This is a genomic window from Pseudomonas sp. EA_105y_Pfl2_R69, assembly GCF_963970915.1.
Classification (GTDB): domain Bacteria; phylum Pseudomonadota; class Gammaproteobacteria; order Pseudomonadales; family Pseudomonadaceae; genus Aquipseudomonas.
In genome coordinates this window covers 57,672-171,293 of the sequence record NZ_CAXAOO010000001.1, presented here as the reverse complement: position 1 = coordinate 171,293, position 113,622 = coordinate 57,672, and the positions used below count along the sequence as shown (strand labels likewise).

General features: G+C 64.6%; 103 protein-coding genes, 1 pseudogene and 1 riboswitch (1 of these 105 cut by a window edge). Of the genes and pseudogenes, 49 read left to right on the top strand and 55 right to left on the bottom strand.

The annotated features are described in order from the left end of the window. Window positions 1-48: 48 nt before the first annotated feature. Window positions 49-1,542 carry an aldehyde dehydrogenase gene (locus AACY13_RS00730; protein ID WP_339458395.1) on the bottom strand — a complete coding sequence of 498 codons (1,494 nt, stop codon included), beginning with the start codon at window positions 1,540-1,542 and terminating at the stop codon, window positions 49-51. Between the two features lie 254 nt (window positions 1,543-1,796). On the opposite strand from AACY13_RS00730, the gene AACY13_RS00725 reads away from it, so the two are divergent. Then, the gene (locus AACY13_RS00725; protein ID WP_339458393.1) at window positions 1,797-3,110 is read left to right on the top strand and encodes an aspartate aminotransferase family protein; all 1,314 of its coding nucleotides are present in this window, start codon (window positions 1,797-1,799) and stop codon (window positions 3,108-3,110) included. A gap of 20 nt (window positions 3,111-3,130) precedes the next feature. After that, window positions 3,131-3,496 (top strand): cupin domain-containing protein, encoded by a 366-nt coding sequence (locus tag AACY13_RS00720; RefSeq protein ID WP_339458392.1) that lies wholly within the window; start codon window positions 3,131-3,133, stop codon window positions 3,494-3,496. A gap of 255 nt (window positions 3,497-3,751) precedes the next feature. Here the strand turns inward: AACY13_RS00720 and rpmG are convergent, their stop codons facing one another. Beyond that, window positions 3,752-3,907, bottom strand: coding sequence for a 50S ribosomal protein L33 (gene rpmG / locus AACY13_RS00715; protein WP_022960960.1), 156 nt, complete (start codon window positions 3,905-3,907; stop codon window positions 3,752-3,754). A 10-nt stretch (window positions 3,908-3,917) separates the two neighbouring features. Next, the gene (gene rpmB / locus AACY13_RS00710) at window positions 3,918-4,154 is read right to left on the bottom strand and encodes a 50S ribosomal protein L28 (RefSeq protein WP_090240685.1); all 237 of its coding nucleotides are present in this window, start codon (window positions 4,152-4,154) and stop codon (window positions 3,918-3,920) included. A gap of 352 nt (window positions 4,155-4,506) precedes the next feature. On the opposite strand from rpmB, the gene AACY13_RS00705 reads away from it, so the two are divergent. Beyond that, window positions 4,507-6,096: an ABC transporter substrate-binding protein gene (locus AACY13_RS00705; protein ID WP_339458390.1), complete on the top strand. Its 1,590-nt coding sequence runs from the start codon at window positions 4,507-4,509 to the stop codon at window positions 6,094-6,096. 78 nt (window positions 6,097-6,174) lie between these two features. Here the strand turns inward: AACY13_RS00705 and radC are convergent, their stop codons facing one another. After that, entirely contained in the window at window positions 6,175-6,849 is a 675-nt protein-coding gene (radC, locus tag AACY13_RS00700) for a RadC family protein (protein WP_325505304.1), read from the bottom strand. 158 nt (window positions 6,850-7,007) lie between these two features. Here radC and coaBC point away from each other — a divergent pair, with 158 nt between their 5' ends. The 4 genes from coaBC to argB all read left to right on the top strand — a co-directional run bounded on the left by coaBC (window position 7,008) and on the right by argB (window position 12,264). Beyond that, window positions 7,008-8,216: a bifunctional phosphopantothenoylcysteine decarboxylase/phosphopantothenate--cysteine ligase CoaBC gene (gene coaBC, locus AACY13_RS00695; protein WP_339458388.1), complete on the top strand. Its 1,209-nt coding sequence runs from the start codon at window positions 7,008-7,010 to the stop codon at window positions 8,214-8,216. 27 nt (window positions 8,217-8,243) lie between these two features. Then, on the top strand, window positions 8,244-8,699 hold the full coding sequence (gene dut, locus AACY13_RS00690; protein ID WP_325505300.1) for a dUTP diphosphatase: 456 nt from the start codon (window positions 8,244-8,246) through the stop codon (window positions 8,697-8,699). Between the two features lie 1,236 nt (window positions 8,700-9,935). Then, complete coding sequence (gene algC, locus AACY13_RS00685) at window positions 9,936-11,330, top strand: phosphomannomutase/phosphoglucomutase (protein WP_339459967.1); 1,395 nt, start codon at window positions 9,936-9,938, stop codon at window positions 11,328-11,330. Window positions 11,331-11,358: 28 nt separating this feature from the next. Next, complete coding sequence (gene argB, locus AACY13_RS00680) at window positions 11,359-12,264, top strand: acetylglutamate kinase (RefSeq protein WP_339458382.1); 906 nt, start codon at window positions 11,359-11,361, stop codon at window positions 12,262-12,264. A 214-nt stretch (window positions 12,265-12,478) separates the two neighbouring features. Here argB and AACY13_RS00675 read toward each other — a convergent pair whose 3' ends face one another. Then, on the bottom strand, window positions 12,479-13,066 hold the full coding sequence (locus AACY13_RS00675; RefSeq protein ID WP_339458380.1) for a DUF4124 domain-containing protein: 588 nt from the start codon (window positions 13,064-13,066) through the stop codon (window positions 12,479-12,481). Window positions 13,067-13,091: 25 nt separating this feature from the next. Then, a complete protein-coding gene (gene pyrE / locus AACY13_RS00670) occupies window positions 13,092-13,733 on the bottom strand; it encodes an orotate phosphoribosyltransferase (protein ID WP_339458379.1) in 642 nt (213 codons plus the stop codon). Between the two features lie 93 nt (window positions 13,734-13,826). On the opposite strand from pyrE, the gene AACY13_RS00665 reads away from it, so the two are divergent. Beyond that, window positions 13,827-14,606 (top strand): exodeoxyribonuclease III, encoded by a 780-nt coding sequence (locus AACY13_RS00665; protein ID WP_339458378.1) that lies wholly within the window; start codon window positions 13,827-13,829, stop codon window positions 14,604-14,606. Between the two features lie 54 nt (window positions 14,607-14,660). On the opposite strand, the gene AACY13_RS00660 is transcribed toward AACY13_RS00665, so the two are convergent. Further along, complete coding sequence (locus AACY13_RS00660; protein ID WP_339458377.1) at window positions 14,661-15,032, bottom strand: DUF4870 domain-containing protein; 372 nt, start codon at window positions 15,030-15,032, stop codon at window positions 14,661-14,663. Window positions 15,033-15,073: 41 nt separating this feature from the next. Then, a complete protein-coding gene (rph, locus tag AACY13_RS00655) occupies window positions 15,074-15,796 on the bottom strand; it encodes a ribonuclease PH (RefSeq protein ID WP_339458376.1) in 723 nt (240 codons plus the stop codon). A 142-nt stretch (window positions 15,797-15,938) separates the two neighbouring features. Here rph and AACY13_RS00650 point away from each other — a divergent pair, with 142 nt between their 5' ends. The 17 genes from AACY13_RS00650 (at window position 15,939) to AACY13_RS00570 (ending at window position 31,070) form a co-directional block, all read left to right on the top strand. Continuing rightward, window positions 15,939-16,802, top strand: coding sequence for a YicC/YloC family endoribonuclease (locus tag AACY13_RS00650; RefSeq protein ID WP_339458375.1), 864 nt, complete (start codon window positions 15,939-15,941; stop codon window positions 16,800-16,802). A 51-nt stretch (window positions 16,803-16,853) separates the two neighbouring features. Further along, window positions 16,854-17,474, top strand: a complete 621-nt coding sequence (gene gmk / locus AACY13_RS00645; RefSeq protein WP_339458373.1) for a guanylate kinase — start codon at window positions 16,854-16,856, stop codon at window positions 17,472-17,474. Window positions 17,475-17,636: 162 nt separating this feature from the next. Further along, a complete protein-coding gene (gene rpoZ, locus AACY13_RS00640; RefSeq protein ID WP_305621687.1) occupies window positions 17,637-17,900 on the top strand; it encodes a DNA-directed RNA polymerase subunit omega in 264 nt (87 codons plus the stop codon). Window positions 17,901-17,960: 60 nt separating this feature from the next. Next, complete coding sequence (spoT, locus tag AACY13_RS00635) at window positions 17,961-20,069, top strand: bifunctional GTP diphosphokinase/guanosine-3',5'-bis pyrophosphate 3'-pyrophosphohydrolase (protein WP_339458366.1); 2,109 nt, start codon at window positions 17,961-17,963, stop codon at window positions 20,067-20,069. A gap of 313 nt (window positions 20,070-20,382) precedes the next feature. After that, complete coding sequence (locus AACY13_RS00630) at window positions 20,383-21,753, top strand: ABC transporter substrate-binding protein (protein WP_339458365.1); 1,371 nt, start codon at window positions 20,383-20,385, stop codon at window positions 21,751-21,753. A gap of 60 nt (window positions 21,754-21,813) precedes the next feature. After that, the gene (locus tag AACY13_RS00625) at window positions 21,814-22,704 is read left to right on the top strand and encodes an ABC transporter permease (RefSeq protein WP_445262509.1); all 891 of its coding nucleotides are present in this window, start codon (window positions 21,814-21,816) and stop codon (window positions 22,702-22,704) included. After that, window positions 22,701-23,570: an ABC transporter ATP-binding protein gene (locus AACY13_RS00620; protein ID WP_339458363.1), complete on the top strand. Its 870-nt coding sequence runs from the start codon at window positions 22,701-22,703 to the stop codon at window positions 23,568-23,570. The genes AACY13_RS00625 and AACY13_RS00620 overlap by 4 nt, the downstream gene beginning before the upstream one ends. A gap of 72 nt (window positions 23,571-23,642) precedes the next feature. Next, window positions 23,643-24,386, top strand: a complete 744-nt coding sequence (locus AACY13_RS00615; RefSeq protein ID WP_339458361.1) for a GntR family transcriptional regulator — start codon at window positions 23,643-23,645, stop codon at window positions 24,384-24,386. Between the two features lie 9 nt (window positions 24,387-24,395). After that, window positions 24,396-26,138, top strand: coding sequence for a fumarate reductase/succinate dehydrogenase flavoprotein subunit (locus AACY13_RS00610; RefSeq protein WP_339458360.1), 1,743 nt, complete (start codon window positions 24,396-24,398; stop codon window positions 26,136-26,138). Window positions 26,139-26,198: 60 nt separating this feature from the next. Beyond that, window positions 26,199-26,432 (top strand): 4Fe-4S dicluster domain-containing protein, encoded by a 234-nt coding sequence (locus AACY13_RS00605; RefSeq protein ID WP_339458358.1) that lies wholly within the window; start codon window positions 26,199-26,201, stop codon window positions 26,430-26,432. A 14-nt stretch (window positions 26,433-26,446) separates the two neighbouring features. Further along, complete coding sequence (locus AACY13_RS00600; RefSeq protein ID WP_339458356.1) at window positions 26,447-27,406, top strand: HEAT repeat domain-containing protein; 960 nt, start codon at window positions 26,447-26,449, stop codon at window positions 27,404-27,406. 65 nt (window positions 27,407-27,471) lie between these two features. Then, the gene (fdxA, locus tag AACY13_RS00595; protein WP_339458355.1) at window positions 27,472-27,795 is read left to right on the top strand and encodes a ferredoxin FdxA; all 324 of its coding nucleotides are present in this window, start codon (window positions 27,472-27,474) and stop codon (window positions 27,793-27,795) included. 2 nt (window positions 27,796-27,797) lie between these two features. Then, on the top strand, window positions 27,798-27,971 hold the full coding sequence (locus tag AACY13_RS00590; protein WP_339458354.1) for a hypothetical protein: 174 nt from the start codon (window positions 27,798-27,800) through the stop codon (window positions 27,969-27,971). 18 nt (window positions 27,972-27,989) lie between these two features. Next, window positions 27,990-28,304: a DUF971 domain-containing protein gene (locus AACY13_RS00585; RefSeq protein ID WP_339458352.1), complete on the top strand. Its 315-nt coding sequence runs from the start codon at window positions 27,990-27,992 to the stop codon at window positions 28,302-28,304. Beyond that, the gene (locus AACY13_RS00580) at window positions 28,304-29,314 is read left to right on the top strand and encodes a YeiH family protein (protein WP_339458350.1); all 1,011 of its coding nucleotides are present in this window, start codon (window positions 28,304-28,306) and stop codon (window positions 29,312-29,314) included. The genes AACY13_RS00585 and AACY13_RS00580 overlap by 1 nt, the downstream gene beginning before the upstream one ends. A gap of 26 nt (window positions 29,315-29,340) precedes the next feature. After that, window positions 29,341-30,441 (top strand): iron-sulfur cluster carrier protein ApbC, encoded by a 1,101-nt coding sequence (gene apbC, locus AACY13_RS00575; RefSeq protein ID WP_339458349.1) that lies wholly within the window; start codon window positions 29,341-29,343, stop codon window positions 30,439-30,441. Window positions 30,442-30,689: 248 nt separating this feature from the next. Then, a complete protein-coding gene (locus tag AACY13_RS00570; protein WP_339458347.1) occupies window positions 30,690-31,070 on the top strand; it encodes a RidA family protein in 381 nt (126 codons plus the stop codon). Between the two features lie 102 nt (window positions 31,071-31,172). On the opposite strand, the gene AACY13_RS00565 is transcribed toward AACY13_RS00570, so the two are convergent. The 3 genes from AACY13_RS00565 to AACY13_RS00555 form a co-directional block, all read right to left on the bottom strand. Further along, the gene (locus AACY13_RS00565; RefSeq protein WP_339458345.1) at window positions 31,173-31,787 is read right to left on the bottom strand and encodes a LysE family translocator; all 615 of its coding nucleotides are present in this window, start codon (window positions 31,785-31,787) and stop codon (window positions 31,173-31,175) included. A 64-nt stretch (window positions 31,788-31,851) separates the two neighbouring features. After that, complete coding sequence (locus AACY13_RS00560; RefSeq protein WP_339458343.1) at window positions 31,852-32,649, bottom strand: helix-turn-helix transcriptional regulator; 798 nt, start codon at window positions 32,647-32,649, stop codon at window positions 31,852-31,854. Between the two features lies 1 nt (window position 32,650). After that, entirely contained in the window at window positions 32,651-33,508 is an 858-nt protein-coding gene (locus AACY13_RS00555) for an SDR family oxidoreductase (protein WP_339458341.1), read from the bottom strand. A gap of 95 nt (window positions 33,509-33,603) precedes the next feature. On the opposite strand from AACY13_RS00555, the gene AACY13_RS00550 reads away from it, so the two are divergent. From AACY13_RS00550 to AACY13_RS00540, 3 genes are all read left to right on the top strand, one after another. Further along, on the top strand, window positions 33,604-34,530 hold the full coding sequence (locus tag AACY13_RS00550) for a hydrogen peroxide-inducible genes activator (protein ID WP_339458340.1): 927 nt from the start codon (window positions 33,604-33,606) through the stop codon (window positions 34,528-34,530). 8 nt (window positions 34,531-34,538) lie between these two features. Then, complete coding sequence (gene recG, locus AACY13_RS00545; RefSeq protein ID WP_339458339.1) at window positions 34,539-36,614, top strand: ATP-dependent DNA helicase RecG; 2,076 nt, start codon at window positions 34,539-34,541, stop codon at window positions 36,612-36,614. A 91-nt stretch (window positions 36,615-36,705) separates the two neighbouring features. After that, on the top strand, window positions 36,706-38,100 hold the full coding sequence (locus AACY13_RS00540; protein WP_339458337.1) for an aminoacyl-tRNA deacylase and HDOD domain-containing protein: 1,395 nt from the start codon (window positions 36,706-36,708) through the stop codon (window positions 38,098-38,100). Between the two features lie 218 nt (window positions 38,101-38,318). On the opposite strand, the gene AACY13_RS00535 is transcribed toward AACY13_RS00540, so the two are convergent. The 6 genes from AACY13_RS00535 to AACY13_RS00510 form a co-directional block, all read right to left on the bottom strand. Further along, window positions 38,319-39,056, bottom strand: a complete 738-nt coding sequence (locus AACY13_RS00535; RefSeq protein ID WP_339458335.1) for a hypothetical protein — start codon at window positions 39,054-39,056, stop codon at window positions 38,319-38,321. Window positions 39,057-39,135: 79 nt separating this feature from the next. Then, on the bottom strand, window positions 39,136-39,528 hold the full coding sequence (locus tag AACY13_RS00530; protein ID WP_339458334.1) for a helicase: 393 nt from the start codon (window positions 39,526-39,528) through the stop codon (window positions 39,136-39,138). Window positions 39,529-39,659: 131 nt separating this feature from the next. Continuing rightward, complete coding sequence (locus AACY13_RS00525) at window positions 39,660-39,932, bottom strand: HU family DNA-binding protein (protein ID WP_339458332.1); 273 nt, start codon at window positions 39,930-39,932, stop codon at window positions 39,660-39,662. 187 nt (window positions 39,933-40,119) lie between these two features. Next, a complete protein-coding gene (locus tag AACY13_RS00520) occupies window positions 40,120-41,268 on the bottom strand; it encodes an NAD(P)/FAD-dependent oxidoreductase (RefSeq protein ID WP_339458331.1) in 1,149 nt (382 codons plus the stop codon). A gap of 130 nt (window positions 41,269-41,398) precedes the next feature. Continuing rightward, complete coding sequence (locus tag AACY13_RS00515) at window positions 41,399-41,566, bottom strand: rubredoxin (RefSeq protein ID WP_339458329.1); 168 nt, start codon at window positions 41,564-41,566, stop codon at window positions 41,399-41,401. Between the two features lie 95 nt (window positions 41,567-41,661). Then, window positions 41,662-41,829 carry a rubredoxin gene (locus AACY13_RS00510; protein ID WP_339458327.1) on the bottom strand — a complete coding sequence of 56 codons (168 nt, stop codon included), beginning with the start codon at window positions 41,827-41,829 and terminating at the stop codon, window positions 41,662-41,664. 237 nt (window positions 41,830-42,066) lie between these two features. Between AACY13_RS00510 and AACY13_RS00505 the strand changes: the two genes are divergently transcribed. The 5 genes from AACY13_RS00505 (at window position 42,067) to AACY13_RS00485 (ending at window position 47,299) form a co-directional block, all read left to right on the top strand. Beyond that, on the top strand, window positions 42,067-42,618 hold the full coding sequence (locus tag AACY13_RS00505) for a chorismate--pyruvate lyase family protein (RefSeq protein ID WP_339458325.1): 552 nt from the start codon (window positions 42,067-42,069) through the stop codon (window positions 42,616-42,618). Between the two features lie 50 nt (window positions 42,619-42,668). After that, complete coding sequence (ubiA, locus tag AACY13_RS00500) at window positions 42,669-43,562, top strand: 4-hydroxybenzoate octaprenyltransferase (RefSeq protein ID WP_339458324.1); 894 nt, start codon at window positions 42,669-42,671, stop codon at window positions 43,560-43,562. A 147-nt stretch (window positions 43,563-43,709) separates the two neighbouring features. Beyond that, a complete protein-coding gene (gene phoB / locus AACY13_RS00495) occupies window positions 43,710-44,399 on the top strand; it encodes a phosphate regulon transcriptional regulator PhoB (RefSeq protein WP_160013767.1) in 690 nt (229 codons plus the stop codon). Between the two features lie 68 nt (window positions 44,400-44,467). Beyond that, window positions 44,468-45,772, top strand: a complete 1,305-nt coding sequence (gene phoR / locus AACY13_RS00490; protein WP_339458321.1) for a phosphate regulon sensor histidine kinase PhoR — start codon at window positions 44,468-44,470, stop codon at window positions 45,770-45,772. A gap of 186 nt (window positions 45,773-45,958) precedes the next feature. Next, window positions 45,959-47,299 carry a hemolysin family protein gene (locus tag AACY13_RS00485; RefSeq protein ID WP_339458319.1) on the top strand — a complete coding sequence of 447 codons (1,341 nt, stop codon included), beginning with the start codon at window positions 45,959-45,961 and terminating at the stop codon, window positions 47,297-47,299. A 5-nt stretch (window positions 47,300-47,304) separates the two neighbouring features. On the opposite strand, the gene AACY13_RS00480 is transcribed toward AACY13_RS00485, so the two are convergent. The 6 genes from AACY13_RS00480 to AACY13_RS00455 form a co-directional block, all read right to left on the bottom strand. Then, window positions 47,305-48,174: a DMT family transporter gene (locus tag AACY13_RS00480; RefSeq protein WP_339458318.1), complete on the bottom strand. Its 870-nt coding sequence runs from the start codon at window positions 48,172-48,174 to the stop codon at window positions 47,305-47,307. Between the two features lie 50 nt (window positions 48,175-48,224). Beyond that, complete coding sequence (locus AACY13_RS00475) at window positions 48,225-49,013, bottom strand: maleate cis-trans isomerase family protein (protein WP_339458316.1); 789 nt, start codon at window positions 49,011-49,013, stop codon at window positions 48,225-48,227. A 1-nt stretch (window position 49,014) separates the two neighbouring features. Continuing rightward, a complete protein-coding gene (locus AACY13_RS00470; protein ID WP_339458314.1) occupies window positions 49,015-49,959 on the bottom strand; it encodes a cyclodeaminase in 945 nt (314 codons plus the stop codon). After that, window positions 49,946-50,941: a hydroxyectoine utilization dehydratase EutB gene (eutB, locus tag AACY13_RS00465; protein ID WP_339458313.1), complete on the bottom strand. Its 996-nt coding sequence runs from the start codon at window positions 50,939-50,941 to the stop codon at window positions 49,946-49,948. Before eutB ends, AACY13_RS00470 begins: the two co-directional genes overlap by 14 nt. Before the next feature lie 68 nt (window positions 50,942-51,009). Further along, entirely contained in the window at window positions 51,010-52,416 is a 1,407-nt protein-coding gene (locus AACY13_RS00460; protein WP_339458311.1) for an aspartate aminotransferase family protein, read from the bottom strand. A gap of 54 nt (window positions 52,417-52,470) precedes the next feature. Next, entirely contained in the window at window positions 52,471-53,943 is a 1,473-nt protein-coding gene (locus tag AACY13_RS00455) for an NAD-dependent succinate-semialdehyde dehydrogenase (RefSeq protein ID WP_339458309.1), read from the bottom strand. A gap of 431 nt (window positions 53,944-54,374) precedes the next feature. On the opposite strand from AACY13_RS00455, the gene AACY13_RS00450 reads away from it, so the two are divergent. Then, window positions 54,375-55,517 carry a BCCT family transporter gene (locus AACY13_RS00450; protein ID WP_339458307.1) on the top strand — a complete coding sequence of 381 codons (1,143 nt, stop codon included), beginning with the start codon at window positions 54,375-54,377 and terminating at the stop codon, window positions 55,515-55,517. A gap of 36 nt (window positions 55,518-55,553) precedes the next feature. On the opposite strand, the gene AACY13_RS00445 is transcribed toward AACY13_RS00450, so the two are convergent. From AACY13_RS00445 to doeA, 4 genes are all read right to left on the bottom strand, one after another. Next, on the bottom strand, window positions 55,554-56,033 hold the full coding sequence (locus AACY13_RS00445; RefSeq protein WP_339458305.1) for an Lrp/AsnC family transcriptional regulator: 480 nt from the start codon (window positions 56,031-56,033) through the stop codon (window positions 55,554-55,556). A gap of 87 nt (window positions 56,034-56,120) precedes the next feature. After that, on the bottom strand, window positions 56,121-57,158 hold the full coding sequence (locus AACY13_RS00440) for a TRAP transporter substrate-binding protein (protein WP_339458303.1): 1,038 nt from the start codon (window positions 57,156-57,158) through the stop codon (window positions 56,121-56,123). A gap of 56 nt (window positions 57,159-57,214) precedes the next feature. Continuing rightward, a complete protein-coding gene (gene doeB, locus AACY13_RS00435; RefSeq protein ID WP_339458301.1) occupies window positions 57,215-58,273 on the bottom strand; it encodes a N(2)-acetyl-L-2,4-diaminobutanoate deacetylase DoeB in 1,059 nt (352 codons plus the stop codon). Between the two features lie 16 nt (window positions 58,274-58,289). Continuing rightward, the gene (gene doeA / locus AACY13_RS00430) at window positions 58,290-59,477 is read right to left on the bottom strand and encodes an ectoine hydrolase DoeA (protein WP_339458299.1); all 1,188 of its coding nucleotides are present in this window, start codon (window positions 59,475-59,477) and stop codon (window positions 58,290-58,292) included. A gap of 228 nt (window positions 59,478-59,705) precedes the next feature. On the opposite strand from doeA, the gene ehuR reads away from it, so the two are divergent. From ehuR to AACY13_RS00415, 3 genes are all read left to right on the top strand, one after another. Continuing rightward, window positions 59,706-61,106: a MocR-like ectoine utilization transcription factor EhuR gene (gene ehuR, locus AACY13_RS00425; protein ID WP_339458297.1), complete on the top strand. Its 1,401-nt coding sequence runs from the start codon at window positions 59,706-59,708 to the stop codon at window positions 61,104-61,106. Window positions 61,107-61,252: 146 nt separating this feature from the next. Beyond that, complete coding sequence (locus tag AACY13_RS00420; RefSeq protein ID WP_339458295.1) at window positions 61,253-61,789, top strand: TRAP transporter small permease; 537 nt, start codon at window positions 61,253-61,255, stop codon at window positions 61,787-61,789. 18 nt (window positions 61,790-61,807) lie between these two features. Continuing rightward, the gene (locus AACY13_RS00415) at window positions 61,808-63,085 is read left to right on the top strand and encodes a TRAP transporter large permease (RefSeq protein ID WP_339458294.1); all 1,278 of its coding nucleotides are present in this window, start codon (window positions 61,808-61,810) and stop codon (window positions 63,083-63,085) included. A 93-nt stretch (window positions 63,086-63,178) separates the two neighbouring features. Here the strand turns inward: AACY13_RS00415 and AACY13_RS00410 are convergent, their stop codons facing one another. The 7 genes from AACY13_RS00410 to AACY13_RS00380 all read right to left on the bottom strand — a co-directional run bounded on the left by AACY13_RS00410 (window position 63,179) and on the right by AACY13_RS00380 (window position 72,138). Then, window positions 63,179-64,075: a peptidoglycan DD-metalloendopeptidase family protein gene (locus AACY13_RS00410; RefSeq protein ID WP_339458293.1), complete on the bottom strand. Its 897-nt coding sequence runs from the start codon at window positions 64,073-64,075 to the stop codon at window positions 63,179-63,181. Between the two features lie 137 nt (window positions 64,076-64,212). Beyond that, complete coding sequence (locus AACY13_RS00405; RefSeq protein WP_339458291.1) at window positions 64,213-65,118, bottom strand: response regulator; 906 nt, start codon at window positions 65,116-65,118, stop codon at window positions 64,213-64,215. A 100-nt stretch (window positions 65,119-65,218) separates the two neighbouring features. Further along, window positions 65,219-65,959, bottom strand: coding sequence for a phosphate signaling complex protein PhoU (gene phoU, locus AACY13_RS00400; protein WP_339458289.1), 741 nt, complete (start codon window positions 65,957-65,959; stop codon window positions 65,219-65,221). Between the two features lie 88 nt (window positions 65,960-66,047). After that, the gene (pstB, locus tag AACY13_RS00395) at window positions 66,048-66,881 is read right to left on the bottom strand and encodes a phosphate ABC transporter ATP-binding protein PstB (RefSeq protein ID WP_339458287.1); all 834 of its coding nucleotides are present in this window, start codon (window positions 66,879-66,881) and stop codon (window positions 66,048-66,050) included. A 128-nt stretch (window positions 66,882-67,009) separates the two neighbouring features. After that, window positions 67,010-68,686 (bottom strand): phosphate ABC transporter permease PstA, encoded by a 1,677-nt coding sequence (pstA, locus tag AACY13_RS00390; protein WP_339458285.1) that lies wholly within the window; start codon window positions 68,684-68,686, stop codon window positions 67,010-67,012. Window positions 68,687-68,701: 15 nt separating this feature from the next. Then, window positions 68,702-70,987, bottom strand: coding sequence for a phosphate ABC transporter permease (locus AACY13_RS00385; protein WP_339458283.1), 2,286 nt, complete (start codon window positions 70,985-70,987; stop codon window positions 68,702-68,704). Between the two features lie 179 nt (window positions 70,988-71,166). Continuing rightward, a complete protein-coding gene (locus tag AACY13_RS00380) occupies window positions 71,167-72,138 on the bottom strand; it encodes a PstS family phosphate ABC transporter substrate-binding protein (protein WP_339458282.1) in 972 nt (323 codons plus the stop codon). 286 nt (window positions 72,139-72,424) lie between these two features. On the opposite strand from AACY13_RS00380, the gene AACY13_RS00375 reads away from it, so the two are divergent. Next, entirely contained in the window at window positions 72,425-72,826 is a 402-nt protein-coding gene (locus tag AACY13_RS00375) for an acyl-CoA thioesterase (protein ID WP_160342913.1), read from the top strand. Window positions 72,827-73,007: 181 nt separating this feature from the next. Here the strand turns inward: AACY13_RS00375 and AACY13_RS00370 are convergent, their stop codons facing one another. Both AACY13_RS00370 and AACY13_RS00365 read right to left on the bottom strand, forming a co-directional pair. Then, window positions 73,008-73,676: a TIGR04211 family SH3 domain-containing protein gene (locus AACY13_RS00370; protein WP_339458278.1), complete on the bottom strand. Its 669-nt coding sequence runs from the start codon at window positions 73,674-73,676 to the stop codon at window positions 73,008-73,010. A gap of 323 nt (window positions 73,677-73,999) precedes the next feature. Then, complete coding sequence (locus tag AACY13_RS00365) at window positions 74,000-75,100, bottom strand: TRAP transporter substrate-binding protein (protein ID WP_339458277.1); 1,101 nt, start codon at window positions 75,098-75,100, stop codon at window positions 74,000-74,002. A 194-nt stretch (window positions 75,101-75,294) separates the two neighbouring features. Between AACY13_RS00365 and AACY13_RS00360 the strand changes: the two genes are divergently transcribed. Both AACY13_RS00360 and AACY13_RS00355 read left to right on the top strand, forming a co-directional pair. Beyond that, on the top strand, window positions 75,295-75,840 hold the full coding sequence (locus AACY13_RS00360; protein ID WP_339458275.1) for a TRAP transporter small permease subunit: 546 nt from the start codon (window positions 75,295-75,297) through the stop codon (window positions 75,838-75,840). Next, window positions 75,833-77,209 (top strand): TRAP transporter large permease, encoded by a 1,377-nt coding sequence (locus tag AACY13_RS00355; RefSeq protein WP_339458274.1) that lies wholly within the window; start codon window positions 75,833-75,835, stop codon window positions 77,207-77,209. The genes AACY13_RS00360 and AACY13_RS00355 overlap by 8 nt, the downstream gene beginning before the upstream one ends. 112 nt (window positions 77,210-77,321) lie before the next feature. Here AACY13_RS00355 and AACY13_RS00350 read toward each other — a convergent pair whose 3' ends face one another. Both AACY13_RS00350 and AACY13_RS00345 read right to left on the bottom strand, forming a co-directional pair. Beyond that, a complete protein-coding gene (locus AACY13_RS00350; protein WP_339458272.1) occupies window positions 77,322-78,098 on the bottom strand; it encodes a general secretion pathway protein GspB in 777 nt (258 codons plus the stop codon). 4 nt (window positions 78,099-78,102) lie between these two features. Further along, window positions 78,103-79,836 carry an ExeA family protein gene (locus AACY13_RS00345; protein ID WP_339458270.1) on the bottom strand — a complete coding sequence of 578 codons (1,734 nt, stop codon included), beginning with the start codon at window positions 79,834-79,836 and terminating at the stop codon, window positions 78,103-78,105. Window positions 79,837-80,028: 192 nt separating this feature from the next. Between AACY13_RS00345 and AACY13_RS00340 the strand changes: the two genes are divergently transcribed. Then, complete coding sequence (locus AACY13_RS00340) at window positions 80,029-81,390, top strand: sigma-54 dependent transcriptional regulator (protein WP_339458269.1); 1,362 nt, start codon at window positions 80,029-80,031, stop codon at window positions 81,388-81,390. A gap of 1,176 nt (window positions 81,391-82,566) precedes the next feature. Next, a riboswitch (cyclic di-GMP riboswitch) is annotated at window positions 82,567-82,641 on the top strand. 63 nt (window positions 82,642-82,704) lie between these two features. Continuing rightward, on the top strand, window positions 82,705-85,029 hold the full coding sequence (locus AACY13_RS00335; RefSeq protein ID WP_339458267.1) for an Ig-like domain-containing protein: 2,325 nt from the start codon (window positions 82,705-82,707) through the stop codon (window positions 85,027-85,029). A gap of 82 nt (window positions 85,030-85,111) precedes the next feature. Here AACY13_RS00335 and AACY13_RS00330 read toward each other — a convergent pair whose 3' ends face one another. The 17 genes from AACY13_RS00330 to AACY13_RS00250 form a co-directional block, all read right to left on the bottom strand. After that, window positions 85,112-88,132 carry a DUF7507 domain-containing protein gene (locus AACY13_RS00330; protein ID WP_339458265.1) on the bottom strand — a complete coding sequence of 1,007 codons (3,021 nt, stop codon included), beginning with the start codon at window positions 88,130-88,132 and terminating at the stop codon, window positions 85,112-85,114. Window positions 88,133-89,360: 1,228 nt separating this feature from the next. Next, complete coding sequence (locus AACY13_RS00325) at window positions 89,361-91,601, bottom strand: hypothetical protein (protein WP_339458263.1); 2,241 nt, start codon at window positions 91,599-91,601, stop codon at window positions 89,361-89,363. 858 nt (window positions 91,602-92,459) lie between these two features. Then, window positions 92,460-94,646: a type II secretion system secretin GspD gene (gspD, locus tag AACY13_RS00320; protein ID WP_339458261.1), complete on the bottom strand. Its 2,187-nt coding sequence runs from the start codon at window positions 94,644-94,646 to the stop codon at window positions 92,460-92,462. 17 nt (window positions 94,647-94,663) lie between these two features. After that, entirely contained in the window at window positions 94,664-95,401 is a 738-nt protein-coding gene (locus AACY13_RS00315; RefSeq protein WP_339458259.1) for a hypothetical protein, read from the bottom strand. After that, complete coding sequence (gene gspM / locus AACY13_RS00310; protein WP_339458257.1) at window positions 95,398-95,991, bottom strand: type II secretion system protein GspM; 594 nt, start codon at window positions 95,989-95,991, stop codon at window positions 95,398-95,400. Before gspM ends, AACY13_RS00315 begins: the two co-directional genes overlap by 4 nt. After that, complete coding sequence (locus AACY13_RS00305) at window positions 95,988-97,085, bottom strand: PilN domain-containing protein (RefSeq protein WP_339458255.1); 1,098 nt, start codon at window positions 97,083-97,085, stop codon at window positions 95,988-95,990. Before AACY13_RS00305 ends, gspM begins: the two co-directional genes overlap by 4 nt. A 43-nt stretch (window positions 97,086-97,128) precedes the next feature. Continuing rightward, on the bottom strand, window positions 97,129-98,031 hold the full coding sequence (locus AACY13_RS00300; protein ID WP_339458254.1) for a type II secretion system minor pseudopilin: 903 nt from the start codon (window positions 98,029-98,031) through the stop codon (window positions 97,129-97,131). Beyond that, on the bottom strand, window positions 98,009-98,674 hold the full coding sequence (locus AACY13_RS00295; protein ID WP_339458252.1) for a prepilin-type N-terminal cleavage/methylation domain-containing protein: 666 nt from the start codon (window positions 98,672-98,674) through the stop codon (window positions 98,009-98,011). The genes AACY13_RS00300 and AACY13_RS00295 overlap by 23 nt, the downstream gene beginning before the upstream one ends. After that, entirely contained in the window at window positions 98,671-99,072 is a 402-nt protein-coding gene (locus tag AACY13_RS00290; RefSeq protein WP_339458250.1) for a type IV pilus modification PilV family protein, read from the bottom strand. Before AACY13_RS00290 ends, AACY13_RS00295 begins: the two co-directional genes overlap by 4 nt. Then, a complete protein-coding gene (locus AACY13_RS00285) occupies window positions 99,056-99,586 on the bottom strand; it encodes a GspH/FimT family pseudopilin (protein ID WP_339458248.1) in 531 nt (176 codons plus the stop codon). The genes AACY13_RS00290 and AACY13_RS00285 overlap by 17 nt, the downstream gene beginning before the upstream one ends. Continuing rightward, the gene (gspG, locus tag AACY13_RS00280; RefSeq protein WP_339458247.1) at window positions 99,567-100,025 is read right to left on the bottom strand and encodes a type II secretion system major pseudopilin GspG; all 459 of its coding nucleotides are present in this window, start codon (window positions 100,023-100,025) and stop codon (window positions 99,567-99,569) included. The genes AACY13_RS00285 and gspG overlap by 20 nt, the downstream gene beginning before the upstream one ends. A gap of 14 nt (window positions 100,026-100,039) precedes the next feature. Continuing rightward, window positions 100,040-101,260 (bottom strand): type II secretion system F family protein, encoded by a 1,221-nt coding sequence (locus AACY13_RS00275; RefSeq protein WP_339458245.1) that lies wholly within the window; start codon window positions 101,258-101,260, stop codon window positions 100,040-100,042. Between the two features lie 2 nt (window positions 101,261-101,262). After that, window positions 101,263-102,972 carry a type II secretion system ATPase GspE gene (gene gspE, locus AACY13_RS00270; protein WP_339458243.1) on the bottom strand — a complete coding sequence of 570 codons (1,710 nt, stop codon included), beginning with the start codon at window positions 102,970-102,972 and terminating at the stop codon, window positions 101,263-101,265. 137 nt (window positions 102,973-103,109) lie between these two features. Then, window positions 103,110-104,306, bottom strand: coding sequence for an ABC transporter permease (locus tag AACY13_RS00265; RefSeq protein WP_339459963.1), 1,197 nt, complete (start codon window positions 104,304-104,306; stop codon window positions 103,110-103,112). A gap of 256 nt (window positions 104,307-104,562) precedes the next feature. Beyond that, window positions 104,563-105,777 carry an ABC transporter permease gene (locus tag AACY13_RS00260; protein WP_339458241.1) on the bottom strand — a complete coding sequence of 405 codons (1,215 nt, stop codon included), beginning with the start codon at window positions 105,775-105,777 and terminating at the stop codon, window positions 104,563-104,565. Then, a complete protein-coding gene (locus AACY13_RS00255) occupies window positions 105,764-106,459 on the bottom strand; it encodes an ABC transporter ATP-binding protein (protein ID WP_339458239.1) in 696 nt (231 codons plus the stop codon). Before AACY13_RS00255 ends, AACY13_RS00260 begins: the two co-directional genes overlap by 14 nt. Next, window positions 106,456-107,604 (bottom strand): efflux RND transporter periplasmic adaptor subunit, encoded by a 1,149-nt coding sequence (locus tag AACY13_RS00250; protein ID WP_339458237.1) that lies wholly within the window; start codon window positions 107,602-107,604, stop codon window positions 106,456-106,458. Before AACY13_RS00250 ends, AACY13_RS00255 begins: the two co-directional genes overlap by 4 nt. Before the next feature lie 141 nt (window positions 107,605-107,745). On the opposite strand from AACY13_RS00250, the gene AACY13_RS00245 reads away from it, so the two are divergent. The 7 genes and pseudogenes from AACY13_RS00245 to tssF form a co-directional block, all read left to right on the top strand. Then, entirely contained in the window at window positions 107,746-108,660 is a 915-nt protein-coding gene (locus AACY13_RS00245) for a D-hexose-6-phosphate mutarotase (RefSeq protein WP_339458235.1), read from the top strand. A gap of 533 nt (window positions 108,661-109,193) precedes the next feature. Then, window positions 109,194-110,756: a type VI secretion system protein TssA gene (tssA, locus tag AACY13_RS00240; protein WP_339458233.1), complete on the top strand. Its 1,563-nt coding sequence runs from the start codon at window positions 109,194-109,196 to the stop codon at window positions 110,754-110,756. 85 nt (window positions 110,757-110,841) lie between these two features. Next, a complete protein-coding gene (gene tssB, locus AACY13_RS00235) occupies window positions 110,842-111,348 on the top strand; it encodes a type VI secretion system contractile sheath small subunit (protein WP_339458231.1) in 507 nt (168 codons plus the stop codon). A gap of 24 nt (window positions 111,349-111,372) precedes the next feature. Then, a complete protein-coding gene (tssC, locus tag AACY13_RS00230; RefSeq protein ID WP_339458229.1) occupies window positions 111,373-112,848 on the top strand; it encodes a type VI secretion system contractile sheath large subunit in 1,476 nt (491 codons plus the stop codon). Between the two features lie 6 nt (window positions 112,849-112,854). Next, window positions 112,855-113,259 carry a type VI secretion system baseplate subunit TssE gene (gene tssE / locus AACY13_RS00225; RefSeq protein WP_339458227.1) on the top strand — a complete coding sequence of 135 codons (405 nt, stop codon included), beginning with the start codon at window positions 112,855-112,857 and terminating at the stop codon, window positions 113,257-113,259. A 9-nt stretch (window positions 113,260-113,268) separates the two neighbouring features. Further along, a pseudogene (locus AACY13_RS00220) lies at window positions 113,269-113,538 on the top strand (PAAR domain-containing protein); the annotation flags it as partial. Between the two features lie 36 nt (window positions 113,539-113,574). Further along, on the top strand, window positions 113,575-113,622 hold the 5' portion of the coding sequence (tssF, locus tag AACY13_RS00215) for a type VI secretion system baseplate subunit TssF (RefSeq protein ID WP_339458225.1). It continues 1,743 nt past the right edge of the window; 48 of the gene's 1,791 nt are visible here — the first part of the coding sequence; it begins with the start codon at window positions 113,575-113,577; the stop codon falls past the right edge of the window.

The following is a 113,622-nucleotide window of genomic DNA, read 5'->3' as shown; positions in this document are numbered from 1 at the left end:
CGAAGTCTCAAGCAGTCACTGGGATACTGTTCAAACCATCCCGATTGCTTACAGTTTGATCCAGGTCGCCTTGATTTCGGTGTACTTGTCGAAGGCGTGCAGCGACTTGTCGCGGCCGTTGCCCGACTGCTTGAAGCCGCCAAACGGCGCGGTCATGTCGCCGCCATCGTACTGGTTGACCCACATGCTGCCGACGCGCAGAGCCTTGGCCGCCAGATGCGCCTTGGACAGGTTGCTGGTCCAGATCGCCGCTGCCAGGCCGTAGATGCTGTCGTTGGCAATGGCGATGGCTTCCTCGGTGCTGTCGAACGGAATAACGGTCAGCACCGGGCCGAAGATCTCTTCCTGGGCGATGCGCATGGCGTTATGGGCATCGTCGAAGATGGTCGGCTCGACATACACGCCACCGGTCTCCTCCAGGGTGCGCTTGCCGCCGCAGAGCAGCTTGGCCTGATCGGCATGGCCGACTTCGATATAACCGAGCACCGCATTCAGGTGGCCGGCATCGACCAGCGCGCCGACCTTGGTGTCCGGATCCAGGGCGTGACCGGCCTTCCAGCCCTGCATGGCCTCGACCACCATGGGCATGAACTGATCCTTGATCGAACGCTCCACCAGCAGGCGCGAGCCGGCGGTGCACATCTCACCCTGGTTGAAACAGATCGCTGCGGCCGCAGCTTCCGCCGCCGCCTTGAGGTCCGGGGCATCGGCGAAGACGATATTGGCGCTCTTGCCGCCCGCCTCCAGCCACACGCGCTTCATGTTCGATTCGCCGGCGTAGATCATCAGCTGCTTGGCGATCTTGGTCGAGCCGGTAAACACCAGGGTGTCGACATCCATATGCAGGGCCAGGGCCTTGCCAACGGTGTGGCCGTACCCCGGCAGCACGTTGAGTACGCCCGCCGGGATACCGGCCTCCAGCGCCAGCTGAGCCATACGCAGGGCGGTCAGCGGCGATTTTTCCGAGGGTTTGACGATTACCGAGTTGCCAGTAGCCAGGGCCGGGCCGAGCTTCCAGCAGGTCATGATCATCGGGAAGTTCCACGGCACGATGGCCGCGACCACACCGACCGGCTCGCGGGTCACCAGGCCCAGTTCGTCGTGGGGGGTGGCCGCCACTTCGTCGTAGATCTTGTCCACCGCCTCGCCGCTCCAGCGGATGGCGCGCGAAGCGGCCGGCACGTCGACGGCCAGGGCATCGCCGATCGGCTTGCCCATGTCGAGGGTTTCCAGCAGCGCCAGTTCCTCGGCGTGGGCGTCCAGCAGGTCGGCGAAACGGATCATCACCCGCTTGCGCTGGGCCGGGGCCATGCGCGACCAGACGCCAGACTCGAAGGTGGCGCGGGCGTCTGCTACGGCCAGTTCGGCGTCGGCCAGATCACAGCTGGCCACCTGGCCGAGCAGACGGCCGTCGACCGGGCTGATGCAGTCGAAGGTCTGCCCGGACAGCGCCGGACGAAATTCACCATGAACGAAGGCGCGACCTTCGATCTTCAGGTCGTTGGCGCGCTGCTCCCAGTCGGCACGAGTCAGGCTAGTCATTCGGGCATCCTCTAACGGTAAAAAGCGCCACAGCCTCGCCGCGGCACTGTCAATAATTCTGCAAGGCCTCGATCAGGCCTCACCCTGCCGGCCACACTAAACCAGAGGCCGGGATAATTTCAATATTTTTGACAAAGAGTGCTAAAACACCCTTGTCATGTTCGTTTTATTAAACATAGACTGCGCAAAATCCTTCGCCAACCCTTTATTTGCGCCCGCGGATGACCAGCATGACCTTCGACAGCAGCGTCAACATGATCAGAAAAACAAACAGTCTCGACAATTTCTGGATGCCCTTCACCGCCAATCGTCAATTCAAGGCCAAACCGCGCCTACTGGAAAGCGCCGCCGGCATGTACTTCACCAGCGACGACGGCCGGCAGATTCTCGATGGCACCGCCGGGCTGTGGTGCTGCAACGCTGGCCATGGCCGCCACGAGATCACCGAGGCGGTGAGCCGGCAAATCGCCAAGCTGGACTTTGCCCCGACCTTCCAGATGGGCCACCCACTGCCGTTCGAGCTGGCCAACCGCCTGGCCGAAATCGCCCCGCCCGGCCTGAACAAGATCTTCTTCACCAACTCCGGCTCCGAGTCGGCCGACACCGCTCTGAAGATCGCCCTGGCCTACCAGCGTGCCATCGGCCAGAGCTCGCGCACCCGCCTGATCGGCCGCGAACTGGGCTATCACGGCGTCGGCTTCGGCGGCATCTCGGTCGGCGGCATGGTCAACAACCGCCGCGCCTTCCCCCTGCAATTGCCGGGGGTCGACCACCTGCCGCACACCCTGGATATCGCGCGCAATGCCTTTAGTACCGGTCTGCCGGAGTTCGGCATCGAGAAGGCCGACGAGCTGGAGCGCCTGGTGACCCTGCACGGCGCGGAGAATATCGCCGCGGTCATAGTCGAGCCCATGTCCGGCTCGGCCGGGGTGATCCTGCCGCCAGTCGGCTATCTGCAGCGCCTGCGCGAGATCACCCGCAAGCACGGCATCCTGCTGATCTTCGACGAGGTCATCACCGGCTTCGGCCGCGTCGGCAAGGCCTTCGCCGCCCAGCGCTGGGGCGTCACCCCGGACCTGATCACCACCGCCAAGGGCCTGACCAACGGGGCCATCCCCATGGGTGCGGTGTTTGTCGACGAGCGTATCCACGACGCCCTGATGCAGGGGCCGGACGGCATCGAACTGTTCCACGGCTATACCTACTCGGGTCACCCGGTAGCCTGTGCCGCGGCCCTGGCCACCCTGGACATCTACCAGCAGGAGCAGCTGTTCGAGCGCGCCATCGAGCTGGAAGGCTACTGGCAGGACGGCCTGCACAGCCTGCGGGACCTGCCCAATGTGCTCGACATCCGCGCCATCGGCCTGGTCGGCGGCGTGCAGCTGACAGCGAACAGCCAAGGCCCCGGCAAACGCGGCTTCCAGGTGTTCGAGCAGTGCTTCCACAACGACCTGATGGTTCGGGTGACCGGCGATACACTGGCCATGTCACCGCCGCTGATCGTGACCAAGGCGCAGATCGACACCCTGGTCGAAAAGCTCGCCGACGCGATCCGCCAGGCCGACTAACCCTCCTACGGAATATTCACATGCATATCGAAAAGATCGTCGATTTCGCCCAGACCAACAGCGCCACCGAACACTACCGCCCCGCCCCGGAGAAAGTCCTCAAGGGCGACCCCGCGCAAAGCGTGCGCAACCACTTCGGTAGTCCCTGCGGCCAGTTCAACGCGGGCATCTGGGAAGGCGCGGTGGGCCAGTGGACGGTCAACTACAGCGAGCACGAGTACTGCGAAATCCTCGCCGGCGTGTCGGTGCTGCGCGATCAGGACGGCAACGCCAAAACCCTGCGCGCCGGCGACCGCTTCGTCATCCCGGCCGGTTTCTCCGGCACCTGGGAAGTGCTCGAAGCCTGCCGCAAGGTCTATGTGATCTTCGAGCAGGCCCAGGCCTGAGCAACCCGCTCATGTGTCACCCTTTAGCCCGCCCCGAGCGGGCTTTTTTACGCCCCGCCTGCGTGTCGCATAGGCGATAGCCCTCGCCCAAGGGGCCGCGCGTCGAGCAGCGCTGCCGCCGCGGCTGCAACCGCACATCCCCGCGCCCATTCCACTCCGGCGGTCTGCGCCGCCGCGACAACGCCATCCCGGAGTAAATCCCAGGCAAGAAAAAGCCCGCACGGGGCGGGCTTCTTCGGCAAGGCGGGCGATCAATTACTTGATCTTGCCTTCCTTGTACATCACGTGCTTACGCACAACCGGATCGAATTTTTTAATTTCGATTTTGTCCGGAGTGGTGCGCTTGTTTTTGTCGGTAGTGTAGAAATGACCAGTACCGGCACTCGAGATCAAACGGATCAGTTCGCGCATGACTTACTCCTTAAACCTTTTCGCCACGAGCGCGCAGCTCGGACAGAACGACGTCAATACCACGCTTGTCGATGCAACGCATGCCTTTGGCAGAAACGCGCAGACGCACAAAACGGTTCTCAGACTCGACCCAGAAGCGATGATGCTGCAGGTTCGGCAGGAAACGACGACGGGTTTTGTTGTTTGCGTGGGAAATGTTATTCCCGGTTACCGGACCCTTACCGGTAACTTGACAGACTCTCGACATGCCTCAGCCCTCTAAAACCACATGCCCAACCCGGCATGGGTTGGCCGCTTAAACTCAATATCATTGGCGCTCGGCGCCGCGTATCTCGAGGGTCTTACCAGCTGCACAACAAAGTGCACGAACCGGGCCCCTACAAAAGAGCGCTGCTTTATACCAGAAAGCCCAAGACGCAACAAGGCCAAGCGTACTTTGACCGAAGCTGTCGCCCCACCGTTTTCCCTGCGCCACCAGCCGGGCCGGGCATCCGCCGCTCGTCGCCCGGCCCGGCTGTTCGAGCGCGCGCTTATCGTCTAGGGTAAGGCTTTTGCCGACGAGCCCTGCTGGCCGCATCGGTACCAAGAGGGAGTTTGCCATGCGTCGTCTTGCCCCAACGCTACTGCTCGTCAGCCTGCTGAGCCCGCTGATGGTTCAGGCCGCCACCCTCAGCGTCTGTACCGAGGCCAGCCCGGATGGCTTCGACGTGGTGCAGTACAACTCGCTGACCACCACCAACGCCTCCGCCGATGTGCTGATGAACCGCCTGGTGGACTTCGACGCCACCAGCGGCCAGCTGCTGCCGAGCCTGGCGCAGAGCTGGGAGGTCAGCGCAGACGGCCTGAGCTACAGCTTTGTCTTGCGCGAAGATGTCGCCTTCCACGAAACCGACTACTTCAACCCCAGTCGCCCACTGAACGCCGACGACGTGCTGTTCAGCTTCCAGCGCATGCTCGACAGCGCCCACCCCTGGCACAAGGTGGCTCCCAGCGGCTATCCCCACGCCCAGTCGATGCAGCTACCCGGCCTGATCAAAAGCATCGACAAGACCGGCGAACACAGCCTGCGCTTTAGCCTGAACCGCCCCGACGCGACCTTTCTCGCCACCCTGAGCATGGGTTTCGCCTCCATCTATTCCGCCGAATATGCCGGGCAGTTGATGCAGGCCGGCACCCCGGAAAAACTCAACAGCCAGCCCATCGGCAGCGGTCCGTTCGTCTTCAGGCGCTTCCAGAAGGATGCCCAGGTGCGCTACAGCGCCCACCCGCGCTACTTCGCCGGCCCACCCGCGGTGGATCAGCTGGTGTTTGCCATAACCCCGGATGCCAATGTGCGCCTGCAGAAGCTGCGCCGCGGCGAATGCCATATCGCCCTCTCGCCCAAGCCCCAGGACGTACAGGCCATCGCCGGCGACAGCCGCCTCAAGAGCGAACGCAGTGCCGCCTTTATGACGGCCTTCGTCGCCCTCAACAGCCAGCATCCTCCGCTGGACCAAGCACCCGTGCGCCAGGCGATCAACCTGGCCTTCGACAAGGCCAGCTACCTGCAGGCGGTGTTCGAAAACAGCGCCGAGGCCGCCAACGGCCCCTACCCGGCCAATACCTGGAGCTACGCCAGCGAGCTGCCTGGTTATGCCTATGACCCGGCCAAGGCCCGCGCCCTGCTGGCCGACGCCGGCCTGGCGGAGGGCTTCAAGACCAGCATCTGGACCCGCCCCAGCGGCAGCCTGCTCAACCCCAACCCCAGCCTCGGCGCGCAATTGCTCCAGGCCGACCTCGCCAAGGTCGGCATCCAGGCCGAAATCCGCGTGATCGAATGGGGCGAGCTGATCCGCCGCGCCAAGGCCGGCGAGCACGACCTGCTGTTTATGGGCTGGGCCGGCGACAATGGCGACCCGGACAATTTCCTCACCCCGCAATTCGCCTGCGCCTCGCTGGAGTCCGGGCTGAACTTCGCGCGCTACTGCGACCCGCAACTGGACAAACTAATTGCAGACGGCAAGACCATCAGCGACCAGGCGCAGCGCAGCCAGCTGTATAAGGAGGCGCAGCGGATCATCCAGCAGCAGGCCCTGTGGCTGCCCCTGGCCCATCCGACCGCCTATGCCCTGACCCGCCAGGAAGTGCAGGGTTACCGGGTCAGCCCCTTCGGCCGCCAGGATTTCGCCAAGGTGCGCCTGCGGCCTTGATTCTGCGCCAACTGCTGGGTCGACCCGCGCACGACCCGGCTGGGCTTCGCAAGCTCAGCCTGCGCGGCCCGACCCAACCTACAGCCAGCCGTACTCGGCCATCGACAGCGGCTCGCCGTCGCCGACGATAAAGTGGTCGAGCACCCGCACATCCACCAGCTCCAGGGCCTCCTTCAGGCGACGGGTCAACACCCGATCCGCCTGACTGGGCTCGGCTACGCCCGATGGGTGGTTGTGGGTCAGAATCAGCGCCGCAGCGTTATGCGCCAGCGCCCGCTTGACCACCTGGCGCGGGTAGACGCTGGCGCTGTCGATGGAGCCATGAAACAACGCCTCGAAGCCCAGCACCCGATGCTTGGCATCGAGAAACAGGCAGCCGAAGACTTCGTGGGGTTCGTGGCGCAGCAGCGCCTTGAGGTAATCGCGCACCGCCTGCGGGCTCTCCAGGGCGGAATCGCGGCGTAACTGCTCGGCCAGATGGCGGCGGGCCATTTCCAGCACCGCCTGCAGCTGGGCGAACTTGGCCGGGCCCAGCCCCAGGCGCTGGCTGAAGGACGGCAAATCGGCCTGCAGCAGGGCGCGCAGCCCGCCGAAATCGCCGAGCAGGTGACGCGCCAGGTCCACCGCACTCTGCCCGGCCACGCCGGTGCGCAGAAAGATTGCCAGCAACTCGGCATCGGTCAGGCTGACGGCCCCCTGGGCCAGTAATTTCTCCCGCGGGCGTTCTGCCGCGGGCCAATCGCGAATGCTCATAACACCTCCTTGTGGACCTCCCGCCAGCCCCAGGCAAAGGCCGCAGGGCTAGGCGCACCGCTGCTCCTGCGCGGCCTCTGTGCTATCGTAGCGCAACTTTTGCGCGGCGGCCGGCGCACCGCCGCGGCGCACATCCACCGTCTATAAAAGGCAGGCCTATGCAGCGGCTTTATCGGAAACGCATCATCGTGGGCGTGGGCGGCGGCATTGCCGCCTACAAGAGTGCCGAGCTGGTTCGCCGACTCAAGGATCTGGACGCCGACGTGCGCGTGGTCATGACCCGGGCCGGCCGCGAGTTCATTACCCCGCTGACCCTGCAAGCCCTCTCCGGCCACCCGGTGCACCTGGACCTGCTCGACCCCGCCGCCGAAGCCGCCATGGGCCATATCGACCTGGCCCGCTGGGCCGACCTGGTGCTGATCGCCCCGGCCACCGCCGACCTGATGGCGCGCCTGGCCCAGGGCGTGGCCGACGACCTGCTGACCACCCTGGTGCTGGCCACCGATGCCCCCGTGGCGCTGGCTCCGGCGATGAACCAGGCCATGTGGCGCGACCCGGCGACCCAGGCCAACGCCCAGCTGCTCACGCAGCGTGGTTTCAAGTTATTTGGTCCGGCGGCCGGCGAGCAGGCCTGTGGCGATGTCGGCCCGGGGCGCATGCTGGAAGCCGAACAACTGGCGCAATGCGCCGCCGACTGTTTCCAGGGCCAGGCGCTGACCGGCAAGCATGTACTGATCACCGCGGGGCCGACCCAGGAAAACATCGACCCGGTGCGTTACATCACCAACCACAGCTCCGGCAAGATGGGCTTCGCCCTGGCCGAAGCCGCCGCCGAAGCGGGGGCCAGGGTCACCCTGATCAGCGGCCCGGTGCACCTGCCAACCCCCGAACGGGTCGAGCGCATCGACGTCACCAGTGCCCGCGACATGCTCGCCGCCTGCGAGGCCGCCATGCCCTGCGACCTGCTGATTGCTGCCGCCGCGGTTGCCGATTACCGCCCGGAAGTGGTCGCCCAGCACAAATTGAAGAAAGACCCCAGCAGCGGCGACGGTTTGCTCCTGCAAATGGTGCGCAACCCGGATATTCTCGCCACTCTGGCCGGACGCAGCGACCGCCCCTTCAGCGTCGGTTTCGCCGCCGAGACCGAGAACCTCCTGGAGTACGCCTCGCGCAAACTCAAGGACAAGAACCTCGACCTGATCGTCGCCAATGACGTGGCCAATCCCAGCATCGGCTTCAACAGCGAGGAGAACGCCATCACCATCATCGACCGCGAACTGCAGCAGAGCAGCTTCGGCCAGACCAGCAAGAGCAAGATCGCGCGCCAGCTGATCGGTCTGATCGCCGAGCGCCTGTCCCGCACCTGAAGCCACCTACAGCATAACGAGTCCCGCATGCACGCCTTACAAGCCAAGATCCTCGACCCGCGCCTGGGTCACGAATTTCCTCTGCCGCAATACGCCACGCCGGGCTCTGCCGGCCTCGACCTGCGCGCCATGCTCAAGCAGGAGCTGGTGCTCGAACCCGGGCAGACCGTGCTGATCCCCACCGGCCTGTCGATCTATATCGGCGACCCGGGCCTGGCGGCGATGATCCTGCCGCGTTCGGGCCTGGGCCATAAACATGGCATCGTGCTCGGCAACCTGGTCGGCCTGATCGACTCGGACTACCAGGGCGAGCTGATGGTGTCCTGCTGGAACCGCGGGCAGAGCGCCTTCACCATTGCCATCGGCGAGCGTATCGCCCAGCTGATTCTGGTGCCGGTGGTCCAGGCGCATTTCGAGCTGGTCGAGCAGTTCGACGAAAGCCAGCGCGGCGCAGGCGGCTTCGGCCACTCCGGCAGCCACTGATTGCCCCATTGATTGCAGGATGAACCGTCGAGGAGACGCCGCATGAAACTCTTCAAGCGCACTGCCAGGGATGCAGCCTCCGCCGACCCTGGCCGCCAGGCCGCAAGCTCCGCGCCGAGCCCCCGACAGCAGGCCGCCAATGCCATCCTGCCGGGTCTGCTGGCCGCACTCGCCGGGCTGCTCGTCGCCGGCGGCCTGCTCTGGTTCGGCATCCTCGACAGCAGTCAGCAACGGCAGCAGCAACAGCTCAGCCAGGCCTGGGGCAGCAGCCAGGCCTCGGCCCTGGACAAGGCTCTGCAACAACTGGCCGCGAACACCGCCAGCGCCGCACGCAATCCGCAACTGCTGGAGGCCCTGCAAAGCCAGGACAGCAACCAGCTGCGCGCCGCCGAACGCAACCTCGGTCACTGGCACGGGGTGGTCGATGCCCATCTCAATGCCCGCGGCCAGGCCCGCCAGGACATGGCCCGCAGCGCGCCGATGAACTTTGCCGCGCTGGATATGCTGCGCCGGGTGGAAAGCGGGCAGAACCCCGCCCCCGAAGCCTACAAGGTCGGCCAGCGCTGGCTGGTCTATAGCGCCGCGCCGCTGCGCCTGAGGGACGGCGAGCCGCTATATGGCACCCTGCTCCTGGCGGTCGACCTCGACCAGTTGCTGGCCAGCCTGCCCGTCCTGCCGGCGGATGTCGGCCAGGTCCGGCTGAGCCAGCAGTTCAGCAATACCGCCGCCCAGGTGCTGGCCAGTATCGGCCAGGCCAGCGGCCAGGCCCAGACGTTCCCCAGCAGCAATCCCAACTGGACCCTCGACTTTACCCCGGGCCCGGCACTGCAGCAGCTGGCCTACTCGCCAGTGCTGCTGCTGATCATCGGCCTGATCGCCCTGCTCGGCTCCCTGCTGGGCCTGCACCAGCTGCACAGCAGCCTGCAGCGCCGCCTGCACAAGGATGTCATGCAGCTGGCCCAACTGATCAAAGAACTCTCGGCCGGCAAGGCAGTCAAAGCCTTCAGCCTGAGCCTGCCAGCGCTCGACAGCCTGGCCCACGCTCTGGCACGTCTGCCACGCCGAGCCCATGAAACTGCCGCGCGCCCGCCCGCGGAAACGTCCGCCCCGACACCCGACACATTGCAAGCGGCACCGGCCGGCCTGGTTGATCCACTGTTTGAAGACACCGATATCCTCGATATCGATATTCTCGATGAAGACCAGGATCTCCTGGGACTGGAGCAACCCCCTGTCATGACTATTCAACAAACCGCACCCAGCTTACCCGCCGATATTTTCCGCGCCTACGATATCCGTGGCGTGGTCGGCAGCAGCCTGACCGCGGAAAGCGCCTACTGGATCGGCCGCGCCATTGGCTCGCAGAGCCTGGCCCAGGGCGAAGCGAACATCGCCGTGGGCCGTGACGGCCGCCTGTCTGGCCCGGAGCTGGTGCAACAGCTGATCCAGGGCCTGCTCGACTGCGGCTGCAATGTCAGCGACGTCGGCATGGTGCCGACCCCGGTGGTCTACTACGCCGCCAATATCCTCGCCGGCAAGTCCGCGGTGATGCTCACCGGCAGCCACAACCCGCCGGACTACAACGGTTTCAAGATCGTCATCGCCGGCGACACCCTGGCCAACGAGCAGATCCAGGCGCTGAAGACGCGCATCGACAACAACGACCTGGCCAGCGGCGTCGGCTCGGTCGAGCAGGTCGATGTGCTGCAGCGCTACTTCCAGCAGATCCGCGACGACATCGCCATGGCGCGACCGCTGAAAGTGGTGGTCGACTGCGGCAACGGTGCGGCCGGGGTGATCGCCCCGCAACTGATCCAGGCCCTGGGCTGCACGGTGATTCCGCTGTTCTGCGAGGTGGACGGCAACTTCCCCAACCACCACCCGGACCCGGGCAAGCCGGAAAACCTGGTCGACCTGATCGCCAAGGTCAAGGAAGAGAAGGCAGACCTCGGCCTGGCCTTCGATGGCGACGGCGACCGCGTCGGCGTGGTGACCAACAGCGGAGCCATGATCTACCCGGACCGCCTGCTGATGCTGTTCGCCAAGGATGTGGTGTCACGCAACCCGGGGGCCGACATCATCTTCGACGTCAAATGCACGCGCCGCCTGACCCCGCTGATCAGCGGCTACGGCGGCCGCCCGGTGATGTGGAAAACCGGCCACTCGCTGATCAAGAAGAAGATGAAGGAGACCGGTGCCCTGCTGGCCGGCGAGATGAGCGGGCATATCTTCTTCAAGGAGCGCTGGTTCGGCTTCGACGACGGCCTCTATGCCGCCGCCCGCCTGCTGGAGATTCTCAGCCAGGACAAGCGCGATGCCGACCAGGTGTTCGGGGCCTTCCCCAACGACATCGCCACCCCGGAAATCAATATCCAGGTCACCGAACAGAACAAGTTCGGCATTATCGAGCGCCTGCAACGCGATGCGGTCTGGGGTGAGGGCAATATCACCAGCCTCGACGGCGTGCGCGTCGACTACCCCAAGGGTTGGGGCCTGGTGCGCGCCTCCAATACCACGCCGGTCCTGGTGTTGCGCTTCGAGGCGGAAAACGAGGGCGAACTCGAACGCATCAAGGAAGTGTTCCGCGCCCAGCTCTACAGCGTCGTACCCGAAATGAATCTGCCTTTTTGATTAATACCGCTTACCACTGGAGCCCTGCATGACCCTCGAACGTGATGCCGCCACCAACGTCGCCAAGGTACTGTCCGAAGCGCTGCCCTATATTCGCCGCTTCGTTGGCAAGACCCTGGTGATCAAATACGGCGGCAACGCCATGGAAAGCGACGAGCTGAAAACTGGTTTCGCCCGCGATATCGTGCTGATGAAGGCGGTGGGCATCAACCCGGTGGTGGTGCACGGCGGCGGCCCGCAGATCGGCGACCTGCTCAAGCGTCTGTCCATCGAGAGCCATTTTATCGACGGCATGCGCGTCACCGACACGGCCACCATGGACGTGGTGGAGATGGTCCTCGGCGGCCAGGTCAACAAGGACATCGTCAACCTGATCAACCAGCATGGCGGCAGCGCCATCGGCCTGACCGGTAAGGATGCCCAGCTGATCCGCGCCAAGAAGCTCAAGGTCAGCCGCAAGACCCCGGAGATGACCCAGCCGGAAATCATCGACATCGGCCATGTCGGCGAAGTCACCGGGGTCAATACCGACTTGCTCAACATGCTGGTCAAGGGCGACTTTATCCCGGTCATCGCGCCGATCGGCGTCGGCCCGGACGGCGAGTCCTACAACATCAACGCCGACCTGGTGGCCGGCAAGGTGGCCGAGGCGCTGAAGGCCGAGAAGCTGATGCTGCTGACCAATATCGCCGGGCTGATGGACAAGCAGGGCGAGGTGCTTACCGGCCTGACCACCGAGCAGGTCGACGGCCTGATCGCCGACGGCACCATCTACGGCGGCATGCTGCCGAAGATCCGTTGCGCCCTGGAAGCGGTGCAGGGTGGCGTCAACAGCGCCCACATCATCGACGGCCGGGTACCCAACGCGGTGTTGCTGGAAATCTTCACCGACAGCGGCGTCGGCACCCTGATCTGCAACCGCAAGCGGCCCTGATCAGCCCCGGCAAGGCGAATCGGCCAGCCCTTGAGCTGGCCGAGCGGCACTGGACTAGCAGGCTGTTGAAAAACGTAGGCGAGGCAGGCAAGACAAGGCAAAAACGGCCGAAAAAGCGGAGTTTACGTGCTGTAAATGAGCATTTTGACTGGGCTCGCACGCGAGGCCGTTTTTAACGCAGTATTGTCAACGCAGGTGGTTTTTCAACGGCCTGCTAGCGGCCTGTCAGCTGCTTGAGCCTATTGAGGTCGGCGTCGAAATTGGCATCCGCCTGCTCACGCAGCGCCCGGTAGCGCTCGATATCGCCTTGCAGGCGCGCCTGCTCGGCAATCTGGTTGTTGATCTGCGCCAGCAAATGCGCGGGCACTTCGCGGCCGCCGCGCTCATGCTCGGCGGCCTGGCTCTGCAGGTTACCCTGCTGGGTACGCACCGACTGCAGATTGCCCCGCGCCACGCCAATCAGGCCATCGAGCTCGGCCAGCTTGCGCTGCCGGGCCCGCTCGACGTCTTCCGGGGTGCTGTAGAGCCGCAGCAGCTGCACATCGGAGAGCGCCTGCGCCTTCTCCAGCTGCATACGCCGCAGTTCCTCGGCAGTCGGGGCCGGGGGAATCACGCGGATCACCCGCCCCTGCTCGTTCAGCACTTCGTAGCCACGGGCTATATGCTCTGGCGGCACGCCCTGGCGACTGAGAACCGTGGTACCGCGCTCGTCGGTGTAACGGTACAGCTCGAGCGCACTCGCCATGGCCGGCAGCAGTAGGCCCAACAGCAGCGAACAGCGGATCAGCATGGTTTTGCGCATCGATGCAGTACCTTATTTCAAGAAATCAGATGCCGTATTCGGCGCGGTAAGCCTCTACCGCAGGCAGATACTGCTTGAGTTGCGCATCGCCTGCCAGGTATTCCAGCACCTGCTGCAGTGACACAATGCTCACCACTGGCATGCCATAGTCGCGCTCGACTTCCTGAATCGCCGACAGCTCGCCCTTGCCCCGCTCCTGACGGTTCAATGCGATCAGCACGCCGGCGGCCTGCGCGCCCTGGGCCTGGATGATCTGCATCACCTCGCGAATGGCCGTACCGGCGGTGATCACATCGTCGACGATCAACACCCGCCCGGCCAGCGGTGCCCCCACCAGGGTGCCACCCTCGCCATGGTCCTTGGCTTCCTTGCGGTTGAAACACCAGGGCAGGTCGCGCTGATGATGCTCGGCCAGGGCCACCGCGGTGGTCGCCGCCAGCGGAATGCCCTTGTAAGCCGGGCCGAATAGAACGTCGAAGGCGATTGCGCTGTCTACCACCGCAGCGGCATAGAAACGCCCCAGCTGAGCCAGGGCCGAACCACTGTCGAATAACCCGGCATTGAAGAAATACGGGCTGATCCGCCCGGACTTCAGGGTGAACTGACCAAAGCGCAGGACCCCACGCTCGATGGCAAAACGGATGAAATCGCGCTGGTACGCTTGCATGAAAAAGCCCCGGACAACACGGATCTGCTAGGAATTTAGCTAATTAGAGGTGAGCTCGGGTATCATACACGCACGTGATTTTGGGGGCCATTTATGCGGATCATCAGTGTGAACGTGAATGGTATTCATGCTGCAGTCGAGCGCGGTTTGCTCAGCTGGCTGCAAGCACAGAATGCCGACGTCATCTGTCTGCAGGACACCCGCGCCTCCGCCTTTGAACTGGACGACCAAGCCCTCCAACTGGATGGCTATTTCCTCTATGCCTGCGATGCTGAAGTACCAAGCCAAGGTGGCGTGGCACTCTACTCGCGGTTGCAACCCAAGGCGGTAATCAGCGGCCTCGGCTTTGAAATGGCCGATCGCTACGGGCGCTACCTGCAGGCCGATTTCGACAAGGTAAGTATCGCCACCCTGTTGCTGCCATCGGGGCAGAACGGCGATGAAAGCTTGAACCAGAAGTTCAAGTTTATGGACGACTTCACCCATTATTTGGACAAGCAGCGCCGCAAGCGCCGCGAGTACATCTACTGCGGTTCGCTCTACGTGGCGCACCAGAAACTCGACGTGAAGAACTGGCGCGACTGCCAGCAATCGCCGGGCTTTCTCGCACCCGAACGGGCCTGGATGGATGAAGTGGTCGGCACCATGGGCTATGTCGACGCCCTGCGTGAAGTCAGCCGCGAAGGCGAGCAGTTCAGCTGGTGGCCGGACAGCGAGCAGGCCGAGCTACTCAATCTGGGTTCGCGCTACGACTACCAGCTGCTGACCCCGGGCATGCGCCGCAGCGTGCGCAGCGCACGCCTGCCGCGCCAGCCGCGCTTCTCCCAGCATGCGCCGCTGATCGTCGATTATGACTGGACGCTCAGCGTCTGATCGACAGGCAGAAAAAAGCCGGCGTGATGCCGGCTTTTTTCTGCCCATCTGTTTTTATTTCACCAGCCGCCAGACGAATGGATAGCGGTAGGCCTGGCCTTCATTGGCCTTGATCCCGGCAATGATGGTCAGCACCAGTGCGGCAACCCCGACCAGCACCAGCAGCGGGAAGCCGATGATCACCACCATCAGCAGGAAACACAGCACCATCGCCAGCGCCACGCTGATCTGGAAGTTCAGGGCTTCCTTGCCCTGCTCATCGACAAAGGGGTCGAGGTCCTTCTTGATCTGCCAGACGATCAGTGGCCCGAGCAGATTGCCGAAGGGAAACACCAGCCCGAAAAAGGCCGCGAAGTGACAGAACATCGCCCATTGCCGGGCTTCCTGACTAGGTGCCTGCTGCGGCACTGGGGACTCGTCGCTCATGGTGCTTCTCCTTAGCGTAGCAATAGAGGCGTTGCGGGTAATCAGTCAGCCAAGGCCGCCTGCTGCAACTCGAACAGCTCGGTCATGCCTTTCTGCGCCAGCGCCAGCATGGCATTCAGCTCGGCCGGTTGGAAGGGCGCGCCCTCGGCCGTGCCCTGCACTTCGATAAAGCCGCCGGCACTGGTCATCACCACGTTGAGGTCGGTTTCCGCCGCCGAATCCTCCAGATAATCCAGGTCCAGCACCGGCTCGCCTTGGTACATGCCCACCGATACCGCGGCGATCATCTGCTTGAGCGGGTCGCCACCTTTCAGGCCACCACGTTTCTTGATCACTTTCAGCGCATCGACCAGGGCGACCATGGCACCGGTGATGGACGCGGTGCGAGTTCCGCCATCAGCCTGGATCACGTCGCAATCGACATACAGGGTGTTCTCGCCCAGCTTGCTCATATCCAGCGCAGCGCGCAGCGATCGGCCGATCAGGCGCTGGATCTCCAGGGTGCGACCGCCCTGCTTGCCACGGCTGGCTTCGCGCTGATTGCGATCACCGGTGGCGCGCGGCAGCATGCCGTACTCGGCGGTCAGCCAGCCCTGGCCCTGGCCCTTGAGGAAGCGCGGCACACCCGACTCGACGCTGACCGTGCAAATCACTTTGGTATCGCCAAATTCCACCAGCACCGAACCCTCGGCATGCTTGGTGTAGTTGCGGGTGATGCGAATCGAGCGCAACTGATCGGCGGTGCGGCCACTGGGACGTTTCATCTGGGAATACCTGCTCTTAATAAAAAATCTGCCCGGCATTATAGGGCCGCCGGCGGTCGCCGGCATGCCGAATTGGGAGCGATCGACGCACTGCGCTACAATCCTGCGCTTTGAGCTACGACGTTTCCGCGAGGTTTGCCCCATGATCCACAGCATGACTGCCTTCGCCCGCGCCGAACAGGCCGGCACCAATGGCACCCTGAGCTGGGAGCTGCGTTCGGTCAATCACCGCTACCTGGAACCCCATCTGCGCCTGCCGGAAGCCTTTCGCGACCTCGAAGGCGCGGTGCGCGAAGCGCTGCGCAGCGGCCTGTCGCGCGGCAAAGTCGAATGCACCCTGCGCTTTACCGAAGACAGCACCGGCAAGGCCCTGCAGGTCGACCTGACGCGCGCCGCACAACTGGTGGCGGCTGCGCAGAGCGTAGCCGACCTGATCCAGCAGCCCGCCCCGCTCAACCCCCTGGAAGTGCTCGGCTGGCCCGGCGTACTGGTGGCCGATGCGGCCGACCCACAAACCCTCAACAAGGCGGCCCTGGTCCTCTTCAACCAGGCCCTGGACGAGCTGAAAAAAGGCCGTTCGCGCGAAGGTGCCGAACTGGCCAAGCTGCTCAACGAACGCCTGGACGGCATCGCCGCCGAGGTCGCCGCCCTGCGCGAGCTGGTGCCGCAGATGCTCGCCAGCCAACGGCAAAAGATCCTCGACCGCTGCGCCGAGATGCAAGCCGAACTCGACCCCCAGCGCCTCGAGCAGGAACTGGTGCTGCTCGCGCAGAAAAGCGACGTCGCCGAAGAACTCGATCGCCTGGTCACCCATGTCGGCGAAGTGCGCCGCGTTCTCAAGGCCGGCGGCCAGGCCGGACGCCGCCTGGACTTCCTGATGCAGGAACTCAACCGCGAAGCCAACACCCTCGGCTCCAAGGCCTTCGACACCCGCAGCACTCAGGCCGCGGTGAATTTGAAAGTGCTGATCGAGCAGATGCGCGAACAAGTGCAGAACATCGAATAACCCAGCGCGCGACGCTGCTACCCTACGAGCAAAGTTTTCCAGGATGCATCCATGACCGTCACCACCGGCACCCTCTATATCGTTTCCGCCCCCTCCGGCGCGGGCAAGACCAGCCTGGTCAAGGCGCTGATCGACAGCGAAGCGCAGATCCGCGTCTCGGTGTCGCACACCACCCGGGCCATGCGCCCGGGCGAAGTTGAAGGGGTCAACTACCACTTCGTCAGCCGCGAACAGTTCCATGCCATGCTCGACAAAACCGAGTTCCTCGAGCATGCCGAAGTGTTCGGCAACCTCTATGGCACCTCCCAGGAGTGGGTCAAGCAGACCCTCGCCGAAGGCTACGACCTGATTCTGGAAATCGACTGGCAGGGTGCCCAGCAGGTGCGCCGACTGATGCCGGAGGCCAAATCGATCTTTATCCTGCCGCCAACCCAGGAAGCCCTGCGCCATCGCCTGACCAACCGCGGCCAGGACAGCGGCGAAATCATCGAGCGGCGCATGCGCGATGCGGTCAGCGAAATGAGCCACTACGTGGAATACGACTACCTGCTGATCAACGACGACTTCGCCCATGCGCTCAGCGACCTGAAGTCCATTTTCCGCGCCAACCAACTGCTGCAGGGGCCGCAACAGCAGCGCCACAGCGGCCTGCTTAGCGAACTGTTGGTATAAGCCGCAATGCGCCGTATGCGGCAGGCAGCAAACACTAGTAACCGGGGTATTTCTTGCCGCTGGTAGCTTAAAGCTTGCGGCCGCACCACGGGCTTAACTAGACTACCCAGTCCGCCCGCCCATTTGGGCCCGCTTTATTACGCATTTGCTACGAGGAACACCATGGCCCGCGTTACCGTCGAAGATTGCCTGGATCACGTTGATAACCGCTTTGAGCTGGTCATGCTCGCCACCAAGCGTTCGCGCCAGCTGGCCACCGGCGGCAAAGAGCCGAAGCTCGCCTGGGAAAACGACAAGCCGACCGTAGTCGCCCTGCGCGAAATCGCTGCCGGCCTGATGAGCTACGACGTCATCGCCCAGGACGAGATTGTCGAGGAAGAACCGCTGTTTGCCGCATTCGAGGAAGAGGCCAACGAGCCTCTGTAAGCCTATGCAGGGTCGACGTCGCCAGGCGCAGGGTTATCTGAATCGGCAGGGGGAACGCCCATGCCGAGCATAGACGCCCTCGCCGACAGACTTTCGACCTACCTCGACGACGACCAGGTCAATCTGATCCGTCGCGCCTATTTCTACGCCGAGCAGGCCCACGACGGCCAGCGCCGCCGTAGCGGCGAAGCCTACGTCACCCACCCCCTGGCGGTGGCGAGCATCCTCGCCGATATGCACATGGACCATCAGAGCCTGATGGCCGCCATGCTGCATGACGTGATCGAAGACACCGGTATCGCCAAGGAAGCCCTCGACGCGCAGTTCGGCGAATCCGTGGCCGAGCTGGTCGATGGGGTCAGCAAGCTGACCCAGATGAACTTCGAGACCAAGGCCGAGGCCCAGGCCGAGAACTTCCAGAAAATGGCCATGGCCATGGCCCGCGATATCCGCGTGATCCTGGTCAAGCTGGCCGACCGCCTGCACAACATGCGTACTCTGGAAGTGCTGTCCGGCGAAAAACGCCGGCGTATCGCCAAGGAAACCCTGGAAATCTACGCGCCCATCGCCAACCGCCTGGGCATGCACAGCATGCGCATCGAGTTCGAGGACCTGGGCTTCAAGGCCATGCACCCGATGCGCTCCGAGCGCATCCGCGCCGCCGTGCGCCGGGCCCGCGGCAACCGCAAGGAAATCGTCAACAAGATCGAGGAATCGATCAGCCACTGCCTGGCCCGCGAGGGCATGGAAGGCGAGGTGATGGGCCGCGAGAAGCACCTCTATGGCATCTACCAGAAGATGCGCGGCAAGCGTCGAGCCTTCAACGAGATCATGGACGTCTACGCCTTCCGCATCATCGTCGACAAGGTCGACACCTGCTACCGCGTGCTTGGTGCCGTGCACAATCTGTACAAGCCGCTGCCGGGCCGCTTCAAGGACTACATCGCGATCCCCAAGGCCAACGGCTACCAGTCGCTGCACACCACCCTGTTCGGCATGCACGGCGTGCCGATCGAGATCCAGATCCGCACCCGCGAGATGGAAGAGTTGGCCAACAACGGCATCGCCGCCCACTGGCTGTACAAATCCAACGAGGAAGACCAGCCCAAGGGCAGCCACGCTCGCGCCCGGCAGTGGGTCAAGGGCGTGCTGGAGATGCAGCAGCGCGCCGGCAACTCGCTGGAATTTATCGAAAGCGTGAAGATCGACCTGTTCCCCGACGAGGTCTATGTCTTCACCCCCAAGGGGCGGATCATGGAGCTGCCCAAGGGTTCGACCGCGGTCGATTTTGCCTACGCGGTGCACACCGACGTCGGCAACACCTGCATCGCCTGCCGCATCAATCGTCGCCTGGCACCGCTGTCCGAGCCGCTGCAGAGCGGGGCCACGGTGGAAATCGTCAGCGCCCCCGGCGCACGGCCGAACCCGGCCTGGCTCAACTTCGTGGTCACCGGCAAGGCGCGTACCCATATCCGCCACGCCCTCAAGCTGCAACGCCGTTCCGAGTCGATCAGCCTCGGCGAGCGTCTGCTCAACAAGGTGCTGGCCGGCTTCAACAGCCGGGTCGAGAAGCTTGCGCCGGAACGGGTCAAGGCGGTGCTCGACGAATATCGCCTGGAGGTCATCGAAGACCTGCTCGAAGACATCGGCCTGGGCAATCGCATGGCCTATGTGGTGGCGCGCCGCCTGCTCAGCGAAGGCGGCGAAACCCTGCAGAACACCGAAGGCCCACTGGCGATCCGCGGCACCGAAGGCCTGGTGCTGAGCTATGCGAAATGCTGCACGCCGATCCCCGGCGACCCCATCGTTGGCCACCTGTCCGCCGGCAAGGGCATGGTGGTGCACCTGGAAACCTGCAGGAATATCGGTGAAATCCGGCACAACCCGGAGAAGTGCATCCAGCTGTCCTGGGCCAAGGATGTCGCCGGCGAATTCAATGTCGAGCTGCGCGTCGAGCTGGAACACCAGCGCGGCCTGATCGCCCTGCTGGCCGGTAGCGTCAACGCCGCCGACGGCAATATCGAGAAGATCAGCATGGACGAGCGCGACGGCCGCATCAGTGTGGTCCAGCTCATCGTCAGCGTGCATGATCGCGTCCACCTGGCCCGCGTGATCAAGAAGCTGCGCGCGCTCAAAGGCGTGGTGCATATATCCCGCGTACGCGCTTAAGCGAGCAAAACCCTCCTAGAACAGCCCACAAACTGTACTTATCCCGCCCGCATCTCTCCTGCACTTGCCTTACTTGTTCTAGACCCCGCGCCAGCGCTTGCGCCGGCTTGGCTCTTGCGCGCGCGCAACGCACCAGCAAAGGGCGATTGAGCGAAAAATCACGCTTGACCGAAGGGTCATAAAACCTCGCAATTAGCTGTTTAAAAACAGTCATCTATGCCGATTTCGGCGCCCCCTGGCACGGCCGGTGCACCTTTCAAAGCAGGCGTTATGTCCTGTTAGTACAAGTTGCCCAACCGACAAGGGGAAGACTATGCACAACCCAAACAGCCTGTTCACCACCCTGCTATTCGGCTCGATTCTGGCGTTCAGCGGCGCGGCCGCTGCAGAGAAAATCACCATCGGTATCGGCCATCAGAGCATGGTCACCAACACCGTTTCCGGCGGCATCGTGCTGGAGAAACTCAAACTGATCGAAAAGTACCTGCCAACCGCCGGCAAGTACGCCGATGCGAAATACACCATCGAATTTCGCGACTACGACTCCGGCCCGCCGATCACCAACCAGATGCTCGCCGGCAAGCTGGATTTCGGTGTGATGGGCGACTACCCCTTGATCGTCAACGGCGCCAAGTTCCAGGAAACCGGCAAGCAGCAGAGCCGCTTTATCGCGGTGACCGGCTACAACCTCAAGGGCACCGGCAACGCCATCGTAGTGCCGGCCGCCTCTTCGGTGCAGTCGTTGGCCGATCTTGCTGGCAAGACTATTTCGGTACCGGTCGGCAGCGCCGCCTGGGGCATGACGCTCAAGGCGCTGCGTGACGCCGACCTGTTCGACAAGGTCAGCATCGCCAACCAGAGCCCGCCAGTGGGCGCGGCCAATATCGCCGCCGGCAAGATCGACGCCCACGCCGATTTCTGCCCCTGGTCGGAGATCATGGAATTCCGCGGCACCGCACGAAAGATCTTCGACGGCAGCGAGGCCGGGGTGCCGACCTTCCACGGCATCGTGGTACGCGATGAATTCGCCAAGCAGTACCCGGAAGTGGTCGAGGCGGTGCTGATGGCGACGCTGGAAGCACAGCGCTGGATTCAGGACGATCCGATGACTGCCGCCACCCAGGTCGCCGAATGGACCGGCGCGGAGAAGGAGGTGCTCTACCTCTATTTCAGCAACGGCGGCATCTCCACCATGGAAGCCAGTATCAAGCCGCAATGGGTCGAGGCGCTGAAGTACGACCATGCGCTGCTGCAGAAAGAGATGAAGATCCCCGACCTGGATTTCGCCGCCTGGATCGACGCCAGCTACCTGAAGAAAGCCTACGCCGCCAGCGGCCTGGACTACGACGCCATGGTCGCCAGCGTGGTGGCTTCAGAGCCGCGCAACCCGGCACTCAAGCCCGCGGAAATCTGGTTCAAGGATAAGGGTGTGGTGGCCTACGACAGCGTCGCCGCCATGCTCGCCGCCGCCGAGGAAGCCAAGGCCGATGGTCAGGCGATCAACAGCACCTACGTCTACGACAACCTCACCGGGCTCAAGCTGTTCGGCAAGGCCGCCTACCTGGTCAAGGACAAGAGCGGCGAGGTGCTGGCCTTTATGAAGAAAGCCGACTCGCAGCAGCACGTCGCCCAGCACGGCGGCACTGCGCTGCTAAGCGCCGAACCGCTGGCCATGCTGCCCTAATCCGCCTGAGCGCCCCACGCGCCGCAGAGCGCACGGGCGCACCTGAGCCGAGGATTGACCATGAGCGTTAAACAGAACCTTGCGTTGCAGCCTGCGGATGCGGTCAGCCCTGCGCTGCTGGCGGTGCCGCCGAGTCCGAGCCCAACCGCGCCGACGCCACGCCGGCGGCACCTGCCGGCCAATTTCGCCCACTACCTGGTGCGCACAGGTGCCCTGGTGATGGCCGTGCTGCTCTGGCATTTAGCCGCCAGCAACGACTTCAACCTGTTGCTGAACTTCGAAAACATCCCCACCCCCGTGGTGGTCGGCGAAGCCTTGCTGGTGCAACTGGCCAGCCAGGAGTTCTACCTGCATATCGGTCACAGCCTGGAACGCATCGCCATCGCCTACGCCATGGCGGTGGTCCTCGGCGTGCTGCTCGGGGTGCTGATGGGCCGCTCGCGCTGGGCCGAGGACATCATCCTGCCGTATATCGAGCTGCTGCGGCCGATCCCGGCGGTGGCCTGGATTCCCCTGGCGATCCTGATGCTGCCGAGCGAGCAGTCGAGCATCGTCTTTATCACCTTTCTCGGCGCGCTCTTTCCCATCGTGCTGAACACCGTGCACGGTGTCGAGCAGACCCCCGACGTGCTGGTGCGCGCCGCCCGCAGCCTGGGCGCGAGCAAGCGCGCGATCCTCTGGCACGTGGTCATTCCCGGTGCCATGCCGAGCATAGTCGCGGGCCTGGCGATCGGCATGGGCGTGGCCTGGTTCTCTCTGCTGGCCGGGGAAATCATCAGCGGCCAGTACGGCATCGGCTACTTCACCTGGACCTCCTACACCCTGATCCAGTACCCGCAAATCATCATCGGCATGCTCACCATCGGCGGTCTCGGCACCCTCTGCACGTTGCTCGTGCGCAAGGCCTGTACCCCGCTGCTGCGCTGGCAAGCCAAAGGAGGCCGGCCATGAACAGCGCCGTCATCGACAACCGCCTGGCCGTGCTCGACCACAGCCGCCAGCGCGCCCAGGCCGAAACCAGCGGGCGCGGGCATATCCGCGTGCAGGACGTGCATATCGAGTTCGACCACAACGGCGGCAAGCGCGCCGCGGTGCAGAACGCCCAGCTGGAAATCAAACCCGGTGAATTTGTCTGCCTGCTCGGCCCGTCCGGCTGCGGCAAGTCGACCCTGCTCAACGCCATCGCCGGCTTCGTTCAGCCGACCCGCGGCAGCTTGAGCATCGACGGTTTGGCCGTTACCGAGCCCGGCCCGGATCGCGGCATGGTGTTCCAGCAGCACTCGCTGTTCCCCTGGAAAACCGTGCGCGACAACGTCGCCTTCGGCCCGCTGATGGCCGGCGTCGGGCGCAACGAGGCCATGAGCGTGGCGCGCACCTTCCTTTCCCTGGTGGGCCTGGCGGCGTTCGAGGAAGCCTACCCGAGCACCCTGTCCGGCGGTATGCAGCAGCGCGTCGGCATCGCCCGCGCCCTGGCCAACTACCCCAGCGTGCTGCTGATGGACGAGCCGTTCGGCGCCCTGGATGCGCAGACGCGAATCATGATGCAGGAGAACCTGCTGCAGATCTGGCGCGAGTTCCGCAATACCCTGGTGTTCGTTACCCACGACATCGACGAGGCGGTGTTCCTCTCCGACCGCATCGTGGTGATGAGCGCCAGCCCAGGCCGGATCATCGCCGACATCGCGGTGCCGCTGCCGCGCCCGCGCGAGCAGAGCCTGCTGACCAGCCCCGAGTTCATCGCCCTCAAGCGCCAGTGCATGGAGCTGATCCGTCAGGAAACCCTGTGCGCTTTCCAACAACAGAACCAGGTGGGCTGAGCCATGAACGCACAGCCCTTACTCACGTCCGCGCTCGACATGACCTGTCATGACAGGCTGGAGATTTCCCCCGTGAACGGCATCCAACAGCTCGCCCCCGGGCAGTCGCCACTGCCGCTGTATGTGCAGATCCGCGACAGCCTGCGCCAGCAGATCCTCGAAGGCAGCTACGCGGTACACGCCCGCCTGCCCTCGGAGAACCAGCTGATGCAGGCCTACGGCGTCAGCCGCATCACCATTCGCCAGGCCCTGCGCGACTTGCACAACGAGGGCCTGGTGTTCAGCGCCCAGGGCAAGGGCACCTACGTCAGCAAACCCAAGGCGGTGCAGAACGTGCAGCGCCTGCAGGGCTTCGGCGAGGCCATGGCGGCCCAGGGTTACGAGGCCACCGCGCGGCTGCTCTCGATCCAACAGCGCAAGCCGCCCAAGGCGGTGGTCGCCGCCCTGCATCTTACGCCCGGCGAAGACGTGGTCGAGGTCAAGCGCGTGCGCTACCTCAACCGCGAGGCGGTGTGCGTGGAGAACAGCTACTTCCCCCTGGATATCGGCCGCAGGCTGTTCGGCCTGGACCTCTCCGGCGACATCTTCCCGATGCTGGAAAACCTCTTCGGCATTGCCCTTGGCCGCGCCGATATCGGCCTCGACGCCATGCTCGCCGACGACGAGGTGCAGCACCTGCTCGGCCTCAAGGCCGGCGAAGCGATCCTGCGGGTCGAGCGCCTGACCCACGACCGCGGCGGCCGCCCGATCGATTTCGAATACCTCTGCTACCGCGGCGACTCATTCAAATACCAGTTCCGAGTGGATCGGAAATAGGAGACGACTATGACTACCACCCACATCAATGGCATCCCGGTGATCGACACCGACGTGCTGGTAATTGGCGGCGGCACCGCCGGCCCGATGGCCGCCGTGACCGTCAAGGAGCTGGACCCGAGCCTCAAGGTGATCCTGCTGGAGAAGGCCAACGTCAAGCGCTCCGGTGCCATCTGCATGGGCATGGACGGCCTCAACAACGCCGTGGTCCCCGGCCACGCCACGCCCGAGCAGTACGTCAAGGAAATCACCATCGCCAACGACGGCATCGTCCATCAACCGGCGCTGCTGGCCTACGCCCAGCGCTCGTTTCCGATGATCGAGAAGCTCGATTCCTGGGGCGTGCACTTCCAGAAGGACGAAACCGGCGACTACGACATGAAGAAGGTCCATCACCTCGGCACCTACGTGCTGCCGATGCCCGAGGGCCATAACGTCAAGAAGATCCTCTACCGCCGCCTGCGCCGGGTGCGGGTGGAAATCGAAAACCGCTTCCAGGCCACCCGCCTGCTCAAGGATGCCGAGGGCAATATCGCCGGGATGATCGGGGTCAACACCCGCACCGCCGAGCCAATCATCATCCGCGCCAAGGCGGTGATCATGGCCACCGGCGCCGCCGGGCGCATCGGCCTGCCGAATTCCGGCTACCTGTTCGGCACCTACGAGAACCCGGCCAACTGCGGCGACGGCCATGCCATGGCCTATCACGTCGGTGCCGACCTGGTGAACCTGGAGTGCTTCCAGGTCAACCCGCTGCTCAAGGACTACAACGGCCCGGCCTGCGCCTACGTCACCGGCCCGCTCGGCGGCTTCACCGCCAACGCCTACGGCGAGCGCTTTATCGAGTGCGACTACTGGTCCGGGCAGATGATGCTGGAGTTCTTCAAGGAGCTGGAGTCCGGCACCGGTCCGGTGTTCCTCAAGCTCGATCACCTGGCCGAGGAAACCATCCAGGAAATCGAGACCGTGCTGCACACCAACGAGCGGCCGACCCGCGGGCGCTTCCACGAGGGCCGCCAGGTCGACTACCGCCAGCGCATGGTCGAGATGCATATCTCCGAGATCGGCTTCTGCTCCGGCCACTCGGCCTCCGGGGTGTGGACCGACGAAACCGGCGCGACCACGGTGCCCGGCCTGTACGGTGCCGGCGACATGGCCTCGGTAGCGCACAACTACATGCTTGGTGCCTTCGTCTACGGGCAGATCTGCGGCGAGAGCGCCACCGCCTTCGCCCAGGCCCGTGGCGAAATTCAGCTCGACGAGGCGTTTATCGCCGCCGAACTGGCGCGCATCCAGGCGCCGCTGCTGGTCAAGGACGGCATCCCGCCGGAGCAGATGGAATACAAGGTACGCCGCCTGGTAAACGATTACCTGCAGCCGCCCAAAGTCACCAAGAAGCTGGAGATCGGCCTGGAACGCATCCTCGCCGTGCGCGCGGATGTGCCCAAACTCTTCGCCGCCGACCCCCACGAACTGCTGCGCGCCCTGGAAGTGCAATCGATCATCGACTGCGCCGAGATGGCCGCACGCGCCTCGCTGTACCGCACCGAATCGCGCTGGGGCCTGTACCACTACCGGGTCGATTTCCCCGAGCAAAACGACGCCGAGTGGTTCTACCACAGCCGCCTGTTCAAGGACGCAGACGGCCAGATGGCCCACGGCAAACGCCCGGTCGCCGACTACGTGGTGGCCCTCGGCGACGAGAAGGACGCCTACAGCAAGTTGCGCGTGAAGAAAGCCGCCAATGCCTGATCGAGCAGTGTGGGCGCCACTGCCGCGCCCGCACGCCAATGCAATTCGAGGAGATAACCCATGCCTGTAGCCAATCACCGTTCCAGCGTTCCCGTCATCGTCGACGAGGACAAATGCATCGCCGACAAGGGCTGTCGTGTGTGCATCGACGTCTGCCCACTGGATGTCCTGTGGATCAACCCGGACAGCGGCAAGGCCCATATGAAATACGACGAATGCTGGTACTGCATGCCCTGCGAGACCGACTGCCCGACCGATGCAGTGAAGGTCAACATCCCCTATTTGCTGCGCTGATCAAGGAATTGCCCATGAAACACTATGACGATCCCCGCTTGCAGGCCCTCGCCGCCAATCTCGCCTCGACCGACCCCGCGATCCGCCGGGTGGCGGTGCTCGACCTGGTCGATTGCGGCGAACCGGAAGCGGCCGAACTGCTGATTCTGGCCCTTAACGACCCCGATCCCGCGGTACGCCAGGAGGCGGCCAAGGTGGTCGACGAGTTCGATGCCGCGGATATCGCCGATGCGCTGATCGCCGCCCTCGGCGACAACGACGAAGTGGTGCGTAACGCCGCCGCCCACGCCCTTGCCGACCTCAAGGACCCGGCCGCCGCCATGCCGTTGCTCGCGGCCCTGGAGCAGAGCCAGGACAGCTTCGTGGTCGCCGGCATCCTGCGGGCGCTCAAGCCGCTGCGCAATCCAGCGGCCCAGGCCCCGGCGCTACTGCGTCTGAACGATGCCGATGCCCAGGTGCGCCGCGAGGCGGTGGCGGTCATCGGCTGGCTCAAGCAGCCGGAGAACCTGCCGGCGCTGATGCAGCGCGCGCAGCAGGACCCGGATGCCGAGGTGCGCCGCGCCGCGGCCGGTGCGCTGGTCTACGCCGAAGCCGAGCAGGTCGGGCCGAGCCTGATCGAGATCCTCCAGGACGAGCATTGGCAGGTCCGCGTCGAAGCCGCGGTCAGTCTGGGCAAACTGGATTGCCAGGCGGCGCTGCAACCGCTGGTGGACGCCACCCACGACAGCTTCTGGCAGGTTCGCGAAAAAGCCGTCGACGCCCTCGGCAAGCTCGCCGCGGTGGGTGCCATCCCGGCCCTTGGCGTCTGCGCCCGCGACCCCATGAGCAACCTGCGCAAGGCGGCGATCGGCGCGCTCGGCAGCATCGGCCACAGCGCCGGTCGGCCATTCGTCGAAACCGCCATGCAGGACCCCGATCCGGACGTGCGCAAGCTGGCCCGCTGGGCCCTGTCGAAACTGGATGCCGCCGCTTAAGACCGGCTGCAGGCGTCGCGCGGGAGCGTTTTTACCGCTCCCTATCACGAAGCGAGGAAGACCCGATGACCTACGTAGTGACCGAAAACTGCATCCGCTGCAAATACACCGACTGCGTCGAAGTGTGCCCGACCGACTGCTTCCACGAAGGGCCGAACTTTCTGGTGATCAATCCCGAGGCTTGCATCGACTGCAGCCTGTGCGCACCGGAATGTCCGGCCGACGCGATATTCGCCGACAAGGAAGTGCCGCCCGAGCAGAGCCACTTCATCGAGCTGAATGCCGAGCTGGCGCAATTCTGGCCACTGCTTAGCCAGACCCTGGCACCTCTGGTCGACGCCGATAACTGGGTCGACCAGGCCGACAAGCTGCAATTTCTGGAGCGCTGACTGTGCCCGAGCGCTTTAAACCCTGGTTTGAACGCGCCCTGCTGGCAGCGTTGATCGCCAGCGCCGCGGCCACCGGCAGCGCGCGCCCGCTGGACAGCGAGCAGCGCCAGGTCAGACCGCCGGAAGTACCGACCCTGTTGGTGCCCAACGGCGAACCGCCCCTGCCGACGAAATAGCGTCTACTGGAGATAAGCATGGCCACGAACACCCAAATTCTAACCGCCGCCCCCAGCGAAATCCGCCTGCGCAAGGCGCAGAAAGCCCTCGAAGTGCTTTGGCCGGATGGGCAGCTCAGCCGCCTGAGCTGCCTGGCACTACGCAAGAGCTGTGCCTGCTCATCCTGCACCCAGGCTCGCCAAAGCGGTGCCCTGAGCCTGATTGACGCCGATGTCAGTGTCGACAAGCTGGAAGTCTCGGGCATCAGCGGGCTGCAGCTGTTCTTCAGCGACGGTCACTACCGCGGGCTCTACCCTTGGGCCTATCTGCGCGAACTGGGCGAGCGCCTGTGATGCCCACGCGCGCCCTGCAACTGCTGGCACCGCCGTTTGCCAGCCTGCGCCGCCTGTATCCAGGCATCGCCCTGGGCGTGGTACTGACGTTGGCGGGCAGTTTTCTCGCCGAACACTACAACGCGCCAGCGCTGCTGCTGGTGTTACTGCTGGGCTTCGGTTTCGCCAGCCAGGCAGGCGATGCGCGCCTGCAACCGGGCGTAGGGTTTTGTAGCCGCCAGGTGCTGCGCATCGGCGTGGCCCTGCTCGGTGCTCGCATCGGTATCGAGCAACTGCTGGCAGTCGGTAGTCTGCCGCTACTGGTGGTACTCGGCAGTACTCCGCTGATCATCGGCGCGGCCCTTTTGCTGGGTCGCTGGCTGCGCCTGCCGCCCCTGCACAGCCTGGTTGCAGGCGTGGCAGTGGCCATCTGCGGAGTATCGGCGGCCATCGCAGTGGCCGCGATCATTCCTGCAGGACGCCTGGAAGAACGTCGTCTACTCGGCGTTGTGGTTGGCGTCACCGCACTCGGCACTCTGTCGATGCTGCTCTATCCGCCGCTGCTGGCGGCCCTCGACTACAGCACCCTGGACAGTGGCCTGCTGCTTGGTGCCAGCATTCATGACGTGGCCCAGGCCGCCGCTGCCGGTTATCTGGTGTCCGACAGCGCCGGCGATGTCGCCACCCTGACCAAGCTGCTGCGGGTCGCCCTGCTGGCACCACTGGTGCTGCTGTTCAGCGTGCTGCTGCGCAGTCGCGATAGCAGCACCGGCGAGTTTCCTTATTTCCTGCTGGGCTTTCTCACGCTGTTCGGCCTCAACAGCCTGGGCTGGTTACCAGCCGGCGTGCGCGAGGTACTGGTAGCGGCATCGCATATCTGCCTGTTGTTGGCCATGGCCGCGCTAGGCATGCGTACCAGCCTCGGCGAACTGCTCGCCCAGGGCTGGAAACCCTTTTTCCTACTGGTGCTGCTAAGTGCCGGGCTATTGCTGACTGCAATGGCGCTACTGGCCCTGTTTGGTCCCGCATAACCACCGTATTTCTTTAGGAGCACGCCATGAGCCTTTTCGCCCTAGACCTTATGCCAAGCCCACTGCTGCAGCAGGCTGAACTGGCCCTCGGCCAATGGATCGAGCCCTATCTCGGCTGCGATCTGATTTCGGCCGGGGCCGTGCGCAGCCTGGATGTAACGGACGGGCAGTTGTGCCTGACGATCCAGCTGGGCTTTCCGGCCGAGGGTTACCAGCAAATCCTCGCGGAGCAACTGCGCGGTTATTTACTGGCGCAAACCGCTGCCGAAGCGGTGGAAATTCATGTGAACTGGGCCGTCGAGGCATCACCGGCGACCCTCCAGGCGCTGCCCGCAGCCAAGCAACTGATCGCCGTAGCCTCGGGCAAAGGCGGGGTGGGCAAGTCGACCACCGCCACCAATCTGGCCCTGGCGCTGGCCGCCGATGGGGCGCGGGTCGGCATGCTGGATGCCGACCTCTATGGCCCCAGCCAGCCGCGCCTGCTCGGTCTGTCCGGTCTGCCGGAAAGCCGCGATGGCAAACTGCAACCGATGCTCGGCCATGGCCTGCAGTGCATGTCGATAGGTTTTCTGGTCGACGAGGAAGCCCCGGTGATCTGGCGCGGACCGATGATCAGCCAGGCGCTGACCCGCCTGCTCAATGAAACCGCCTGGAACGACCTCGACTATCTGATCGTCGACCTGCCACCGGGTACCGGCGATATCCACCTCACACTGGCCCAGCGCATGCCCGTTTCCGCCGCACTGATCGTCACCACGCCCCAGGACATCGCCCTGCTCGATGCCCGCAAGGGCCTGAAGATGTTCGACAAGGTCAATGTGCCAGTGCTCGGCATCATCGAGAACATGAGCCTGCATGTATGCAGCCAGTGCGGCCATGAGGAGCATATTTTCGGCAGCGGCGGTGCGCGACGCATGGCCGAGCAGTACGGCAGCCAAGTGCTCGGTGAACTGCCGCTGGATATTCGCATCCGCCTCGGTGCCGACGACGGCCTGCCGATAGTGGTCAGCGCACCCGAGGGCAGTTTGGCCCTGGCCTACCGCGACATTGCCCGGCGTAGCGCCGCGCGCCTGTCGTTGCAACCTCAACTAGCCGGTCAACCACAGGTAGCAATAGTCGAAATCTGAAGTCGGTTTGCCGCGCTCCAGCGAGCCGGCAAGCAGCGCCTGTTATCTGCTCGACAAAACCCTGCACCGACGAATGACCCTATAGTCACTGGGAAATATCTTTTACATTGCCTGTCGCTTTGACAGCACCCCTGGCTATCGACCACCCTATGCAGCCTGAGCCTAAGCGCAACTCGCGCGCAGGACACGACGGTGCGTCGCACACCTGCGGCGTGCGTCATTCTCAACACCCTAATCAAGGAACTCCCATGAGCAAGAGCGTTATCAGCAGCGATCAGGCCCCAGCCGCCATTGGCACCTACTCCCAGGCGATCAAGGCCGGCAACACCATCTACATGTCCGGCCAGATCCCTCTGGACCCGAAAACCATGGAACTGGTGGAAGGCTTCGAAGCGCAAACCGTGCAGGTGTTCGAAAACCTCAAGGCCGTCATGGAAGCCGCCGGCGGCTCGTTCAAGGACGTGGTCAAGCTGAACATCTTCCTCACCGACCTGGCGCACTTCGCCACCGTCAACGAAGTCATGGGCCGCTACTTCCAGCAACCCTACCCGGCCCGCGCCGCCATCGGCGTAGCCGCACTGCCGAAGGGTGCCCAAGTGGAAATGGACGCGATCCTGGTCCTCGAGTAAGTCCCTCCGGCGGGGCAACGCGCCCCGCCGTTCGGCTCGACCGGGGCACGCCATGTGTCCCGACTCCGCCGTGCCGTCCGGTGCCTGGCGCTGGCAACGCGACTAGCCCAGCAGCAACCACAGGCCGAGGGCCAGCAGCAAGCCGCCGCATAGCCGGTCTAGCCAGGCCACGCGCCGCTGCAACCAGCTGCGCCAGCGTGCCTGCCCGAGCAGACGTACCAGGGCCAGGTCCCAGACCAGCACCACCAGCGTCATCCACAGCATGCTCAGCAGCATCCCCCAGGCGGGCATCGCCGCCTCGCGCAGCACGCCGAACAAGCCGGCGTAGAAAATCGGCAACTTGGGATTCAGGCAGCTGGCCAGCAGTCCCTCGCGCAGGCCGTCCGCCCAGGTGCCCGCGCACGCCTGCGGTGCAACCGTCGTCAGCTCCAGCCGCCGCCGCGAGCACAGCGCCTGGCCACCGAGCCAGATGAAATAGGCCCCACCCGCGACCTGCAGAACAGGCCATAGCCAGCCGCCCTCGGCCGGCAACAGACCGAGGGCCAACAGCACCAGCAACATGCTCAGCAGATTGGCCAGGGCGATCCCGGCGGCGCAGCCATCCGCCTGCAGCCGGCCCTTGAGCAGCGCGGCGCGGATCAGCAGAAAGAAATCCGGCCCCGGCGACAGCAGGGCGGCGAAATGGGTGCTGGCGACCAGCACAAACAAGGCGAACATAAACCACTCCCTAATTGAACGGGAGCAGTCTCAAGGGGCGGCCAGGGCCGGTCTTGGAAGAAACTCAGGCGGTCGAGCGGCGAAACAGCCCGGGGCTGACCCCGGTAAAACGCTTGAATGTCGTGGAGAAATGCGCCTGATCGTAAAAGCCCAGGTCCAGCGCCACCGCCGCCAGCGCCTGGCCCCCAAGCAAGCGGCGCTTGGCCTCGCGGACCCGACGCTGCAGCAGGTAGGTATGCGGCGGTACGCCGTAGACCCGGCGAAACGCCTCGATCAGGTGACGCGGATGACGCTGCAACTGCCGGCCCAGCTGCTCCAGGCTGATGGCCTCGGCATAGTGCGCCTCCAGGTAATCGCGCAGGGCCAGGGTCACCCCGCCATCGCGCCGCGCGCCCTGGGCCGCCGGCAACCCGCCATGGCGCAGGAACACTCGCTCCAACAGGGTCAGCAGCTCGCTTTCCAGGGTCAGCACATCCGCCTGCTCGAACGCCGCCGCCAGCCGCGCCAAGCCCAGAGTCACCGCACCATCGTCCGCCGGGTTCAACTCGGCAAAGCCCCGCGGCAGGCGCTTGCGCCCCAGCAGGTGCGGCAGACGACTCTCTTCGACATAGAGCATGCGATACACCAGACGCTCGGACTCGGCATAGCCGTTATGGGCCTCCTGCGGATTCATCAGCGACAGGGTGCCGGCCGGCAGGGCATGCCGCGCCCCTCGGCACTGGTAGCCACCAACGCCCTGGAGGATGGCCCCGATGGCGAAGGCATCGTGGCTGTGGCGCGCAAACGCCTGCCCGGAAAAATCGGCATGGAAGAGCTCCACCCCCGGTAGCCAGGTACGCGCCAGCAGCCGATTGGCGTCCACCTCAGCGCCCCGCCAGGATCGCGCGGTAGCCCTCACGGTAGCTGGGGTACTGCGGCACCCAGCCCAGGGCACGGGCACGGGCATTGCTGCAGCGCTTGCTGCCGGCGCGACGCACCGTCGCCTGCTCCGCCCAGTGGCTGACTCCGAGCTGCTCGCGCAACCAGGCCACCACCTCGTGCAGCGGCGCGGGCGTATCGTCGACACCGAGGTAGCAGTCCTCCAGGGCTACCCCGCGGGCATCGGCTTGCAGCAGGTGGGCCAGCAGGCCGGCCGCATCGTCGACATGAATACGATTGCCATACAGCGGCGGCTCGCTGGCCACCCGGTAGCCCTGGCGCACCTGATTGAGCAGCCACTGCCGTCCCGGCCCGTAGATCCCGGTCAGGCGCACCAGGCTGGCCGGCAGGCCGCTGCCCAGCGCCAGCCGTTCGGCCTCGCGCATGATGCGCCCGGAATAGCCCTCGGCCTCGGCCGGCGAGGTCTCGTCGACCCACTCGCCGCCCTGCTGGCCATAGACCCCGCTGCTGGAGACGAACAGCAGGCGCTTGGGCCGCTGCCCATGCTCGGTCAGCCAGCCCAGCACCCGGCGCAGGCCGTCGACATAGGCCGCGCGGTAACCGGCTTCGTCATGCTCGGTGGCCGCCGCGCAGTACAGCAGATAATCCAGCTGGCCGGCTGGCCAGGCCGGCGGACAGGCATCGGCCCGCAGGTCCCCGGGCACCGCCAGGATCGGCGCGGGCAACTGCGCAACCGAGCGACGCAGACCATGCACGGTCCAGCCCGCCGCAGCCAGGCGCAGCCCCAGACGGCTACCGACGTCGCCGCAGCCGGCAATCAAAAGACTCGCTGAACCCGCCATGGGCTTCTCCCTGTATTTGCAGGCGGGCAGTTTAGCCCGGTTGGTTGATTGCATTGCAAAGGCTATGCTTAGGCGCAATTTAATGGATAAACACTATGACCCTCACCGAACTGCGCTACATCGTCACCCTGGCCCAGGAACAACACTTCGGTCGCGCCGCCGAACGCTGCCATGTCAGCCAGCCGACCCTGTCGGTGGGAGTCAAGAAGCTCGAGGACGAGCTCGGCGTGCTGATCTTCGAGCGCAGCAAGAGCGCGGTACGCCTGACCCCGGTCGGCGAGGGCATCGTCACCCAGGCGCAGAAGGTGCTGGAGCAGGCCCAGAGCATCCGCGAGCTGGCCCAGGCCGGCAAGAACCAGATGGCCGCGCCACTGAAGATCGGGGCCATCTACACGGTCGGGCCCTATCTGTTCCCCCACCTGATCCCGCAGCTGCACCGGGTCGCCCCGGACATGCCGCTGTATATCGAGGAAAACTTCACCCACGTACTGCGCGACAAGCTGCGCAACGGCGAGCTGGACGCGATCATCATCGCCCTGCCGTTCCAGGAAGCCGATGTCCTGACCAAGCCGCTGTACGACGAATCCTTCTACGCCCTGCTGCCCGCCGGCCACCCCTGGGCGGCGATGAAGACCATCGACAGCAAGCTGCTCAACGACAAGAGCCTGCTGCTGCTCGGCGAAGGCCACTGCTTCCGCGATCAGGTACTGGAAGCCTGCCCGAGCCTGCGCAAGGGCGGCGAAGACAGCGCCAAGCACACCACGGTGGAATCCAGCTCCCTGGAAACCATCCGCCATATGGTCGCCTCCGGCCTCGGCATCTCGATCCTGCCGTTCTCCGCGGTGGACAGCCACCACTACGCCCCCGGCGTGATCGAAGTGCGCCCCCTGAGCCCCCCCGCGCCGTTCCGCACCGTGGCCATCGCCTGGCGCGCCAGCTTCCCGCGGCCCAACGCCATCGAAGTGCTGACCGACTCGATCCGCCTGTGCTCGGTGGCCCGCCCGCCAGCCCTGAAGGCCTGAGACCGGGCATGAGCGAGCTGGCCGCTGTATCGGTGACCGCGCTGAAAGGCGTGGGCGCGGCCCTGGCCGAAAAGCTCGCCAAGGTCGGCCTGGAAACCCTGCAGGACGTGCTGTTCCATCTGCCGCTGCGCTACCAGGACCGCACCCGCATCGTGCCGATCGGCGCGTTGCGCCCGGGTCAGGATGCCGTGGTTGAAGGGGTGGTCGTCGGCGCGGATGTGGTGATGGGCAGGCGACGTAGCTTATTGGTGCGCCTGCAGGACGGCAGCGGCACCCTCTCCTTGCGCTTCTATCACTTCAGTCAGGCGCAGAAGGAAGGCCTCAAGCGCGGCACTCAGGTGCGCTGCTACGGCGAGGTGCGCCCCGGCTCTTCGGGCCTGGAGATCTACCACCCGGAGTACCGCGCACTGTCGGGCAGCGAGCCGATTGCCGTGGAACAGACCCTGACGCCCATCTACCCGACCACCGAAGGCCTGACCCAGCAACGCCTGCGCGCCTTGAGCGAACAGGCCCTGGCCCGCCTCGGCCCGCACAGCCTGCCGGACTGGTTGCCGCGCGAACTGGCCGACGACTACCAGCTCAGCCCGCTCGATCAGGCCATCCGCTACCTGCACCGGCCGCCGCCGGATGCCGATCTGGAGGAGCTGGCCGAGGGCCGGCACTGGGCCCAGCACCGCCTGGCCTTCGAGGAACTGCTGACCCACCAGCTGTCCCTGCAACGCCTGCGCGAAAGCGTACGGGCGCAGCAGGCTCCCGCCCTGCCCCTGGCGAAAACCCTGCCGCAGCAGTACCTGGCCAACCTGGGTTTCGCCCCCACTGGCGCGCAGCAGCGGGTCGGTGCGGAGATCGCCTACGACCTCAGCCAGGACGAGCCGATGCTGCGCCTGGTGCAGGGTGATGTCGGCGCGGGCAAGACGGTGGTCGCCGCCTTTGCCGCGCTGCAGGCCCTGGAAGCCGGTTATCAGGTGGCGCTGATGGCCCCCACCGAGATCCTCGCCGAGCAGCACTTCATCACCTTCAGCAAATGGCTCGCGCCGCTGGGCATCGAAGTCGCCTGGCTGGCCGGCAAGCTCAAGGGCAAGGCCCGCGCCGCGGCGCTGGAACAGATAGGCAGCGGCGTGCCCATGGTGGTCGGCACCCACGCGCTGTTTCAGGATGAAGTGCAATTCCACAAACTGGCGCTGGTGATTATCGACGAGCAGCACCGCTTCGGCGTGCAGCAGCGCCTGGCCCTACGCCAGAAAGGCGTCGGCGGGCGCATGTGCCCGCACCAGCTGATCATGACCGCCACGCCCATCCCCAGAACCCTGGCGATGAGCGCCTATGCCGACCTCGACACCTCGATCCTCGACGAACTGCCGCCCGGCCGCACCCCGGTCAATACCCTGGTGATCGCCGACAGCCGCCGCCTGGAAGTCATCGAGCGGGTGCGTCTGGCCTGCAACGAAGGGCGGCAGGCCTACTGGGTCTGCACCCTGATCGAGGAATCCGAGGAACTCACCTGCCAGGCCGCCGAGACCACCTTCGAGGATTTATCGGCGGCCCTGGGCGGGCTGCATGTCGGGCTGATCCACGGGCGCATGAAGCCGGCGGAAAAGGCCGCGGTGATGGACCGCTTCAAGCAGGGCCAGCTGCAGCTGCTGGTGGCCACCACGGTGATCGAGGTGGGCGTCGACGTGCCCAATGCCAGCCTGATGATTATCGAAAACCCCGAGCGCCTCGGCCTGGCCCAGCTGCACCAGCTGCGCGGCCGGGTCGGTCGCGGTAGCGCCGCCAGCCACTGCCTGCTGCTCTACCACCCGCCGCTGTCGCAATTGGGCCGCGAACGGCTGGCAATCATGCGCGAGACCTGCGATGGTTTCGTCATCGCCGAAAAGGACCTGGAACTGCGTGGCCCCGGCGAGATGCTCGGAACCCGCCAGACCGGCCTGCTGCAGTTCAAGGTGGCCGACCTGATGCGCGACGCCGACCTGCTACCGGCCGTGCGCGACGCCGCCCAGGCCCTGCTGGAGCGCTGGCCGCAGCATGTCAGCCCGCTGCTGGAGCGCTGGCTGCGCCACGGACAACAATACGGGCAAGTGTGAACCAGTTCACGGAGCATCCGTCGCCTGAACGCCTAGCCCACCCCAACAGCTGCATATACTTGCCGCATTGCTGCCTCAGCCGGATATCGCCATGACTGAACTCGCCCTCTCCACCTCCACCGCACCGCAACCCCCAGCGGTGATTCTGCAACTCCTGGAGAAGCTGGGCCTGAGCTATCAGGTGCGCAGCGACCTGCCCAACCTGCCGGCCGCGCAGCGCCTGCAGGCGGTCCTGCTCGACGATGCCGTCGGTGCCCTGCTGGTGCTCTACCCGCAAAGCCAGCTGCTCGACCTCAAGCGCCTCACCGAGCTGACCGGCCGCCAGCTCACCGCGGTCAAGCCGGAGCGCCTGGAGCGCATGCTCGGCAAGCACAACCTGAAAGCGCTGCCCGGGCTGCCGCCGCTGACCAGCTCGCCCTGCCTGTACGATGAGCGCCTGTTGCAGGTGCCCAGCCTGTTTGTCGAATCCGGCACCCCCGGCGTGCTCCTGGAGCTGCCCACCGAGGCCTTCAAGAACCTGCTGAGCAAGGCCAGCGCCGCGCGCTTCGGCGAGCCGCTGGAAAATATCCGCCTGAACCTCGACCGCCCCGACGACGACCGCGCCGAGATCACCCAGGCGGTGCAGGCCTTTACCGCCCGGCGCATCCAGCAGCGCCTGGAAGAAACCATCGAGATCCCGCCGCTGCCGGAAACCGCACAGAAGATCATCAAGCTGCGGGTCGACCCGGACGCCACGGTGGACGACATCACCGGCGTGGTGGAAACCGACCCAGCCCTGGCCGCCCAGGTGGTCAGCTGGGCCGCCTCGCCCTACTACGCCGCCCCCGGCAAGATCCGCTCGGTGGAGGACGCCATCGTCCGCGTGCTGGGCTTCGACCTGGTGATCAACCTGGCCCTGGGCCTGGCCCTGGGCAAGACCCTGAGCCTGCCCAAGGACCAGCCGCAGCACGCCACCCCCTACTGGCAACAGGCGATCTACACCGCCGCGGTGATCGAGGGCCTGACCCGCGCCATTCCCCGCGCCCAGCGCCCGGAAGCCGGCCTGACCTACCTCGCCGGGCTGCTGCACAACTTCGGCTATCTGGTCCTGGCCCACGTCTTCCCGCCGCATTTCTCGCTGATCTGCCGCCACCTGGAGGTCAACCCACACCTGCCTTCCAGCTATATCGAGCAGCACCTGCTGGGGATCAGCCGCGAGCAGATCGGGGCCTGGCTGATGCGCTACTGGGATATGCCGGAAGAACTGGCCAGCGCCCTGCGTTTCCAGCACGACACCGACTACAACGGCCCCCACGCGGTGTACCCGAACCTGGTGTGCCTGGCGGTAAAACTGCTGCGCAACCACGGCATCGGGGCCGGCCCCCAGGGCGAAATCCCGCAGAACCTGCTCGACAACCTGGGCATCAGCCGCGACAAGGCCGAGGAAGCGGTAACCAAGGTGCTGGCGGCCGAAGTGGCCCTGCGCGAACTGGCGTCGCAGTACTAGCGGCTCAAGTAGACGGGGTTAGGCGCACACGCCGTTAGCTGTTGCATAGCTGTGGCAGGGGCTTCAGCCGCGAAATTCGCGGACAAGCCCGCGCCCACATGAGCCCCATAACCGATCACCTGGCCGTAGCCAACAAAAAGCACTCCCGCCGCTCCTAAAGGATTTGCGACGGGGGCGTTTTTTATGTGGGCGATCTCGACCGCGAAGGCTGCCCGGGGTTATTTGCGCAACTGGGCGCGGCGCGCGGCGAACAGTTCGGGGAGGATTTCCACGCTGCGAGCCAGCAGCAGTGCGACCGCGTCCTCCTCGTAGAGCGCCGCATAGTCGGCCAGTTGTGCACTGGGCATGCGCCGGTAGGCGAACAGCATAAAAGACTCCACCGCCGTGGCACTGGACGTCCGCAGGGCCTGTTCCTGGGCCTGGGTCTGGCTGCTCAGGGCCTGCTCATCGATGCTTTCGCCGCGGGCCTTGAGGGCCAGCAGGGCCTGGGTCTTGCCGACCTCATAACGCAACAGGGTAGCCAGTGCGGTGGTGTGGGCCGCGGCATCCAGGCGCTTGACCAACTGCAGACGCTCCTCCCGGGGTGGTCGCTCGGCCAGTTGCTGGCGATAGGCGGCCAGGTCCTCTGCGCCATCCTCGCCAACCGCCCGCTCGGCGGCGGTAAAACCCAGCGCCAGCGGGCTCTCGAGCACACGCAGGGCTTGCTGCAGACGCGCCTGGTCGAAACTGGTCGCCATGCGCTTGGCCAGATCCAGGCACAGGGCATCGGCGGCGAACAGCCGGGCCAGTTGCGCCTGCTGCTGTTCGCCAAGGCCGCGCTGCACCAGCGGCGCACTCTGCTCGCAGATCAGGCGGATGCCGGCCAGTTCGAACAGCGGGGCAAAGGCTTCGGCTTTGGGCGGCGCGGCATGGGCCAGGCTGGCGGCCAGGCACAGGAGGGTAATCAGCAAACGCATGGGCGAACTCTCGAAAAAATTCGGCCCAGCCTAACCAATGCGGGACACCCCGGCCAGCGCCGACGCGTGGCAACGCGGCTCAGGCGGCTTTTTTCACCTCGGTTTTCTTCTTCGGCATCAGGTACTTGGTCAAGCCCTGGAACCAGATCACCAGTGCCGGGTTACCCTGGATCTGGATCTCCTTGTTCTGGATGCCCTGCATAAAGGCCAGCTGCTTGTTCTTCGCACTCATGGTGGCGAAACCGTAGGCGGCATCCTTGAAGCCCAGGGCGAAGGCGGGCTCGCTGGCCGGACCGCGCTTGCTGCTGATGCGCCGGTCCTTGACGATAAAGTGGCGGGCGACCTTGCCGTCCAGGGTGTGCAACTGGAAGACCATGTCGCGGCCTTCGAGCTGTTGCTGAAACGCAGGATTGTCACGGCTGGCCTTGGCCATCAGGCGGCCCAGCATCCACAGAAGAAAACGGAATTTCATGCGCAAGGCCTCGCGAGGGGTATGAAAAGGCCGCGCATTGTAGCGCTTCGCACCGGGGACTACATCCGGCTAAAAGGAGGGAAAACAACGGATCTAGCAACCCGGAGCCTGGCGGCTCCGGGTTTTGCAACTTAGTTGACGGCGTCTTTCAGCGATTTGCCCGGTTTGAAGGCGACAGTGTTGCTGGCCTTGATCTTCACCGGCTCGCCGGTTTGCGGGTTCTTCCCGGTGCGGGCACCGCGATGGCGTTGGACGAAGGTCCCGAAGCCCACCAGGGTGACACTGTCCTTGCGGTTCAATGCACCAGTGATTTCTTCGAGTACGGCGTTGAGTACACGGCTGGCCTGATCTTTAGTCAGATCTGCCTTGTCCGCGATGGCGGCGGCGAGTTCCGGTTTACGCATAAATGCCTCTTTGACGGTTTTTGTTGTTGTGTCCGGGGCTGCTCTGCGCGAGCAGCGTCCAAGGCGCCGCAACAGCTCTGGGCTGCGGCAGACCCACCGAGAATGGCATGCCATTTGGAGCTGCGCCAGTGTTGTCAGACAGTTTCAGTGGACAACATAAAGACATAACCGACAGAACAGCCGCCATTTACGCCATGAGCGGCGGCAAGGCCTTATTCAACGCCAATTTTTCCTGCACGGCCGTTCCGGTCAGCGCGTAGCCGAGCAGGGCTCCGCTGCTGTCGCGGCACAGCGCCTTGATGTCGCCGCCACTGCCTTCCACGCTCCATTCGCCTTGCAGACCCCGTGGTGGCGGCGACACCACCAGCGGGCAGACCGGGGTTTTCACCGTCACCGGCATGGGCCCGTAGCTCACCGCGGTCGGCTTGCCGGCCAGAGTCTGGGCCAGGGCCCGGGCGCAGGTCATCAGGGGCATGACATAGAGCAGGTTGAGGCCGTCGACCTCGGCGCAGTCGCCGAGGGCATAGATATTGGCGTGGGACGTCTGCAACTGACGATCCACCACCACCCCGCGATTGACCGCCAGGCCGGCGGCGGCGGCCAGTTCGGTGCGTGGGCGCAGGCCCACGGCCGAGAGCACCAGGTCGCAGTTCAGCACGCTGCCGTCCGAGAGGTGCGCTTCCAGGGCCGCACCCTTGTGGTTGAGGCTGGCCAGCACCGGGCCCAGGTGGAAACGCGCACCGAGGCTTTCCAGCCCCGCCTGTACCGCCGCTGCCGCCGCCGGATGCAGCAGGCCGGGCATCACCTGCTCGCAGGGTGCCACCAGCTCGACCTGATAGCCGCCCAGGCTGAGGTCGTTGGCGAATTCGCAGCCGATCAGGCCGGCACCGAGCAGCAGCAGGCGCTGCTTGCCCGCCACCGCCGTGCGGAAGCGCGCATAGTCCTCCAGGTCGTTGATCGGCAGGATCGCATCCTGGGCATCCCCGGCCACCGGCACGCGGATCGGCTCGGCCCCCCAGGCCAGGATCAGGTCGCGGTAGGGCACCGCCTCCTCGCCTATCCACAGCTGCTTGTGGCCCGGATCGATGCCGCTGATGCGGGTGTGGGTACGCACTTCTGCCTTGAGCTGCTCGGCCATGGCCCCGGGCTCGGCCATGCTCAGGCCATCGGCATCCTTGTTCTTGCCGAAACCGGTGGAGAGCATGGGCTTGGAATAGGAGCGCCCGTCGTCGGCGGTGATCAGCAGCAGGGGCGTCTCGCTGTCGAGCTTGCGCCATTCGCGCGCCAGGTTGTAACCGGCCAGGCCGGTGCCGACTATCACTACGGGTGCACTCATCATCGATTCCTCAAACTTGGCGACAGCACGGGCGGCCATGACCAGAACGCATTTTCCAGGGGTAGCGGGTGTGGTTCAGGGGCCGACTTCAACGCAGCATGGCCGAGCGCAGTCAGTTGCAAACACCCTCTCAGGCGATCTCGATCATCTCGAAATCGGCCTTGCCGGCCCCGCAGTCGGGGCACAGCCAGTCGGCGGGAATATCTTCCCAGGCCGTACCGGCGGCGATGCCCTCTTCGGGCCAGCCAAGGGCTTCGTCATAGATAAAGCCACACACCACACACTGCCATTTGCGCATACCCACCTCGCCCATCATTCGGCTTGTTCGGCCTTAAGTATGCGCACTGGCAAAACAAAACGGCGACCCGCAGGTCGCCGTTTAAAGATTGCCGATCAACCGATCTCAATCATTTCGAAATCCATCTTGCCCACGCCACAGTCGGGGCAGAGCCAGTCTTCCGGAACATCCTGCCACGGCGTACCAGCGGCGATGCCTTCATCGGGCCAACCCTGGCTTTCGTCGTAAATCAGTCCACAGACCACACATTGCCACTTTTTCATAACTACCTCTGGCGAATCTCACGGCTATTGCGCGAGGCAAACTACCGTAAATGCGCGGGTGCGCCAAGCGGCCGAAGGGTGAAAGCCGCCCGCCGGCGGGCCAACTAAAGTCGGGTCCCGCCCGGCGAGCGTGCGCCTATCGGGGCGCAGCACACGCTTCCGGCCACCCGCTCCGGCCTACACCGGCAAAGCGCCATGCTAGACTCGCGCGCTTCCAATCCATGGTGATTTCGTGCCGTGCCCCACTCCGTCCTAGCCCATCCGCCCCGCTGGCTAACCGCCGGTCAGCTGCATCCGGTTCCCGCCACGGCCGTGCGCGACTGGCTGTTCAATGAAGATTCGCTGACCCGACGGCTGACCGCCCTGTCCCACCAGGGTTTCAGCGTCACCCCGCTGCAGGAAGGCTGGCAGCCGCTGCGCAGCGATGAATGCAGCGCCCTCGGCGTGCCCCCGGGCAGCCAGGGCTGGGTGCGCGAGGTGTACCTGCGCGGCCATGCTCAACCCTGGGTGTTCGCCCGCAGCGTGGCGGCCCGTAGCGCCCTGCAGGGCTCCGGGCTGAACCTGGCGGAGCTGGGCAGCCGCTCCCTTGGCGAACTGCTGTTCAGCGACCGCGCCTTCGACCGCGGCGCGATGCAGGTCTGCCGCTACCCGGCCGCCTGGCTGCCGACAGAGGCCCGCGCCGAACGCCTGTGGGGACGGCGCTCCTGCTTCAGTCGCGGCGCGCTCGGCGTACTGGTGGCCGAGGTGTTTCTACCGGCCTTCTGGGTCGCGGCCGATATCGAGCCGTAGGATGGGTCGCTCCCTTATAATCCGCCGCAAACCGCACGGAGACCCGCCCGATGTACACCCGCCTGCTGAAATCGCTGAATCGCCTGCACCCACGCGCCTGGGACTTCGTCCAGCTGATGCGCCTGGACAAGCCCATCGGCATCTACCTGCTGCTGTGGCCGACGCTGTGGGCGCTGTGGGTGGCGGCCGAAGGCGTGCCGAGCGCGAAGAACCTGTTTATCTTCGTCTGCGGGGTGATCCTGATGCGCGCCGCCGGCTGTGTGATCAACGACTACGCCGACCGCGACTTCGACGGCCACGTCAGCCGCACCCAGGCCCGCCCCCTGGCCAGTGGCAAGATCCAGCCGCGCGAGGCGCTGCTGCTGTTCGCCGTGCTGGTGGCGGCCAGCTTCGTGCTGGTGCTGTTCACCAACGCCACCACCATCTGGCTGTCCTTCGGCGGCCTGGCCCTGGCCGCCTGCTACCCCTTTATGAAGCGCTACACCTTCTACCCGCAGGTGGTGCTCGGTGCGGCCTTCTCCTGGGGCATGCCCATGGCCTTCACCGCCGAGACCGGCAGCCTGCCGGCCGAAGCCTGGCTGCTGTATATCGCCAACCTGCTGTGGACCGTGGCCTACGACACCTATTACGCCATGGCCGACCGCGACGACGACCTGAAGATCGGGGTGAAATCCACCGCCATCCTGTTCGGTGATGCCGACCGCCTGATCATCGCCAGCCTGCAGGGCCTGGCCCTGCTCTGCCTGCTGCTGGCCGGCGCGCGCTTCGAACTGGGTATCTGCTTCCACCTGGGCCTGGCCGTGGCCGCCGCCTGTTTCGCCTGGGAATACCACCAGACCCGCAACCGCAAACCCATGGCCTGCTTCAACGCCTTTCTGCACAACCACTGGGCCGGCCTGGCGATCTTTGTCGGTATCGTCCTGGACTACGCCTTGCGTGGGTAGGATGGGTTGTCGCGCAGCGGTGTAACCCATCGAGCGATTGATGGGTTACACCCATCCGGCTGCCGCACCGCGCGCCTGTCATATCACTGCAATAATTCCGTTATCTAATGCAGACCATTACAGCGAGATGACCCCCGAGGCTTGACCATGGTTGGCAAGAACATCCTGATCGTCGACGACGAAGCACCGATCCGTGAAATGATCGCCGTGGCCCTGGAAATGGCCGGCTACGAGTGCCTGGAAGCGGAAAATACCCAGCAGGCCCACGCCATCATCGTCGACCGCAAACCCGATCTGATCCTGCTCGACTGGATGCTCCCCGGCACCAGCGGCATCGAACTGGCGCGCCGGCTCAAGCGCGACGAGCTGACCGGGGATATCCCGATCATCATGCTCACCGCCAAGGGCGAAGAGGACAACAAGATCCAGGGCCTGGAAGTGGGGGCCGACGACTACATCACCAAGCCCTTCTCCCCCCGCGAACTGGTGGCGCGCCTGAAGGCCGTGCTGCGCCGCGCCGGGCCGACCGACAGCGAAGGGCCGATCGAAGTCGGCGGCCTGCTGCTCGACCCGATCAGCCACCGCGTCACCATCGACGGTAAACCGGCCGAGATGGGCCCCACCGAATACCGCCTGCTGCAGTTCTTTATGACCCACCAGGAGCGCGCCTACACCCGCGGCCAGTTGCTCGACCAGGTCTGGGGCGGCAACGTGTATGTCGAGGAGCGCACCGTCGACGTGCATATCCGCCGCCTGCGCAAGGCCCTCGGCGAGGTCTACGAGAACCTGGTGCAGACCGTGCGCGGGACGGGTTACCGTTTCTCCACCAAGAGCTAAGACGGTTAGGATGACTGGAGGTCGCTTAGCCGACCTGCATAAAGGATTGATTGGCGGATGAGTTCTAATTGAATCAAGACTGGCGCGCCCCCCTGATACGTCATTTGCTGCTGTTGGTCGCGGCCTGCCTGGTGCTCGGCCTGATCAGCGGCGAGTACGGTTGGTCCATGGCCCTGGGCCTGGCTGTCTACCTCGGCTGGCACCTGCAGCAGCTGCTGCGTCTGCACAGATGGCTGCGCACCCGCAAGGGCGACGAGCCGCCGCCCGATGGCTATGGCCTGTGGGGCGAGGTGTTCGACAACATCTATCACCTGCAACGCCGCGACCAGAAGGCCCGCGGCCGCCTGCAGGCGGTGATCGACCGCGTACAGGAGTCGACCGCCGCACTAAAGGACGCGGTGATCATGCTCGACCGCGACGGCAACCTGGAATGGTGGAACCTTGCCGCGGAAAAACTCCTGGGCCTGAAGACCCCCCAGGACAGCGGCCAGCAGATCAGCAACCTGGTGCGCGACCCGCGCTTTATCGAGTACTTCGAAGGCAACAGCTACAACGAGCCGCTGGAGCTGCCCTCGCCGGTCAGCGACCGCCTGCGCCTGCAGTTCCATATCACCCAGTACGGCAACCGCGAGCACCTGATGCTGGTGCGCGACATCACCCGCATCCACCAGTTGGAACAGATGCGCAAGGATTTCGTCGCCAATGTCTCCCACGAGCTGCGCACCCCACTGACGGTGATCGCCGGTTACCTGGAGACCCTGCTGGACAACGTCGAGGCGGTCAATCCGCGCTGGCTGCGGGCCCTGCAGCAGATGCAGCAACAGGGCGGACGGATGCAGAACCTGCTCAACGACCTGCTGTTGCTGGCCAAACTGGAAGCCACCGATTACCCCTCGGACAACCAGCCGGTGGCGGTGGACCTGCTGCTGCTGTCGATCAAGAACGACGCCCAGGCCCTGTCCGCCGAACGCCACCACCGCATCAGCCTGGAGGCCGACCCGCACCTGCGCCTCAAGGGCAGCGAGACGGAACTGCGCAGCGCCTTTTCCAACCTGGTGTTCAACGCAGTCAAGTACACCCCCGACGAGGGCGAGATCCGCATCCGCTGGTGGGCCGACGAACAGGGTGCGCACCTGGCGGTTGTGGACCGCGGCCTGGGCATCGAGGACAGGCACCTGCCGCGCCTGACCGAACGCTTCTACCGGGTCGACTCCAGCCGCGCCAGCAACACCGGCGGCACCGGCCTGGGCCTGGCCATCGTCAAGCACGTGCTGCTGCGCCACCGCGCGCGCCTGGAGATCCACAGCAGCCTGGGCAAGGGCAGCACCTTTACCTGCCATTTCCCCGCCCAGCAGACGGTACGCCGCGGTTAACCCAGCAGGCTTCCCGCGCTGCTCTGCGCAAGGCAGACAGCCGCTGCCGTGCATCCAGCCACCGCGCCGGGCAGCGGGCTTGCGGGGCGGCGGCAAGCCGGGCCACCACCCGCACACCATAGCCCCCACTTGCAAAGCCCGGCCTCTGCCGCCACTCTTAGCCGTCATTGGCCAACCGAACCCCCTATGGACCCCTCCACGAGTTACACCGCCGCCAGCTATTTCGCCGATTTCGGCCTCGTCCTGTTCGCCCTCTTCCTGGTCCTGCTCAACGGTTTTTTCGTCGCTGCCGAATTCGCCATCGTGCGCCTGCGCGCCACCAAGGTCGAGGCCCTGGCCCAAGCCCATGGCTGGCGCGGGCATATCCTGCGCACCGTACACAAACAGATGGACGCCTACCTCTCGGCCTGCCAGCTGGGCATCACCCTGGCATCCCTGGGCCTGGGCTGGGTCGGCGAACCGGCCTTCGCCCACCTGCTCGAACCGCTGCTCGCGGTCGTCGGCATCGAGTCGCCGACGCTGGTTCACGCCATCGCCTTCTTTACCGCCTTCGCGATCATCTCCTACCTGCATATCGTGGTCGGCGAGCTGGCCCCGAAATCCTGGGCGATCCGCCAGCCCGAACTGCTGTCGTTGTGGACGGCCGTGCCGCTGTACCTGTTCTACTGGGCCATGTACCCGGCGATCTTTGTGCTCAATGCCAGCGCCAATGCCATCCTGCGCATCGCCGGCCAGGGCGAGCCGGGGCCACATAACGAACACCATTACAGCCGCGACGAACTCAAGCTGATTCTGCATTCCAGCCGTGGCAGCAATCCCAGCGATCAGGACATGCGCGTGCTGGCCTCCGCCGTCGAGCTGGGCGAGCTGGAGGTGGTGGACTGGGCCAATTCGCGCGAGGACCTGGTGTCCCTGCCGCTGACGGCAGCCCTGGACGAGGTGTTCAGCGTGTTCCGCCGGCACAAGTACAGCCGCTACCCGATCCATGACGACAGCAGCGGCGAGTTTGTCGGCGTGCTGCATATCAAGGACCTGCTGCTGCACCTCTCCTTGCTGGAAATGCTGCCCTCGGCGCTGAAACTGGCGGAGCTGATGCATCCGATCGAACGGGTCGGCCGGCATATGCCGCTGTCCAACCTGCTGGAGCAGTTCCGCCAGGGCGGCTCGCACTTCGCCCTGGTCGAGGAAGCCGACGGCAAGGTGATCGGCTACCTGACCATGGAGGATGTGCTGGAAGCCCTGGTCGGCGATATCCAGGACGAACACCGCAAGGCCGACCGCGGCATCCTCGCCTACCAGCCGGGCAAGCTCCTGGTACGCGGCGACACGCCGCTGGCCAAGGTCGAACGCCTGCTCGGCGTCGACCTCGATCATGTCGATGCGGAAACCCTGGCCGGGCTGGTCTACGAGACCTTGAAGCGCATGCCCGAGGAAGAGGAAGTGCTGGAAGTCGACGGCCTGCGCATCATCGTCAAGAAGATGAAAGGGCCGAAGATCGTCCTGGCCAAGGTGCTGCGGCTGAGCTGAGCCGCTCAGCCAGGCAGAGGGGGCACCGGCCGCCGCCAACCCAGCAGGCTGTGGCCGCACAGGGTCAGGAAAATCAAGGCACCGCCCAGCAAGACCTGGCGACTCGGCACCTCGTCCAGCAGCCACCAGACCCACAGTGGCCCCAGCACCACTTCCAGCAGCAGCAACAGCCCCACCTCGGTGCCACTGATCCAGCGCGGCCCGAGCTGGATCAGCATAAACGCCACCGGTAGCAGCATCCCGGCCATGCACACCAGCCCTGCCCACTGCGGCACGCTCAGTGCGGGGTGGCCGCCGAACACAAAGCCGAGTAGCGACACCAGCAGGGCACCGGGCACCAGCGCCGGGCTCATGTCCACCGCCGGGCGACTGCGTGCCAGGGTGAAATTACCCGCCAGCAGGGTGGCGGAAGCCAGCGCCCAGGCGTTGCCGGACAGGCTGTTGCCCGGCGTGCCGTCAGCGACGATCAAGCCCACCCCGGCGAGACAGACCAGGATCGCCAACAGGGTGCGCAGGGCCAGGCGTTCGCCGAGGAACAGCCAGGCCAGGGCCGCGGCGATCAGCGGCGCGATGCTGAGGATCAACAGGGTATTGGCCGCCCCGGCGAGGGTGATGGCCTGGACGAAGCCGAGGGTGCTGACGCAGTAGCACAGGGCGCAGCCCAAGCCGGTCCAACCACAGCGGCGGGCGGCGGCCGGCAGCCCGCCGCGGTAGCGCCAGCTGAGCAGCAGGCTCAGGCCGACGGCCATCAGCAGGCCGCGCCAGGCGAGCACCTGCATGGCATCGGCCGCCAGCCAGCGCAGTACCAAGGCATCCGGCGATAACACCAGCACGCCGAACGCGGTCAGCAGCAAGCCCTTCTGGCGTTCCTGCACCTGTGATGCCCCTCAAGCATGTGGCCCGACACAGAGATGCGTCCGCGCCGTCAGGTTACAGGGTAACTGTCGGTCAGCAAGGCACCAAATCCCTGTGGCCGATGCACGCAGCCGGCCAGTTGCAGGGCATGCCAGAACAGCGCCTGGTTGCTGGAGATCACCGGTAAGCCCAGGCGCTTTTCCAGGCGCCCCAGCAGTTCCAGGGTGCGCAGGTTGGTACAGGACAGGAACAGCGCATCGGCTCGCTGCCCAGCCAGCAGTTCCAGCGCCGCCTGCTCGATGGCCGCCGCCGGGATGCGCGGAATCTCGGCATCCTCGAGCACGGCGAAGGTGCCGAAGGCCACCACCTCGTGGCCGGCCTGCTGCAATCCCTGGAAGATCGGGTAGTTGACCTCGCCGATGTACGGCGTGAGCACCGCGATACGCCGCGCGTCGAGGCCGCGCAGGGCCGCCTTGACCGCGCTCCAGGGGTTGGTCACCGGCACGCCGGGATGCGCCAGGTTGATCAACCGACTCACCTCCTGCTCACCGATCAGCACACTGGCCGAGGTACAGCCGAACGCCAGCACGTCCAGGGGCATCCCCGGCACCAGCAGCGCGCTGGACTGGCTCAGGCTCTGGGCCAGGCCGCGCAGCCCCTCCGGGGTGACGGTAGGATTGCTCGGGGTGCGGGTGCTGTATAGCTCGACCCGCTCGCCGAGCAGCCGGTGCCACTCGTTCTCCAGGGTGAAATCGCTGGCCAGCTGCACCAGACCGATGCGCATATGGCCGTCATCGCTCGCGCGCGCATGCTCGAAGGTCTGCTGCAAGGTCTGAAACTCGGCAAAGGACTGGAGCATCTTAGGCCTCCTCGAGCAGGCGCGCGGCGTAGTTGGCGATCGCGGTGTCCTGCACCCCGGTGCCGGTCAGGTCGCACACGCTGATCTGCTCGGCACTGCTGCGCGCCTGACGCCCCTCGGCGATCAGGCTGCCCAGCTCGAACACCTCGCGCTCCAGCGCCGGGGCATGGTGCAGCTCGCCGAGGGCGCGGGACTGGCTGAGGCGATCGACCACCAGCAGGTCGGCGCTGGCCAGGATGGTCGGCTCCAGCTCGTTCTTGTGCGGGTTGTCCGAGCCCATGGCGGTGACGTGCACGCCCCTGGGCAGGTCGCTCCAGCGCAGCACCGGTTCGCGCGCCGGGGTAGTGGTGACCACGATGTCGGCCTGGGCGCAGGCCTCGGCGGCGCTGTCGTACACCGTCACCGCCAGGCCGTACTGCTCGCGCATGCGCGCGGCATAGGCCTCGGCCTTGCTGCGCTCGCGGCTGTGCACATGCACCTGACGGATGTCGCGCACCAGGCGCAGGGCCACCACCTGCAGCTCGGCCTGCAGGCCGGCACCGATCACCGCGACCTGCTGGGCATTCTCGCGAGCCAGGTGCTTGGCGGCGATAGCACCAGCCAGGGCGGTGCGGATGTCGGTCAGGTAGCCCTCGTCGAACAGCACCGCCTCGACCAACCCGGTCTTGGCCGAGAACAGCAGCATCAGGCCGTTGAGGCTGGGCAGGCCGAGCTTGGGGTTGTCGAAGAAGCCGGGGCTGATCTTCACCGCGAAACGCGGCCAGCCTTGGATATGGGCGGTCTTGACGTCCAGCTCGCCATTGCTCTCGGCGATGTTCATGCTGAGGATCGGTGGCATCACCACCTCGCCGCGGCCGAGGGCGGCGAAGCCGGCTTCCACGGCCTCCAGAGCCGCCGGATCGAGCTTGACCCTGGCGGCGATCTGCCCGCGCTTATAGATGTGCATAGGGTTGTTCTCCGGCCAGGCGGCAGGCCTCGGCAAAGGTGGCGGTGGACAGGTTCTGGCCGCTGACCACGAACGCCACGCGGCACCCGCTCAGGTCCAGCCGGTGCTGCTCGACGGCGGCCACGCCGACGGCGGCGGCACCCTCGACCAGGAGTTTCTCTTCGCGCAGGAAATGCAGCATGGCGCGGGCGATCTGCGCCTCGTCGACCTTGTAGCCGCGGTCCATGTAGCGCTGGGTCATGGCGAAGGTCCAGGCATTGTCCAGGCCGATGCCGCCGCCCAGGCTGTCGGCCAGCGACGCCACCTCGGGCACCTGCAGCGGATGGCCGGCGGCCAGGCTTTCCAGCATCGCCGCCCCCTCGTTCATGCTCACGCCGATCACCTCGGCCTGCGGGTTGATGCTCTTGACCGCCAGGCCCAGGCCGGCGATCAGGCCGCCGCCGGAGAGGCCGGCGAACACCAGATCGGTCTGCGGCTGCTCTTCCATGATTTCCAGGCCGCAGGTGCCCTGACCGGCGATCACCAGCGGGTCGTCGAAGGGCGAGACATAGGCCAGGCCCTGCTCATCGCGCAGACGCCGCGCCTCGACGTCGGCCTCGTCCTGGGCCTCGCCATGGATCACCAGCTCGGCACCACTGCGGCGCAGGGCCTCGACCTTGTTGTCCGGCACCAGGCGCGAGATGCACACCTTGACCGGAATGCCCAGGTGCTGGCCGGCGTAGGCCAGGGCGCGGCCGAAGTTGCCGGTGGACATGGTCACCACGCCACGCGCCCGCTGCTCCGGCTCCAGGCCGAGCAACGCATTGGCCGCCCCACGCAGCTTGAAGGCGCCGGTCGGCTGCAGGCAGTCCAGCTTCAGCCAGGCCTCGCAGTTCCAGCGCCGCGACAGCGATTCGGAGCGCACCAGGGGCGTGCGTGAGGCCAGCCCGGCAATGCGCTGGCGGGCCAGGTAGATATCTTTGAGAGTCAGTTGTTCGCTCATGCTCGAATCCAACTTATCAACGCAAAAAGGGGCCAACCATTCGCCGACCCCGTAGTGACCCGGCGGCGTTACTTGGCCTGCCAGGTGCCGCTGCTGATCAGCTTGTCGGTGACCTTGTTCACCGCACGCTCGGCACGGGCGACGATGTCGTCGACCTCGCCACGGGTGACCACCAGCGGCGGGGCGAAGCCGAGGATGTCGCCGTGCGGCATGGCGCGGGCGATCAGGCCCTCTTCCAGGCAGGCCGCGGAAATCTGCGGGCCGACCTTGAGGTTCGGATCGAAATGCTGACGCTTGCTGCGGTCGGCGGAGAACTCCAGGGCCGCCAGCAGGCCGATGCCGCGCGCCTCGCCCACCAGCGGGTGGTCGGCGAAGGTTGCCTGCATCCGTTGCTGCAGGTAGGCACCGGTGTCGCGGGCGTTGCCGGTGAGGTTCTCGCGCTCGATGATGTCCAGGTTGGCGATCGCCGAGGCGATGCCCATGGGGTGCCCGGAGTAGGTGTAGCCGTGGCCGATGGCACCGTAGGTGTCGGTGCCCTGCTCCAGCACCTGCCACACGCGCTCGCCGACTATGACCCCGGACAACGGCTGGTAGGCCGAGGTCAGGCCCTTGGCCACGGTGATCAGGTCCGGCTTCATCTCGTAGTACTGCGAGCCGAAGTCGACGCCCAGGCGACCGAAGCCGCAGACCACCTCGTCGGCGATCAACAGGATGTCGTACTTGTCCAGCACCTTGCGGATCTCCGCCCAGTAGCCCTGCGGTGGCGGCACGATGCCACCGGTGCCAAGCACCGGCTCGCCGATCATCGCCGCCACCGTATCCGGGCCTTCGGCGAGGATCATCTCCTCGAGTTTCTGCGCGCAGTAGCGGGAGAACTCCAGTTCGCTCATGGCGTCGTCGGGGCGGCGGTAGTAGACCGGCGCGACTGTGTGCTTGATGCGCTCCAGCGGCAGGTCGAAGTGGGCGTGGAACACCGGCAAGCCGGTCATGGAGCCGGAGGCGATGCTCGAACCGTGGTAGCCGCGATCGCGGGAGATGACCTTCTTCTTGTCCTTACGGCCGAGGATGTTGTTGTAGTACCAGACCAGCTTGAGCTGGGTCTCGTTGGCGTCCGAGCCGGACATGCCGTAGTAGACCTTGCTCATGCCCTGGCCAGCGAGCTTGACGATGCGCTCGGACAGGCTGGCCATGCCCTCGGTCGTGTGGCCGACATAGGTGTGGTAGTAGGCCAGCTGCTTGGCCTGCTCGTAGATCGCCTCGGCCATCTCGGTGCGGCCGTAGCCGATGTTCACGCAGTACAGGCCGGCGAAGCCGTCGATGAACTCGTTGCCCAGCGAGTCGCGGATGCGGATGCCCTGGGCTCCGGTGACGATCCGCGCCGGGCTCTCGCCGTGGGCGTGCTGCTTGAGATGGGTGGAGGCGTGAAACACGTTCTGGCGGTCGATCTCGATGATCTTCTGGGTGTCGATGGTCATGGCATTGCCCTCGTTCAATTCGGTTTCAGGTGGCATTCAGGCGACTGAGCGCCGTTAACTTCCGCTGGCGCTGGGCAGGTTGCCCAGGCAGTAGTACTTGATCTGGCTGTACTCATCGAGGCCGTGGCGCGAGCCCTCGCGGCCGAGGCCGGACTGCTTGACGCCGCCGAAGGGCACGGGCGGGCCGGTCATCTTCACCGAGTTGACGCTGACCATGCCGAACTCCAGGCCGCGCAGCAGCTGCCACACCTGGCGCATGTCGTAACCGTAGACATAGGCGGCCAGGCCGTACTCGGTGTCGTTGGCCTGGGCGATCAGCTGCCCCAGGTCGTCCCAGGCCAGCACGCCGGCCACCGGGGCGAAGTTCTCCTCGCGATAGACGCGCATTTCCGCGGTCACATCGGCCAGCAGGGTCGGCATGAAGAAGTTGCGTCCCGGCACCTGCTCCTGGTCGCCGACCAGCAAGCGCGCGCCCTTGGCCACGGCGTCGTCGACCAGCTCCTGGGCCTTGGCCACCGCCTTGGCGTTGATCAGCGGACCCTGGTTGATCCCACGGATCAGGCCGTTGCCGACGCACAGCTCGCCCATGCGCCGGGCGAAGGCGGCGAGGAAGGGCTGGTACAGCGAGCGATGGACGAAGATGCGGTTGGCCGCCAGGCAGTCCTGGCCGGTGGTCTGGAACTTCGCGTCGATCGCCGCCTGGGCGGCCTGCTCCACATCCATGTCCGGCAGCACGATAAAGGGCGCGTTGCCGCCCAGCTCCATCGAGCACTTTTTCACCGTGGCGGCGGCCTGCTGCAGCAGCAGGCGGCCGACCCGGGTCGAGCCGGTGAAGGACAGCGCCTTGACCTTGTCGCTGGCGCAGAGCACCTGGGAGACCATTTCCGGCTCGCCGGTGACGACGTTGAACACCCCGGCGGGGAAGCCGGCACGCTCGGCCAGTTCGGCCAGGGCCAAAGCGGAGAGCGGCGTCTCGCCGGCCGGCTTGACCAGCACGGTGCAGCCCACGGCCAGAGCCGCGGCGGCCTTACGGGTGATCATCGCGCAGGGGAAGTTCCACGGGGTGATCAGGGCCGCGACGCCGATCGGCTCGCGCACGCTGCCCAACTGGGCGTTGCGGATATGGCTGGGGATGGTCTCGCCGTATGCCCGGCGCGCCTCCTCGACGAACCAGCGGACAAAGGAGGCGGCGTAGTCGATCTCGCCCCGGGCCTCGTCCAGCGGCTTGCCCTGCTCCAGGGTCATCAGGCGGGCGAGGTCTTCCTTATGCTCCAGCAGCAGGTCGTGCCACTTGCCGAGGATGGCACCGCGCTCGTCCACCGAACGGGCGCGCCAGGCCGGGAAGGCGGCGTCGGCGGCATCGATGGCGGCATCGATCTGCTCCGCGTCGAGCAGGGTGCAGCGGCCGATGGTTTCTTCGCTGGCCGGATCGATGACCGCTTCATCGCGGCCGTCGTAGCCGGCGACCCACTTGCCGTTGATATAGGCCAACTGGCGAACCAGGCGCGGATCTTTGAGTGTGTGCATGGACGGCGTCCCCTCTACAGGCCCTGGCGCTCGGTTTCGTGCCGCAGGGCGTGGTCGTGTTTACGGCTTCCACTCTAGGGGGGACGGGCGGACGATTTTTTCTCTTAGGGACGGCTGCATGGTTGGTTTTTTTTCTTTGCGCGGCCCTTGGCGAGGTTTTTTTCGGCAATGGCTGGCGGACGGCGGAGGTGGCCGGATCAGGGTGCCGCCTGGCTGGTACGCCCGCCGCTGGCTCGGGCGGCGGGCCGGGATCGGGACTTCCGACGACGCCCTCGGGCATGCAGCGCTCGTTTTGACGGGTCAGGATGATGGTGCCTTCGGCCATGCCAGACGCGGCCGACCACGAGACGTCACTCCAACAAAAACATCACCGTCGGGCCGGGCGATGGGCTGCACGCAGCCTGCTCAGACTCGCGGCACATGAGGACTCTATGAATCTGATTTTATCGGGGGCGATCATCGCCTTGCTGGCGGCCACCCTGCTGGTTCTCATCCGCTGGGGCAACCTGCGTTGCACGGGCCCGGAGCCGGTGGGTCTGTTCACCTTCCTCGCCATCCTGTTCACCTCTGGCCTGGACATGGGCCTGATCATCTTCCCACTGACCGAGTTCCCCACCTACGCCGAGGAAGCCCAGTACCAGTTCTCCAACCCCCTGGCGGTGGAGTTCGGTTTCTGGGGTTTCCTGATCTGGACCTTCTACTTCATCACCACCTTCTACTTCTGCGTGGTCGAACCACGGGTCAAGCTGTTCGAGTTGCGGCCGGTGAAACTGATCAACAACCTGGTGATCGTCTCCACCTGCGCCTTCACCGCCTACCTGTTTCTGGTCAACATCGCCTGGTACGCGCCTGAACTCGGCGACGGTCTGGCTTACCTGGTGGTGGTGGGCATCGTCCTCGCCGCGGTCTATTCCAGCACCGACATCCGCTACCTGAAGATTCTCAGCGTCGGCTCGACCTGGCTGTTCTTCGCCCTGATTCTCGGCATGTGGTGGGCGGCGGATCTTGGCCTGGGCTACTTCGCCGGTGCCGCGGCGAAGATCGGCAGCGGCTACTTCGGTCAGTTGCCCGGTTTTATCCTGCCTCTGGGCGACTACCACGCCTTCTACCTGTTCTGGTGGTTCGCCTGGAGCGTGATGATCGGCCAGTTCGTTTCGCGCTTCGTCGGCGGCCTGCGCACCTGGCAGCTGCTGCTCGCCCTGCTGGTGATCCCGTCGATTCCCCTGGCGATCTGGTTTGCCGTGCTCTACGGCTACTTCGACCTGGGCCTCGAGGTCAGTCAGTTCTGGAAGCTGGCCATGCTCGGCGTCGGGGTGATCTTCGTGATCAACTCGGTCGACTCCCTGGTGCGCCTGTACACCGACAACCTCGGCATCACCGTGGCGAAACTCGGCCGGACGCGCTTCATCGCCTTGAACGTCGGCCTGCTCACCAGCCTAGTGCTGCTGTTCAAGCTCACCCCCTTCGAGATCCAGTGGGTGGGCCTGGTGGTGATCGGCCTCTATGCCGTGACCCTGGCGCTGCTCATGGCGCGCCATCGCTCGGCCCTGCAGACCATCGGCACCCACCGCTAAGCGCAGCGGGCCGCTGGCCGGCCCGCCTTGCCATGCCTAGTCCGTGTCGCCGGCGTCCAGCTCCAGCGGCGGTTCGACGTGCTTGATGATCTTGGTGACGATGTAGGTGAAGTAGCGCTCGATGCCCAGGTCGGCCATCAGCCAGCGATCGATCAGGCGCTGGTACTGATCGATGTCCAGGGCCATGACCTTGACGAAGTAGTCGACACCGCCGCCGGTGGCATAACACTCGGTGACTTCGGGGCACTCGAGCATGGCCTTCTCGAAACGCTGGAAGGCTTCGCGGTTGTGTTGCTTGAGGCTGACTTCGACCATCACCGCGGCGCGCTTGAGCAGCACCTCGGTGTTTAACTGGGCACCGTAGCCGCGAATGATGCCGGCCTCCTCCAGGCGCTTGACCCTCTCCCAGCACGGGCTGATCGACAGGTTGATGGCCTCGGCCAAACTCGATTTGGTGATGCGTCCATTGCGCTGGAGGATGCGCAGAATTTTCAGGTCATAACTGTCCAGACGCATAAGTACCGCTCCGGCGCAGGTCGAACCCGCGCACCAGATGTGACAAAGCCGGCAGGCCCTCCTGCCGGCTCATGCTGGGGGTGCCGCTTAGTATTTCTTTTCCAGCTCGGCGATCTCGGCTTCGAGGGAGTCCAGCGCGGCACCCGCCTCCGGACCGGCCAGCTCCACCAGCTTGTCACGCAGTGGCTCGCTGGCCTTGCGGAAAGCCGTCTGCTCTTCCTCGGTCAGGTGCACGATCTTGATGCCCGGCTTGGCTTTCTGGATCTTCTCCAGACGCTCCTGGTTGTATTGGGCCTGGGTCTCGAAGATGTAGGGTGCCAGTTCATCCACGGTCTCGTCGATGATCTTGCGCTTCTCGGCCGGCAGGCCCTGGTACCAGGACTCGCTGGACAGCACCGTGACGGTGAACTGCTGATGGCCCGACCAGGTCAGCACATCGGTGACCTCGTAGAACTTCATCTCCTCGATGGCGAAGATCGGATTCTCCTGACCGTCGATCATCTTCAGTTGCAGGGCACCATACACCTCCGAATACGGCAGCGGAGTGGGCACCGCGCCGAACGACTTGTAGGTCTCCACCAACATCGGCGAGGCCATCACGCGCATCTTCACGTTGTCGAAGTCGGCGGGTTTGCGCACCACCTTGTTGGTGGTCCAGACCATCTCGCCTTCCGGGTACATGCTCAGCAGGCGCAGGTTGCGGGTCTTCAGCTTGTCGGCCATGGTCCCGTAGATGGTCGGGCTCTCGGTCAGCAGTTCGAGGTTGACCTTGTTGTTCTGCGACAGCAGGTAGGGCATGGAGAATACCTGCATACCCGGGGCGGTGGAGCCGAGAATACCGGTGGAACCGTGGGTGAACTGCAGTACGCCATTGGCCACCAGTTCGGTCAGGTCTTCCGACTCGCCCAGGGCTCCGTAGGGATAGACGGTGACGGTGATGTCGCCGCCGCTTTTCTCTTCCACCAGCTGCTTGAACTTCTGCGCGTAGGCGTCCTGCACGCTGCCGCTGATTTCCTCCAGGGCGAACTTCCACTCTTCCGCCGCTGCCAGACTCGCCTGGCCGGCAAGGCCCAGACCCATTGCTGCGACCAGGGCCGCTTTCTTCAGGTTGCTTAGTGTGCTCATGGTGAGGTCTCCGCTTCTTGTTATGTAGATGAGAGTGCGACTGAACCTGCCTGTCTTCAGCCTTCGACGATGTCGGCAATCACCGCCAGGGTGTCGCCGATGTCCACCAGCGCAGGAAAGCGCCGGGCGACCAGCAGGCCGTCCCGTTCGGCGCGGTACTCCACCGCCGGTGTACCGGTACGCTCGAAGGCATGTACCTGGGCTACCAGGTCGCCTCGTCGCACCCGATCACCCAGACTGCGGGTGAGTTCGAGGATGCCGCGATGCAGGCTCTGTACGTAGCAGCTGGCATCGGGCATATCCAACTGCAGCGGCATCTCGTCCGCCAACTGCGGTTCGCCCTCGAGAATCCCGGCGAACTTGAGGAAGTTGCGCACGCCGCGATCGGCCAGGGCCATGGTCTGCGGCGTGCTGGTGCCACCGCCGCGCAATTCGGTGGTGACGAACACCTTGCCCTGGGCCTCCACGGCGGTGTCGTACAGCGAGGCGGCGTCCAGCTCGAAGAGGATCATGCTGGCGGGGGCACCGAACAACCGCGCGCCCTCGATGCACTTGGCCTCCTGGTGTGGATCGGGCAGCCGATGGGCCGCGGCAAATGGCAGGATGTCCAGAGTCTTGCCACCGCTGTGGATATCCAGGGCGTAGTCGCACAGCGGCACCAGGTAGCGCTGAAAGTAGTCGGCGATGCGCTCGGTCATGCTGCCCGCGGGGTTGCCGGGGAACGAACGGTTCATGTTGCCCTTGTCGATGGGCGAGGTGCGACTGCCGTTCTGCACCGCCGGGTAGTTCATCGCCGGCACTATGATCACCCGGCCCTGGACGTCCTCGGCACGCAGTTCGGCGGCCAGCTTGAGCAAGGCGGTGATGCCTTCGTACTCGTCGCCATGATTGCCGCCGGTGAGCAGCGCGGTGGGACCCACGCCGTTCTTCACCACCGTGATGGGAATCATGATGCAGCCCCAGGCCGACTGGTCGTGCGAGTACGGCAGCTTGAGGAAGCCGTGCTGCACGCCTTCACGGTCGAAATCGACCGTGGCGCTGAGGGTGGTCTCGCGAACCTCGGCACTGGTCGATTGACCGCCCGCCTGCAGTTCCGCTTCGGCTGAAATATTCATGCTGGAATCACCCATCTTAGGCTTTGACGAACAGTTGGCGCGGGTAGTCGCAAAGCGTCTGCATGCCGTCGTCGGTAATCAGGATGCTTTCGGTAGTCTCCAGCCCCCAGTCGTCCAACCACAGACCCGGCATGAAGTGAAAGGTCATGCCCGGCTGCAACACCGTGGTGTCGCTCTCACGCAAACTCATGGTGCGCTCGCCCCAATCCGGCGGATAGCTCAGACCAATCGGGTAGCCGCAACGGTTGTCGCCGCGGTCGTAGCCGTAACGGCGCAAGGTGCTGTTCAGTTCGCGGGCGATGTCGCCACAGGTGTTACCCGGCTTGGCCACCGCCAGACCGGCTTGCAGGCCGGCGTTGATCGCTTCCTCGGCCTTGCGGAACGCCGCCGACGGCTCGCCCAGATAAACCGTGCGCGACAGCGGGCAGTGGTAGCGCTTGTGGCAGCCGGCAATCTCGAAAAATGTGCCTTCGCCCTGCTTGAACGGCCGGTCGTCCCAGGTCAGGTGCGGTGCCGAGGCGTCCTTGCCCGAGGGCAGCATAGGCACGATGGCCGGGTAGTCGCCGAACTTGCCGTCGTGGCCGACACAGGCGACCCGGTAGATCTCGCCCACCAGCACGTTCTTCGGCAGGCCCGGCTCGATCATCTCGACGATGGCCCGGTGCATGTTCTCGACGATACGTGCAGCGACGCGCATGTATTCCACTTCCTGCGCCGACTTGATCGCCCGGCACCAATTGACCAGACCGGTGGCATCCACCAGTCGCGCCTGCGGCAGGCCACGCAGCAGCGCCTGGTGCGAGGTGGCGCTGTAGTAGTAGTTGTCCATCTCCACGCCGATGGTGCCACTGGTCCAGTCACGGGCCGGCAGGACTTCCTGGCACAGGTAATCGAGGGCATGGTGCGGCGGGTTCATCACGTAACGGTCGCTGTAGGAGGCAATATCGTCTTCCGGCAGGTAGACGGTGCGCCGCGCGCCGTTGGCGTCGATGCCGCGGCCGTACCACAGCGGATTTCCCTGCTGGCCAACCACCACACACTGCGGCGTGTAGAACGACCAGCCGTCATAGCCGGTGAGCCAGGCCATGTTGGATGGATCGTGAACGATCAGAGTGGTGATCCCCCGCTCAGCCATGGCGGCACGCACCTTGGCCAGACGTTGGGCATACTCTTCACGGCTGAAATTCAACGCAATTTCACTCATGACAGCATCTCGAAAATGAACGCCGCGGCGTTCAAGCCCATGACATCTCCAGAGACGAGACCCGGGAGACATATTCATCCGGCGGCTTGCCGGAGCACGCGGTCGAATCGGCCGCGGTTTTTAAAATTGTACTGGCATCTGCTAAAGTGACCGGTACAAATGCAGGTCAATGCCGCGCAACGCCAATATTATGACCAGCACAATCCTCGTCAAGGCTTTTATTGTACTATGACAATTGATCTGAAACCCTTTATACGCCCTGGCCAGCCCAAATACCTGGCCATCGGCAATGCCCTCAATGAGGCGATCAACAGCGGTGCCCTGCAGCCGGGCAGCAAGCTGCCCACCCACCGCGAGCTTGCAGAAACCCTGGGCGTCAGCGTGCAAACCGTGAGCAATGCCTACGCCTATGCGGAGAAGCAAGGCACCATCTATGCCCAGGTCGGCAGCGGCACTTTCGTGCGCAGTCAGCATGCCGGCCACGAGTCCGACTACCTGTCCACCGACGAGCATGAAGACCCCAGTCGCGGCATCGACCTGTCCACCGCTCACCCGGTGTGCACCCAGCGCCATGTCAAGCTGTACCGCGAGGGCCTGGCGCGCCTGGCGGTGGAAGGGCGTGAAGACTTCATCACCTCGTTCCACCCGACCCAGGGGCTGACCCAGCACCGCGAAGTGGTCTGCACCTGGATGGCCCAACAGAAGATGCCGGCCAACCCCGACCACATGCTGTTCTGCAACGGCACCGCCCACGCCTTGACCATCGCCATGGCCACCGTGCTCAAGCCAGGCGACACGGTGCTCTGCGAGCGAGAGACCTGCATGCTGTTGCTGGCCCTGGCGCAGACCCTGCACTTCAAGCTCAAGGGCCTGGACACCGACGATCAGGGACTGCTCCCCGAGGCGCTGGAAGCGGCCTGCCTGCAAGGCGGTGCCAAGGTGTTGTTCTGCACCCCGACCATGAACAACCCGACCAGCGATACCATGGGCATCGAGCGCCGCCAGGCGATCGCCGAGCTCGCTCGGCGCTACGACCTGACAGTGGTCGAAGACGACGTCTATGGTGCCCTGCAGCCGGATCGCGCACCGCCCTTGTCGGCCCTGATCCCGGAGCGCAGTTTCTACGCCACCAGCCTGACCAAAGTCACCCTGCCGGGCATGCGCGCCGGCTACCTGGTCACCCCGCCGCAGCTCGTACAACAAGCCATCGGCCGACTGCGCAGCACCACCTGGATGGCCACCCTGACGCCCTTCGAGATCGCCAGCTGGTGGATGCAGGATGGCACCCTGGATCGCATGATCGGCTTCCAACAACAGGAACTGGCGGCACGCCAGCTGCTGGCCCGCGAACTGCTGACCGCCTGCCCCTACAAAGCCCACCCCAATGGCATGCATATCTGGGCCGAGCTGCCGAACCACTGGCAGCCGGAGAAATTTGCCCGCCGGGCGCGTCAGGAAGGCGTAATGATCTTCCCCGCGGAGCCCTTCCTCGCCGGCGTCGATCGCGGCAACCAGCACGTGCGCATCAGCCTGGGGGCGGAGCAGAGCCGTTCACGCCTGCAGGCCGGGCTCAGCACCCTCAATGGACTGATCGGCGAGATACCACCACCCATGCATTTCGTATTCTGAAAGGAGAACAATCAATACATTCACGCCGCAATCAACCACATGTACTGATAAAACATTTAATTGACATGGTTTTTTGCCGGCGATATGGTCTAACCTCCACGACAATAAAAACGGTCTGTCGCCACGGCAACAGATAGGAGGTGGCAATGGCTTGGCTGCAAAAGCTCGACTGGCTGCTGGAAAAACTCGAGGCCTTTATTCTCGCCAGCTCCATCCTGCTGATCGCGTTGAACTCGGTGGCCAATGTGTTCGGCCGCTACCTGTTCAACCAGAGCCTGTACTTCTCCGAAGAGCTCAATCAGTTCCTCATCATCTTCGTCACCTTCGTCGGCTGCAGCTACGCCGCCCGCCAAAACCGGCACATCAGCATGAGTGCCTTCATCGAGCAGCTCACCGGCAGGCCCGCTGCCGCCGCCCTGCTGGTGATCAACCTGCTGACCGCCACACTGATGCTCTGGCTGGCCTGGACCGCTGTGAGCTACGTCGAGTCGGCAGCGCGAATCGGTCGGGCGTCGTCCGCGCTGCAGGTGCCGCTGCACTATATCTACCTGCTCATCCCCCTGGGCCTGGGCATGAGCGGCCTGCAGTTCATGCGTCATGCCTTTATCCAGCTGCTGGTGTTGCTCGGCTACCGCGAGGCACCATCGCGTCATACCGACACCCCTCTTCCGTCCCAAGACTGAGCCCGTACACGCATGGATATGACCACCGCACTTCTGTTGATCATGCTGGTGCTGCTGCTGGCCGGCTTCCCCATGATGACCACCCTGTTGACCGCGTCGGCCGCAGGCTTCGTGTTCTTCTTCAATATGGGGCCGGAATTCATCATCCAGCAGATGATCGCCGGCATTCGCCCGGCCGCACTGGTCGCGGTGCCGATGTTCATCCTCGCCGCCGACATCATCACCCGTGGTGCCACCGCCAATCGATTGCTGGACGTGGCGATGGCCTTTGTCGGCCATGTACGCGGCGGTATGGCGGTCACCACCGCCCTGAGCTGCGCGATGTTCGGTGCCTTGTCCGGGTCGACCCAGGCCACCGTGGTCGGCGTGGGTAGCATCATGCGCCCGAAGATGCTCCAGCAAGGCTACAAGGACAGCTTTGCCATGGCCCTGATCATCAACGCGTCGGATATCGCCCTGCTGATCCCGCCAAGCATCGGCATGATCATCTATGGCGTCGTCTCAGGCACTTCGGTAGCCGAGCTGTTTATCGCCGGGATTGGTCCAGGCCTGTTATTGATGCTGCTGCTGGCCGGCTACTGCTACATCTATGCGCGGATGACCGGCATCCCCCAGGGCGAGAAATTCAGCTGGAGCGAGCGCTTGCGCACCAGCCGCCGCGCGATACTGCCGCTGCTGCTGCCGGTGATGACCATCGGCGGGATCTACAGCGGGGTCTTCAGCCCGACGGAAGCGGCCGCGGTGTCGGTGCTCTATGCATTGATCCTGGAGGTGCTGATCTTCCGCCGGGTGAAGCTATCCGATCTGTCGTCCATCGCCCTGTCCACCGGACTGATTACCGCGGTGGTGTTCATCCTGGTGGGCGCGGGCTCGGCCTTCTCCTGGGTGATCTCTTTCGCCCAGATACCCCAGCAGATTCTCAGCAGCATCGGCCTAATGGATGCCGGGCCAACCGAGTTGCTGATCATCATCTCGATCGCCTTCTTCATCGGCTGCATGTTCGTCGACCCGATCGTGGTGATGCTGATCCTGGTGCCGATCTTCGCCCCCGCCGTTCGGCTGTCGGGGCTGGACCCGGTGCTGGTGGGAACCATCATCACCCTGCAGGCGGCCATCGGCTCGGCCACGCCACCTTTCGGCTGCGACATCTTCACCGCCATCGCGGTATTCCGCCGCCCCTACTTCGAAGTGGTGCGCGGCAGCCTGCCGTTCTTCGTCATCCTGCTGCTGATGTCGGTGCTGCTGATCATGTTCCCGCCGATCACCCTGTTTCTGCGCGATCTGGCGTTCCGCTAGGCTCGAACGGCGACCCGGCGGTTGCCGTGGCAAAGGCGTGCGTTTCAAGAAGCGGGTGGCCAATCGTCCAGAGACGCGCCACGCAGCGCGACCTTACTCGCCGCCCACGGCGAAGTTGGGCAGGCTGTTGACCGGCTGGGCGAAGTCGAAGGGGATGGACTCCAGCGCCAGGCCAACATTGCGCTGCACCACGAAATGCAGGTGCGGGCCGGTGCTGTTGCCGGTATTGCCCGAGCGGGCGATAAAGCTGCCGTTATTGACCCGCTGGCCTTCGCGCACACCGACCGAACCCTTCATCAGATGCAGATAGACGCCCATGGTGCCGTCGTCATGGAGGATGCGCACATAGTTGCCGGAGGGGTTGTTGCCGCGCCCGCTCTGCCGGTTCTCGGTCTTTACCACTATGCCGCCACGGGCCGCGACAATCGGCGTGCCTTCGGGCATGGCGATATCCATGGCATAGCGGCCCTTGGGCGTGAAGTGGCTGTACTTGCCGTTGGCCCCCTGGGTCAGGCGGAACGGACCGCCGCGCCAGGGCAGCGGGTAGCTCTTCTGCGTCGGCAGCAGGCGCGGATCGCCCAGTGCATAGCGCAGCTTGGGGGTGTAGCGCAGCGGCTTGCCGGCATCCTGCGCGGTCAGGGTCACCAGGCGGATATGGCTGCGCGGCGGCAGCACCCAGCTGATGGGCTTGCCAGGCGCCCCGACGACATTGCCGAGCTGCTCGAGGCGCAACTCGACCTGCACCGGGGCGTAGAGATCGTTGCGCACCAGCAGGGTTTCCCCGGCTTCGTGCTTCTTGGTTTCCAGCTTCACCTGGTTGTCCAGGCGCTCGACCATGCGGTCGCGGAACACGAACACCTGGGCACCGGGGGCGGCCTTGTCGGTGTAGGTCACCACGCCGTTGGCATCGGTGTACTTGTAGATGGTCAATGCGGCGGCCTGGCCGGCAAAGACCAACACGCCACAGAGTAGTATCAGACGCCCTAGCATAACGACCCGGTTCTTATGATTGGTTGGCCATGATCATTCAGATTAGCAGCGCTGGCCGTGCCATGCGAGGCGGCATCCGCCGGGCTGTGATACAGCTCGCGTAGACGGACCATGGGGAAAGCGCCGGCCGCGGGCACCTAGGCACCGGGGCTGAAGTGCTTCTGTGCGGTGCCGCGGGCGATCAGTCGGGAGATATAGTCGAGCTTCTGCGGGTCGCGGTCGACGAACCTGAAGGTCAGTTGCAGCCATTCGCTGTCGGGCTTGGGCTCGAAGGCCGCCACCGCATGCAGGTAGCCGTTGAGCCTTGCGGTTTCCGCCGCTTCGCCCTGTTCCAGATCGAGCACCGCGCTTTCCAGTACCTGCGGCAGCAGCTCGGTGCGCTTGACCACCAGCAGCGCTTCCTTGAGGCTCAGGGCCTTGATCACACAGGCCATATTGCCCCCGGGCAGACGCAACTGGCCCTGACCACGTCCACTGGCTGGCGCTGCCTTGGCGGCCGCGGGCTGAGCGGCGAAGGTGGCGGCCGTGGCCACAGGCGCGGACGCGGTAGCCGGTTTGAGCACTTCGGCCTTGCCGGCGGTCAGGGCGGACAGCGAGTCATTGGCATAGGCTCCGCTGCTGAGCAGCTTGGGTGGCGCGCTGGCCATCAGCGCCTGCAGCTTGCCGGCACGCTGCAGGGCCTTCTTGACCTTGGTCACCAGCTGCTCGTTGGAGAAGGGCTTGCCGATAAAGTCGGAAACCCCGGCCTGAATCGCCTGCACCACGTTGTCCTTGTCGCCACGGCTGGTGACCATGATAAAAGGCGTGGTTTTCAGGTTGTCCTGCTCGCGGCACCAGCTGAGCAGCTCCAGCCCGGACATTTCCGGCATTTCCCAATCGCAGAGGATCAGGTCGATGCTCTGCCGGCCGAGCAGTTGCTGGGCCTTGCGCCCGTTCACCGCTTCCGCGATCTGCACGCCGGGAAAGTGGTCGCGCAGCCCCTTTTTCACCAGATCGCGGATAAAGGTTGCGTCGTCCACCACCAGCACGCTGACTTTGCTCATCGGCCCCTCCTATTCAGATGGCCTTAAGCATAGTCGCGGCTAGTGGCCAAAGGCCAACCGAAATACGCCTTACCGGGTCGCGGACGGCGATTTAGCTGGGCTAGTTGCCCTTGTTGCCCTTGTTGGTACCCTGCACTTCTTCCTGCATGCGGGTCAGGCCCATGTGTTTCACATCGGTGCCGCGCACCAGGTAGATCACCAGCTCGGCGATGTTGCGCGCGTGGTCGCCGATACGCTCCAGCGAACGCAGGGCCCAGATGATGTTGAGCACGCGCGAGATCGAGCGCGGGTCTTCCATCATAAAGGTCACCAGCTCACGCAGCGCGGTCTTGTATTCGCGATCGACGGTCTTGTCGTACTGCGCCACCGACAGCGCCAGGTCGGCATCGAAGCGGGCGAAGGCATCCAGCGCCTCCTGCACCATCTTGCGCACCTGGTCGCCGATATGCCGCACCTCGACGTAGCCGCGCGGCGCTTCGCCTTCCTCGCACAGGAGGATGGCGCGCTTGGCGATCTTGGTCGCTTCGTCACCGATGCGCTCGAGGTCGATCACCGATTTGGAGATGCTGATGATCAACCGCAGGTCGGAGGCCGCCGGCTGACGCCGGGCGAGAATGCGCACGCATTCCTCGTCGATATTGCGCTCCATCTGGTTGATCTGGTCGTCGATCTCACGCACCTGCTGAGCCAGACCGGAGTCGGCGTCGATCAGCGCGGTGACCGCGTCGTTGACCTGCTTCTCGACCAGGCCGCCCATGGCCAGCAGGTGGCTGCGCACCTCCTCCAGCTCGACGTTGAATTGCTGGGAGATGTGCTGGGTAAGGTTGTCTTTGTTGATCATTCCAATTCGCTCCGCGAATGCTGCCGGCTTGGGTGGCTGTGGTGCGCACGGCGCACCCTACGAGTTATCAGGTGGATGGGCTCTGCCATCAGCCATAGCGACCGGTGATGTAATCCTCGGTCTGCTTCTTCGCCGGGTTGGTGAACAGCGTATCGGTATCACCGAACTCGATCAGTTTGCCCATATACATAAACGCCGTGTAGTCCGAGACCCGCGCCGCCTGCTGCATGTTGTGGGTAACGATAACGATGGTGTACTTGGATTTCAGTTCGTAGATCAGCTCTTCGACCTTCAGCGTGGAGATCGGGTCCAGCGCCGAGCAGGGTTCGTCGAGCAGCAGCACTTCCGGCTGCACCGCCACGGTACGGGCGATCACCAGACGCTGCTGCTGACCACCGGACAGGCCGAGGGCCGACTCGTGCAAACGGTCCTTGACCTCGTCCCACAGCGCCGCGCTTTTCAGTGCCCACTCCACGGCCTCATCGAGCACCCGCTTCTGGTTGATGCCCTGGATACGCAGGCCGTAGACCACGTTCTCGTAGATGCTCTTGGGGAACGGGTTGGGCTTCTGGAACACCATGCCGACGCGACGGCGCAACTCGGCCACGTCCTCGCCCTTGCGGTAGATATTGCGCCCGTCGAGGTTGATCTCGCCGTCCACGCGGCAGCCGTCGACCAGATCGTTCATCCGGTTGAAGGTGCGCAGCAGGGTCGACTTGCCGCAACCGCTTGGTCCGATAAAGGCGGTGACGCGCTGCCGCGGAATATTCAGCTGCACATCGAACAGGGCCTGCTTGTCGCCGTAGTACAGATTCAGGCCCGGCACCTGGATGGCCACGGTTTCCGCCGCCAGGTTGAGGCTCTGCTTGTCGCGGCCCAGGGCCGAGATATCGATACCGTGGGTATGTGCTTGGTTTTGCATGGGATGCTCCCTACGCTAGCAATTCGTTGACCACTCCCTCTCCCCTGCGGGGGAGAGGATCGGGGTTAGGGGCGGAGTTGATAACCCTCGCCCCGCCGCTTCCCTGCAAGGGAAGCGGCGTTAAAGCATCAATGATCCAGCGCCTTGTACTTCTCGCGCAGGTGGTTGCGAATCATCACCGCACTGAAGTTCAGCACTACGATCACCAGCACAAGCAGCAGCGCCGTGGCATATACCAGGGGCCGCGCGGCCTCGACGTTGGGGCTCTGGAAGCCGACGTCATAGATATGGAAGCCCAGGTGCATGATCTTCTGATCGAGGTGCAGGTACGGGTAGTTGCCGTCCAGGGGCAGCGAGGGTGCCAGCTTGACCACGCCCACCAGCATCAGCGGCGCGACTTCGCCGGCGGCACGGGCCACGGCGAGAATCAGGCCGGTCATCATCGCCGGGCTGGCCATCGGCAGCACCACACGCCACAGGGTCTCGATTTTTGTCGCACCGAGAGCCAGGGAACCTTCACGCACGGCCCGTGGAATCCGCGCCAGGCCTTCCTCGGTGGCGACGATCACCACCGGCAGAGTCAGAATCGCCAGGGTCAACGAGGCCCAGAGTAGGCCCGGAGTACCGAAGGTCGGTGCCGGTGCCGACTCGGGGAAGAACATGCGATCCAGCGAACCACCCAGCACGTAGACGAAGAAGCCCAGGCCAAACACGCCGTAAACGATCGCCGGCACACCTGCCAGGTTGTTCACCGCAATGCGGATCACCCGGGTCAGCGGACCCTGCTTGGCGTACTCGCGCAGGTAGATGGCCGCGACCACGCCGAACGGGGTGACGATCACCGCCATGATCAGGGTCATCATCACCGTGCCGAAGATCGCCGGGAAGATGCCGCCTTCGGTATTGGCCTCACGCGGGTCGTCGCTGACGAACTCCCACAACTTGGCGAAGTAGAAGCCGAGCTTGTCGATCGCGCCCATGGCGTTGGGCTGGAAGGCTCGCACCACCTTGCCCAGGCTCAGGGTCACCTCACGACCGTCGACTGTCTTGACCGTCACACTGTCGCGGTTGAACGCCTGATTGAGGGCGATCAGCTGGGTTTCCAGCACCTTGTACTCGGCATCCCACTGCGCGCGCTCGGCGTCCAGTTCGGCCTGGGCGACCTCGTCCAGCTTGCCTTGCAGTTCCAGTTTGCGGGTTTGCAGACGGATGCGCTCCAGCCCGGCGTTGATCCGGCCGATGTCTTTCTTCTCCAGGCGCACCAGCTGCTTGTGCAGCTGGTCGACGCGCTCGAGGCGCTCCTGCAGGGCCGGCCAACTGGCATCGCCCTCGGCCACCAGCTCGCCGGCTTCCTTGACGTTGACCAGATAGCCGTAGAAGTTGCCCCACTCGCGGCGCTCGAAAGCGGTGAGGTTTTCCGGGGTGCGCAGGTTGCTCAGCCATTCGCCGACCACCCAGGTGAAGTCCGCGCCGTAGACGTCGCGGTTACCCACCTTGAGCAGCTCGCGGGTCATGAACTCGCCACCCTCGGCGGTCACCGGCAGGCCGGAAGCCGCCAGACGGGCACGCGGTACTTCCTCGATCTGGGTGATCTCGCCGGCCATCACCCGGGCTTCCTGACCAGGCACCTGGTAGTCGGCTTCGACGATATCCGCCGGCCAGAAGTGGCCGAGGCCACGCACGGCGATCACCAGCATCAGACCCAGGGTCATGATTACCGCGATCGACACCGCGCCGGCGTTCATCCAGACCCAGGGCGTACCGCTCTTGAACCAGGTTTTCAGGTTGTTCTGTTTCACGGACATATACCTTCCCAGACCTTAGAGCGAGGCGTACTTGACGCGCAGACGCTGGCGCACCAGCTCCGCCAGGGTGTTCATGACAAAGGTGAAGCCGAGCAGCACCAGCGCCGAGAGGAACAGCACGCGGTAGTGGGTACCACCGACTTCCGACTCGGGCATTTCCACCGCGACGTTGGCCGCCAGGGTGCGCAGGCCTTCGAAGATGTTCATGTCCATGATCGCGGTGTTGCCGGTGGCCATCAGCACGATCATGGTCTCGCCGACGGCGCGGCCCATGCCGATCATCACCGCCGAGAAGATCCCCGGACTGGCAGTGAGGATCACCACCCGGGTCAGGGTCTGCCAGGGCGTCGCACCGAGGGCCAGGGAACCGAACGTCAGGCTCTTGGGCACGCTGAACACGGCGTCTTCGGCAATCGAGTAGATGGTCGGGATCACCGCGAAGCCCATGGCCAGGCCAACCACCAGGGCGTTGCGCTGGTCGAACGGAATGCCCAGGTCATTGCTCAGCCACAGGCGCATATTGCCGTCGAACAGCCAGTTCTCCAGGTGCCCGCTCATACCCAGCGAGGCATAGCCGACCAGCAGGATCACCGGCACCAGCAGCGCCGCTTCCCAGCCATCCGGCACGCTCAGGCGGATCGACTCCGGCAGGCGGCTCCACAGATAGCCGGCCAGCAGAATGCCGATGGGGGTGAACAGCAGCAGGCTGAAGATGCCCGGCAGATGGCCTTCCACATAGGGCGCGAGGAACAGGCCGGCGAAGAAGCCGAGAATCACCGTCGGCAGTGCCTCCATCAGCTCGATCACCGGCTTGATCTTGCGACGCAGCGCCGGGGCCATGAAATAGGCGGTGTAGAGCGCGGCGGCGATGGCCAGCGGGGCGGCCAGAAGCATGGCGTAGAACGCCGCCTTGAGGGTACCGAAGGCCAGTGGCGCGAGGCTCAGCTTGGGCTCGTTGTCGGTGCTGGCCGAGGTCGACTGCCAGACGTGGCCGGGCGCGTCGTAGTTTTCGTACCAGACCTTGCCCCACAACGAGCTCCAGGAAATCTCCGGGTGCGGGTTGTCGATCAGCAGGCGCTGCAACTGGCCGTCGCTCTCCACCAGCACGCGGTTGGCCCGCGGCGACAGGGCGGCCAGAGCCTGACCCTCGGCGACCGGCTCGACCAGCAGGGTGCGGTGCGCGGTGCTGTGGAAGATGCCCAGGTTACCCTTGGCGTCCAGGGCCAAGAATCCCTTGCGGCGCTCTTCCGGAAGAATCTGCACGATAGGGTTGCCGGCCAGCTTGAAACTGCGAATCGAGGTCAGCGATGCCTTGCCGTCTTCCTGACGCACCATAAACCACTGGGCGATACCACCGCTGCTGTCGCCGATCATCAGCGAGATGCCGCCGAGCAGCGAGGTGGCATTGGTGACGTCCAGCTTGGCATCGTTCAGTAGTTTGTAGCGGCCATTGAGGCTATTGCTGCGCATGTCGAAGACATCGGCGGTGGCGCGGCCGTTGATCACATACAACCACAGGTGGCGCGGGTCGATGATCAGCGCCTTGATCGGCTCGGCGATCTGCGGCAGGGTCACGCGCTCTTCGCTGAGGGTCACCTCACCGGTCATCAGATTCTCTTCGCGGCCCAGGCTCAGCACATGCAGCTCGGTGCCGGTGGAGCCCGCCAGCATCAGCGTGCCGCTGTTCAGACTGACACCCATGTGATCCAGCTCACGACCCAGGGCATCGAGCTCGATCGGCGCTTCGCCGAAGGGGTATTCGATGCTTGGCGTGATGGTTTGCACATCATTCGGGTAGCTGAGCTTATAGACATGCTGGAACACCAGCACCTTGCCGTTCGACAGGCCCAGGGCCACGCGGTTGCTGCCCGGCTGGTCCTGGCCGACCGAGGCAATCTGCACATCGGCTGGCAGCGGCAACTGCACGCTGCGCAGCGGCTGCATATTCTTCGCATCGAAGAATTGCACCTGACCATTCTGGTCCAGGCGCATGGCCATCTGGTTCTGTTCTTCCAGGGTCAGCAGCAGCGGCGCGGCGGCCTCATTCAGCCAGGCGACCTGCACCGGCTTGCGGCTGTCCAGGCTGGCACCCTGGAACATCGGCAGCACCACGTAGGCCAGGTAGAAGAAGATCAGGGTGATGGCACCCAGTACGGCCATGCCGCCAATGGACACCGCCCAGCGCGCCAGACGGTCCTTGAGTGCACGCATGCGCCGCTTGCGCTGCAGGGCCGGGGTGTTGAAGTCCAGCCCTAGGGATTTGGTTGGAGCGGTCATGGTTTCACTAGCCAAGTCATTCATAGTAAGAGCGTCTCTGCGCGGCCATGAGCGCGCCATAGTGAGTTCTGTCGCAGTACGAGGCGCTAACTCTAGCGAGCCTATATGACAGAAAAGTTACAGCGCTTTGACAAAGCAACGCCCACCTGTCGTAAACGAAGGTGGGCGTGCGACTTACGTAGGCGTCCTTGCCTGTACCCGGATTACTCCAGGCCCAGTTCCTTCAGGGTTTTCGCAGCCACTTTGCTCGGCAGCGGGATATAGCCGTCTTTCACTACTACTTCCTGGCCTTGCTTGGACAGCACCAGCTTGACGAACTCGGCGTCCAGCGGGCTCAGCGGCTTGTTCGGTGCCTTGTTGACGTAGACGTAGAAGAAACGCGCCAGGGGGAACTTGCCAGCCAGGGCGTTTTCTTCGTTGGCGTCAAAGGCTTCGCCGCCTTTCTTCGACAGCGGCACGGTCTTCACGCTGGACGTCTTGTAGCCGATGCCCGAGTAACCGATGGCGTTGATGGTGCTGGAGATCGATTGCACCACGGAAGCCGAACCCGGCTGCTCGTTGACGTTAGCCTTGTAGTCACCTTTGCACAGGGCTTCTTCCTTGAAGTAACCGTAAGTGCCGGATACCGAGTTGCGACCGAACAGCTGGATCGGCTTGGCCGCCCACTCACCGGTCATGCCAACATCGCCCCAGGTTTTGATATCGCTAGCGCCACCGCACAGGCGGGTGCTGGAGAAGATCGCGTCAACCTGAGCCATGTCCAGGCTCTTGATCGGGTTGTCCTTGTGTACGAATACCGCCAGGGCGTCGATGGCCACCGGCACGGCAGTCGGCTTGTAGCCGTACTTCTCTTCGAACGCCTGGATCTCGGCATCCTTCATCGGGCGGCTCATCGGCCCCATGCTGGCGGTGCCTTCAGTCAGAGCGGGCGGCGCAGTGGAAGAACCGGCGGCCTGGATCTGGATGTTGACGTTCGGGTATTCCTTCTTGAACTCTTCGGCCCACAGGGTCATCAGGTTGGCCAGGGAGTCGGAACCAACGCTGGACAGGTTGCCCGATACGCCGGAAGTCTTGGTGTAGCTCGGCAGAGCCGGATCGACAGCAGCAACCGCAGTGGCGGTGGCGACGCCAGCGGCGACAAAAGTCATGGCCGCCATCAAACGCTTAAGTTTCATGCCTTACTCCTAGCAGACTAGTGTTGGTTTGAACGGGGCCAAGTATGTTCAGGCCGTGTGACCACTCTATGTAAGCAATATGACAGTTAGATGAACGCCGAAAAGTTCCTGTTCGACAGCCACCCTCTGCCGTGGTCGCCCTGCGACCGCCGAGTCGCTATACTCGCAACACCCGCACTCCTGCGGGCCTGCAGGACGCAGAAGCGGTTGCCGCCGAGCCGGACTCGCCGCCACTTCACAGCCCTGCACCGCGCCAATAACAACAACCGCGCCGCGAGCCTATCCGATGCACGATTTCGAACAGGAAGACCCCATCCCGCAAGGCGATCTGGCATTGCAGATCACCGCATTACCGCGTGAAACCAATGGTTTCGGCGATATCTACGGCGGCTGGCTGGTTTCTCAAATGGATTTAGCCGGCACCGCCATGGCCAGCAAGGTGGCCGGTGGCCGCGTGGCCACGGTGGCGATCGACCGCATGGCCTTCCTGGTACCGGTGGCCGTGGGTGCGCAGCTATCCTTCTACACCCAGACCGTGGAAGTGGGGCGTAGCTCGATCCAGATGCTGGTCGAGGTGTGGAGCGACGATCCGCTGTCCAGCGAATGGCGCAAGGTCACCGAAGCGGTGTTCGTCTTCGTCGCCATCGACGGTAGCGGCCGCACTCGCCCGGTGCCGGCACGCCGCTAGGCACCCATCCTGCAGGCTGCAAAAAAATGCCGATCACCTGGCAGGTGATCGGCATTTTTTGTGGCCATCCGCAGGCTGTACTGGGTTCAAATGCCCAACGTGCGCTTACCTAGCGCCGTAGGGTGACGCGGGGCCGCCCAGGCCCTGCGCACCAGGAGCTCGCCGCCTGCACTTAGGCCCATCAGACCCACTGATCGTTGCGCTTGCGCCGCACCCGCAAGAGGGTCGGCAAGAGCAGCCCGGCGAACAGCCCGGCACCGGCGATGCTGCCGCCGTAGACCATATAGCGCATCAGTACCTGCTGGTTTTCCTCGCCCAACTGCGCCTGCACCTCGCGCAACTCGGCACGCGCCCGGCTCAGCTCGATGTCGAGGGCGGCACGGGCGGCCTGGGTCTCGTCGATCAGCGCCTTGCGCGCCTCCAGGGTCTCCTGCATGCCCTGCACGCGGGTCTTCCAGGTGTCGTCGATGCCTTTCAGCTCGGCACTGAGCTCGGTCACCTTCTGCTCCAGCTGCGGCAGACGCTCGGCCTGGCCGGGCACGTCCTGCAGGTCGCGGCTGGGAATCCACACGGCGCTGCCGTTCTCGCCACGCACCTGGCTGTAATCCCCCTGGCTGCGCAACAGCTCGACCTTCTGTCCGGAAACCAGCGTACCGACGATGCGGTAGCCATCGGTCGGGCCGCTGCGCACATAGGTATTCAGGCTATCGCTGACCCAGCGCTGATTGCTCGCGGCCTCCTCGGCATGGGCCGGAGCACCGCTCACCAGCAGGCCGGCGAACAGCCAGGCAGCGCGGGCGCGGCGCTGAAACGGGGAAAGACAGAGGGGGAACTGACGGGATAGGGACATAGGGCAATCTTCACATGGCAATAGAACAAAACCCTCGAACGGGCGCGATAAAAGCCGGCCAGGCGCATTGTTTGGACAGAAACGCGATCAGGGTGAAATGGGGGCAGCGCATGGCCAATGGCCAGGCCACCCACCCGACGGGCCGACAGCAGACAGACAGCCGGCAAGCGGGTGGAGTTCACTCGAAATTTATGCCCAAGGGATGGGCGGCGCGCAGACAAGTGACGACGGCTAGAGACGAGGCGGATGGCGGCGGCCGACGGGAAGCGGATCAGCGGGTGTAAAAACGCCGGCACGAGGCCGGCGTTTTTTGTGGCGGCAAGTCAGCCGCGGATATTGTAGATATCCTTTTCGTTGAACTCGGCGTAGTCGTACAGGCGCTGCAGATAGGCCTTCTGCTGCTCCCAGACCTTGCTCGCCACCGGGTCGGCGGCGGCGCTGGCGTCGACCACTTCGGCGGCCACTTCCTTGAGCCTGGCCAGCACGTCGTCCGGCAGACGGCGCACTTCAACGCCTTCGCCCTTGAGTTGCTCCATGGCTTCCATGTTCTTGGCGTTGTAATCGTCGAGCATGTCGCCGTTCACATCGCGGGCGGCGGCGCGGACGATGGCCTGCAGGTCGGCCGGCAGGGTTTCCCAGGCCTTGATATTGACGTCCAGTTCGAACAGTACGCTCGGCTCCTGCCAGCCCGGGGTGTAGTAGTACTTGGCCGCCTTGTGCAGGCCCAGGGCCTGGTCGTTGTACGGGCCGATCCACTCGGTGGCGTCGATGGCACCGGTCTGCATGGCGGTAAAGATCTCGCCGGCCGGCATATTGACCACGGTGCCGCCCATCTTGGTCAGTACTTCACCACCCAGGCCCGGGGTGCGCATCTTCAGGCCCTGGAAGTCGGCGACGCTGTTGATTTCCTTGTTGAACCAACCGGCGGTCTGCACGCCCGTGCTGCCGCAGGCCATCGGCAGCACGCCGAACGGCTTGTACACTTCTTCCCACAGCTGCATGCCACCGCCCTTGTGCAGCCAGGCGTTCATTTCCTGGGCGTTGGGGCCGAACGGCAGGGCGCAGAAGAACTGCGCGGCCGGGACCTTGCCTTTCCAGTAATAAGGCGCGCCATGACCCATTTCCGCGGTGCCGCGGGAGACGGCATCGAATACTTCCAGCGCCGGCACCAGTTCGCCGGCGGCATACACCTTGACCTTGAGACGGCCGTTGCTCATTTCCTCGACCAGCTTGGCGAAGCGTTCGGCACCGACGCCGACGCCGGGGAAATTCTTCGGCCAGGAGGTGACCATTTTCCAGTTGAAAGTCTGCGCCTGCGTACCCTCTTGAGGCGTGGCAGCGGTTTCGGCTTCCTGTTTGCAGCCGGCCAAGGCCGTGGCTGCAAGACCCACGCCTGCGGCGGCGAGAATTTGACGACGTTTCATGCAAAGCTCCTTATTGTTGTATTGGTCTGACCACAGGATCACTGCGGCCACACCACGCTTGAGTAACATAGGGGTAAGTGACTCTCAAGCCTAGCGGATACGACTAAAGTTGTAGTGCCATTGCCGCATTTACCCAGGCCTGCCTAGAATCGCCGGCCTGCCTGCTTAATAACCCATAACGATAAGGACTGCATATGTCCGACAAGCCTCCTCTCCCGCTGACTCTTGCGCAAATAATCGACACCTTCAATGCCTGGCTGGGCAAGGCCTGCGCCTGGCTCACCCTGTTTCTGGTGCTGGGCACCGCCGTGGTGGTGATCCTGCGCTACGGCTTCGGCATCGGCGCGACCGCCCTGCAGGAAGCGGTGCTCTATGCCCACGCCCTGGTGTTTATGGGTGCCGCCGCCTGGGTACTGCAATGCAATGGCCATGTCCGCGTGGATATCTTCTACCAGAAGTTCAGCGGTCGCCGCCAAGCACTGGTCGATGGCCTAGGCACCCTGCTGTTCCTGTTGCCGGTGTGCCTGTACCTCGGCTGGGCCAGCTGGGATTACGTCGGCAATTCCTGGGCGACCCTGGAGGGCTCCAGCGAATCGGGCGGCCTGAAGTTCGTCTATCTGCAGAAGAGCATCATCCTGGTGCTGGTGTTCAGCCTGGTCCTGCAAGGAATCGCCAACTTGATCAAATCCATCTACATCCTGACCGGCCGCCTCCCCGCTGTGGAGGTGAATCATGGTTGAGTTGATGGCGATTCTGCTGTTTATCAGCATCTGCGCGGCGCTGATGGCCGGCTACCCGGTGGCCTTTACCCTGGGCGGTGTGTCGCTGCTGTTTGCCGGCATCGGCGTGCTCACCGGCACCTTCGATGGCGGCTACCTGAGTGCCCTGCCCAACCGCCTGTTCGGCATCATGAACAACCAGACCATGCTGGCGGTGCCGCTGTTCGTGTTTATGGGGGTGATGCTGGAGAAATCCCGGGTCGCCGAAGACCTGCTGGAATCCATGTCGCGACTGTTCGGCACCCTGCGTGGTGGCCTGGCGATCTCGGTGTGCGTAGTCGGCGCGCTGCTGGCCGCCTCCACCGGCATCGTCGGCGCGACCGTGGTGACCATGGGCCTGCTGGCCCTGCCAACCATGCTGCGGCGCGGTTACGACCCGGCGATTGCCACCGGCACTCTGGCCGCCACCGGCACCCTGGGGCAGATCATTCCGCCGTCGATCGTGCTGGTGCTGCTCGGCGACGTGATGTCCAGCGCCTATCAGCAGGCGCAGTTGAAGATGGGCATCTTCTCGCCGAAGACCGTTTCGGTCGGCGACCTGTTCGTCGGCGCACTGCTGCCCGGCCTGCTGCTGGTCGGCCTGTATATCGCCTATATCATCGGCGTGGCGATCTTCCAGCCGAAGAAGCTGCCGGCCTTGCCCCAGGAAGAGCTCGGCCCGATCGAGTGGGGCAAGCTGATCAATGCCCTGGTACCGCCGCTGCTGCTGATCGGCGCGGTGCTCGGCTCGATCCTCGCCGGTTACGCGACCCCCACCGAAGCCGCTGCCCTGGGGGCGCTGGGTGCCATGGTGCTGGCCCTGTACAAGGGCAAGCTGAACTTCGGCCAGCTGCGCCAGGTGGCCTACGGCACCACCGAGATCAGCGCCATGGTGTTCCTGATCCTGATCGGGGCCTCGGTGTTTTCCCTGGTATTTCGCGGCTTCGGCGGCGAGACCATGATCGAGGACATCTTCGCCCAGCTGCCGGGCGGGGTGCTCGGCGCGTTCTTCCTGGTGATGGTGGTGATCTTCCTGCTCGGCTTTATCCTCGACTTTATCGAGATCACCTTCGTGGTGGTGCCGATTGTCGGGCCGGTCTTGCTGGCCATGGGCCTGGACCCGGTCTGGCTGGGGGTGATGATCGCCCTCAACCTGCAGACGTCCTTCCTCACCCCGCCGTTCGGCTTCGCCCTGTTCTACCTGCGCGGCGTCACACCGCCGTCGGTGCCCACCAGCACCATCTACAAGGGCGTGCTGCCGTTTATCCTGATCCAGATTGCCCTGCTGGTGATCGCCTACCAGTTCCCCGGCCTGATTACCTGGCTGCCGGAACAGGTGTACGGCAAGTAGGGCCGGCTAACGCCCTGCAGGCAATGCTGTTGCACTGAAGCACAATGCCGCTTCGCCCTTACCCGGCAAGCGGCATTTTTTTGATCTTGAGTCGCGCTCAGGACCTGCGCGGTCAGTTCAGGCGCATCCAGTACTTGCCGTCCTGATAGGTGAAGACCATGCCGTCGCTGGTAATCCGCTGCAGAAGCAACTCGGCGCTCAGCCGGTCGCCCTCGCGCAGGCTGCGGCCGCTGGCACGAATAAAGCGCAGCTTGCTGTCCGATGAATAGACATGGGCATTGATGCCCAGCTCGCGCAGTTGTAGCTGCACCGCGCTGGGCAGATTCTTCCAGTGTGCGACATCGCCCAGCTCTGCGCCCTGGGGTGGCGTCTCATCCGGCTCGCGGCGTTGCGGGAGCACCGTCCGCGGGGCCTCGCGGGCGGCGGACCATGCAGGGGCCGCTGGCGCGGCCACCCGTCCGGCCCGCTCCGGCAACTGCAACTGCACCGGGGCGCGCTCGGACACAGGCGGCTCGTCGTCCTCCAACTGCACCCGCAGACCCGCCACATCCTGCAATTGTTGCAGGCCCGGCATCTGGGCCTCCTGGCCGGGAGCGGCGAGGGCCTCGGCCTCGACCGCCGCCTCGACGGGTGGCGGCGCGGCAATCGCCACAGCGCTTTCCACGGGCGGCGGCGCGGTGTCTTCGGCCAGCCACAGCTTGCCGGCGACGCCCCACCCCAACAGCGCCAGCAGCGCGGCACTGACCAGCAGCGCCCACCAGCGCCACAGCCGTTGCGCCACCGCCGGGCGGTAGCTGCTCGCCAGTTCCTGGGGCGTATCGATATGCGGAATATCGCCGCGCCCGCGCTGGTTCTCCGACTGTTTCAACGCATTGAGGATATAGGACATCGCCTCACTCCCAGCCTGCTTCGGCAGTACTCAGCAGCGGAACGCCCGGCTCGGTCAGGGCACTGAGCTGGATCAGGGTCTGCGGCCCGATCACCGCATCGGTGACCAGTTGGTAATGGTGCTGGAAGGCCAGCACCTGCAGTTGCAACGGTTCGTCGTAATGCTGGCGCGGCTGCAGCGCCGCCGGACGCCCCTGCAGCTGTGCCAGACGCGCCTCCAGCCAAGGCACCACGGGGCTGCTGGCCTCCGGACGGATCGGCTCGCGATAGCCCGGCGGCATGCGCCAGAGCAGCAGCTGGCTGCCCTGCATGGCCAGGCGCAACTCGTCCAGATCGACCCGCTGCAGCTCCCCCGCCAGCTCCAGGGTGGCACTGGCCGTAGGGCTGTCCAGGGCCACCAGGGTGGCGTGAAAGCTCTGCCCGCTGCGGTTGTGCAGGTTGATCACCGCCGGCAGGTTGAACTTGAGCAACTCATCCAGACTGGCCACCTGCTGCAGGCAGCCCAACCGGTGCAGGCGGGCGAAACGACAGACCACCGGGGCCTGGCGCGGGTCGAAGTCCAACCCCCAGCGGCGGAACAGGCCCTGATAGGCCAGCACCTCGGTGGCCGCCAGATCCGTCTCGTCCGGCCACTGCCAGTCGGCCGGATTGACCAGCGCTGGCGGCGCGGCCACGACCTGCGCCTCGACCAACGCCGTCGGCTCGGGCAGCGGCTCGGGTGGTTCTACCACGGCCGCGACAGCTGCTGCCTCGTCGGCTGTTACCGGCGGCTCCGGCGGCGTGTCGCGCTGCTCAAGCACCACGGCCTCCGGGCGCATCAGGGCCAACAGCTCGCGCCCACCGGGGAAGAGAAAGCCCGCCAGCAATAGCCCCATCAACAGCAACGGCAGCAGCGCCCAGCGCCAGCGCCAGCGCGAAGGTCGCCGCTCAGCCTGGCCAAGAATCTCCCCGGCGGCGCGGTCCATCACCCGCCAGTCGACCCGGTTACAGCGCTCCACATAAGCGCCGAGCAGGGCGCGGTCGCAGATGATATTGACCATCCGCGGCACCCCAGCGGTCAGCCGGTGCAGACGGCGCAACGCCGCCCGGGTGAACAACGGCGCGGCGCGTCCGCCCACCGCCAGCCGATGGGCGACATAGGCACTCAGCTCTTCGCGCGACAGGGCCTTGAGGTGGTAACGCGCGGTGATGCGCTGGTTCAGCTGGCGCAGCTCGGGACGGGCCAGGGTCTCGAGCAGCTCCGGCTGGCCGATCAGGATGATCTGCAGCAGTTTCTGGCTACTGGTTTCCAGGTTGGTCAGCAGGCGTATCTGCTCCAGCACATCGAGGCTGAGGTTCTGCGCCTCGTCGATGATCAATACCGTATTGATGCCCCTGGCATGGGACTCCAGCAGGTGGGCGTTGAGGGCATCGATATAGCCCTTGATCCGATGGCCGCTGTGTTGATAACCGATTTTCAGCTCGTCGCAGATCGCCTCCAGCAACTCGGTGATGCTGTATTTGGGATTGAGGATAAAGGCGACTTCGGCATGCTCCGGCAACTGCTCCAGCAGACAGCGGCACACCGTGGTCTTGCCAGTGCCGACATCGCCGGTCAGGAGAACAAAGCCGCCGTTGCTGTTGATGCCGTAGAGCAGGCTGGCCAGGGCTTCGCGGTGCTGCTCGCTGAGGTACAGATAGCGCGGGTTGGGCGCGATGGTGAAGGGCAGCTCGGAGAAACCGAAGTATTGGCTATACATGGTGTCGGACCTCGCAATCTACTGTGACTATAGAAGCCCAGGCAGTAGTTTCCAGCTGTACCCGGCAAGCCGCCGAACGGTATGCCCTTTCGTCGCATGGGGCCCTAAATGTCAGGGCTGATCTACACTCCATTTAGGATCGTAATGTTAAGGAAAAAATTGAGTTCGAGATTTCTTTCAAGGACTTAACAGATGTCATCCACAGCGCGTCAAACATCTGACTCACCACGCAGAGCCTTGCTCCTCGATTTGTCCGGTGATGAAAAACTGCTCAACAACCTCCACTTACCCGACTGGGTACTGGACCGAGCGAGTACTGCCGAAAGTGCCAATGGCATGCTCAAATTCCATAACTACCGAGTCGCCATCGCCCTGCTGCCGGAACTGGCGGAGGAGCAGTTCGAGGAAATCGAAGGCCTGCTCGATCGCGACGAGCACCTGGCCTGGGTCGCGCTGACCCAACACAGCGCCCTGGAGAAGCAGGACTTCCGCCGGCTGATCTACGAACACTTCTACGATTACTTCTCGCTGCCCCTGGGCGGCACCCTGGAGCACCTCAAGCACGCCCTGGGTCACCTGGAGGGCATGTCGCGGCTGCGCGACATGGAAGAAGAGAGCCTGCTACCGGTGACCGAATTCCAGATGGTCGGCGGCAGCAAGCAGTTCCTCGCCATCTTCGACCAGATCCGCCGGGTAGCCGGGGTCGAGGCTCCGGTGCTGATCCGCGGCGAGACCGGGACGGGCAAGGAAATGATCGCTCGCGCCATCCACCAACGCTCGCCGCAGTGCGACGGCCCCTTCGTCGCGGTCAACTGCGGGGCCCTGCCGGAAACCCTGATCCATGCCGAGCTGTTCGGTTACGAGAAGGGCTCCTTCACCGGGGCCTACAAGCGCAAGATCGGCCGGGTCGAGGCGGCGCAGAACGGCACCATCTTCCTCGACGAGATCGGCGACCTGCCGCCGCAGATGCAGGTCTACCTGCTGCGTTTCCTCGAACAGAAGACCATCGAACGTCTTGGCGGCAACCAGAGCATCCAGGTCAACGCGCGGGTAATCGCCGCCACCCACGTCAACCTGGAAGAGGCAGTGGCCGACGCAAGCTTTCGCGAAGACCTCTACTACCGCCTCAACGTGCTGAGCATCCTGGTACCGCGCCTGGCCGACCGCGGCAACGACGTGGAACTGCTGGCCCGCTACTTCCTGCACAAGTTCGGCAAGGAATACGGCACCAGCTCCCGCGGCTTCACCCGCCAGTCGCTGGGAGCCATGCTCAGCCACGCCTGGCCGGGCAACGTGCGCGAGATGATCAACCGCATCCGCCGCGCCCTGGTGATGAGCGAGAACCGCATGATCACCCCCGCCGACCTGGGCCTGGAGGAATGCGCGAGCCTGGATATGGTCATGCCCCTGGAAGAGGCCCGCGCCCATGCCGAGGAACTGGCGGTGCGCAGTTGCCTGAGCCATGCCATGAACAATGTGTCCAAGGCCGCCAAACTGCTCGGCGTCTCGCGCGTGACCCTCTACCGCATGATGGACAAATATGGCGTGCGTTAACCGCCTCAGCGCCAGCACCAAGCACGCCCCGAACAGCCGCAGCCGCCGTCGACCTGAGCCAGCGACAGCAACGATTGCCAGTCAAGCCTTGTCGACACCTGGCCAGGCCCATTGTAATGGGGGCTAAACAACTCCCCGGCTGCCGAGCCGAGCCGGCACGGCTTTCCCCCCCGGAAATAGGCTCCTCGCGCCAGATGGCGCATTCCCTGCATGTATTCCCTTACCTTGCGGAGAGAATGCCATGCCCCCAGAGGGTCGTAGAACCACAGACCTGCAGACGCCCGACAGAAGGGCAAACGGCGTCCAGGAACCCATCGCCACGCACCCTGAAAGCGGTGCGCTACCCTTCCCTTTGTTCAGCGATACGCCTTTTACGAACTGGCACCTGCTGCACCGCAAATCCCGCCTGCTGGATCACTTCCATCCCAGCTGCCAACCGCTGATCAAGCTGTGGGACGAGGCCAACGGCGAATAGACTCACCGCAAACATAGAATGCCAATGCACTGCCGTAATGCTGTTCAGATAAGAAAAATGCCGCTTCTCCCTTGCCAGGAAAGCGGCATTTTTTTGCGCTCAGAGCCGTAGGATGGGTAATAACCCATCCTACGTTCTGGAGCACCGTTCAAAGCCATCACGCCCAAATACGGTGAAGACCACCATGATCCGATGTCCCGTTAACCGCAATTTCGCGCAGCTTAAGTGAACAGCATGAGCGTCACTGCCGGGCTTGTGTGAGAAACGCCAGATTAATCGCGCCAAACACCGGCCGAGCAGCCCCGCAAGAATGCGAACCCCGTCGCAAGCCCAACCCACACCGCGATAAACGGTTGTAAACCACGAAAAATCCCCCCTTCCCGCCGGCAAGGCTCTGCCAAGCAGCCTGCAGCCGTTATTGCAAAAAGTTCTAGATCGTTTTTCAACCAAACCCCTGGGTTTTATGCATGATTTGTATAAAAAGTGAACAGCTCTGGTGTTAATTTCTGCCCCCGTTACAGCTGTACAGAAAACGAACATATCAACTCTGGCAACTGTTACAGGAAACACCCCGCTGCAAGGTGCAGTAAACAATGAAGTTTGCCGACCCGGCTGCTGACGTTACAGCAGCCGGGGCGCTCGAGGGGCTTTAACCGGACGGCTACGGTCGTCCATGTAGTACTGCTCACAGAAAGCTCCTCTCCCGATAAAGGCATAACCAGGGCAACCTGGCGACGCAAAGTTACGGGCCCCCACGGGGTTGCCGGACTGCCGAAGGAGAAATTCCCTCATGGACAGCCGTGAAGAGGATCTTTTCTGACTCGATTCAGGAGAGAACCATGCGCTTGTCCAAGCCTTACGCCATATCCATGCTCTGCGCTCTGGCACTGTCCGCCGGTAGCGCCTTCGCCACCCAGCCGAGCACTGCCGCCGCGTCCAGTCCTGTGCAGGAAGCCCGCGAGGCCGCCGCAACGCGCACCACGGAACTGCTCGTCCTGCACAAGCGGCTGCAGAAAGCGACCTCCGGCGAGCGCGCACAACTGCGCGAACAACTGCTCGGCAAGGCCGAACAGCGTCGCCAGCTGCTCGCCGAGCTGGCCCGGAACAACCCGGCCGAAGTGCTGCGCGTCGCCATCCCCGAGGACAAGCAGAAAGGCATGCCGGCTGAAGTGCTGGCCAAACTGGAGCAGAACGTCGAGCTCGATGGCGAGCTGCAGGTGGTCTACGAAGACTACGAGAACGGTGAGCACAAGCTGCGCCACTTCCTCAAGACGCCCTTTGGCGAGCGCTTCGAACTGCGCCTGGCCAATGCCCAGCGCGAATGGCGCAGCGGCCTGAGCGTGCGCGCCCAGGGCGTGCTGCTGGAGAAGAGCAATGGCGTGAATGGCCCGCTGCAGGGCGACCTGGTAGTCAATGACGACGACAGCGGCCTGCTCCTGCTCGCCGATGGAGGCACCAGCAACACCAACGGCGAACTCGCCTACGACCTGCCCAACACCACTGGTGCCCAGCGCACCCTGGCGATCCTGGTCAACTTCCAGGACAAGCCCAGCGACAAGCCCTGGACCACCGCCCAGGCCAACAGCCTGGTATTCGGCGACGCCAGCAACTACTTCCGCGAGAACTCCAACCAGCAGACCTGGCTGACCGGCGACGTGGCCGGCTGGTACACCGTCGCGGTCAACAGCACCGTTTGCGATGGCTTCGCCATCGAGCAGAAGGCCAAGGCCGCGGCCCAGGCGGCCGGCTATGTCCTGAGCAACTACGAGCGCTTCCTGATGATCTTCCCGCAGAACAGCGCCTGCGGTTACAGCGGCATGGGCCAGGTCGGTGCCATGCCGTCCACCAGCTGGATCCACAACAGCCTGACCCTGCGCACCGTGGCCCATGAGCTGGGCCACAACCTCGGGCTCTACCATGCCCATGCGATGGACTGTGGCGACACCACCCTGGGCAGCAGCTGCAGCAGCCAGGAGTATGGCGACACCCTCGACATCATGGGTTACACCGGCACCGTCGGTCACTTCAACGGTTTTTCCAAGGAGCGCCTCGGCTGGCTGAACACCGGCAATCTGGTCAATGTCAGCAGCGCCGGCAGCTTCAGCCTCAAGCCGAGCAGTGCGACCAGTACCTCGGCCAAAGTACTGAAAATCGCCAATGGTGTGGATAGCAGCGGTGCCCCGCGCTACTACTACGTCGAATACCGCCAGCCGCAGGGCTTCGACGCACAGATCAGCAACCGCGGCGTGATCGATGCCAACAACATCTTCAACGGCGTGACCGTGCGCCAGGCCAGCCCAAGCAACGGCAACAGCGTCTACCTGCTGGACATGACCCCCGGCAGTAACTTCGTCGACATGAAGGACGCCGCCCTCACCGGTGGTCGCAGCTTCAGCGACAGCGGCATAACCCTGACCACCCAGGCCACCGATGCCAACCAGGCCCTGGTCACCGTCGACTTCAGCGGTAGCGGCGGCGGCAGCGTACCGACCTGCACCCGCAATGCGCCTAGCGTCAGCATGACCCCCGGCCAGAGCACCTGGCTGGCCGCCGGCAGCAGCTTCGACTACAGCGTGAAGGTGACCAACAACGACAGCAGCGCCTGTTCCAGCAGCAGCTTCAGCCTCAGCGCCGGCAAGCCCAGCGGCTGGAGCACCAGCCTGCCCAGCAGCCTGAGCCTGGCCCCGGGGGCCAGCGCCAGCGCCACCCTGCGCGCCACTTCGGCGAGCAGCGCTGCCGACGGTTTCTACAGCATCAGCGCCACGGCCAGCGCCAACGGCAAGAGCGCCAATGGCAGTGCCAGCTATGTGGTCAGCAACCCGGTAACCAGCAGCAACCGCACCCCAGTGGCGGTGAATGACAACGTGAGCCTGGCCAGCAAGTCGGCGCTGACCATCAATGTGCTGGCCAACGACAGCGACCCGGACGGCGACGCCCTGAGCATCGTTGCCTTCACCCAGGGCAGCAAGGGCAAGGTGACCCGCAACAGCAATGGCACCCTGACCTACAGCCCGGCCAAGTCGTTCAAGAGCGGCGACCAGTTCAGCTACACCATCAGCGACGGCAAGCTCAGCGCCAGCACCACGGTGACCATCGGCCTGCAGACCTCGAGCGGCGACAGCAGCGGTGAGAGCAGCAAGGGCAACGGCAAGGGCAAACCTTGAGCGCATAAAAAAGCGCGGGCCAAGCCCGCGCCTTGTGCTTCAAACAGCGCCCGGGGTTCTCCACACCCCGGGCGTTTTTGCGTCAGAACGAGTTGTCGTTGGCCAGGTCGCAACCCAGGTTGTTATCGGCATCCAGTGCCGACGCCAACGCCAGGATGCTGCCCCGATCCTTGGTGGCCAACGCCGCGTTGACGTCGGCGATCACATCGGCCGTTGTCCGCGGGTAGTCCACTTCCGGATGGGCGCTGTCGAGCAACGCGGCCACTGCTGCACGCAGCAGGATCTGTGCGCTACCCAGCAGGTTATCGCCACCACCGTAGTTCAGCGCATCCATCAGGCTGTCGCCGCCCAGTTTGTTGTTGATCACACCGCTCGGCAGGTCAAACACCGAAATGATCAGCTGGTTCGGGCTATAGCCGGTTGGCGGCCAGCTTCCCGGGCTGTTCTTCCAGAAGCCCGGTGTGCAGCCTTCGAACTCTTGCGGAGGCGGCACATCGCAAGTCGCCTGCGCCGGAGCGCTCTCGACCGGTCCACTGGTCACGGCATCGGTGGCACTGGCCACAACGGTATTGGTGTAGGTGCCAGCCAGGGCCGGCGAGTAGCTACCGTTGTAGTTGGCCGAAGCCCCCGGTGCCAGATCGCCGATGTTGAAGGTCACATCATCCGACGGATCGGCCGGGGTGGCGTTGTCATCGACGATGATCACGCCCAGCAGGGCCACGTTACCGTTGTTGGTCACACTGCCGTCGAACAGGATCGCCTGGCCAAAGGCCGGGGCGTCTGTGCACTGCTTGGTGACCAGCAGATCGGGACTGACATCGGCCAGACAACTGGCATTGGCCGTATCCTGCACCGGACTGCCGGTAACAGCATCGGTACCCGATGCGATCACCACGTCGGTGGAGCTGTTGGCACCCAGCACACCGAAGCCACCGCTGTACGGAGCCGAAGCCCCCGGTGCCAGGTCGATGGGACCCAGTACGGTGACATCGTCACCCGGATTGCCCGGTGTGCCGTTGTCATCCACCACGGTGACGCCCAACAGGGCCACGTTGCCGGTATTGCTCACCGTACCGTTGAACAGCACATCGATACCGGTACCACCGCCGTTGATGCTGGCGCTGCAGAACTTGTCGACTGCGATGTTCGGCAGCACGTCAGCCAAGCAGCTGGCATTGGCAGTATCCTGCACCGGACTGCTGGTAATGGCATCGATACCCGATGCGACCACCACGTCGGTGGAGCTGTTGGTACCTAGGGCACCGAAGCCGCCGCTGTACGGAGCCGAAGCCCCCGGCGCGAGGCTGATCGGGCCGAGCACGGTGACATCGTCAGCCGGATTGCCCGGCGTGCCGTTGTCATCCACCACGGTGACATTGTTCAGCAGCACGTTACCGGTATTGGTCACGGAACCGTTGAACAGCACGTCGATACCGGTACCACTGCCATTGATGCTGGCACTGCAGACCTTGTCGACCGCGATATCCGGCAGCACGTCGGCCAGGCACGTGGCCTGCGCAGTGTCCTGCACCGCATCGCCACCCAGCACAGCTGTACCCGTGGCGACCACATGGTCGGTCGAGGTGTTGCTGCCACTGACGCTGAAGCTACCGTTGTACGGTGCCGAGGCACCGGCATCCAGATTGCCGATATTGATGGTGACATCGTCAGCCAGGTTGCCCGGGGTACCGTTGTCGTCCACCACTGTGACGTTTTCCAGCGCCACGTTACCGCTGTTGGTCACGGTACCGTTGAACAGCACGTCGATGGCGTCGCCGCCGCCGTTGATGCTGGCGCTGCAGAACTTGTCGACCGCGATTGCCGGCGTCAGATCCGGTGCGCAACTGGCTTCGGCCTCCGCCGTTACCGTGGTATTGACCCGATGGCCTTCGGCAGTGACTCGGTCGGTCGGTGCCAGGTCCATGGTGCTGTAGCTGCCGTTGTACGGCTGCGACTCACCCGGAGCCAGGGTTGCCGGTCCGAACACCACGACATCGTCTTCGGTATCGCCCGGGGTGCCCATGTCATCGGTAACGGTGACATCGTTCAGAGCCAGGCCGCCGTCGTTGCTGACCATACCGCTGAAGTTGACCAGGATGCTGTTGCCGCCATCGTTGGCGTCAACCTCGGCCACACAGTTCTTGGTCACATTGATGCTGCACAGGTCGAACGCACCCAGCACGAAGTCCTTCAGCTGAGCGGTTTCCGAACGAGACGAACGGGTCTCGGCGAGGAAGGAGCTGAAGCAGGGCACGTCGCCCCCCAGCAGCTGCGACACGTTGATGCCGCCCTCGAAGAAACTCTCGAACGGCAGGCCGCTGCCCGATTTCGGGGTGTAGGGCCAGAGCGGTTCGCCACTCAGGTTGCCGACGTTGGTGATGGCACAGGCCACCTTGTCGCCGCTACCGTCACACATGGCGTTGCTTGAGCTGTAGATCTCATCCAGGTTGTCGGCCACGTTGTCGTTATCCGCATCCAGCGGATCCCATTCGTAGACCTTGATCTCCGGCACAGCGTTGGCACCCTGGGGATACTCCACCAGCACCATCAGGTCACCGCGCTGATCGCCGTTACGGCCCACATGCTGGCCGTTGAAGGTGCCGTTTGGCCCCAGGCCGACGTTGTCCTGGAAGAACCAGAACGCGGCGTGGGCATCACCGTTGTTGGCGTAGCGATCGAGGCCGAAGTAGATGATCAGGTCACCCGCTTCATGCAATTCCGTGGCTTGCCCGGGCTGCACCGTGTAACCGGCCGCATAGGCGTTGGTGATGTCGTCCTTGTCCGGCACCGAGCCGTCCTTGTAGCGCCATTCGCTGACATCGTTGATGTCCTTGGAGCCACCTTGCCAGTAGATGGTCACGGGGGCCGGGTCGGCGAGGATGCCGGTGAAGGCCGCCGGAGTGCCGCCCTGGGTGCCCAGGAACAGGCTGCCCCAGTCGTCACCCGGGGTTGCCCCGGCATCCAGCGTGTTGCCGTCGAGTTCGAAGAGTCCAGGCGGGTTGCCGTCCACGGCGTATACCCCCGCCGTGGTCGTTATCCCCGCCACCAGTGCCGCGCTAAGCAAGCAGCGCGGTAGTGAGCGTAGAAAGTTTCGCGAGTGCATAGCCGTGCTCCCTCACCCCCGGCTGCACGCTCCCTGGCGTTTGGAGGCTTTGAGACCCCACGACCACGAGCCGGGCTTCCTGACCGGAGTCGATCGCCCGCAGGGCGATCATTCGTGGCGCAAGGTATGCGGATCACCGGCCCCCGATAACCATGGCTCAGCTGCCTCGGATGGCCGCACCGGAGACCAGAAATCTCCTCAGAGCATTACAATCAATTACCATGCCATACAAATAAACTATTGATTTATAAGGACTTTCAATAATAAGACGAGCATGGGCCTGCGCGTTCGAACGGCGAAGTTCGATTTTCTTGTCCATCCTATGAAACAGTGCAACGGGTGCTCGGCGAGCAATTTCCCGCCAGCCCACTGGGCATGGGCCCTGGCACCGAAACCACATTTTTGAGCGCTGTTCAGGCGTGGATACAGCCACGACCAGATAGCGCGGGGGCAAGACCGCAAAAATATCCAACACACCGCCGAAACCAGCGCCTTAGAGCCTCTCAAGCCAACTAGCGGGTAATTTAAGCAGCGTTAAACAGGCCATTTGCCAGCGTTGCACAGGGGTTAGCGCAGAGGTCGATCTGTATGCCTTACGAACGGCAATTGGCGCGTATTTATCAGAATACTGACAGGTGCCTCAGAAACGAACGCCAGGGTTCAGCATTGACACAGCTACCCGCGGAGCACGCGGACAACTGGCTACCGGCTTGGCAGCAGCTGGTGCAGAAGCACCCTAGCCGCCAGCCGCAGATGCCTGAACCAGTCTCAGCCTCGAGGTGCCCCCGCCTGGTCGCCCGAGCAATACTCATGGACCGATTCGCGCGTATACAAAGTCGCGGGCGTTGCGGCATCTGGCCATGACCCAAGAAAAAGTCTGTCGCCCAACAGTGGGTTGCATGGCACAACCCGCCACCGCCTACTGCTTTAAGTCGATCCGTAGGGTCGGTTTGGCGTCTGCTACAAGGCTAGTGGCTATTACCCCGTCAGTTGCGCCCTATCCCACCATGAACAGCACGCCGTCCCCCACGTGGTGGGTTACACGGCGCACCAATGATGCAGTTGATTTTCAGCGCTATGACCTGCGCGGCCCGCCCCCCTACAAAAACTGCGGCCAACACATCACTGAGACATAGCCAAAGAAAAAGGGCGCTGACTGGCAGCGCCCTTTGGTTGGTTCTAGCGGCGACCCTTTCCAGGGGGCCGCCGTTTCAGGGGTGACGCCCGCTTATGGCTCTGGCGGGCAATCCGGGCAGACGCACAGCTCGCAGGTCGCAGTGGCCATTAATGGGCCAAGCGGCGTACCGCTCAAAACACCGGTGCCCGAGGTAGTGGCGGTGTTCTTGAAGGAAACGCCACTCGGGTTGCTCAGAGCACCGAGGATGTTCTGGCCATCCGGGCGATAGGTCTGCTTGAGCACGACCACGTCGCCGGTGTCCATGGTACCGGTGCAGCTGTTGCCCGAGCAGGTCAGGCCCGCACCACCGGACATTTTCACCAGGGTCTGCACATCGGAGTCGCTGATGCTGACGTTGGTCAGGTCCTCGTTACCGGGGTTGCTCACAGTGATGATGTTGCCCACCTGAACCACCACCTGGCCGTTGTCGACCACCAGTTCCACGCCGGTGCCGCCGCCGATGGCGTCATCGCAGACCTTGATGATGGTCAGGTCCGGATTCAGGTTCGGCGTGCAGCTCGCGCTGTCGTTGTGGCTGACCGTGTCGGCGTTGTCGAAGAAGTTGGCACCGCTGGCGGTCAGGGTGTTGGCGTGCGACGGCGTGCCGCTGCTCACCTGCGCCTCATAGGCCAACTGCTCGCCGGCCTCCAGTTCGCCGCCATTGCTGAAGGCCAACTCGCCGCCGTCAACCACGCCATTCTCGTTGGCGTCATACACCACCGTCAGGTCGCCGAAGCTGAACACGGTATCGCTGAGCATGACGTTGACCAGCTTGACGTTACCGGTGTTGCTCACCGTACCGACGATGTCGGCCACGAAGGTGTCGCCATTCTCGATGTTGGGATTGATGCAGTCCTTGAACACCAGGATGCCCGGCGTGCCTACCGGCGGGCAGGTCGCTTGCGCGGTCTCGGTGTCGATCGGCACAGTATCTGCCGGGTCTTCGAAGAACTTCAGGCTGACGATATCGGTGAAGCTGGTCTGGTCATCGAACTGGGTGACCACGTAGCTACCCTCGTAGCGCACCGTCTGACCCGCAGCCAGGGTGAAGGTCGCCTTGCTCGCCGGCAGGCTGTTGAGCCCAGCCGGCACGGCGTCGCCGCCATCGCAGCCGTCAGCGCCAACATCGAAGCACACGGCATCGATAGTCGAGCCGGCCTGATCGTCTTCCAGCTCCACATACAGGGCCAGGCCGCCGGTGTTGCTGGCGGTACCGTCGAAGGCCACGTTGACCTCGTCGCCGGCCTGATTGATGGTTGCTTCGCAGTTCTTGGTGACGTCGGCACCGCAGACATCGAAGCCGCCCAGGGCGAAGTCCTTCAGGGTCGCGGTTTCCGAACGCGAGGCACGGGTTTCAGCCAGGAAGGCACTGAAGCACGGCGTACCACCGAGCAACTGGGTGACGTTGATGCCGCCCTCGAAGAAGCTCTCGAATGGCAGCCCACTACCGGATTTCGGCGTGTACGGCCAGGCTGGCTCACCGGCCAGGTCCTCCAGGTTGCTGATCGCGCAGGCCAGCTTGCCGCCGAGCTGGTCGCACTCGGCATTGCTCTGGGTGATCAACAGATCCAGGTTGTTGGCCACGTTGTCGCCGTCCAGATCCAGCGGGTCCCATTCGTAGACCTTGATCACGGGCACCGCGCCCGCGGCCTGCGGGTATTCCACCAGCACCAGCAGATCGCCAGGGGCATAGTCGGCATCGCCGAGCATGCCGACGCGGCCCACGTGCTGGCCACTGAACTGGCTACCGCTGATTGCCACGTCGTCCTGGAAGAACCAGAAGCCGGCGAAGGCGTCACCGCTGTTGGCATAGCGATCCAGGCCGAAGTAGACGATCAGGTCGCCGGCCTCGTGCACCGGGTCACCCACCGCACCAGCATCGCTGCAGAGCACCACCGTACCGCCAGCATTCAGGCAGACATCGGCCGGGTTGTTGTAGGCAGCGGCATAGGCGTTGGTGATGTCATCCTTGTCCGGCACCGAGCCGTCCTTCTGCCACCAGTCAGGAATATCGTTGATGTCCTTGGAGCCGCCCTTCCAGTAGATGGTCTGGGGTGCCGGATCGGCGAGAATGCCGGTAAAGGTGATCAGGTTGGCGGGCGTTGCGCCGCCATAGAGTGCACCCCAGTCGGTGCCAGGGTCGGCGCTGGCCACGGTGTCGCCTTCCAGCTCGAACAAGCCCGGCGGGCTGCCGTCGATTGCGTTAACCAGGGTCGTGCTGGCGATGCCAGCGGCGAAGATCGCGCCGAGTAGACAACTCGGCACCTTCCTCAACAAGTGTTTCGTGTTCATTTGTCTGCTCCTTCACCGCTCCTCATGTGTTAGTGAGATAGCGGTGTTCAGACGCCCAGCCATAGCGCATGGAATAACGCCGGCGCTGGGGCTTGCCCGTGAGCCGACTGGGACGCTGTGCCTTTGTGCAGGTTGCTAGCGGACCCCGATAGTTTTTAATCCAGCTTCACCACACCATCGAAATCCCTCTCCGGAGGACTGCCGACTCTCCTCGCCGCTTAGGTACTCAATTCCCGTGCCAAATACATAACCATATGTTTTATATTGATTTTTTTATCATGGGCAGGTGGATCCCGGCGTTATTGCGCCACCAGGGAGACAATTGTCGAGGGGGGTGTAAAGGCAGATTGACCGCATGTCTTCGAGATTGCTCGGGCGCAGCGGCAGAACTCCATTGGTATCAATGATTTGGCCAGCAACAGAGGCAGCTGCAGTTGTACAGCCGGCGACACAGGTGCCGATCACAGGGAGGGTGAATGTCGGAAAGCCTGGGTTTCTGCCTGGCAAATTTGGCCCTACAGAGGGGAGCAAACCGCGTCATCCGAAGGGGCGGCGGGGAGCATGGCCGCAAAAGTGTCTGGCCGCGCGCGGATCGCGGGCGTGGGACTGCGCGCCCCGCCCGGTCCTACAGGGAATTGATGCATGCAACAGCTAACTGGGGCATAGCCAAAAAGAACAGGCCGCCACAGCGCGGGCAAGGTGCCACGCGGGTCAGGGTAAACGGCGCAAACGCCTGCGGCGATTCCACCCTAGAGGCCCTCCCCAGCGGGCCGAGGGGACGGGGCGGCGTATGCCGCGTAAGCGCGTATCACATAACCGGGACATGGCCATGGGATTGCGCCCATCGCCCAGCCCCTATTAGAACTGACGCCCCTGGGTCTGCCAGGCGTCCTGCGGCAGGCTCACGTCCTTGAGCTTGTTGCGGTACTCCTGGGTGACGTCACGGGCCTCATCGAGGCTGGTCACCGCCGTCGGCGTGATCATCACCACCAGTTCGGTGCGGCTGGTGCTCTTGCCCTGGCTGCCGAACAGCCAGCCGAGCACCGGCACATGGCGCACATAGGGCAGGCCCTCGTTGGTGCGCCCGTTGTTCTCCTTGATCAGGCCGCCGAGCACCAGGGTCTCGCCGCTCTGGATCGCCACGTTGGTGGTAATTCGCCGCTGGTTGATGGTCGGCGAGTCGATGCCCGAGGTGGAGTTGGTGGTGACGTCGTTGACCTCCTGAGTGATCTCCAGAACGATCAGGCCACCGGCGTTGACCCGCGGCTTGACCTCCAGCAGCACGCCGGTGTCGCGGTATTGAATGGTGCTGGTGACCAGAGCCGAGGGATCGGTGGGTTGGTTGATGACGCCGCTGGTGTTGGTGGTTTCCGAGGTGCGCACCGGCACCTGGTCGCCGACGCGGATGGTCGCGGTGTGGTTGTCCAGCACCATCAGGGTCGGCGAGGACACCACGTTGATCTTCGAATCCGTGGCCAGCAGGTCGAGCAGCACGCGGGTGCCGGCCGCATCGAATACGTTCAGCGAGCCGGTGGGACTCAGGTCGGCAGGGGTGACGATGGGGAACTGGCCGAGGGTGCCGCGCACGTTCTTGCCGCCGATGCCGCTCTTGAAGTACCACTGCAGGCCATAGCGCAACTCGTCCTCGAGGTTGACCTCGACGATGGTGGCCTCCACCAGCACCTGCAGCGCCAGCACGTCGAGCTTCTGGATCGCCTGCAGCACCTTGTCGTAGTCGCTGGGGGTGGCCATCACCAGCAGCGCGTTGTTCTCCTCGTCGGCGATGATGCTGACCTTGCCAACATCCAGGCTCGAACCTTCGCCGCTCGGGGCGATCAACTGCGGCGCACGCACGGGCACCGGTGCCGCCTCGCCGTCCACCTGCTCGGCCGCCGGCGCGGCGCTCTGGGACTGCGCACGCGGCTGTTGCTCATCCTCGTCGTCGCCCTGGCCTTCGAACAGCTGGGTGAGAATCTCCGCCATGTGCTCGGCCTTGCCGTTCTGCACGTGATAGATGTGCATGTTCGGCCCCTGGCCGCCCTCGGCCCGGTCCAGGCGCTCGACCCAGATGTGTGCGTCATCCAGGTACTTGGCCTGAGGCGTGATCACCAGCAGCGCGTTGAGCCGCTCGATCGGCAGGAAACGCACCATGCCGGCCAGTGGCCCACCGGCCGCGTCGCCGAATATTGCTTCCAGCTCCTTGAGCACCACCTGCGCGTCGACCTGCTGCAGGCGGAACAGGCCGACCGACATGCCGCGCAACTGGTCGACGTCGAACACCCGGACCGTCTCGCGAATGTTGTTCAGCTCCTGCGGGGTACCGGCGACCAGTAGCAGGTTGCGCGTCTCGTCCACGCGCATCAGACCCTTGACCGGCTTGAGCGGATCGAGAATCTTCTGCAGCTCGGCGGCGGAAATGAAGCGCAGCGGGATGACCAGCAACTGGTAGCCGCGCATCTCCACCGGATTGAGCCGCGGCACCAGCGCGCTCGAGGGTGCCGAGTCGATGGGCACCACCTCGTAGAAGTTCTGCGACTTGACCAGCACCGCGCCGCTGACCTGCAACAGCGCCTCCAGGGTCGGCAACAAGGCCGCGCGGGTCAGCGGCCGGCTGGTCTGCAGGCTTACGCTGCCGCTGACGTTGGGGTCCAGCACGTAGTTCATGCCGAGGATCTCGCCGAGGATGATCTTGACCACCTCGGCGATCTCCATCTGCTGGAAGTTCAGGGTGATCTCGCCTTCCTCGTCCACCGGCACGCGCGGCACCGTGCCAAGATCGACCATGCTGCCCGAGCCGCGGTAGATCTCCGCGCGCGGCCCCGTGCTGGTAACGCTCGAGGCGCTGCCCGGCGCGGGGCGCAAAGGCTGGCCCGCGGGGCGCGGCTGGCGCACGCTGCTGGCCGGCGCTGGCTCGGCCTGCTCACTCTTGCGCCCCCAGGGGTTGTCGAAGGTGGCCCGATCGCCGCCCGGAATCGCCGCACAAGCGGCCAGCAGCAGGAAGCTGCCGAACTGGAGGGGACGGGACACGATCCTGAATATGTTCATCGATAATCTCCTCTACCCTACTGGGCCGGCACGGCGGGGGCCGGTGTGTTCGCGGGGGGGCTTGGGTTGTCCGTCTGTGCCGGCGTCCGGTTGGCCGCCGGCGTAGCGCCCGCCTCGCCCGCTTCTCCCGTGTCCTCCCTGATGACCGGCTCGCGCAGCGGCATGCGTACCTCGCTGCCACCGTTGCCGAGCAGCACATGGTCGCTGCCAATCTGTTCCAGTCGCCACTCGTCGGCGAGCACCATGCCGACCTCCAGCAACAGCCGCCCTTCGCCCTGGCGCTCACTGAAGCTGGCCAGTTGGCGGCCCTGCTCCATGGCGATGCCGCTCAAGCGCCAGGCCTCGCGTAACTGTTGCCCGTCGAGGGTTTCCTGCGGTGCATCACGCACGACCGGCGGTCTTCTGGTGCTGCTGAACAACGGCCGTTCGATCAGCTCCCGGTACTCGGCAAAGGGCTGAGTGGCTCCGCCAGTCTCGACCACCACGTCACCCGGCTGATCCATCGGCGGTGCCTCTGCCGGTTGACTCTCGAGCGGACGCGGCTCGGCCGAAAGTGGCTCGGCCTGACCTGGCTCGGCCGCTGCAGGTTCGGCCGGAGCCGCTTGGTCCAGGGCAGGCTCGACCGGCACCGCCACTGCCGGCTCATCCTCGGCGGCCAGCAGCGCGGCCACCACCGCCGGCAGCAACAACAGCACGATCAGGATCAGCAGCGCCGCCTTCCAGTGCATACGCAGCAGATACAACAAGGTCCTCATGGCGTCGCCTCCTGGGCGATGAAGCCCTTGAGATCGAAGGTCACGTCCAGCGACGGCACGGCCTTGAGATCGGCGAGGCTGCGGATGCGCTGCATGTCGACCCGCGGGTTGCTCAGCACCACGATGTTCTCCACCAGCAGCAGTGGCTCATGGTTGGCCAGATCAAAGAGCAGGCGCACCAGTTGCTCGGTTTCGCCGCGCAGGTGCACCTTGATGCCCACTGCCGGCACCGGTGCCTCGGCGCTCTCGCGGCTGAGGATCTGCGTGCTGACTACCTGCGCGCCGGACTGGCCGACCAGTTGACCGATCTGCTGCTGCAGTTCGGCTCCGGCCAGTGCCGGGCGGCTCTCGGCGAATAGCAGGCGGGACATCGGACTGTCCTGTTTGAGTTCGGCCAGACGCGCTTCCTGCGCCGGCAACTCGGTGACCAGGCGCTGATACACCTGCAGACGCTGCTGCAGGTCGGCGATCACCTCCTCGTCGGACTGGAAACGGCTGAGCAGCGGGCCGACCACCAGCCATAGCAGCAGGCTGATCAGGCTCAGCAGGATCAGCACGGCGAGCAGCTGGCGCAAGCGCAGGGGAATCATGGTGCCTCCTGCTCGGGACGACGCTCGGCGATCAGGCTGAAGCGGTCCTTCTCGGTACGCGGGTTACTGGTGATCGGCGAGGCATAGCTGACGTTGTGCAGGGTCCTGGACTGCTCGAGCAGGCCGATCAGCGCCGAGGCCTCGGCCGACTCGCCCTCCAGGCGGACCCGTTCGCCGATCAGTTCGAAGCGGCTGAGCCAGGTACTGTCCGGCAGCAGGCGAGTCAGTTCGTCGAGGATGCTCAGCACCTCGTCAGCCAGCAGCCGCTGTTCGTCCAGGTAGTCGCGCCCGGCTTCCAGCCGCTGCAGCTCATCGCGCACCGCCGCCGCGCGCTCGGCCGCCGCCTTGGGCGCATCCAGTTGCGCGGCCAGGTGCTCGGCGCGCTGCTGCTGTTGCCACAGCGGCAACAGCAGCAGCGCGATCAGGCCCACCACCAGCACCGTCTGCAGGCGGCGATTGCCGCGCCAGCCGCTGCTTTTGTGCAACAGGCCGCCGGGCAACAGGTTGATCGGCCGGGCGCTACGCTCTTCGCCCCGGGTCACCAGGGCGGGGTGCACGGCCAGGCCATCCAGGCGTCTGAGCAGCTGGTCCAGGTACTCGCGCAGGACCACCAGCAGCTCCACCTGCAAGCGCTGGTGGCGGCGGTCGCGCTCGAGGATGCGATAACCGAAATAGACCTGCTCGGCGGTGAACGGGGTGTGCCGGTCCATCTCGAAGCGCAGCACGTTGGCCAAGCCGGATTCGGTCGCGGCAGGCAGGCTCAGCACCTTGTGCAGCAACTGCTGCTCGGGCAGCAACAGGATCACCTGAGCGGCTTTGCCGGCGCGATTGAGCAACACCTCGACCACTGCCGGCGGCAACTCGCCCTCCGCGCCCAGAGGCGCACTGACCAGGGTTTCGCGCTGACCGAAGCTGCCAAAATCGAGGCCGCAGCGATCCTCGTGCAGGTCGATAAACAACTGGTTGCCGCGCCGCCGCAGGCGCTCGCGCCAGCGTTCGGGGATGAGGCCGAGCAGCTCGCCGCTCCACCACTGCCAAAAGCGCTGCGTCATGGTGATCACGGCGTCCACCGCCATTTGTAAACGGTCGTTCATGGTCTGTCCCTTCATTCAAGGGCGTTGCAATCTCGACAAGCCGTTACTGCTGGATGCTGTTGTACAGAACCTCGATACCCTGCCGCCGGCCTAGGCCCTGCAGGTGTATCACCACCTGTTGCCGAACCGTTACACCCGGACTCAAGGATGTATCTGTAACGATAGAGTAGTTGACGCCCGGCGCATTGGGCGCAAGCAGACGCGGATCGACCCCGGCCAACAGCGGCGGGCGCTGCCCTGTTTCGTAATTGCGTCGACGCTCTTCGATAAAGCGCTCGATGCTGTCCGCACCGATCCCCGGCAGCGCCAGCAACACCTCGCGCGGTGCCACCAGCGGGTTGACCTCGGCCTTGTTGGAGTACAGGGTCAGGGCCGGCACTAGCTGCTGGTAGAGCGCCTCGTCGATGCCCAGCACGCGGCGCAGTTCCTCCAGCCGGGTGAAGGGTCGATTGCCTGGCGGGAGCAGGCCGACGGCCAGGTACTGATCCTCTTCGGCACCTTCCGGACGCAGCAGGTCATCCTCGTCGCGCCAGTCGAGAATGATGTCGACCTGGGCCCGCGCGGCCCTTTCGTCCAGCCCCACCGACTCGAACAGCCCGACCAGCAGTTGCGGATCGGCCTCGTTCAGATCGATCTTGCCCTGCTCGTCGAACAGCGCCACTTCGACGCTGAGGCCGTCCAGTTCCAGGACGCGCGCACTGCCATCGGCCAGCCAGCCGGAGGTGTTGGCCTGCAGCAGGCTCCACACGCCCCAGTTGACGCCAGCCTCGGCGACATGCCGGGCACTGGCCGCCAGCCGTGCGTTGCTGGCCAGGCGCAGTTCGGTGCGGCTGCCGGCCGACAGGTTGAGGGCGATCAGCGACAGCAGCACCAGCAACCAGAGCACCCCGACCAGGGCCACTCCGCGGGCGCGCCAGCGCGACTCAGCGGCTCTGGAAGATCGCATAGGCCATATTCCTCGGGGCAACCAGCAACGCCGCCGCTTCGCCGCCCAGCTGCCGCGGCGGGCTCATGCGCAGCAGCACCGGCAGGGCCGCGCGCTGGCGCCATTGCCCCTGCCAGTCCTGCTCGGTGTCGGCGCGCCGCTCCAGATAATCGAAGGTCCAGGGGCCGGGCATGGCGTCCATCAGCAGCTGGCGCTCGCCGTCGCTGGCCAGGCTCTCGGCCAGCAGGGCCCAGTTCAGTTCATCGGCCTCGACGAATGACTGGTAGCGAAGTTCCATGCGCCAGCTCAAGTCCCCTTCGACGAGTTGGCGCTCCTGCACCAGCTGCACCCAGTAGCGCTGATCGTTGCCGCCCAGGGCCGGCAGGTAGGCGACGAAGATCAACTGCTCCGACTCACCGTAGAAGGCCGCCTGCTGGATGCCCTCGTCGTCACGCAAGGACAGCGGCAGCGGACTCTCCAGCAGGCGCCGCAACAGCGCCTGGCTCAGATGCTTCAGCTCCATCTGCTGCTGACGCAACTCGGCGGCTTGCCAGCTGCGCAGGGCCACGTGCAGGCCGCCATAGGCGAGCATCGCCACCAGGCTGGCGAGGGTCAGCGCCACCAGCAGCTCGACCAGGGTGAAGCCACGGCTGGCCGGCCTCATGGCCTGGCCCTCAACAGGCGAATGGTGCTCAGGCTGACCTGCTCGCCCGGTCGCCGCCCCCAGCTAACCGACACCCGCACCAACCAGGGACTGATGCTATAGCGCTCGCCGGCTTCCTGATTCTCGAACTCATAGGGCTCGACCTCGCTACGCCAGCTGTAGTCGCGGCCCAGCTTGCCCTGCTGGGTGCCGCGGCCGCTCTCGTCGAGGCCGATCAGCACCTCGGCCAGCTTCGACTCGGCCAGCTGCACCGCGCTCTGGTGGCGTTCGGCGACGGCCAGCGAGTTCAGCGATTGCGAGACGATGCGCATCAGTACACTCATGCTCAGGCTGAGAATCAGGAAGGCCACCAGCACCTCCAGCAGGGTGAAACCGCGCGCCCTATCGATCCGCTTCACCGTCGTCCTCCTGCTGCGGCACGCGCCGGTCCAGTCCTTCCCCGGTGTGGTCCGGGGCTCCGCGGCGCACCCGCCCGCTCAGCCAGTCGACGCTGATGTCTTCGCTACGCCCCTCTTCCAGCGACAGACTGAGGCTGCCGCCGGAGGAATCACCGCGCGGATAGAAGAGGATCTGCGCCGCGTCCGACAGCGAATCGCTGGTGCCAGGCCCGGCCAGCAGGGTCAGGCTGAAGTTGGCGGGCAAGGTGTACGCCTCGTCCAGATAGCTGAGCTGCAGGCCGCCGCTGTCGACGTCCTGGCTGATCGCCACCCGCGTGCCGCTGAGAATCGCCTGGCTGCGCGCATGGCGCAGCAGCGACTCCAGCTTGCGGCTCTCGGCCTCCAGGGTCAGGCCCGGCAGGATGCGCTGGAACGCCGGGCCGACGAGGCTGATCGCCAGGCTGGCGATCACCAGCACCACCAGCAGCTCCAGCAGGGTGAAGCCGTGCAGCCGATCAGTCCCAGCTGTGCACATCGCGGTCTTCCCCCTCCCCCCCTTCGCGGTTGTCGGCACCCAGGCTCCAGAGGTCGAAGTCGCCATTCTGGCCCGGCGAGCTGTAGTGGAACTCGTTGCCCCAGGGGTCCATGCGGATCACCTTCTTCTTCAGATAGGGGCCGTTCCAGTTCTCGGCATTGCGCGGCTTGTTGATCAGCGCGTCGAGCCCCTGGTCGCTGTTCGGATAGCGTCCCAGCTCCAGGCGGTAGAGATCCAGGGCCGAGCTCAGCTCCTCGATCTGCAAGGCAGCCGCCTTGGTCTTCGATCCGCTCAGTTGCTTGAATACCTGTGGCCCGACCAGGCTGGCCATCAGCCCGAGGATCACCAGCACCACGAGGATTTCCAGCAGGGTGAAACCTGCGGTTCGACTGCCTGTCGGCCTGCTCGTTGCGAGCCCATGGCTACGTCTGTTGTTCATGGATGCCTCCCCTATCAGAGTGGAATTTCGGTGATGCTCATGATGGCTACCAGCACCGAGAGGATGATCCCGGCGATCAGCAGGCCCAGGCCGACGATCAGCATCGGCTCCAGCACCGCCAGCAGACGCTGGATGGCGACTTCGACCTCACGGTCGTAGGTGTCGGCCACCTTGAGCAGCATTTCGTCGAGCCGGCCGGTCTCCTCGCCCACCTGGATCATTTGCAACGCCAGCACCGGAAACACCCCGGAAACCAGCAGCGGTGCCGCCAGTTGCCTGCCCTGTTTCAGGCTCTCGCTGGCGATGCCGACCTGCTCCACCAGCAACTGGTTGCTCAGGGTCTGACGGGCGATGTTCAGTGCCTGCAGCAGCGCCACCCCACCGGTCAGCAGGGTGCCCAGGCTACGGGCGAAACGGGCGGTCTCGATGCGCTGGCGCAGCGCGCCGAACAGCGGTAGACGCAGCATCCAGCGATCCCATCGCAGGCGATAGCCCGGTTGCTTGAGCAGTTGCCGCCATAGCCAGAACGCCGCCAGCACCAGCAGCACCAGCCAGATGGCCGAGCCGCGCAGCAGCTCGGCGACGCTGATGACGATCTGGGTCGACAGCGGCAGCGCCGCGCCCATGTCGTCGAACAATTGGCGAAACTGTGGGATCACATAGGTGAGGATCACCAGCAGCGAACTCACCGACACCAGCAACAGGATGACCGGGTAGATCAACGCCGACACCAGACGGTCGCGCAGCGACTTGCTGCGTTCCAGGTAATAGGCCAGGTTGGTCAGGCCTGCGGCCAGGTCGCCGCCCACTTCCGAAGCCTGCACCATGCTTATATAGAAGCCGGAAAACAGCTCCGGGCGTTCGCCAAGGATGCGTGACAGGCTGACCCCACGGCGCACACCCTCCTGAATCGGGGTGATCAGTTGCTCCGCCAGGGGATCGACACTGACCCGCAGCATGATCTCCAGCGAGCGATCCAGCGGCACGCCCGATTGCAGCAGCGAGGCCAGCTGCTGGGTAAACAGGATCACCAGCTTCTTGCTCCGCGAATGCCGCAACAGGTCATTGAAGTCGAATTGCAACCAGCTCTGCCAGCCACGCCGGGTGCCGATTTCGAGCGGAATAAGGCCGCGCGTGCGCAACTGTTCGAGCACCGCCTGCTCGTCGGCAACCTCGAGCTGGCCCTGCTGAATCTCGCCGTCGTCGCTCACCGCGCGGTAGTAAAAGAGTGACACGCTCAACCCTCCTGCGTGACGCGGAGCACTTCTTCGATATTGGTGGTGCCGTCCAGCGCTTTCAGGCAACCGTCCTCGTACATGCTCAGCATGCCTTCCTCGCGCGCCACCTGACGCAGCGCCCCGGCGTCGGCATGCTTGAGGATCAGGCTGCGAATGGCATCGCTCATGGCCAGCACTTCGATGATGGCGATGCGACCGTGGTAGCCGGTGCCGTTGCAGGCGCTGCAGCCCTTGGCCCGGTACAGCGTCACCGGGCGGTCGCCGGCCAGGCGATCCAGGCGCAACTCGCGGAGCATTTCCGGCAGCGGCTGGTAGGCTTCGCGGCATTCGGTGCAGAGCATGCGCACCAGGCGCTGGGCCAGCACCGCATTCAGGGTCGAGGTCAGCAGGTAGTCTTCGACGCCCATTTCCAGCAGGCGGGTGAGGCTGCTCGGTGCATCGTTGGTGTGCAGGGTCGACAGCACCAGGTGACCGGTCAGCGCCGACTGGATGCAGATGCGCGCGGTCTCCAGGTCACGCATCTCGCCAACCATTATCACGTCCGGGTCCTGGCGCACGATCGAGCGCAGGGCCGTGGCGAAGGTCAGGCCAATGGCCGGCTTGACCTGGATCTGGTTGACCCCCTCGAGCTGGTACTCGACCGGGTCTTCGACGGTGATCAGCTTGCTCTCGCTGGTATTCAGGGTATTCAGCGCGGTGTACAGGGTGGTGGTCTTGCCGCTGCCGGTGGGGCCGGTGACCAACAGCACGCCGTGGGGGATCTTCAACACGCTCTGCAGGCGCTGCAACGGCTGGGCGCTGAAGCCCAGAGCGGCGAAGTCGAGCACCACGCTTTCGCGGTTGAGCAGGCGCAGTACCACGCTCTCGCCATGCATGGTCGGTACCGTGGAGACGCGGATGTCGAGGTCGTTGCCCTGGATGCGCATCTCGATCCGGCCGTCCTGCGGCAGGCGCCGTTCGGCGATGTTCAGCCGTGCCATCAGCTTGATCCGCGAGATCACCGCCGGTGACAGCTGCACCGGCGGTGCCTCGGTTTCCTGCAGCACGCCGTCGACCCGGTAGCGCACCTTGAGCCGGCTCTCGAAGGGCTCGACATGAATGTCCGAGGCGCGCAGCTCCACCGCGCGCTGGATGATCAGGTTGACCAGGCGGATCACCGGTGCCTCGCTGGCGCGGTCGCGCAGCTGCTCGACGTCCTCCACCGCCTCTTGGTCGCTCGCCTCGACCCGCGAGAGGATGTCGCCCATCTGGCTTTGGCCCTGGCCGTGCATGCGCTCGATGGCGGCGTCGATTTCCGAGCCCAGCGCCACCCGCGAGGCGATCGGACAACCCGCTGCCAGGGTCAGCGCCTCGAGCACGAAGTGATCCTGCGGATCGGCCATGGCCACCAGCAATTCGCCATCGTCGAACTCCAGCGGCAGTGCCCGGCATTCCTTGAGGAAGCGATAGGACAGGCGCTCGGCCAGCAGCGGCGCGCTCGGAAAATCCGCCGCGGCGACCCGCGGCAAGTCGAGCAACTGCGACAGCTGCTGGGCGATGTCCTGCTCGGAGACCAGGCCCAGGCGATTGAGCAGGGTCGCCAGCGGCGGACTCTCGGCCTGCCCGGCCTGCATGCGCAGCACCCGGTTGTAATCGGCCTCGTCCAGACGGCCGGCCTTGACCAGGGCCAGGCCGAGGTCGACGGCTTTGTCAGGTTCCGCGGCAAGCATGGGATTCCAGCCTCAGGCGCGGCCTAAAGCACACAGTTCCGTTGCGACCGGTCCACGCCTTGCACGATCCAGATTAATTTTTTCAGCATGCTTGACTATAGACGCTGCCCTGCCGGGTTGCCGAAAGCCGCAGCCGGCTATTCGCTGCGCAGCGCATCCACCGGATGCAGGCGCGCGGCACGGCGGGCCGGAGCGATGCCGGCGAGCAGGCCGATCAGCGCCGAGAGCAGCAGGGCCAGCAGCAGAAACCCCGGGGCCAGACTCAGCGGCAGGTCGGGCAGGCTGACGTACAGCAGTGCCAGCAGCAGCCCCATCAGCAGCAGGCCGAGTAGCCCGCCGGCCAGCGACAGCAGCGCCGCCTCGGCGAGAAACAGCCCCAGCACCTGCCGCGGCGTGGCCCCGATTGCACGCAGCAGGCCGATTTCGGCGGTCCGTTCGCCGACTGTGGTGGTCATGATGGTGAGAATGCCCACCGCCCCCACCAGCAGGCTGATACCGCCCAGAGCGGCGATGGCGATGGTCAGGGTGCCAAGGATCCGATCCAGGCTGGCGAGCATGTCGTCCTGGGTAGTCAGGCTGAAATCCTCCGCGCCATGGCGCTCGATCAATAGCTGGCGAATCCGCTCGCTCAGCTGCTGCGAGCCGATGCCGGCGGTGAACATCACATTGATCTCCATCAGGCCGTCGCGGTTGAACAGGCTCTGCGCCCAGTCCACCGGGATATAGGCAATATCGTCGAGGTCGAAGCCAAGCAGCTGGCCCTTCTCCTCGATCACCCCGATCACCCGAAAGCGCACACCGCCGACGCGCACCCGTTCACCGAGCGGATTGGCCACGCCGAACAGTTCCTGGCGCAGCTTGTGGCCGAGCACCACGTTGGGCGGCGAGCGGCCGGCGCGGGCGGCCGGCAGGAACTGACCGAGGGCCAGACGAAAACTCCAGGCCTCGGCCAATTGATGGCCGCCGCCGATAATATCGCTGCGCCGCCCCAGCACGCCGTACTGGATTTCGCCGCTGCCCTGGATGATCGGCACCACCGCCTCGACATGCCGCAGGCGGGTCAGCGCATCGGCATCGGCCAGGCTCAGCGGACGCACGCTGCTGAGGATGCCGCCGATACCGCCGGTCTGGGTCTTGCCGGGATGGATGGCGATGATCCGCGTGCCGAACTGCGAGAAGTTATCCAGCACATACAGGCGCAGGCCCTCGCCCATGGCGGTGAGCAGGGCCACCGCGGCGATGCCGATGGCCACCCCGAGCAGGGTCAGCAGGCTACGCAGCGGCCGGCTGACCAGGGTCGTGGCGGTCAGCCGCAGGCCATCCTGCCAGCGCATCATGGCAGTGACCTTATGTACGGGCGATTGGTGCGCACGGCGCACCCTACCCCGGAGAATGCGCCCACCCCGTAGGGTGTCGCGGGGCCGCCCAGACCGTGCGCACTGGGGGTTTTCACCTGCGCCTGCCCAACCGTCACAAGCACATCGCGGGCATGGGACAAGGTGTCTCCCACCGCTCCTACAAAAGATAGACGGCGGTTTACCGCAGACAGCGAGCCCAACCTGTAGGGTGCGCTGTGCGCACCAGGACCGCTCATGCCCTGGCTCCCGGCGGGCGCAAGGCCGCCAGCGGTTCCATGCGCGCCGCCTGGCTGGCCGGCAACCAGGCGAACAGCAGTGCCGCCAGGCTGGCCAGCAGCAGCGAGCCGATTCGCGCCCACAAGGGCGTCTGCAGGGGGATGTCCCACAGCTGGCGGCCGAGCCAGAGCAGCGCCTCGCTCAGGCCCAGGCCGATCAGGCCGCCGGCCAGGGCCAGCAGTGCCGCCTCGCCGACGAACAGCAGGCGCACCTGCGCCGGGCGCGCGCCCAGAGCCTTGAGCAGGCCGATCTCGGCGGTGCGCTGGTTCACCGCGATCCAGGTCACGTTCATGATCAGGATGCCGGCCACCAGCAGGCTGATCGCGGCGATGCCAGCCAGGGCCAGGCCGAGGGCTTGAAGAATATCGTCGAAGGCCGCCAGCATGCTGTCCTGACTGATCAGGGTGACGTCCTCCTTACCCTCGTGACGAGCCTTGATAGTGTCGAGAATCTGCCGTTTGCCGCTGAGCATAAAGTGCGGCCCACGCAGTTCGGCGAACACCCGGAACAGGCCCTCGCGGTTGAACAGCACCTGGGCGCTGGCCACCGGGATAATCAGCATCTCGCCGAAATCCATGCCTAAGGATTCGCCGCGCTCGCCGAGAATCCCCACCACCCGGAAGCGCCGATCGCCGGCACGCAGCCACTCGCCCAGGGCCGGCCCGTTGCCGAACAGCTCGCGACGCAGGGTCGCGCCGATCACGCAGACCGCTTCGGCCTGCTCCAGCGGCAGCGCCGGGAGTATCTGGCCCTGGCCCACGTCGAGCTGACGAATGGCGAAGAATTCGTGGCTGGTACCCAGGGTAAAGGCCTCGCGCGAGCGGTTGCCGACACTGACCTCGACCTGCCCGGCCTGCAGCGGCGCGACCCGACGCACACTGGGCAGGCGGCCGATGGCTTGCGCATCGCCCAAGGTCAGGTCGCGGGTGGCCAGGCCGGTGAGCGGCGGCATGCCGCCGGTGGTTTCCTTGCGCCCCGGCAGCACTATCAGGGTGTTGCGCCCGAGCATCGAGAATTCGCCGATGACGAACTGCCGCGCACCTTCGGCGAGGCCCGTGAGCAGGTTGACCGCGATCACCCCGATGGCCATGGCCAGCAGCAACATCAGGCTGCGCGAGCGGTGCCCACGCAGGGCACCGAGCATCAGGCCGAGGGCGTCAGCCGCGCGCATCGCCCGACCCCTGCTGCACATCTTCGATAATGCGCCCGTCGCACATGCGCAGGCAGCGCCGGGCCCGGGCACCGAGGGTGGCGTCGTGGGTGACGATCAGCAGGGTCAGGCCCTCGCCGTTGAGTTCCTCGAGCAACCTGATCACCTCGGCCCCGGAATGGCTGTCGAGGTTGCCGGTGGGCTCGTCGGCCAGCAGCAACGCCGGCTGCATCACCATGGCGCGGGCGATGGCGACGCGCTGACGCTGTCCGCCGGACAGCTCGGCCGGGCGATGGCGAACCCGGTCGCCGAGGTTCAGCCGCTCCACCAGGCGCGCGCTGCGGCGCTGGCGCTCGGCCGGCTCGATACCGGCCAGGAGCATCGGCAGCTCGATATTCTCCAGGGCGGTCAGGCGCGGGATCAGATGATAGGACTGAAACACGAAGCCGATATGGCGGCTGCGCAGTTCGGCCCGGCGGATCTCGTCGAGGCTCGCGGTGGCTTCGCCGCTGAGCCAGTACTCGCCGCTGTCCGGCGCATCGAGCAGGCCGAGGATATTCAGCAGGGTCGACTTGCCCGAACCGGACGGTCCCATCACCGCCAGGTATTCGCCGGGGCTGACCTGCAGATCGACCTGGTCCAGGCCCTTGACCTGCTGATCGCCGAGGACGAAACAGCGGCTAACCCCGCTCAGGCGGATCATGGTCCGGCCTCGTCCTCGGGCACCACCGCCACGCCATCGACCAGGCCGTCCTGCTCCAGGCTGGCGAGGATGCGGTCGCCTTCGCTGAGGCCGTCGAGCACCTCGGTCCAGCGCCAGTTGGCCAGGCCCAGGCGCAGTTCGACCTCGCGCAGCACCCCGGCCGCCGGGTCATAACGCAGCACCCGGCTGCCCTCCAGCAGGCTTTCGGTGGCAATGCGCAGGGCCTCGGGATGTTGCTGCAGAAGGATTTCCACATCGGCGCTGTAGCCGGTCAGCAGGGCCAACTCGGCCGGCACCGGCGCGAAATGCACCTCGACATCGACGGTGCGCGCCTGGCGCTCCAGGTCGCGGACGAAGGGCGCGATACGGCTGACCTGGCCGGCGAAGTGCTCGCCGCGAAAGGCATCCAGGGTGATCCGCACCGGCATGCCCGGCTGGACCCGGGCGGCGTCCACCTCGTCGATCGGGGCCTCGACATACAGGCAACTGTCGTCGATCAGGTCCACCGCCGGCGGGGTGGGGATACCCGGCGGCGAGGGGGTGACGAACTCGCCGACTTCGCCGTTGATCTCGGCGATGATCCCGGCGAAGGGTGCGCGCAGGGTGGCCTGATCCAGCAACGCGCGCTGCAAGGCCAGGCTGGCCTCGGTTTCGCGAATCGCCACCGCGGCCCCGCTGCAAGCCAGCGCCGACAGGCGCGCGCGGGTGGCGCTCTGGTCGACCCGGTCCTCGGCCACCAGTTGGCGCGCCTGCAACTGCGCCAGGCGCTGGTGGTCACGGCGCTCCAGATCGGCCTGCAGGCAGCGCTGCTCGCGCCGGTTGCGCAGGCCCAGCAGACGCTCCTCGACCTCGCGCAGACGCGCCTGCAATTCGGCCTGGCGCAAGCGCATCAGCACCTCGCCGGCCGCCACCCGCTGCCCCTCCTCGACCAGGCGCTGTTCGACCCGGCCGCCCTGGTTGAAGGACAACAAGGTGCGTCGACAGGCCTTGAGCGTACCGGCGCGGGTATTGGCCACCAGGCTTTCCACCGGGCCGTGCGTCACCTCGACCAGACGCACCGGCAGGGGCTGCGGCCGGCTCCACCACCACAACCCTGCCGCCAACCCCAGCAGCAGCAGCGGCACGGCTATCCATGATTTACCCATCAATCCCTCCACAAGTCGCTTTCAGACTAGGCCAGCGGGAACCGAGCAACAATGCGCCAGGTCAGTGAACTGCTATGTATGGCCTTTGCCGGCACAGCGGTTCACACTTTCCGGTAAGAAGAGCAATCGTGGAGCGCAGTCATGAACGGAACCGAACGCCCGCTGGTCGAGCGGGTGGAAATGCACCAACTGCCCTGCTGGCGCGTGCGCACAGCCGGGGCTGAACTGCTGGTGGCGCAACAGGGCGCGCAGATCCTCAGCTACCAGCGCCATGGCGAACGGCCGCTGATCTGGCTCAGCGAACAGGCCGAATTCAAGCACGGCCAGAGCGTGCGCGGCGGCGTGCCGCTGTGCTGGCCCTGGTTCGGCGACTTGCGGCGCAATCCCCAGGCGGTCCAGGCGCTGTACCAGGGCGGTCACCTGGCCCCGGCCCACGGCCTGGTCCGCGGCCTCGACTGGCAGCTGCTGGGCATCGACAGCCAGGATGACGGCGTCAACCTGGAGTTCGTCTTCAACAGCCTCGAGCAGCCACTACCGACCTGGCCCCATGCCGCCGAACTCAGGCTCGGTATCCGTCTGGACGAACGCCTGCACCTGAGCCTCAGCAACCACAACCTGGGCGACACGCCCCTGACCATCAGCCAGGCGCTGCACAGCTACTTCGCGGTTGGCGATATTCGCCAGGCCGAGGTCGAGGGCCTGCACGGCTGTCGTTATGTCGAAACCCTGGAAGACTGGCAGCCGTGTCAGCAAAGCGGCGCGCTGGGCTTTGCCGGCGAGACCGACCGCATCTATCTGGACACCCCGGCGCAACTGAGCATTCGCGACCCGGCCTGGCAGCGACGGATTCAGCTGCACAGCAGCGGCTCCGGTTCGGCGGTGCTGTGGACCCCCTGGATCGACAAGGCCCGACGCCTGTCGCAGTTCGCCGACGAGGCCTGGCCCGGCATGCTCTGCGTCGAACACGGCAATCTGCTCAATGACATGCTGGTGCTCGCCCCCAGTACCCAGCACCGGCTCAATCTGAGCCTGTGGGCGGAACCGTTGCCAGACTGACAGGCCACCCCCGGCTTCGCTAACCCGGATGCAATCCGGGGGGCGGTCGTATGGCCGCCAGCGCTCCCCGGATTGCATTGGCGCTTGCCCATCAACGCCGATGCGCGCCCCCGCCCCTCGCGTTGCATAACCGGCCCTGACAAAAACACCGCCCGGCGCACATAAACGGACAATATCCAGACAACTTCTGTGACGTGCCACTAGTTTGCCAGTAAGCAATTACTTACAGTTAGATCGCTCTATCCCTACACGAACTGCATGATTAATTTACTTGCGTATTAGTTCTCACAATCCTCAGGAACTATCGTCCCACTTATTAATCGTCAAATATCGTCCACTGATACATATTTCACACTTTGGATGGTTGCCCGCCCCGCCCCATGAGGCTAGGATGCCCACCTCACGAGGGATCTGCGCAAGTTGTTGCACATCCAGGTGCGCAAGAAGTTGCGCACTTGCGCTATTGCAGCACGGCCGACCTAGACCAGGTCGGAGTTCAAAAAGTTGCACGCGCAAACACATTGAGTCATGGAATGACCTATTCAAACAAACTCACCGCTCATTATTTAGAGCTGGCCAGACTCCCTATTAATGAAGGGAACTTTGCCGGCGCTGACGTGCGTTATTCCACAGAATACGAAGTCCTCGAGAACGAGCTGGGCAAGGCCACCGCGCTGCACGAAACCGCAGCCATCGACTGGCAGAAAGTCCGCGAAAACAGCGAGATACTGCTCAGCGCCCACTCCAAGGATCTGCGCGTCGCCTCCTGGCTGATCTGGGGCCTCTATCAGCGCGAGTCCTTTCCCGGCCTGCAGGCCGGTTTCAGCCTGCTGCACTACCTGTGCCTGAATCACTGGGCCGAGTTGCACCCACGCAAACCGCGTACCCGCGCCGCCGCCATTGGCTGGCTGATTCCGCGCCTGGAACAGGCCCTGGCCGAACATGTGCCGATCGGCGAGCAACTGGCGCTGTTCCGCAGCCTCGCCGAACAATTGCGCGCCCTGGAAGCCTGCCTGGCCGAACACCTGGGTGAAGACGCGCCGCTGCTGCTGCCGCTGTGCCGCCGCCTCGACGAGCTGGTCAAGCGCGCCAGCCAGGGCCAGCCGGAACCCGGCTCGGTGGGTGCGGCGATTGCCCAGGTCAAGCAGGCCGCCAGCCAGATGCTCACCCCCGGCGCGCCCATCGAAAACGAAAAGGAAGCGCACAAGAGCCTGCGCACCCTGCAGGACCAGGCGCGGCCGCTCTGCGCCTACTGGCTCAAGCAGAAGGCCAGCGACCTGCGCGCCCTGCGCCTCGCGCGCACCCTGCTGTGGCTGCCGATCGACAGCCTGCCGGAGCGCAATGCCGAACAGATCACCGCCCTGCGCGGCCTACCGACGGACAAGCTGGCCAGCTATCAGGAACGCTACCTCAACGGCCAGTACGCCGACCTGCTGGTCGACCTGGAAGCCAGCATCGCCCGCGCGCCGTTCTGGCTCGACGGCCAGCACCTGGTCTGGCAATGCCTGCACGAACTGGATGCCGAACAGGCGATGCGCGAGGTGGAGATCCAGCTCGCGCTGTTTATGCAGCGCATGAGTGGCCTGGAAGAGCTGCGCTTCCACGACGGCAGCGCCTTCGCCGACGCCCAGACCCGCGCCTGGCTCAGCTCCCATGTCATGCCCCATCTGCAGGCCCCGACCAACGCCAGCGCCCCGGCCGCCCAGGATGGCGACAGCCAGCCGGCCTGGGAAATCGCCCTGCAGGAAGTGTTGCCGAAGCTACGCAAGGACGGCCTGAAAAGCGCCGTGCAGCAACTCAAGCTCGGCCTGGCCAAGGCCCGCGGCGGCCGCGAACGCTTCTTCTGGCAACTGACCCTGGCGCGTCTGTGCTACAGCGCGAAGAAATACGAACTGGCCAAGACCCAACTCGAATCGCTGGACCAGACGCTGCAGGCCACCGGCCTCGGCGACTGGGAACCCGATCTCGCCCTCGATGTACTGCGCATGCTGCACAGCTGTTGCGAGCTGCTGCCGCAGAACCATGCGGTGCGCGAGCACAAGGAAGAGATCTACCGCAGGTTGTGCCACCTCGACCTCGAGGTGGTGCTGGAGTAGGCACGCTCAGGCCAGGTGACGTCTCGTCGTCTGCCCTGAGCACGCCCCAAAGGCCCCCGGGCCATCAACGCAAAGGAGAACAACCATGGCCAAAGAAGGCTCGGTAGCCCCCAAGGAACGCATCAACGTCACTTTCAAACCCGCCACCGGCGGTGCTCAGGAAGAGATCGAGCTGCCACTGAAACTGATGGTTCTGGGTGATTTCACCCAGCGCGCCGACGAACGCAAGATCGAAGACCGCAAGCCGATCAGCATCGACAAGAACAGCTTCGACGAAGTGCTGGCCAAGCAGGAACTCAACCTGACCTTCGGCGTGCCGAACCGTCTGCAGGACGAGCCGAGCGACGACGAACTGGCCGTGCAGCTGAACATCAACTCGATGAAGGACTTCAACCCGGCCAACCTGGTCGAGCAGGTTCCCGAACTGAAGAAGCTGATGGAACTGCGCGACGCCCTGGTCGCCCTGAAAGGCCCGCTGGGCAACGCCCCGGCCTTCCGCAAGGCGATCGAAAGCGTGCTCGCCGACGACGACTCGCGTGACCGCGTACTCGGCGAACTCGGCCTGGCCGCCCAAGGCAAGCTGGACTCCTGATTCAATTAACAAGGAAGCTAATTCATGAGCACTAGTGCAGCAGTAGAAAGCGGTCGCAGCGCCGCCGACCTCGGCATCCTCGACCGCATCATTGCCGAAACCAAACTGACTCCGGACGACGAAGCCTACGACATCGCCAAGCGTGGCGTGTCGGCCTTTATCGAAGAGTTGCTGAAGCCGCAGAACGAAAATGAGCCAGTAAAGAAGGCCATGGTCGACCGCATGATCGCGGAGATCGACGCCAAGCTCAGCCGGCAGATGGACGAAATCCTCCACAACGCCGAGTTCCAGGCGCTGGAATCCTCCTGGCGCGGCCTCAAGCTGCTGGTGGACCGCACCAACTTCCGCGAAAACATCAAGCTGGAGATCATCAACGCCTCCAAGCAGGACCTGCTCGATGACTTCGAAGACAGCCCGGAGATCACCCAGTCCGGCCTGTACAAGCACATCTACACCGCCGAGTACGGCCAGTTCGGTGGCCAGCCGGTCGGCGCGCTGATCGCCAACTACTTCTTCGACCCGAGCGCCCCGGACGTCAAGACCCTGCAATACGTTGCCAGTGTCGCCAGCATGTCCCACGCGCCGTTTATCGCCGCCGCCGGCCCGAAGTTCTTCGGCCTGGAAAGCTACACCGGCCTGCCGGACCTGAAGGACCTGAAGGATCACTTCGAAGGCCCGCAGTTCGCCAAATGGCAGAGCTTCCGCGAGCAGGAAGACGCCCGTTACGTCGGCCTGACCGTGCCGCGCTTCCTCCTGCGCAACCCCTACGATCCGGAAGACAACCCGGTGAAGACCTTCGTCTACAAAGAGAACGTCGCCAACAGCCACGAGCACTACCTGTGGGGCAACACCGCCTACACCTTCGCCTCCAAGCTGACCGACAGCTTCGCCAAGTTCCGCTGGTGCCCGAACATCATCGGCCCGCAGAGCGGCGGCGCGGTAGAAGATCTGCCGCTGCACCACTTCGAAAGCATGGGCGAGATCGAAACCAAGATCCCGACCGAAGTGCTGGTCTCCGACCGTCGTGAATACGAGCTGGCCGAAGAAGGCTTTATCGCCCTGACCATGCGCAAAGGCAGCGACAACGCCGCATTCTTCTCCGCCAACTCGGCGCAGAAGCCGAAGTTCTTCGGCATCAGCGAAGAAGGCAAGACCGCTGAACTGAACTACAAGCTCGGCACCCAGCTGCCGTACATGTTCATCATTAACCGTCTGGCCCACTACCTGAAAGTGCTGCAGCGCGAGCAGATCGGTGCGTGGAAAGAACGCACCGACCTCGAACTGGAACTCAACAAGTGGATCCGCCAGTTCGTCGCCGACCAGGAAAACCCGAGCTCCGAAGTGCGTAGCCGTCGTCCGCTGCGCGCCGCCCAGGTCATCGTCAGCGATGTCGATGGTGAGCCGGGCTGGTACCGCGTCAGCCTCAACGTGCGCCCGCACTTCAAGTACATGGGTGCCGATTTCACCCTGTCCTTGGTTGGCAAGCTGGACAAGGAGTAACAGCCGGTGAGCTACGGAAGCCTGTTCGAACGCCTCGGCGGTGAAGCCAGCCAACGCGCTGGCTGGAGCCGCGAGGTCGCCGTCATGGCGTCCGTGGCGACTCACCTGGCGAAGATGCTCAGCACCCGGGCGGGCAGCGTGCAAACGCTGCCCGACTACGGGTTGCCCGATCTCAACGATATGCGCCTGTCGCTGCACGATTCGCTGCAGCAGGCGCGTATCGCCATCGAACGCTTTATCGAAGCGTACGAACCGCGTTTACGCGAGGTGCGGGTGATTTCCCTGCCCCGCGACAACAACCCGCTGAGCCTGGCCTTTGCCATCGAAGGCCTGCTGGAAGTGGATGGCTTTAAACGCCAAGTCAGTTTCTCCGCGCGCCTGGACGGCAGCGGACAGGTCAAGGTCAATTAAGGAGAGTCCATGTCTGGTAAACCCGCCGCCCGCCTCAGCGATCCCACCGCCTGCCCGATCCCCGGCCACGGCACCAATCCGATCGCCGCCGGTTCGCCCAACGTACTGTTCGACAGCCTGCCTGCCGCGCGCATGGGCGATGCCTCCGCCTGCGGCGGTGCCCTGGTCGGTGCGGTCATCCCCACCGTGCTGATCAACGGCAAGCCGGCGACCGTCGTGGGTACCGTGGGCAGCCATGGCAATGTGGTTACCGCAGGTTCCGGCACCGTTCTCATCGGCGGCTGAGCCGAACCAGCACAAGGATGAACCGCTGAGATGTCTTTCAACCACTACTACCAGAGCGAGCTCACCGCCCTGCGCCAA

What these genes read in the sequence shown, in the direction of transcription:
- AACY13_RS00350 (WP_339458272.1), bottom strand. Translation starts at nt 78,098, where the DNA reads ATGTCCTATATCCTCAATGCGTTGAAACAGTCGGAGAACCAGCGCGGG.
- recG (WP_339458339.1), top strand. Translation starts at nt 34,539, where the DNA reads ATGAGCGAGCTGGCCGCTGTATCGGTGACCGCGCTGAAAGGCGTGGGC.
- gspM (WP_339458257.1), bottom strand. Translation starts at nt 95,991, where the DNA reads ATGATTCCCCTGCGCTTGCGCCAGCTGCTCGCCGTGCTGATCCTGCTG.
- AACY13_RS00360 (WP_339458275.1), top strand. Translation starts at nt 75,295, where the DNA reads ATGTCCGACAAGCCTCCTCTCCCGCTGACTCTTGCGCAAATAATCGAC.
- gspG (WP_339458247.1), bottom strand. Translation starts at nt 100,025, where the DNA reads ATGAACAACAGACGTAGCCATGGGCTCGCAACGAGCAGGCCGACAGGC.
- AACY13_RS00665 (WP_339458378.1), top strand. Translation starts at nt 13,827, where the DNA reads ATGCGGATCATCAGTGTGAACGTGAATGGTATTCATGCTGCAGTCGAG.
- AACY13_RS00255 (WP_339458239.1), bottom strand. Translation starts at nt 106,459, where the DNA reads ATGATCCGCCTGAGCGGGGTTAGCCGCTGTTTCGTCCTCGGCGATCAG.
- AACY13_RS00375 (WP_160342913.1), top strand. Translation starts at nt 72,425, where the DNA reads ATGCACGATTTCGAACAGGAAGACCCCATCCCGCAAGGCGATCTGGCA.
- AACY13_RS00440 (WP_339458303.1), bottom strand. Translation starts at nt 57,158, where the DNA reads ATGAGCACACTAAGCAACCTGAAGAAAGCGGCCCTGGTCGCAGCAATG.
- AACY13_RS00245 (WP_339458235.1), top strand. Translation starts at nt 107,746, where the DNA reads ATGAACGGAACCGAACGCCCGCTGGTCGAGCGGGTGGAAATGCACCAA.
- AACY13_RS00720 (WP_339458392.1), top strand. Translation starts at nt 3,131, where the DNA reads ATGCATATCGAAAAGATCGTCGATTTCGCCCAGACCAACAGCGCCACC.
- algC (WP_339459967.1), top strand. Translation starts at nt 9,936, where the DNA reads ATGACTATTCAACAAACCGCACCCAGCTTACCCGCCGATATTTTCCGC.
- AACY13_RS00385 (WP_339458283.1), bottom strand. Translation starts at nt 70,987, where the DNA reads ATGAATGACTTGGCTAGTGAAACCATGACCGCTCCAACCAAATCCCTA.
- AACY13_RS00620 (WP_339458363.1), top strand. Translation starts at nt 22,701, where the DNA reads ATGAACAGCGCCGTCATCGACAACCGCCTGGCCGTGCTCGACCACAGC.
- AACY13_RS00260 (WP_339458241.1), bottom strand. Translation starts at nt 105,777, where the DNA reads ATGCGCGCGGCTGACGCCCTCGGCCTGATGCTCGGTGCCCTGCGTGGG.
- AACY13_RS00370 (WP_339458278.1), bottom strand. Translation starts at nt 73,676, where the DNA reads ATGTCCCTATCCCGTCAGTTCCCCCTCTGTCTTTCCCCGTTTCAGCGC.
- AACY13_RS00300 (WP_339458254.1), bottom strand. Translation starts at nt 98,031, where the DNA reads ATGCGATCTTCCAGAGCCGCTGAGTCGCGCTGGCGCGCCCGCGGAGTG.
- AACY13_RS00335 (WP_339458267.1), top strand. Translation starts at nt 82,705, where the DNA reads ATGCGCTTGTCCAAGCCTTACGCCATATCCATGCTCTGCGCTCTGGCA.
- pyrE (WP_339458379.1), bottom strand. Translation starts at nt 13,733, where the DNA reads ATGCAAGCGTACCAGCGCGATTTCATCCGTTTTGCCATCGAGCGTGGG.
- AACY13_RS00515 (WP_339458329.1), bottom strand. Translation starts at nt 41,566, where the DNA reads ATGCGCAAATGGCAGTGTGTGGTGTGTGGCTTTATCTATGACGAAGCC.
- apbC (WP_339458349.1), top strand. Translation starts at nt 29,341, where the DNA reads ATGAGCCTTTTCGCCCTAGACCTTATGCCAAGCCCACTGCTGCAGCAG.
- AACY13_RS00705 (WP_339458390.1), top strand. Translation starts at nt 4,507, where the DNA reads ATGCGTCGTCTTGCCCCAACGCTACTGCTCGTCAGCCTGCTGAGCCCG.
- AACY13_RS00405 (WP_339458291.1), bottom strand. Translation starts at nt 65,118, where the DNA reads ATGAGCAAAGTCAGCGTGCTGGTGGTGGACGACGCAACCTTTATCCGC.
- pstB (WP_339458287.1), bottom strand. Translation starts at nt 66,881, where the DNA reads ATGCAAAACCAAGCACATACCCACGGTATCGATATCTCGGCCCTGGGC.
- AACY13_RS00555 (WP_339458341.1), bottom strand. Translation starts at nt 33,508, where the DNA reads ATGGCGGGTTCAGCGAGTCTTTTGATTGCCGGCTGCGGCGACGTCGGT.
- doeB (WP_339458301.1), bottom strand. Translation starts at nt 58,273, where the DNA reads ATGAATATTTCAGCCGAAGCGGAACTGCAGGCGGGCGGTCAATCGACC.
- AACY13_RS00265 (WP_339459963.1), bottom strand. Translation starts at nt 104,306, where the DNA reads ATGCGCTGGCAGGATGGCCTGCGGCTGACCGCCACGACCCTGGTCAGC.
- AACY13_RS00610 (WP_339458360.1), top strand. Translation starts at nt 24,396, where the DNA reads ATGACTACCACCCACATCAATGGCATCCCGGTGATCGACACCGACGTG.
- dut (WP_325505300.1), top strand. Translation starts at nt 8,244, where the DNA reads ATGCACGCCTTACAAGCCAAGATCCTCGACCCGCGCCTGGGTCACGAA.
- AACY13_RS00625 (WP_445262509.1), top strand. Translation starts at nt 21,814, where the DNA reads ATGAGCGTTAAACAGAACCTTGCGTTGCAGCCTGCGGATGCGGTCAGC.
- AACY13_RS00725 (WP_339458393.1), top strand. Translation starts at nt 1,797, where the DNA reads ATGATCAGAAAAACAAACAGTCTCGACAATTTCTGGATGCCCTTCACC.
- ubiA (WP_339458324.1), top strand. Translation starts at nt 42,669, where the DNA reads ATGTACACCCGCCTGCTGAAATCGCTGAATCGCCTGCACCCACGCGCC.
- argB (WP_339458382.1), top strand. Translation starts at nt 11,359, where the DNA reads ATGACCCTCGAACGTGATGCCGCCACCAACGTCGCCAAGGTACTGTCC.
- AACY13_RS00420 (WP_339458295.1), top strand. Translation starts at nt 61,253, where the DNA reads ATGGCTTGGCTGCAAAAGCTCGACTGGCTGCTGGAAAAACTCGAGGCC.
- AACY13_RS00535 (WP_339458335.1), bottom strand. Translation starts at nt 39,056, where the DNA reads ATGCGTTTGCTGATTACCCTCCTGTGCCTGGCCGCCAGCCTGGCCCAT.
- AACY13_RS00520 (WP_339458331.1), bottom strand. Translation starts at nt 41,268, where the DNA reads ATGAGTGCACCCGTAGTGATAGTCGGCACCGGCCTGGCCGGTTACAAC.
- AACY13_RS00295 (WP_339458252.1), bottom strand. Translation starts at nt 98,674, where the DNA reads ATGAGGCCGGCCAGCCGTGGCTTCACCCTGGTCGAGCTGCTGGTGGCG.
- AACY13_RS00340 (WP_339458269.1), top strand. Translation starts at nt 80,029, where the DNA reads ATGTCATCCACAGCGCGTCAAACATCTGACTCACCACGCAGAGCCTTG.
- AACY13_RS00485 (WP_339458319.1), top strand. Translation starts at nt 45,959, where the DNA reads ATGGACCCCTCCACGAGTTACACCGCCGCCAGCTATTTCGCCGATTTC.
- doeA (WP_339458299.1), bottom strand. Translation starts at nt 59,477, where the DNA reads ATGAGTGAAATTGCGTTGAATTTCAGCCGTGAAGAGTATGCCCAACGT.
- AACY13_RS00325 (WP_339458263.1), bottom strand. Translation starts at nt 91,601, where the DNA reads ATGAACACGAAACACTTGTTGAGGAAGGTGCCGAGTTGTCTACTCGGC.
- AACY13_RS00585 (WP_339458352.1), top strand. Translation starts at nt 27,990, where the DNA reads ATGGCCACGAACACCCAAATTCTAACCGCCGCCCCCAGCGAAATCCGC.
- eutB (WP_339458313.1), bottom strand. Translation starts at nt 50,941, where the DNA reads ATGAGCGAACAACTGACTCTCAAAGATATCTACCTGGCCCGCCAGCGC.
- AACY13_RS00460 (WP_339458311.1), bottom strand. Translation starts at nt 52,416, where the DNA reads ATGACCATCGACACCCAGAAGATCATCGAGATCGACCGCCAGAACGTG.
- AACY13_RS00450 (WP_339458307.1), top strand. Translation starts at nt 54,375, where the DNA reads ATGAATCTGATTTTATCGGGGGCGATCATCGCCTTGCTGGCGGCCACC.
- AACY13_RS00455 (WP_339458309.1), bottom strand. Translation starts at nt 53,943, where the DNA reads ATGCACACACTCAAAGATCCGCGCCTGGTTCGCCAGTTGGCCTATATC.
- AACY13_RS00415 (WP_339458294.1), top strand. Translation starts at nt 61,808, where the DNA reads ATGACCACCGCACTTCTGTTGATCATGCTGGTGCTGCTGCTGGCCGGC.
- AACY13_RS00570 (WP_339458347.1), top strand. Translation starts at nt 30,690, where the DNA reads ATGAGCAAGAGCGTTATCAGCAGCGATCAGGCCCCAGCCGCCATTGGC.
- AACY13_RS00650 (WP_339458375.1), top strand. Translation starts at nt 15,939, where the DNA reads ATGATCCACAGCATGACTGCCTTCGCCCGCGCCGAACAGGCCGGCACC.
- AACY13_RS00365 (WP_339458277.1), bottom strand. Translation starts at nt 75,100, where the DNA reads ATGAAACGTCGTCAAATTCTCGCCGCCGCAGGCGTGGGTCTTGCAGCC.
- AACY13_RS00580 (WP_339458350.1), top strand. Translation starts at nt 28,304, where the DNA reads ATGCCCACGCGCGCCCTGCAACTGCTGGCACCGCCGTTTGCCAGCCTG.
- AACY13_RS00540 (WP_339458337.1), top strand. Translation starts at nt 36,706, where the DNA reads ATGACTGAACTCGCCCTCTCCACCTCCACCGCACCGCAACCCCCAGCG.
- ehuR (WP_339458297.1), top strand. Translation starts at nt 59,706, where the DNA reads ATGACAATTGATCTGAAACCCTTTATACGCCCTGGCCAGCCCAAATAC.
- fdxA (WP_339458355.1), top strand. Translation starts at nt 27,472, where the DNA reads ATGACCTACGTAGTGACCGAAAACTGCATCCGCTGCAAATACACCGAC.
- AACY13_RS00470 (WP_339458314.1), bottom strand. Translation starts at nt 49,959, where the DNA reads ATGCACATCTATAAGCGCGGGCAGATCGCCGCCAGGGTCAAGCTCGAT.
- coaBC (WP_339458388.1), top strand. Translation starts at nt 7,008, where the DNA reads ATGCAGCGGCTTTATCGGAAACGCATCATCGTGGGCGTGGGCGGCGGC.
- AACY13_RS00250 (WP_339458237.1), bottom strand. Translation starts at nt 107,604, where the DNA reads ATGGGTAAATCATGGATAGCCGTGCCGCTGCTGCTGCTGGGGTTGGCG.
- AACY13_RS00445 (WP_339458305.1), bottom strand. Translation starts at nt 56,033, where the DNA reads ATGCGTCTGGACAGTTATGACCTGAAAATTCTGCGCATCCTCCAGCGC.
- AACY13_RS00380 (WP_339458282.1), bottom strand. Translation starts at nt 72,138, where the DNA reads ATGAAACTTAAGCGTTTGATGGCGGCCATGACTTTTGTCGCCGCTGGC.
- AACY13_RS00305 (WP_339458255.1), bottom strand. Translation starts at nt 97,085, where the DNA reads ATGAACGACCGTTTACAAATGGCGGTGGACGCCGTGATCACCATGACG.
- AACY13_RS00510 (WP_339458327.1), bottom strand. Translation starts at nt 41,829, where the DNA reads ATGAAAAAGTGGCAATGTGTGGTCTGTGGACTGATTTACGACGAAAGC.
- phoB (WP_160013767.1), top strand. Translation starts at nt 43,710, where the DNA reads ATGGTTGGCAAGAACATCCTGATCGTCGACGACGAAGCACCGATCCGT.
- rpoZ (WP_305621687.1), top strand. Translation starts at nt 17,637, where the DNA reads ATGGCCCGCGTTACCGTCGAAGATTGCCTGGATCACGTTGATAACCGC.
- AACY13_RS00410 (WP_339458293.1), bottom strand. Translation starts at nt 64,075, where the DNA reads ATGCTAGGGCGTCTGATACTACTCTGTGGCGTGTTGGTCTTTGCCGGC.
- AACY13_RS00565 (WP_339458345.1), bottom strand. Translation starts at nt 31,787, where the DNA reads ATGTTCGCCTTGTTTGTGCTGGTCGCCAGCACCCATTTCGCCGCCCTG.
- pstA (WP_339458285.1), bottom strand. Translation starts at nt 68,686, where the DNA reads ATGTCCGTGAAACAGAACAACCTGAAAACCTGGTTCAAGAGCGGTACG.
- AACY13_RS00285 (WP_339458248.1), bottom strand. Translation starts at nt 99,586, where the DNA reads ATGTGCACAGCTGGGACTGATCGGCTGCACGGCTTCACCCTGCTGGAG.
- AACY13_RS00630 (WP_339458365.1), top strand. Translation starts at nt 20,383, where the DNA reads ATGCACAACCCAAACAGCCTGTTCACCACCCTGCTATTCGGCTCGATT.
- spoT (WP_339458366.1), top strand. Translation starts at nt 17,961, where the DNA reads ATGCCGAGCATAGACGCCCTCGCCGACAGACTTTCGACCTACCTCGAC.
- gmk (WP_339458373.1), top strand. Translation starts at nt 16,854, where the DNA reads ATGACCGTCACCACCGGCACCCTCTATATCGTTTCCGCCCCCTCCGGC.
- AACY13_RS00730 (WP_339458395.1), bottom strand. Translation starts at nt 1,542, where the DNA reads ATGACTAGCCTGACTCGTGCCGACTGGGAGCAGCGCGCCAACGACCTG.
- gspD (WP_339458261.1), bottom strand. Translation starts at nt 94,646, where the DNA reads ATGAACATATTCAGGATCGTGTCCCGTCCCCTCCAGTTCGGCAGCTTC.
- radC (WP_325505304.1), bottom strand. Translation starts at nt 6,849, where the DNA reads ATGAGCATTCGCGATTGGCCCGCGGCAGAACGCCCGCGGGAGAAATTA.
- AACY13_RS00600 (WP_339458356.1), top strand. Translation starts at nt 26,447, where the DNA reads ATGAAACACTATGACGATCCCCGCTTGCAGGCCCTCGCCGCCAATCTC.
- AACY13_RS00605 (WP_339458358.1), top strand. Translation starts at nt 26,199, where the DNA reads ATGCCTGTAGCCAATCACCGTTCCAGCGTTCCCGTCATCGTCGACGAG.
- AACY13_RS00345 (WP_339458270.1), bottom strand. Translation starts at nt 79,836, where the DNA reads ATGTATAGCCAATACTTCGGTTTCTCCGAGCTGCCCTTCACCATCGCG.
- phoU (WP_339458289.1), bottom strand. Translation starts at nt 65,959, where the DNA reads ATGATCAACAAAGACAACCTTACCCAGCACATCTCCCAGCAATTCAAC.
- rpmB (WP_090240685.1), bottom strand. Translation starts at nt 4,154, where the DNA reads ATGTCGAGAGTCTGTCAAGTTACCGGTAAGGGTCCGGTAACCGGGAAT.
- tssC (WP_339458229.1), top strand. Translation starts at nt 111,373, where the DNA reads ATGAGCACTAGTGCAGCAGTAGAAAGCGGTCGCAGCGCCGCCGACCTC.
- AACY13_RS00675 (WP_339458380.1), bottom strand. Translation starts at nt 13,066, where the DNA reads ATGCGCAAAACCATGCTGATCCGCTGTTCGCTGCTGTTGGGCCTACTG.
- AACY13_RS00315 (WP_339458259.1), bottom strand. Translation starts at nt 95,401, where the DNA reads ATGAGGACCTTGTTGTATCTGCTGCGTATGCACTGGAAGGCGGCGCTG.
- AACY13_RS00475 (WP_339458316.1), bottom strand. Translation starts at nt 49,013, where the DNA reads ATGCTCCAGTCCTTTGCCGAGTTTCAGACCTTGCAGCAGACCTTCGAG.
- AACY13_RS00550 (WP_339458340.1), top strand. Translation starts at nt 33,604, where the DNA reads ATGACCCTCACCGAACTGCGCTACATCGTCACCCTGGCCCAGGAACAA.
- AACY13_RS00330 (WP_339458265.1), bottom strand. Translation starts at nt 88,132, where the DNA reads ATGCACTCGCGAAACTTTCTACGCTCACTACCGCGCTGCTTGCTTAGC.
- rph (WP_339458376.1), bottom strand. Translation starts at nt 15,796, where the DNA reads ATGAAACGTCCCAGTGGCCGCACCGCCGATCAGTTGCGCTCGATTCGC.
- tssA (WP_339458233.1), top strand. Translation starts at nt 109,194, where the DNA reads ATGACCTATTCAAACAAACTCACCGCTCATTATTTAGAGCTGGCCAGA.
- tssB (WP_339458231.1), top strand. Translation starts at nt 110,842, where the DNA reads ATGGCCAAAGAAGGCTCGGTAGCCCCCAAGGAACGCATCAACGTCACT.
- AACY13_RS00530 (WP_339458334.1), bottom strand. Translation starts at nt 39,528, where the DNA reads ATGAAATTCCGTTTTCTTCTGTGGATGCTGGGCCGCCTGATGGCCAAG.
- AACY13_RS00355 (WP_339458274.1), top strand. Translation starts at nt 75,833, where the DNA reads ATGGTTGAGTTGATGGCGATTCTGCTGTTTATCAGCATCTGCGCGGCG.
- rpmG (WP_022960960.1), bottom strand. Translation starts at nt 3,907, where the DNA reads ATGCGCGAACTGATCCGTTTGATCTCGAGTGCCGGTACTGGTCATTTC.
- gspE (WP_339458243.1), bottom strand. Translation starts at nt 102,972, where the DNA reads ATGCTTGCCGCGGAACCTGACAAAGCCGTCGACCTCGGCCTGGCCCTG.
- AACY13_RS00525 (WP_339458332.1), bottom strand. Translation starts at nt 39,932, where the DNA reads ATGCGTAAACCGGAACTCGCCGCCGCCATCGCGGACAAGGCAGATCTG.
- AACY13_RS00660 (WP_339458377.1), bottom strand. Translation starts at nt 15,032, where the DNA reads ATGAGCGACGAGTCCCCAGTGCCGCAGCAGGCACCTAGTCAGGAAGCC.